We start from the raw sequence: 115,343 nt of genomic DNA, 5'->3' as shown, positions 1-115,343 counted from the left end.
CGTTGCCGTTACAACACCTGCCGGTTTATGCATGATGAAGTACAGTTGTTCTTCATAACTGGCAAACACCTCGCCATCGATTGCAATCACATCTTTATTAGGACTGATGTGTTGCTTGCCGTTCGTCATTACCACATCATTTACAACGATACGATGTTGTTTAATAAACTTACCACTTTCTCTTCGTGAACATAACTTTAAATCATTTAACCATTTATCTAAGCGCATAATATCTCCTACTTAATTTTGAATTTTAATCGAATGTTGGTGCCGCGATCGCCAAAGACGCGATCGATTAAATGCGTTTTCATAGCTAGATAACCATAGACAACAATTCCTGCTACTGCTCCAATACACGTCATAAGTAGTGCTTGAGCGACTGTTGCAGGCGTTAAGAAGAGTCCGAGTAACCAATAAACAACAAGGACGACGATAAACATTACCACTGCAATCAGTGACATTAAAATTGTGCGACGAATAACGATACCTAAACGGTAATCTGCATCTCGCTGAATAACGACCAACGTTACCCAGATACTAACGATAAAGCCGAGTGCTGTTGAAATAATTGCACCGTATATGCCAAACCATTGAATCAATGGATACTGTGTAACGACCTTGATAAAGAGACCAAGTACGAGTGAAAAAACGGTGTAACGTTGTTGATCGATACCTTGTAAAATCGCTGTCGTCACCATGTAAAGCGAGAATAAAATTGCCACTGGTGAATACCAGAATAACACAGTCGCCCCATCCGCAGAGTCACCGAAGAAAATCGTGTAAATCGGACGTGCAAGTACCATCATCCCAATACAGGCGGGGATGGTAACAAACATCAACACTTGAAAGACGTCATCTAAACTTTTATGCATTTCTTTGAACTTGCCTTTAATATAAGCTGTCGTAATAACCGGTACGAGCGCCATTGAAAAAGCGGTCGCCAATGTAACTGGTATTAATACCAATTTATTGGCATTAAAGTTTAAAAAGTTAAACCAGTACAAGGCCTCTTTTGCACTATAGGCAAAATGTTGTAGAATCCGGGTCACCGTGTATTGATCAATCATTTGATACACAGGCATTGCTACACCGATAGCGATAAATGGAATCGCATAGACAATGACTTCCTTATAGATAGAAAGAAGTGACACTTTTGATGTTGATACTGGTTTTGCAGCCAAGGCTGCAGCCCCTTCTTCGTATGGTTTTCGTTTGTAATAAATAACGATTAATATAACGAGGCTGGCTACTGCACCAACAAAAGCCGCAAAGGTCGCATATGAAATTGCTGTAACGACTGAACCTTTTAAGGTATATAAGACGACGAAGGCTGAGATGAGCATGAATAAAATGCGTACAAATTGTTCGATAACTTGCGAAACAGCAGATGGACCCATCGAACTTTTCCCCTGGAAATAGCCGCGAATTAAACTCATTGCTGGAATGATAATGAGAGCCCAACTGACAGCACGAATGACACGTGTTATATCGTCATCTGACCAAACGGTCAGCCCTTTCGCATCGACTGGATTAACCATATGGGCAAATTGTGGTGCGAACCCATACATAACCAAGAAACTAGCAATCCCCGTTAAGGTCATAATGACCAAGCCCGATTTGAACAACCTTTGGCCGATTTCATAATCCCCTAATGCCTCATATTTCGAAATGTACTTCGCCACAGCTAGTGGCAAACCTGCTGTCGCAATACTTAAAAAGATTTGATACGGAATATAACCGAAGTTATATAAGGACATCGCATCATTATTTTTAATAATTGCTGCAAATGGAATAATGTAAACCAACCCTAGAATTTTAGATATCAATGTTGCAATTGATAAAATAAACGTTCCTCTTAATAATTTAGACCCCATGAATTCACCTGACTCTTTCGCACATGTTTTTGAGGCATCATATAGTATGCTACATGAAACCAGAACTCTATACTTGAGTGTACTCTATCTTTAAGAAAATGACAATTCTTTGTAAGTTTTATCACGTGATAACTAAAAAGCGAAAAAACAAGAAACATTGTATAAATAAGCCTCCATAGAGATTGACTTAATTTTAATAAATATTATAATTGAATTAACTACTAAAATGAGGTGACATCCAATGGATAATTTAGATAAAAAAGCTTTGACAGAATTGATGGCAAACGGGCGGATAACGTGGGCTGAACTTGCTTCACGAATGGATCTTTCGAGTCCTGCAGCGGCCGACCGGGTCCGACGCCTTGAAGACAAAGGCATTATTAAGGGCTACCATGCCGAAGTTGACCCCGAAAAAGTTGGCTACGGTTTGACAGCCTTTATCTTCATCACCTTAGAACGTCCGGAACATACGAGTGAATTTTTAAGCTTGATTACTAATATTTCCGAGATCCAAGAATGCCACCATATTACTGGTGAAGATAATTATTTGGTGAAAGTTCGTTGCCATGGCACCCGTGATTTAGATCGTATCATTACCACTGAATTACGTGGCCTTCACGGCGTCGTTAAAACAAAAACAGTAATTGTACTCGATACTCAAAAAGAAACAACAACTGTTCCATTAAAAAGTATCGATGACAAGTAAAAAAGTTCTTTAAAATACGAAAGCGAGGTTTTATTATGGCATTTGCCAACCTACACGACTTACTTACCCGCGCAACTAATGAATCAAAAAAAATATACGAGCTGATGCTTGAAACTGAGACTAACCAAACAGGAGAAACCCGTGCCCAACTACTTGCTAAAATGGCTTTTCAATTTGACGTGATGGAAGAAGCCGTCCGCAAAGGGACATACGACGCTGTTGCCAGTAAAAGTGGCTTAACTGGCGGAGATGGCTATCGTGTACAGCAGTATGCCGAACGAGGGCAAACCTTTGTCGCCGCTGACACATTAAAGGTGGTTGCAAATGCGTTAGCGGTTTCCGAAGTCAATGCCAGCATGGGCCGCATCGTCGCAACCCCGACAGCTGGTTCAGCCGGCATCTTACCAGCAGTCTTAGTTCATTGCCTTGATTCAGGTCGCTTTGAACGCAACGACTTAGTCGAAGCCCTCTTCACCGCCTCTGCCCTCGGATTAGTTATTGCTAACTCGTCGTCTATCTCCGGCGCTGAAGGTGGTTGCCAGGCTGAAATCGGGTCTGCGACTGCAATGGCAGCTGGCACGCTTGTCGAACTCGCAGGTGGCACACCAACACAGGTTGGTCACGCGGTTGGCTTAGCGATGAAAAACAGTCTCGGATTAGTCTGTGATCCGGTCGCAGGATTGGTCGAAATTCCTTGTATTATCCGAAACGGGCTCCATGCCTTAACCGCCGAAGCCGCTGCCGATATGGCTTTAGCTGGTGTTAAAAGCATCATACCACCCGATGAGGTCATTAAGGTAATGCACGAAGTCGGTCAAAAAATGCCTGTATCTTTACGTGAAACAGGTATCGGTGGATTAGCAGGTACACCGACGGGAGAACGTATTAAAAAGGAAATTTTCGGCTATAAAAGATGCAAGGAGGAAGTCTAATGAAATATGAAAGCGCGTTTGAAATTATTGGACCGGTGATGGTTGGACCCTCAAGTTCACATACAGCAGGTGCCGTACGCATCGGTAATATCGCACGACAAATGTGTCCATTCGAACCAGCGGTCGTCCGGTTTGAATTGATGGGCTCCTTCGCCGAAACGTATCAAGGACACGGGACTGATTTAGCTCTTCTCGCTGGCGTAATGGGCTTCACTACCTTTAGCAATGAAGTCGCCGATGCAAAACAAATTGCCGACGAACGCGACCTTCGATATACCTTCGAAACCGTTCCTGTTGGTAACTTTCATCCCAATAGCGTTCGTGTGATTTTAATTGCAGAAGACAACGAAACGTTAACACTTGTCGCGAGTTCGCTTGGTGGCGGTAAAGCCGAAGTGCAAGAAATCGAAAAACTGCCGCTGAAATTCACAGGTGAACAACCTACCCTCCTTTTCTATCATGAGGATTCAATTGGGTTTATTGCTGACATTAGCGTGGCCTTAACAAAACGGGGCTACAACATTGCCCGTTTCGCGAATGAACGATGGCGTAAAGGTGGCAAAGCCATTTCTCTCTGTGTCGTTGATTCAGCCGTGTCGCAAACTTTATTAGCTGAAATCACGACCGAAGTCCCGGCGATTACGCAAAGTTTCTTCGTCCAAACCACCTAACAAAACATTTCTTTACTATCTATATAACTATTTGTTATACTAGGTAGCGACTAACAATTAACTAAATAGAAATAAGGCCCGTTTATGATTAAAGCAATCCAGCTATTTTTCAGTAATTATTTTAATTTTACAACCCGTGCAACACGTCCTGAGTTTTGGTGGTTTGTCTTAGCCTATGCTATTTTTAATTTTATCCTGGAATTACTCTTCCCTACAACCGATGCCCAAAATCGCAGTTTGTTACTCTCCTTTTCACTCGGAGCAATAGGGCTCTTACTCGCATTTGGCGAAATTGGCTTAGCCATCCGTCGTTTACTCGATAGCGGCAAAAGCGGTTGGAACGTTTTATGGGTGCTGCTACCAATTATTGGTACCATTTACTTTATTATTTTAATGTGCCGTCCAAGCGAAGCCACTGCAAATCGCCATGGTGAGCCTGTCCCATTTAGCCAAAAATATCAACAAAAGATACAGTCATTTCAGTTATTATTAGCGAACAACACCGTTTAATTTGATTTCATCTTCGATCTGAGAGATACAGCATCCTGCGGTATCTCTTTTTTATATTTAACAATTTGTTCATACTTTAGTCCACCTTTAGTAATTTTCATCTTATACAATACTCTTATAGGTTAACTACCACTTAGCTTATAGACAACTTTTTTCATTTAAAAATTCCTCCCCCAATAGGAAATTTTAAAAAGTAAAACACCGTCTCCCTACAGGCGGTGTTTTTTGGCTCTATGTCAAATAGTGTTGTTATTCAAAATTTAGTAAAATAAGTCATTTTTGCAGCTATCTTTTTTGGTAGTTGCTTTTTTTGTAGTCATTCCTAATGTGAAGGACGCTTTCTGCGGGTGACGCTAGAGTCGCCTTCACAAACGTCATGACGCTGCACGTTTATTATTGAGGCTCTCGCGTATTAAAAGACAGTAAAAGAGGCAATTAATTACGAGTTGGGAGCGATGCGTTTACAACGGTATATGTATTATTGCAGGAAATATTAACTCTATTTAAGATAACATAAACATTATTCTGTTTACAATCGATTATACCTTTAAAAATAGTTAAGCATCACCCTGGGGAAATCATTGTAACTTACTGTTCCAAAATCAAGTATTTTGCAGCCGAATAATACCTACCCATCATCTGATTTCATTTTTATGCCATCCTACAAGATTATTTTTCTTCTAACTAGTTTAGGCGCTACCCGCTTGCGATTGTCCTGAGCAAAAGAGTTGGTTTTCTGTCCCCCCTTTAATCAGCTAAACAAAAAAACGCCCTGACAATGATGTCAGAGCGTTTCAAATTTTTAAAAAAATCGGCTCTATAATTTATAATGTTGGTGACGAAATATGTCGCTAACACTATTTTTAGGCAAAAAAAGAGAAACATATATAAATTCCCTTTAAAATAAAGTCGCTGAACCAATCCAAAGGAGGAATTATATATGTCTTATACCACTCATTCGATCGCATTTTCTACAGGAATTAAAGCTGTAAATATAAACTCCCCTGAAAATTGGTGTTCTCGTCAAAAAGTGAACGGTACTGAGAGTATTTGTTATTTCGAATCACTCACTTATAAACCAGAGCGCTGCTCTCATTATGGCAGAACTTCTAAAAATTTTAACATCATCACATCTGGTGTTAAGACGTCGCGTATCGCTATACACCTTTGTTCAAATGGATGATGACCTCTCATGGTATTATAGATTACTTGACTCACTTGAATGAGTCATTCAAAGCAACCGACCGACTCGTACAGCAACTGACAGTTGTCTTTGATCAGCGTAATTTTGAAGCTTACAATGCACTTATTCATCAAAAGCATAGCGATGTTTCTCACTATTTGAAAAAAAGCCTACGAACATTACGTAAATATTCAGACGCAATCACTAATAGTTTTATCTATCGTTATTCAAACGGGCATTTAGAAGGCATCAATAACAAGATTAAACTTATCAAACATGTTAGTTTTGGTTATCAGAATTTCACTAATTTTCGAAATTGCATTCTTCTCTGCATCACTAATTAATCATATACAAAAAAAAGGATTGTAGAACTTAATCTACAATCCAAAAAGCTTCTTAATTTAAGCGAAAGTTTACTCACCAACACTATTTGACATAGAGCCAAAAAATCTCAGTTTGGCTTTGTCATTAATTTGCGACAATATTAACCAATTTATTTGGAACAACAATCACTTTACGGATTGTTTTCCCCACAATATTTTCTTGAATCGCTGCATCAGCCATCGCGAGTGCCTCAAGCGCTTCTTTTGCAAGGCCATTATCGACTTTTGCACGGCTCTTTACTTTACCATTGACTTGGAAAATAACTTCAACGGTCGCATCAACCAGCATCGCTTCTTCATATGTTGGCCATGCGACATAACTAATATCTTCTGAATGACCTAGTTTTTGCCATAATTCTTCTGCCATGTGAGGTGCAACAGGTGCTAACAATTGGAGGAATCCTTCAAGATAGCCTTTGTAAACCGTCTCTGCTTTATAAGCTTCGTTAATGAACACCATCAATTGTGAAATCGCTGTGTTAAAGTGAAGCACTTCGAAATCAGCTGTTACTTTTTTAACGGTTTGGTGATAGACACGGTCTAAACTACCATCGTTCGTTGCAACGATTTTTTCTTTGATTTCTTCCGCACGTTCGTCAATCATGAGACGCCAAACGCGGTCAAGGAATTTACGCGCCCCATCGAGGCCATTTTCACTCCAAGCAATGCTTGCATCAAGTGGCCCCATAAACATTTCATAAACACGCAATGTATCTGCGCCATATTTCGCTACAACATCATCTGGATTGACCACATTACCACGAGATTTACTCATTTTTTCGTTGTTTTCACCCAAGATCATCCCTTGGTTATACAATTTTTGGAAGGGTTCTGGTGTTGGTACAACACCAATATCGAACAAGAATTTATGCCAGAAACGTGCGTAAAGCAAATGTAACACTGCATGTTCTGCCCCACCTAAATACATATCAACCGGTAACCATTCTTTTAGTTTTTCAGGATCCGCTAACATTTCTTGGTTATCAGGATCGATAAAACGGAGGAAGTACCAGCTTGACCCGGCCCATTGTGGCATCGTATTCGTTTCCCGACGGCCCTTCATGCCCGTTTTAGCATCTACAACTTCTAACCAGTCCGTTGCATTCGCTAACGGTGATTCACCAGTCCCTGACGGTCTAATGTGATCCATGTGCGGCAAGTTAAGTGGTAACTCTTCTTCAGGAACAGTTGTCATCGTACCATCTTCCCAATGAATGATTGGGATTGGTTCACCCCAATAACGTTGACGAGAGAATACCCAGTCACGGAGGCGATAAGATACTTTTTTCTCACCTTTTCCATTCGTCGTTAACCAGTCAATCGCACGTTCGATTCCAGCAGCTTTATCCAAGCCGTTGAGGAAGTCTGAATTGATGTGGACGCCTTCACCAGTAAAGGCTTCTTCCGCAATATTACCACCTTCTAAGACAGCAATAATCGGCAGGTTAAACGTTTGTGCGAATTCATAGTCACGTTCATCGTGAGCTGGCACCGCCATAATCGCGCCGGTACCGTATGTTGAAAGGACATAATCAGCAATCCAAATCGGGACAGCCATGCCATTAACTGGATTGATTGCGTATGCGCCTGTAAAGGCACCTGTTTTTTCTTTCGCTAAATCTGTTCGTTCAAGATCGCTCTTAAGTGATACTTCTTTTTGATAGCTCTCAACAGCTTCTTTTTGATCAATGGTTGTTATTTGAGCCACGAGATCATGTTCAGGTGACAACACACAGTAAGTTGCACCAAAAAGTGTATCTGGACGTGTCGTAAACACTTTGAAACTTGCTTCATGGTCTTTGACGTCAAAAGTCACTTCTGCCCCATTTGAACGGCCAATCCAGTTACGTTGCATCTCTTTAATACTATCGGGCCAGTCGACTAAATCAAGATCATCGACTAATCGATCTGCGTACGCTGTGATTTTCAACATCCATTGACGCATTGGACGGCGTACAACCGGATGACCACCACGTTCACTTAAGCCATCGACTACCTCTTCATTGGCCAAGACAGCACGCAATTCGGGACACCAGTTAACTGATACTTCATCCACATAAGCCAAGCCTTTTTTATACAGTTGAATAAAAATCCATTGTGTCCATTTATAATAATCAGGATCCGTTGTATTTACTTCGCGGTCCCAATCGTACGAGAAACCAAGCGAATTAATTTGACCACGGAAAGTTTCGATGTTTTTGGCTGTAAATTCTTTGACATCGTTGCCTGTGTCAATCGCGTATTGCTCTGCGGGTAAACCGAAGGCATCCCACCCCATTGGATGCAAGACTTTATGACCTTGTGCCCGTTTCATTCGCGCTAAAATATCGGTTGCCGTATAACCTTCGGGATGCCCTACATGAAGCCCAACACCTGAAGGATATGGAAACATATCGAGCGCGTAAAAATTACCCGCATCGCCACCTTTTTCAGTTTGGAACGTTTTATTTTCTTTCCAGTATGATTGCCATTTTGGTTCAATTAAACGATGATTAAATGTCATTTCAATCTTCCTCTCTTTTACAAATGATCAAAACGATGATAGTTCCCCCTTTTTTGGGTACAAAAAAACGCCCCAAAAAGTCAACATTTGACTTTTCGGGACGAGATTATTTTCCCGCGGTACCACCCGTCATTAATACACATTGTGTATTCACTCGAATTCCATAACGCGGAATCAGCGGCTGCAACTACTCCGTTCACTGCAGCACTCAAGGATGAGTTCATGTTTCGTATTGATTAGCTCACACCATCCGCTAACTCTCTCAACAACACTGCCACATTACTAGTTCCTATCATCGTTTTATTCTATATCCTTATTGTAGTCAATAAAAAGCGTTTTAGCAAGGGTTTTGAGCGATTTAATTCTAAAACATTTATGCTAAAATAGAGGTATAAATTAACGAATGGTGGAGATTTCAAATGATTTTAAAAAATGCCCTTTCTTTTTCACATTATTTATTGCAACAAAAAGTCCAACCCGGAAACGCTGTAATCGACGCCACAATCGGCAATGGCCACGACACGCTTTTTTTAGCGCAACTAATAGGCCAAAAAGGTCATTTGATCGGCTGTGATATTCAAGAAGCCGCTGTAGAGGCGACGAGAAAACGTTTAGCTGACGCTAACATTTCACTTGCCTCATTGACATTAAGTGCTAACGGTCATGAACAGATAACTCAGTTGGTTGATCCACAACTTTATGCTAAACTAACTGCTGCTATCTTTAATCTCGGCTATTTACCTGGTGGCGATAAAACAATCACAACAACCACTGATTCAACCTTGTCTGCCGTTAAGCAGCTACTGAAAATGATGCCATCAGGTGGTTTAGTCGTCTTAACCGTTTATTATGGACACCACCAAGGTAAATTAGAAAAAGAAGCACTGCACACTTTTACAAACGCGTTGCCTCAAGCGGATTATGCTGTGCTTAACTATCAGTTTACAAATCAAAAAAACGACCCTCCAATGATTATTGCGATTGAAATTAAATAGCACCTAACTGTATCAGTTCTGTATTACTTTAACAAAGAAATCGTCGTTTTCAGTCCATTCAATTAGTTATTTGTGACTATTTTGCGAACATTCACCCATCTTTGTAGCAATATAAATCGCTTTCAGTTAAACTGTACTAGTACACATGATTACTTAACTAAAGGGAGAGATAATGATGAAAATGAAAGCAGCAATCGTTACTAAAGACCATAAAGTTGATGTAAGAGAAATGGATATTCGCCCGATTAAAGCTGGCGAAGCACTTGTTGATGTGACACATTGTGGTGTTTGTCATACTGACCTACACGTAAAAGACGGTGACTTCGGTGAAGTACCCGGCCGGGTACTTGGACATGAAGGTATCGGAACGGTTGTCGAAATTGCCGATGATGTAACGAGTCTCAAAGTTGGCGACCGCGTGAGTATCGCTTGGTTCTTCGAAGGTTGTGGCGTCTGTGAATACTGCAACACTGGTAGAGAAACATTTTGTCGTAGCGTTAAAAATGCCGGCTACTCTGTTGATGGCGCGATGGCTGAAAAATGTATCGTAACGGCAGATTACGCTGTAAAAGTTCCCGATGGTTTAGATTCTGCTGCTGCCAGTAGTATAACTTGCGCAGGTGTCACTACATACAAAGCCGTTAAAGTTTCAGGCGTTGCTCCTGGCCAATGGCTTGCAATCTACGGCGTTGGTGGTTTAGGAAACCTTGCCCTCCAATACGCTAAAGATGTTTTCAATGCTAAAGTTGTCGTTATTGATATTAATGATGATAAATTAGCACTTGCAAAAGAACTCGGTGCAGATATGGTGATTAATGCCAAAAACGCAGACCCTGTAAACGTTATCCAAGAAAAAATCGGTGGTGCACACGCAACTGTTATTACAGCCGTTTCGAAAGGCGCCTTCAACCAAGCGGTTGATTGTGTGCGAGCAGCTGGTCGTGTGGTTGCTGTCGGTCTTCCATCAGATTCAATGGACTTAAATATCCCTCGTCTTGTCCTAGATGGTATTGAAGTTGTGGGCTCACTTGTTGGAACACGTGAAGATTTACGTGAAGCTTTCATGTTTGCTGCCGAAGGTAAAGTCGTTCCAATTGTGAAAAATCGTCCAATTGAAGATATTAATGATATTTTCACTGAAATGCTCGAAGGAACAATCAATGGCCGCATGGTTATTGATATGAACATGTAATTAGAGCACAAAAGCGACATCTGCTCATTGGGAATGCAACTGCTTTTTGACACAATTTAAAAAGAGCATCTCATTAGGTCATCTTTTTCCGGTAATCTACTGGTGAAAGATGACCTAATTTCGTTAAGATTCGTTTGTTATTCCAAAATGTAATGTAATTTTGAACACTATCGATTACGATGTTATTAGAACCAATCGGTTCTTTGTTAATGTAGAATGTTTCAGACTTTAACGAGGAATGAAACAATTCTATTGGTGCGTTATCTGAAGGCGTCCCCATACGGGACATACTTCGGATAACGTTTTTTTGCGGGCTACTTCAAAAAATTCTTTTGTAGTGTAGGTTGAACCTTGCTCACTATGCAAAATGGCTCCTTTTGGAAATTTATCCATCTGCTTTAAGGTAGCTAAGTAATAGCATTGTCAATTTACAAAGAGGTATAGCTATTGCCCAATCCTTAGTAATGATATTTCCAAAAAATTCATTTGGATTACCAAGCTTCTTAAATTTTTTCTTCTTCACAATACAATTTTATCCCTATTTACGCATAATCCTAGCTCCTTTATTAATACCTACAAAAAACGCGTTACTGATAAGTGCATGAATTTTCCGATAGCCATAGAGAAAGTGATTTTCTTTCGTTAGTTTTTGAATCCTTTGCTCTAGATAGGAAAATTTAAATGTCTCTTTATTTTGGTGACGATAATAAAAACTTCTAGATATTCCAAATAATTCCGTTAATTTAGTAATGGAAAAGGTATCTGTATTTTGTTTAATAAACTGCACTATATTTTCAGCTATCACCATCTTTCTTGAGAAAAATATTTTTTTAATAAGTTTAGCTCTTTCGTTACTTTATCCAATTGTTCAGATATAGAAATATCCTTTTCTAATCGTCGTCCAGAAGAACTTTCTAGACTTCTTATTTCACCATTTAGGTACCAATCTTTCCATCTGTAAAGAGTTCCACTACTAGGGATTTTAAATTCTTCACGAAGTGAAGCTGCGCTTTCACCATTCAGAAACCGTTTAATAATTTGAATCTTTAATTCAACAGGATAAAAATTATGTTTTGACATCAGAAAACACCTCCAAATTTATTTTACCAAATTTGAGGTGCTCTTTTTTAGTTGTATCTAATTATAGTGGCAGTTCCTCCGTTAGCGGCTCTTTTTTATTACTTAATTAATTGTTTTAACACTTTCAGCGAATACAGTTTCGTATCATTGACCGTATATCCGATGAAATCTTCGAACAGCGGATCCGCAAAATGAAAGGTTAGGCCTTTTTCTTCAAAATCAAAGGTTGTTTCCGGTTTAGCAAAGCCCCAATAATAGCCCGTCTCTGTGAGCGTATAGAGCTGTCCATCTGGCATTTGACGTAATTTACGGTAGTAGAGTTCATACAATTCAATCCCCACAACACGACCATTTTCAGCATAATCAAACACAATTGCCGGTGTTACAGCTGATTCTTTTGTGTCTGTCACAGGAATTTCAACACGACTCGATAGCAAATAAATGTAAGCCATCTCCGCGACATCATCGACCCATAATATTCGTTTATTCATTTGTTCCTCCTCATGCAAGTGAACCTAGCACTCTGTGTTAGGTTCACTGCGACTACTAATTTTATATACTGACATACTCACTCAGGCAAATTATGGTTTGAAGTTAATCTCTGCACCATTTGTTTGGAAATCATACTTTTTCTCAACGTAGATTTGATGCCAAATCATGAAAATTAACACTGTCCAAATCTTACGACTGTTATCGCGTTTATCAGCACAGTGATCCTCCATCAATTTGATGACATAATCCTTGTTAATTAAATGTTCAGTTGGACTTTCTTTAATAATCGCTGTCGCCCAGTCTTTCATCTCATCTTTTAGCCAGAGACGGATTGGCACCGGGAAACCTAATTTTTTACGATTTAAGACATGCTCAGGAATGAATGATTCTGATGCCTTCCGTAAAATCGATTTAGTTGTGCCGTTGGCGATTGTCATAGATGACGGAATCCGTTTAGCCACATCATACACCTTTGTATCTAAGAATGGCACACGCACTTCAAGTGAATTCGCCATAGACATGCGGTCATTATTCAATAAGAGGTCCCCACGTAACCATGTATGCATATCGACATATTGCATCCGTTGAATTGGATCCAAGTGTTTCGATGCTTCATACAACGGCGCTGTTACATTTGTATAACGCGCATCTTCTAAGTAATTTGGCAATAAAATTTTCTTTTCATTCTCGTTAAAGATAAAAGCATTGCCGACAAAACGTTCCTCTAGTGGCGTTGTTCCACGCACTAAGAAACTTTTACCCTTCATCCCTTCAGGCATAACTTTTGAAACCGCACGTAATAATTTATGACCGACTTTAGGAATCTTATCGAACATCGCGAGCGAATTAGGTTCGTTATAAATCGTGTAACCGGCAAACAATTCATCGGCACCTTCACCAGAAAGCGCGACCTTCACTTTACGACGTGCTTCACGAGAAACAAAGTAAAGTGGAATTGCTGCTGGATCCGCTAACGGTTCGTCAAAGTACCAAACAATTTTCGGTAATTCTTCCATAAACTCTTCCGGTGTAATGACATAACTTGTGTTAGGCACACCTAATTTTTCAGCCGTTTCTTGTGCCACATCAATTTCACTGTAGCCTTCACGGGCAAAGCCAACTGAGAAAGTCTCGATGTTTTTGTTGAATTCTTTTGCTAAAGCGACAACAATCGTCGAATCAATCCCACCTGATAAAAATGAGCCGACAGGAACATCACTACGCATGTGAATTTTGACAGAATCCAATAATGCTTCACGTAATTCTTTGACATACTCTGTTTCTGGTTTATCAACCGGTGCAAAGGTTGGTTTCCAATATGCTTTAATTTCGAGTGGTTCGTTCATTCTTTTAATCATATAATGACCAGGCTCTAAGGCATGTACCTCTTTAATCATTGAAGCCGGCTCTGGTACAAATTGATAGGTCATGTAATGTTGCAGACTGACATCATCAATCGCTTGTTTATCCATCGCTAACAACAGACTTTTTTTCTCGGAACCCACGTATAATTTATCGCCTACTTCAACGTAGTTAACTGGCTTAATTCCAATATGGTCACGAGCAATAAAGGCTGTTTTTTCTTCTCGGTCCCAAATCATAAAACCAAACATACCACGTAATTGTTTCACGGCTTCTTCTTTATACTCGGCGTACATCGCAATAATGACTTCTGTGTCACTTTCTGTTTTAAAGGTATGACCTTTAGCGATTAATTGTGCCCGTAATTCGACATGGTTATACACCTCACCATTGAATAATATCCAATAGCGACCATCATCATAAGCTAATGGTTGGTGACCATTTTCAACATCGACAATACTTAGACGACGAAAACCCATCGCCACATGATTTTCATAAAAATACCCTTCATCATCTGGGCCGCGGTGTTCAATAAATTGATTCATTTTTTCAAAGATTGCTTTATCATCAGCTGAGATTGCCACTGGTTTATTATCAATACATCCTATAAATCCACACATATTTTTCTCTCCTATACGTAAACTACCTTGTAATTTAATCTTTTTGTCAATAACTATCCTAATAATAGCACATTTAAGCCCCTAAACACTAGCATCACGACGCAGATAATCGAGCAATTACGCGATTTATCACAACTTTATAGCAGTGTTCCCTGTTGATTAATCGGTTCTTGTTTAAGACATGACCAATCAATCGGTTCCACTCCGATATTCTCCAAAATCGCATTCGTTTGCGAGAATGGCTTGCTTCCAAAAAAGCCACGATACGACGACAATGGGCTTGGATGAGGCCCTTCAATAATAAAATGACGCTCAGTGTCAATTTGTTGGCGCTTTTGTTGGGCCGGCTTGCCCCATAAAATAAAGACAACGGGTTGTTCTCGTTCATTTAAGGCAGCAATTAAACTGTCTGTGAATTGTTCCCACCCTTGTTGTTTATGTGAATTAGGTTGATGCGCCCTGACTGTCAAAACCGTATTAAGTAACAAGACACCCTGTGTCGCCCAATTACTTAAACTGCCATCGGTTGGCACCGGTATTGCAAGATCATCAGCTAATTCTTTATAAATATTCCGTAATGACGGAGGCACAGGCAAACCGCTTTTAACTGAAAAGCTCAAACCTTCTGCCTGATTGGCACCATGGTAAGGATCTTGCCCTAAAATTACAACCTTAACCGTTTCAAACGGTGTCAGTTCCAACGCTTTAAAAACCAACTCCCGAGGCGGATAAACCACCTCATCGGTGTATTGTGTCGCTAAAAATTGTTGCAGTTGCTGAAAATAAGGTTCTTGTTCAGCCATTTGTAATAATTCGAACCATTTACCTTTTAAGTCCCTCTTCATCTGCAAGCCTCCTGAAAGATAAAAATCTCTTCACACAGTATCATTCATAATGAACGGTTGTGAAAAGAGATTAATTATCGAATAAAAGATTGGTTAGCTATTTGCTGTGAGTGCTGTTTTAAGCGCGTTCATACGATTTGTTTTTTCCCACGGCAAGTCTAAGTCAAGACGACCGAAGTGACCGTATGCAGCTGTTTGACGATAGATTGGGCGGCGTAAGTCAAGCATCTTAATAATACCAGCTGGTCGCAGGTCAAACGTTGCATTAACCGCTTCAATCAACTGATCTTCAGAGTAGTTGCTTGTACCGTATGTATTGATTGAAATTGATACCGGTTTAGCGACACCAATTGCATAAGCAACCTGCACTTCAACCTTGTCTGCCAGTCCAGCTGCTACGATGTTTTTAGCAACATAACGCGCAGCATAAGCACCTGAACGATCGACTTTAGTAGCATCCTTACCTGAGAAAGCACCACCACCATGACGGGCATAACCACCGTAAGTATCGACAATGATTTTACGACCCGTTAAACCACAGTCCCCTTGTGGCCCACCGATAACGAAACGACCAGTTGGGTTAATAAAGTATTTCGTATCCTCATCAATTAATTCAGCCGGAATGACTTCGTTAATCACAAGTTCACGCATATCCGCATGAATTTGTTCTTGCGACACGTCTGGATGATGCTGTGTTGAAATAACAATTGTATCGACACGTTGCGGTGTATTATCTTCATTGTACTCAACAGTTACCTGTGTTTTTGAATCCGGACGTAAATAATCAACGATGTTTTCTTTCCGTAGTTGCGCTACACGACGAGCTAAACGGTGTGCTAACGAAATAGGAAGTGGCATTAATTCTTCTGTTTCATTTGTTGCGAAACCGAACATCAAGCCTTGATCTCCTGCTCCGATAGCGTCAATTTCGTCATCGTTCATTTCACCATCGCGACTTTCTTTAGCTTCGTCAACGCCTTGAGCAATGTCTCGTGATTGTTCATCGATTGCTGTTAAGACCGAACAAGTTGAGGCATCGAAGCCGTATTTTGCACGGGTATAGCCGATTTCTTTAATCGTTTGACGTACAACGGCAGGAATGTCAACGTAGGTTGTCGTTGAAATTTCCCCTGCAACGAGCACAATTCCTGTTGTAACTGTTGTTTCACAGGCTACGCGAGCCATTGGGTCTTTTGCCAAGATGGCATCCAAAATCGCATCCGAAATTTGATCGGCCATTTTGTCTGGGTGTCCTTCACTTACTGATTCTGATGTAAAAAGATGACGGTTTTTTGTCATTGTTATTCCTCCATTATTTTTAATTATCACTCGTGAAACGCTTATATCATCCTCTGTATCCCGTGATAAATACGCATAAAAAAAACCTTTTCTCCGCAAAGAGAAAAGGTAACATAGCAGACTTATAGCTATACCTTTGCTCTTATCGTCCAAGATAGTACACTATCTTGCCACAGGTTAGCACCTTACACTTTTGTGTAGGCTGCTGGGTTTCACAGGGCCAGTCCCTCAACCACTCTTGATAAGATTCATAATTGTTTCATCATGATATGTGCTTATTATCTCAAACTACCTTTACCTTGTCAATGCCTTAAATTAACAGCCGACAATTTGCTTTGCTTTTTGCCACAGTGTCGCCATCCCCGCATCTTTCATGTAAAAGCTTAGGCGTGCCGCATCAAATTGTTCGTAATCGACTGTCGTTAACTGATGCACCGCTATCGTTTCGAACTCAGCTGGAATCGGTGCTTCGATATAAGTCGCAAGCTCAATAACGTATGCTCGTTTAATCACGTGTCCCCGCTTCTTATCCTTAAATTGATAATCGGCAATGAAATGCCACTGATCGGCCGGGGTTAGATGGACTCCTGTTTCTTCCCATAACTCACGTTTAACTGCCGTCACAATCGATTCACCTGGATCGATTTTACCACCAGGAAATTCCAGACCGCGCACGATATTCTCGGTTAAAAGCCAATTGTTGTCGCCTAAGTATGGTATAACTAAAATATCTTTTATATCCGTGCCCAGTCCATCTTTTTGAAAAGTCATTTTTACTTGTTCACCTGTTAAATCGGTATATTCTATCATTGTCATTCCCCTTTTTTGCATAATCACCAATCAAAACAGACGTCAGATTGTTTATTTTAAGGTACAATAAACGCATATGAAACGTTTGAAAGGTTGATTCGCTTGAAACACATCTTCTTATTTTTAATTAAAGGTTACCGTAAATTAATTTCACCATTGTTTCCACCTAGTTGCCGTTTTTACCCGACCTGTTCGACTTATGGACTTGAGGCGGTACAAAAATTCGGTGCCATTAAAGGGGGCTACTTAGCCTTGAAACGTATTATTAAATGCCAACCGCTTCACCCTGGTGGCATCGATATGGTACCTGAAACCTTTTCCTTACGCACGAAAAAGACAAAATCGCCTGATTCGTGTAATCACAAACACCATTGATTTCTGCCACTGTTTATTATAACAAACTTTAACTGTTGCGCTACTATTTGGCTCCTCTGTTCGATTGAGGAGCCTTTTTCACTGTAATCATTTATCCTTCCACCACTCTGATTGGGATGCTATCTTCAAATTGAACCTGACCTTATGAGGCAAATTCATTTTAGCAAATATGCCACGGTTGCTCATTTTAGCTGAACCAACGAGTGCGATTAATTTCAGCTCAGGCTATTAATTAAGTGCAATGATAATTGCGTATACCGCTAAACATCGTATTGCTATATATGATCACCTCTAGTTTCTCGATAGGTTGATAGTTTTCGTCGCCAGTTTTGCCATATAGGGATCATGCGTCACTAAAATAATGGTTGTCCCGTTCGCATGCAAACCTTTAAGCAGACGAAACACCCGTTCGCGGTTCGACTCATCCAAATTGCCAGTGGGCTCATCCGCAAAAATACACCGCGCTTGTTTAACAAGCACACGAGCTAGTGCAACGCGTTGTTGTTGCCCACCACTTAATTGAAAAACAGGGCGCTGTTCGTAACCTTGTAAACCGACCGTTTGCAAGGCTTGGTCCATCCGCTTTGTCTGCTCGTATTTGCCGACGCCCCTCATTGCCATCCGCAAATTTAACGAGACCGATTCTTCTTCAATCAGACCATAGTTTTGAAACAAATAGGCGTAGTCATCCCGTTTTAATTGTCGTATCTCCCGGCGCGACAAATGACTTCGCCCTTGATGTCTCAGCACACCGCCACTCGGTTGCTCTAACAGAGATAATATGTTTAACAAGGTTGTTTTACCCGAGCCACTCGGTCCCGTAATAACAACAAACGCTCCCGCGGCAATTGTGAATGAACGCGGCTGGATGACCACGTGATCACCAAATTTTTTCGTCAGTTTTTGCGCTTCAATCATTTTAACTCCCCCTCTTAAAGTTCTCCGCCAATTGACGCTTTTCATAGTAGCGGTGCAGACCATATATCAACAAGGCTTCTAACAACACGTAACAGCAAAAACTCACCAGTACGTTCACGTCTGCTTGCAGCGCTATCACCACTAATAACACCCCATTTAAACTAAGGAGTAACGTGAAAAAGCGGCGATGTATTTGTCCGTATGAATCACCATGGCAGTGGGCAATCATAATCCGTCGTTGATTCCGTTTAAAATAAAGGGCTGTTAAGGTATACGTTAGTAAGAAAGAGCTCCCAATTAGCAGTGCGACAAACAAGCCAATTTTCACTTGATTTTCATTAAGCAGTTGAATAATAAACCCCTTGCGATGATAGACCGAGCTAACACTGCGAATTAACTCCTCCGTGTTCGTTCGTTGAATCGCTGGAAAAAGCGTGGCATATGGATCACCATGGGCTTCAAAATAGACGTTACCTGAAAAATACCAACTGTAGTCGAGCGGGCTTGTATTACCCGTTTCAACAATGGCGAATGCATTCGGTAACCATAAAGGGAGGTCGTTGCCATACGAAAAATAAGGCTGCTTATCGTCAACGTAAATCAGATTGACAGCTAAATCGGCGGTGTTGTGCGCTGTAATAGGCAAACCGCTGAATTCCTCATAATAAGCCATTAAATCAACCCGCCCAAAAGTGAAATCAGCTAAAAAAAGCCGGTTGAGCTCAGCTTCGCGGTACTTATACTGTTGGGGCACGAGTACATTTCGGACATTCTCATCCCAAATAACCTCATCGGCAATTGAGTGGGCCTGACTTGTGACCGGGTGCCTTGTTAAATAGTTCAAATCAAGGATAACCTTGCGTTCGTCAGGATTGATTCGACGTGGATTATGCTCAGCGAGAAAGGTCTTTTCGTCACGCGAGTCGGTCGGAAGATAATCTCGTGACACAATTAAAAAACCACCTTGTAGACGCATTTCTTCATACAACTTCTTCAATTTGCTACTGTTAGTTGCTTCGATTTTACGTTTATCTTGTCCAACATAGCTCTGGACCGGTGTATAAATACCACGCATTTTTTCCCAATCAGCTGTTTCGGCCAAAGCGGTGGTCAACACCGTTTGATTGAGCACATAAACATGTGCCAGACCAGCCATTAACGCTAAAAAACAAAGTTTCAATCCTAAATAAAGCGCAAAAAGACGTTTAACCGGTCGTTTACCGCTTACATCGGCTAATACACCTTGATTGAGTACACTGATTAAACTAAGAAGAAACATAAAAACGCTGCCTGTCAGTGCAATTGCTAACAGACAAAGACCAATCACAGTTAGACTATAGGCAGTGCCCACCTGTGACCACTGCCATAACAGACAGAGACAGATTGTCAACAAGACAGCACTTACAAACGGCCATCGCAAACGAGTGATACTATACAACCAAATTTGCCACTTAGACTGCCCTTGTAAACTCAACAAATAGCGAGTCCGTTGTTGTACAAAACCATCATGTAGGATGATAACAACGAGCGCTAAACACACTAATAGGTTAAGTAACAGCCAATCCCAGTGCTGTAAAAGTTGTTGCATCCACAGCTGCGCTTGTGTATCAATCATGCCTGGATTCACACTAATACCAAGCGGTGTTAATAAAGCTGTAAACTGATTAATTTGCGACTGATCCGTTGTGAACAGATAGTATAAACCAGACGGCTGATAGTTCTGATTCCCTTCAATCGGATATATCTTTAATAACAGTGATTGATCAAACAGGCGGAAACGCCCCTTTTGTAAGGCTTCACCGGTCTGTTGTGAACTAATAAAAGCATTCGTATTTGTAAATTCAGGTATCTTAATTGATAGACGTTGTGCTAGTGTTACATCATTCGTTAAAATGTATTGCGTCTGTTTATCAGGATGAATATACACCGCTAAAGTGATGTTTGTTTGATTAGCCGCCGCTATAATTTGAGAGGACACATCCCCTGCTACTTCAGTTGTATTTAGACTCATTATTGTGACACCATCATACAATAGTTGCTGACGACTTTGCTGCTTTGCTACCGTGATAAACAACACACTCAATAATGTCATTTGTAAACACAACACGACAAAAATGATTTTTTTCATAAAGCCCTCCTCAAAAAAGCGTTCTAGACTGTCATCTAAAACGCTCACCATTTATTTTTTGCTATCATAGTAGGCTTTATTTGTACCCCACGGTATCCAATTCGCTTTCGCTCGGCTAAACTGATTACTACTCTTTGTCCAGCCACCACTATGATAGGTACCATTCCCATTAACAACACTCGCATGTGATCGTTTCGTGTAATGTTTATATTCAGAAATAATCTGTTCTAATGGCCATGCCCATTGATAGCCTCTAATCCAATACCCACCAGCAATAGGGCCCGATTCAACACGAGTGACATCAACTTCCTGTGAATGACTTGCCTTTACTATTGATGGCACAAACACAACAATATAGAATGTTAACGATAAACTAATCAGCACCCGCAAAAGACTGTACCGACGGAACAATTGTTTTATTCGCATCATTCATCACCGCTCCTTTTCACTGTCGTTTGGTCAACTGTGTAACTTGTGGTTGTGTTCTTAGATGCACATTGTCAAATTGGATGTTACAATCGCGCTATTTGTTTAAGCCGTTCTTCTGTGAGTCCCGTTGCTTCTACGATAGCAGACAGTTGGTAATTGATGGGCAACATTCGCTTCACCACTTGAACAAGGTACTCTGTCATACCTTGTGGCCCCCCTCGTGTACACCCTTCTTCCCTCCTAATTGATGAAAGTTACTTCGATCAGTTGCTTATTGTCTTTTATCTAACAAATCGGATGCCATTCACATAAAACTATTGACATTGTAAATGGTCATTGCTTATTAAAATATAACATAGCCTAATACTAAGCATCAACTAATTAGAACTCACTACAACAAAAAAAACCGCAGAACCCTTTTGGCCCTACGGTTTTAAAATTGCTTATTCTAAGAAATCTTTCAATTGTTTACTACGGCTTGGATGACGTAATTTACGTAATGCTTTCGCTTCGATTTGACGAATACGTTCACGGGTCACGCCAAAGACTTTCCCTACTTCTTCTAACGTACGTGTACGACCATCGTCTAGACCAAAACGAAGACGTAGAACGTTTTCTTCACGGTCAGTTAAGGTGTCAAGTACATCTTCCAATTGTTCTTTTAACAATTCATAGGCTGCATGTTCTGCCGGCGATGTTGCGTCTTGATCCTCGATAAAATCACCGAGATGTGAATCATCTTCTTCACCAATCGGTGTTTCTAATGAGACAGGCTCTTGTGCGATTTTAAGGATTTCACGTACTTTTTCAGTTGTTAAGTCCATTTCTTCACCGATTTCTTCTGGTGAAGGTTCACGACCTAAGTCTTGCAACAATTGACGTTGGACACGGATTAATTTATTGATTGTTTCAACCATATGCACTGGTATACGAATTGTACGTGCTTGATCGGCAATGGCACGGGTGATTGCTTGACGAATCCACCAAGTCGCATACGTACTAAATTTAAAGCCTTTAGAGAAATCAAATTTCTCAACAGCTTTCATTAAGCCCATGTTACCTTCTTGGATTAAATCAAGGAATAACATTCCACGACCAACATAACGTTTCGCTATCGATACAACTAAACGTAAGTTAGCTTCTGCTAATTGTGCCTTAGCTTCAAGGTCACCGGCTTCAATACGTTTTGCTAAGGCTACTTCTTCGGGCCCTGTTAAAAGATCGACACGACCAATTTCTTTTAAGTACATTCGTACAGGGTCATTGATTTTAACACCTGCAGGCACACTAAGGTCTGCAATGTTAATTTTTTCATCTTTTTCTACGGGTGCTGGTTCATCAGATAACTCAACACCTTCACTTGTTAAATGTTCAATGAACTCATCTAATACTTCAACATCTAAATCAAAGGGTGCGAGTTGTTTAGCCACTTCGTCATATGTGAGTGTATCATCTTTTTTTCCTCGTACTAGTAATTCCGCTTTTGTTTCTTCCAACGTTAATTTTTTCGCTACTGCTTTTTTTACCACTATGGAATTCCTCCTCTGATTTTAAAGCCTATCTAATGCGCGTTTTTTTGCAATTATCGCAAGTGAAATGGTACGGACTTGCTCGCTATCATTGGCATTAATCGCATCAATTTGCGCTTGTTTTAATCGTTTGAAATCTTGTACTTGTTGCAGTTTAGTCAACTGCGAACAACATTCATCGATATCCAGTTCTTCAGCATCGGGCATTTCTTCCATCTCCATCGCCACAATCAAGTCTTTGACTCGTTCATCTTTTACATTAAGTAAAAATTGCGACACATCGGCGGGATGACCTTCAAGATAATACGGTAATAAATAGGTATACATCGCTTGATAGTCATCATGATAAAACACCAGTGATTGCTGTTCAAACTTTTGCTGTGCTTGGTCGAAGAAATGTGTATCTTTCAACATCATCCGGATGATAAATCGTTCCAACTTATCCAATGCCGTGCGTTTCACCAGGCGTTGCTCTTGTGGTTGAAAGGCAAATTCTTCGTACTGTGGTTGAGGCTGCCGCTGTGCTAATTGTTGCCGTAAGACAGCTTTATCAATCTGTGTTCGTTGATTCAATTCAGCCAAGTACACTTCTTTTTCAATCGGATTTTCAATCCGGTTAATCTCAGTAAGCACTTGTTCTACATAATGTGCCACTTCATCAGCCTGTGATAAATCCGTTGCTAAACTCAAGTAGCGCATTAGAAATAATGGCCACTCTATTTGCTGTTGTTCATAAAAATCTTTAAAAGCTACGACCCCTTTTGTTTGAATATATTCATCCGGGTCTAATTTTTCGGGTAACGAGATAATCTTCACCTGCATGCCACGGGCTTCTTGTAATAGTTGCACCGCTTTATACGTCGCATTTAAACCTGCCGAATCACCATCGTAGCATACAATGACGCGATTTGTCACACGTTTCAGCTTCGAGATATGTTCTGGTGTTAAGGCCGTTCCCATTGAGGCCACTCCATTTGTTATACCCGCTTGACTGGCTGCAATAACATCCATAAACCCTTCAAAGACTGTCACAGCCTTTGTTTGACGGATTTCTTTTCGCACGTTAGCAAAGTTAAACAACGTCTCACGTTTATTAAAGAGGGCTGTTTCAGGACTGTTTAAGTATTTAGGACCTTCGACACCGGGTAATAACCGACCAGAAAACGCAATTGTTTGACCGCGGTCGTTTGTAATTGGAAACATTATCCGTTCACGAAAACGATCAACGGCGTTGCCATCGTCACGTCGTGCGAGTAAGCCGGCATCAATCATCACATGTTGATCAAAATCGCGTTTTTCTAAAAAGGCAGTGACTAATTCCCAACTTTTAGGGGCAAAGCCAATGTTGAATTGACGGATGACCTCGTCATTCAAGCCCCGGTCATGGAGGTAGTTAAGCGCCTCCGTGCCTTCTTCTGTACTCGTTAAGATGTAATGATATAGCTGTGACACAAGCGCATGCGCTTCAATCATTGCATGCGTATCATCTGTTTGATTGTTAGCATCATACGGTTCATTTGTTGGCGATTGTGCTACTTTTAAATCGCCGATAGGCAAATGACTTTGCTCGGCCAAGCGAATGGCAGCCTCCTGGAACGTAATACCTTCAGACTCCATAATAAAAGTGAACATATTACCACCTTTACCACAGCCAAAACAATGGAAAATTTGCTTTTCTGGTGAAACTGAAAAAGACGGTGTTTTTTCATTATGAAACGGACAAAGGCCACTGTAATTACGCCCTTGTTTTTTTAATTGAACATAGTCACTGACGACATCGACAATATCGTTCTCTTGCTGAATACGGGTTAATAATTCTTCTGGTATTCGATTAGACATTTAGGACCACATCATTTCATTCATTAGTTTGTAAATAGTTAGAAAACCGTTGCTTAAACATGTGACGATCAGCTGTAGTAAATGCCTTTGGACCTTTTGAATGAACCCCTTGTCGCCGTTGTTTAGCTGCTAAATAACGCCGTTCGAGGCTAGCATCAATCGTATTCACATCATAGATAAGTCCGTATTGGTTAATGACGAGCGCTGCCTTTGCCAACAAGAGACTGGCCAAGCCAATGTCTTGAGTGATGACTAAGGTTGTTGCAGTCGTTAGATTAACGATTTTTAAATCGGCTGCTTCTTTGGTCGTATCAACAAACACCCAATTACCTGTACGGTTAACTGAAAAATGATTATAAGAGGCCACAAAGGTTACTGGTATATTTAATGGCGCTGTTAAGGCCAGCACTTCCTCCTTTACAGGACACGCATCGGCATCAACAATAATCAATGATATCATTCGCATTGTGGCTCCCTCCTAAAAAGAGGGTTTTTGTTCACTTAGATAGACCATAATAGTATTATTCGCTAGCTATTCCAAAAACCCTTTTAATTTGTGAAAATATTTTTATTTCACGATAATCGCATCAAATTTAGCAAAACGAGCGACGATATTATTCAATTCAGCAAGCATCGCTAAGCGGTTTGTACGAATCGCTTCGTCGTCGACCATTACAAGTGTATTTTCAAAGAAACGAGCAATCGGTTGTTGTAATTGTTTCAAGACGGTTAATTTTTCGGTTGATGATGCGGCTGCAAAGGCTGCTTTAACCGTTTTAATTTCGCGATACAGCGCTTGCTCACTCTCGTTTTCAAACAATGTTTCATCAATAGTTACGGTTTTATCCAATTTACGTGCAAGGTTCATCACCCGTGTCAAGGCCTCAACTGTTGGACGGAACCAGTCTGCTTGGCTAACCTTGTTTAAGGCTGCTGCACGCTCAAATAGCTGTGCTAAATCATTTGTTTCTCCAGCAACGGCTGCTTCAATTAAATCATGACGAACATCATCATTAGCTAATAAATTACGAAGACGACGCGCTAAAAATTGGTTGAATTTCAAGACGGTTTCATCGATTGGCATCACTTTGACACCGGCTGCTTCTTCTAATGTAATAATATCACGTACCGTACCATCGAATGGTAATTCCCAGCGTTGATCAATTAAAATCCGTACCACACCAATCATCGCACGTCGCAAGGCAAACGGATCATTCGAACCGGTTGGAATCATATCAACTGAGAAGAAGGCACCTAATGTTTCTAATTTATCTGCTAAGGCAAGTAACGCCCCTACTTTTGTAGCAGGCAATTCGCCTTCTGAGCTTGTTGGCATGTATGACTCCCGAATCGCAGTTGCAACGACTTCGTTTTCTCCTTGCAACAAAGCATATTTAGCACCCATCTCGCCTTGTAATTCAGGGAATTCACCGACTAAGTTGGTCACTAAGTCAAACTTATAAATAGCAGCTGCACGTTGAACATCCGCGATTTCGCTTGCACTAAAGTTGAATAAGCCCGCAAGCTTCGTTGCAACTAAACCAACACGTTCAATTTTGTCAGACATCGTACCAATTTTTTGATGGAAGGTGATTTTTTTCAATTTTTCAAGTGCTGCCGCAATCGTGATTTTTTGATCTTCTTGATAGAAGAACTCGCCATCCGACAAACGTGCACGGAGTACTTTTTCGTTTCCTTTAGCAACGGTCTCTAAATGTTCCGCATTCCCATTTCGAACGGTAATAAAGAACGGCAATAACTGACCGTCATGTGCCATGACAGGGAAGTACCGTTGGTGCTCACGCATAATCGTAATTAAAACGTCCGCTGGTAAGTCTAAATAATTTTCTTCATAATTACCAAATAAAACGGTCGGATATTCAACTAAATTCGTTACTTCTTCAAGGAGGTCGGCATCGATTGGCACGTTCCAGTTTTTTACAGACGCAAGGTCCGCAATTTGGTCAGCAATCAGTTGGCGTCGCTCTGCTTGTTGAGCAATAACAAATACTTCTTTTAACTGCGTTTCATAAGTTGCTGCTGACGTGATGTCAATCTCATGTCCTAAGAAACGATGTCCGCGCGTTGTTCGACCTGTCGTTACATCTAAAATTGAGAACGGAATGACAGTATCGCCATAAAGGGCAACGATCCAATGAATCGGACGGATGTATTTAGTGTGGTGATTTGCCCAGTGCATATTAACAGGGAAGTTTAGGCCTAAGATAATTTTATCCCATTCTTTTAATAAATCAGCTGTGGCAACACCGACTGTTTTTTTATTAACAAAGGCATATTCTGTTCCTTTTAATTCTTTGAAGAAGATATCGTCGGTTGTTAAACCTTGTCCACGCACGAAACCTTGGGCTGCACGTGACCAGTCACCATTTTCATCTTGTGCTGTTTTACGGGCCGGGCCACGCACTTCATCTTCGCTGTCGGCTTGTGACGGTGCAACAGCTTTAACTGTAACTGCTAAACGACGCGGTGTTGAAAAAGAAGCAACCGCTTCATAGGCTAATCCTTTTTCGGCTAACCATGCTTCAACATGTTCTTTCAACTGTATTTCTGATGCTTGGACATATTTGGCGGGCATTTCTTCTAAACCAATTTCTAATAAAATATCTTGAGTCATCTTATTTGTCCTCCTTTTTCAACATTGGGAAGCCCAATTTTTCACGCTCTGCCACGTATGTTTTAGCAACCGTACGGGCCAATTTACGAATACGGCTAATGTAGTTAGCGCGTTCCGTGACAGAGACCGCACCACGTGCATCTAAGAGGTTAAAGGTATGTGAACATTTAAGAATGTAATCATAGGCTGGGTGAACCAGACCCAATTCTAATTGCGTCAATGCTTCTTGTTCAAAACTCGCAAAATTTGCTAAAAGCATTTCTTGATTTGATGTTTCAAAGGCATATTTTGAGTGCTCATATTCTGCTTGACCGAATAACATACGGTAAGTCACACCATCATGCCATTCTAAGTCAAATACGCTTTCTTTATCTTGAATGTATGATGCCAGACGTTCGATACCATACGTGATTTCACTAGTGACGGGTGAACATTCTAAGCCACCGACTTGTTGAAAATAGGTAAACTGTGTGATTTCCATACCATCGAGCCAAACTTCCCACCCAAGTCCAGCACAACCCATTGACGGGTTTTCCCAGTTATCTTCGACAAAGCGAATATCATGTTTTAATGGGTCAATACCAATCGCAGCTAACGAACCTAAGTATAATTCTTGGATGTTCGCTGGTGAAGGTTTAATCACCACTTGGAATTGATGATGTTGGAACAGACGGTTAGGATTTTCACCATAACGGCCATCATCTGGTCGACGTGAAGGTTCAACATAACAAGCTGCCCATGGTTCTGGTCCAATAGCGCGTAAGAACGTATAAGGACTCATGGTACCCGCCCCTTTTTCGACATCATACGATTGAAGCAAGAGACAGTTTTGTTCTGACCAATAAGCTTGCAATGTTTGGATCATTTTTTGTACATTCATTTGACATTCTCCTTCGGTAATTGTTTTTTTGCATCGTGGATAAGGCGCAAAAAAGCCCCTATGCTAATCACAATGACTAACATAGGGACGATAAACATCGCGGTTCCACCCTACTTGATGATATAACTATCATCCACCTCAATAAACTAAGCTCCAAGCTGCCTTCACAATCGCCATGTTATATGGTTCACACTATCCCATACTCACTGAAACTGGTTTAAATTGCTACTACTGCTCTTCATTGCTTCTATATACGTCTTTAAATATACGATAAAATAGTATTATTGTCAATCATAACAGCTCATTTAGCATCATTCAGGTGGCGCTGCCTCAGACGTGTCCACTTTCATTTGGGAGCCCCAGTCAGACATTTGATTTAAAAAGCGTTTTGTTTTTAAATTCAAACCAGACACTTCATTATAATACGTATCAATCGCCCATTGGACTTGTTTCGTTACCTCATCGTTCACATCAATTTTACCCAGACGGTTAAAGTCAATTAAATAATACAGCCGCAGTAAACGAATCACCTTATCAGACAACTGCAAACGATTCGGGTCCTCATCAAAACAACGACGTGAAATTAAACCATTGTGTTTGATTGAAAAATCAAACGGACCCTCTGTCTCACCTGTTAAGACACAACCACGAAACTCAGGATAATGTCCTAATACATTAAGCATCTTCAATTCGAAGATTTGACTAATGACGTGTGCATTTTCACCAGCAGCCATTTTTTCAATCACTTGATAAATCAACGAAAATAAGGCCGGATTGGGCTCTCGTTCCTCAATCGCCTTATCGAGTAAGTCGACACAGTAGGATGCATACGCTGTCGTAAAAATATCTTGTGAAATGAGCGGGAAGCGTTCAATCACTTCCCCTTGTTGAATTGTGCCTAATCCTTTGTTGCCAAAGTACATGAATTCACCATAGGTAAACAGCTGTGTGACAGCAGCAATCCGACTGTTGCTTTTTTTTGCACCGCGTGCCACCAAACTGATTTTGCCATGCTCTTTTGTGTATAAACGGATAATTTTATCGGATTCACGATAATCCATCACGCGAATAATTAACCCTTCGCACCGTTCCATTGTAACACCCCTTTTTATAGCCCTTTCAATCGTAAGTTCTCATAGTGTCTCGTTGCCAAGTTAGTAACTGTTAAGCCAATCAGCCGCACCGGTTGTTGCGTCCACATCTCTTCAAATATTTGGAGGCCATAAAAATAAAGTTCATGACTTTCACTGAGCCGCAGTGGCAATGTGAGTCGTTTTGTTTCAGTTGAAAAATCACTGTAACGAATTTTCAAGACGATTGTTTGGGTGCTCAGCTGCTTCTCAGTTAAGGTTTGCGCTATCTTTTGTGCAAAATGACGTAAGGTGAGTTGCAGTTGTTGTTCATCAATCACATCGGCCGAAAAGGTCGTTTCTCGTCCTAGCGACTTACGTTCACGCGCTGTTCGCACCGGCGAGTCATCAATCCCCCTCACAAGCCGATACAATTGATACCCCCGTTTTTTAAACTGCATGATTAAATCCCATTCACGCCACTCATATAAGTCTGCCCCCGTATGAATGCCAAGGGTGTGCATTTTTTCGGCGGTCACCTGACCAACACCATAAAAATCATCAATCGGGAGCTGCGCAAGAAAAGCCAAGGCTTGCTCAGGCGTGATGACTGTTCGACCCGCTGGCTTTTGGTAATCTGAGGCTAGTTTAGCAATGAATTTATTATAAGAGACACCCGCCGACGAGGTTAACTGCAGTTCATCATAGATTGTCGCTTGAATTTGTTGTGCTAGGCGGCTCGCTGATCGTTCATTGCGTTTGTTTTCGGTGACATCTAAGTACGCTTCATCCAAAGATAACGGCTCAATTTGATCGGTGTAACGGCTAAAGATTTCACGAATTTTGAGTGACACTTCTTGATAACGTGCCATCCGTGGCGGGATAAAAATTGCTTGTGGACAAAGTTTTAACGCTTCAACACTCGACATCGCCGAATGGACACCAAAGGTACGGGCCTCATATGATGCTGTCGAAACAACCCCACGCTTTGATACACGGGGGTCGCTAGCGATAACAACAGGCTTGCCTTTCAATTCCGGGTGGTCAGTTTGTTCCACCTGCGCAAAAAAGCAATCCATATCGATATGAATAATTTTACGTTGTCGTTTCATCTCACCAACTCCTCAAACTCGAACATATGTTCTAGTAGTTTAACATGTCACGTCAGGTTTGTACATCACGACTATCACTGCTACTTTACTATTTTTTCAAGAAGAAAGGTTTCGCAATTGCCTCCACTGTCCGCGGAAAAAACGCATGAACTCGGGCGGCAAACGCCATCGTTAACGGGAGGGTTACCTCGCGCTTTTTCTTCCCAAGGCAACGCACCATTTTCGACGCTACCTGCTCTGGTGTTAAGCTAAAGCGAGCGATGTTTTTCAAATATTCGCCCGATGGATCAGCAATCTCAAAAAATGGTGTTTCAATTGGGCCAGGGTTAATCGTTGTCACGTAGATACCGTCGCCAGCCACTTCCATCCGCAACGCATCCGTATAACCAACAAGCGCAAACTTACTGGCCGCATAGACGCTTGACTTCGGTGTCCCGATTTTGCCAGCAACCGAAGCAATCATCATAATATGCCCATAGCCTTGTTGCTTAAACTGTGGTAGTAATAGTTGGTTCAAATGAATCCCCCCACTAACATTGGTGAGCAGCATTCCTTCCACTTGTTCGATTGTTGTATCGACTGCATTGGCAAATATCCCAAAACCAGCACAATGAACAATCGCATCAATCACCGGAAAGCGTTCAAGCACCATTTGTATCGTCTCTACCACTTGTTGCGCGACACTGACATCGCATTGATACACATGAGCTTGCCCCCGGTATTGATTGGCTAATACCACCATTGGCTCTGTTCGACGCGCCATTAAAATGACTCGTTTACCTTGTGCGAGTAATTGTTCCGCCACAACATGACCAACACCGCTCGAAGCGCCTGTCACGATAACTGTTTCAATCTGCATCAGTCTTCACCTACAATGTAAGGCACATCAAAGGTCATAAAATCATCCGCTATATCGGTCTGTTCAAAGACTTCACGGGCTTCTTGTGCCAATTTGTTTAGATCATCATAGAGGTAACGGGATGAAATATGTGTTAACAATAAGTGTTTGGCGTTTGCCTTAGCCGCAATTGTCGCTGCCTGCGTGGTTGATGAATGAAAATAAGCCCGTGCCATTTTGCTCTTATCCGCTTCAAAGGTTGCTTCATGAACAAGGACATTGGCCTGTTCCGCCAGTTTGACTGAATTTTCAGTCGGTCGTGTATCCCCTAAGATTGTTACCACACGCCCTTTGACTGATTCGCCAACAAAATCCTTACCCACAATCGTCGTACCATCGGCTAATGTTACAGTCTTCCCGTCTTTAATGTCTTTGAAAATCGGGCCCGGTTTAATGCCTAATGCTTTTAAGGCCGCCACATCTAATTTACCAATTTTATCGGTTTCTTCTATTCTATAGCCGTAACTATCGATTCCATGACTTAACAAGGCCGTCTCAACCTTAAACTGTTCATCTTGGAAGACAATTCCGGGTGTGATTTCTTCTATTACTAACGGATAGGCTAAATGTGTTTGCGAGACACGGAGGCTCGTTTCGATAAAGGCTCGTATTCCTTTTGGTCCATAGACCGTTAAGGTCGTGTCACCACCTTGGAACGAACGACTGCTCAGCAAACCGGGCAAGCCAAAAATATGATCACCATGAAGGTGAGAAATAAAGATTTTTTCAATTTTACCTGGCTTCAATGTGCTTTTCAGCAGTTGATGTTGGGTTGCTTCACCACAGTCAAATAGCCACCATGTGCTGCGTTCATCTAGCAACTGCAAGGCAATCGCACTCACATTGCGTGTTTTGGCAGGTACCCCTGCACCTGTGCCTAAAAAAGTAATTTCCATTTTGTCTTGCCTCTTTTCTCTGATGTAAGGTTTACGTCTTATTTTACCATAATTTTCGCCGTAATAATAAATTTAATGTGTGTTATCAACACGTAGCTATGGTAACGCTTACAGTGTTGCCTGTGCCGTTTTTTTGAATAATTTTATTTTTTTCAAGATTGTTGACTATCCGACTTTTCGCTTTCGTGTTATATTAATAAGTGCAAGCAAAAACGCATTAAAATGAGAATGAAAGAAGGCTTACCGATATGACTAAAATTACTGAAGAAACAGCACTGATTACAATATTTGGTGGCACAGGCGATTTAGCTAACCGCAAATTATATCCTGCTATCTACCGTTTGTATGCAAAAGGATTTTTGAAAGAAAATTTCGCCGTTATTGGTACTGCACGTCGCCAGTTAACCGACGCTTTGTTCCGCGAACGTGTTGCTTCTTCGATTGCATCTATTGCCGATAAATCACACATCCAAGCGTTCGTTTCCCATTTTTATTATCGTTCACACGATGTTACGAACAAAGAATCATATAAGGTATTGTTAGACTTATCAAACGAGCTTGATACAACATATCACCTTAAAGGCAATCGTGTTTTTTTCCTTGCGATGGCACCAACTTTCTTCAATGAAATTGCTATCCGCTTAAAATCTGAAGGCTTAGTTGCAACTAAAGGTTATCAACGTCTAATGATTGAAAAACCGTTTGGTCATGACCTTGCTTCAGCACAGGAATTAAACGATGCACTCGGTCATGCCTTTAATGAAAATCAAATTTACCGCATTGATCATTACTTAGGAAAAGAAATGGTACAAAATGTTTCGGCGATCCGCTTTGCCAATCCAATGATTGAGGCACTCTGGAATAACCGTCACATTAGCAATGTGCAGGTGACATTAGCAGAAGAACTTGGCGTCGAAGAACGCGGTGGTTACTATGACAACAGCGGTGCCTTACGTGATATGTTCCAAAATCATATTTTACAAGTCGTATCGTTATTGTTAATGGACTTCCCTTTAACATTAGATAAAGCTGAAATCCGTGCCGAAAAAGTGCGTTTATTACGTTCGTTAGATGTGCCAGAATTAGATGTCGTTAACAATTTATTCGTTCCTGGTCAGTACGATGCAAACCCAACTGACCCACAAACGTTTAAAGCGTATCGGTCAGAAGAAAACGTTTCGCCGACATCAACGACTGAGACCTATGTTGCTGGTAAATTGACGTCTCACAGCGATCGTTGGAACGGTGTGCCAATCTACATTAGAACAGGAAAACGGCTCTCTAATAAAAAAACGAACATCGTGATTGAATTCAAGAACGATCGTCCTGACTTATTTGATGACAGCAGCGAAAAAGTTGCGAATACGTTAGTGATTGAAATCGCACCTAACGAAAGCATTACCTTAAAACTTAACGTCAAGGTGCCTGGCCTTGGTCTTGCGACACAACCGACACAGCTACAAACAGCGGCTGATGCGGTCGACCAAAATGCGCCCGAAGCGTATGAAAAAGTTATTCACGACTGCTTACGCGGTGACGCCACTTATTTCTCACACTGGGATGAAGTAGCACTCTCATGGCAGTTGGCTGACCGTATTTACGAAGGTTGGAAATTGAGCCCTACCGAATTACCAAATTATGATTCAGGCAGCGCTGGTCCAATCGCGGCTGACGAACTGTTAGCGCGTGATGGCCATACATGGTACCCCCTTTCGTAATCCAAAAGAGTGACGACAGTTTTTAACTGTCGTCACTTCAGACTGAAGATAAACGCTGTTCTAGGTCGTCAATGCCTCGCCTTATCGGAGTCGAGTACCATCTGTACACTCACCTCTAAGGCTCGTGTTTCCTACTATAACAACATTTCTATTCAGTCTTATCATCTCGTATACAAAGTCACTGTAATAGCATTACAAAGAAAATGAAGTCTGTTTAGACTTTGTCTACAATCTGGAGTGACGACAGTTTTTAAGGCTCTATGTCAAATAGTGTTGTTATTCAAAATTTAGTAAAATAAGTCATTTTTGCAGCTACCTTTTTTGGTAGCTGCTTTTTTGTAGTCATTCCTAATGTGAAGGACGCTTTCTGCGGGTGACGCTTCATCCTCCGCGCTCCGCTGTGGGGTATTCAGCTGCCACTTTTCCCGCTAGAGTCGCCTTCACAAACGTCATGACGCTGCACGTTTATTATTGAGGCTCTCGCGTATTAAAAGACAGTAAAAGAGTCAATTAATTACGAGTTGGGAGCGATGCGTTTATGATTGAATCCGAGTAGAATCCTGTTTCTGAAATTTGAAAAGTTACGGTAACCAAACGAAATCCGTTTAATCACTTTTATTTTGTTATTGATCCCTCCTAAATGCCCGTTGGAATCCTCGTATTTAGAACTATTTTCGATTGCAGGTAAATGCTTGTTTAATGTTTTTAAACTGCGTTTCAGTTGTGAAGAAACGAAAGGTTTTTTAGTCTGAATCAGTGATTGGTAAGCAGGGGGATTTTTGTGTTGTAGCGCAATCAGTAATTGCTGTGCTAGTTCGTACGTTTCTTTGAATTCAACATCCAGTGTCATAAAGTAATCGATGATTCCTCTCGAACTTTTTTGTCCGTTAAATAAACGATGATAGCGATAATCAAAATCGCTTAAGTCTGTTTTGTTTTTGAGAAGTAATTTCCAATACGCTTTGAGTTTACGATAAATCTTTTTATCTTCTGAGTTTGAAGTATCATAACGGTTCATGAGTTTAATGCGTGTTTGATTAAGGGAGCGTGTTACTAATTGGGACAAATGAAAACGATCGATGATGCAATCTTCTAGATGGGAGGATATCAATGATTTCATATTTTTTCGCATCAGTGAAAATAAAACGCATCTAACTTTCAGCACTCTTTACCGATTTGAATTCATCCATTGAAAGATGTAGTGGAAGCCTTTGATAGTTCGGTTTGAATTGAGGAGACCATTGGTGTAAAGCACGATTAACAGTAGTTGTTGAAACACTCTGTCTAAAAGCGATATCTTTTTCAGAAGTAATAAACTGCCCTTCGGCAGCTAGTGTTTGAATGATGCATTTGGTGATAAAACAATTTCGTTTTACCATCGAAGTTGAAGCGATAAAGGTTGTTTTACATCCTTTACATAAGAAGCGTTGCTTCTTTAAAAAGAGATAGGTTGGAAGGTTATTTGTTTTAGGGAGTGTGATACGTGATAGTTTAGTTCCGTGTTTAATGAGTTTAACTGTTTTATTATTAAAGCCGCAATTCGCACACCGTGAGGGTGTGTAAGAGCGTGTACCCAAATAACAAGTGCTTAAAACACCTTTAATTAACTGAGTTAAACACCATGTTTTTGGAAAAGAAATAGTTTCATCTGTAATTCCAGAGGAATTCGCGATATTATTAAAAGTGATAGCTGACATTGTCGAATCCCCCTTATAGATTTGTTGTGGTGACTTAATATTATAGGGATTTTGAAAATGTTGCTATTTTTTTACGAAAAAATAGGCATCAGTGAAAATTCACCAACACCATAAATTATAGAACCGTTTTTAACTGTCGTCACTTTTTTTATCTATGAAACGGTTCTGATAACAGAATCGCTTGTTTCATTCTTTGTTGCATCTTCCCAATTCCACCAAGACCATGGAGTGGATATTGAACACGCTGCGCGTCGGTGGCTGTCATAAAGGCCGCCACCACTTTGATAAACTTTTGGCCACCAAATAAATACAACGGCGATTCGTCACTGTAGTGCTGTTGCCACTGCGCCCGTAACCTCGTAGCGGTAATCGTCGTCGAATTAAGACCACTCGCATTAAAGCGTACATCATAGCTTTCATCTAGCATTTGCTCGAGTGCTACTAAACCATAAAAGGGTGACAAAATAAGTACTTGTTCCTTTGGTAAGAATTGCTCGACGTATTGTCGACAGAGACGATGAAACGTCCCTGTATAGACTTCACCAGCAGGGAGTGGGCAAACCGCTATCAATTTATCCCACCGCTTTGGTTTACCACTTGCAATAATAACCGTCATCGTCACTGGCCTCCTATCGGTTTATGCCAATGAATAATATCTTTTTCACAGTAATCCAATTCAAAGCCATTTTTTTGTAGCACATGTTTCGATGCCGTATTATACATAAAACACTTGGCGCGAATGTGTTGCATCCCCTCAGCGATGAACCACTCGCAAATCGCTGCAATCGCCTCTGTCATATACCCTTTATTCTGACAGCGAGGAATGATCGAGTATCCGAGTTCAACACGCTTCGTTTCGCTCGGTGTCCCTTGCCCTCCTATTTCACCAATTACTTCTTGGGTCTCTTTTAAAACAATTAGGCGTGTCCATTTGGAATCAGCTGGATTTTCATTTAACTGTTCTAAGGCAAATGGCAAGTAAAAGAGGAAATCAATTCCCGGCCATTCGGGCGCCACTTGATAGCCACAAAGTTGTTCTAATCGCCGATGACTATCCATCGTGGCCGCGACGTAATCAACATAATATGGAATTAAGAGCAACCGCTCTGTTTCAATCGTTGCAATGTTTCGTTCTACTGCCATTCGGCTCACCTCTTTTGTCTATCATATCAAACAAACTACCCAAATTAAATATCTGGGTAGTCAAAATATCGCGTTTAATTTTCAGCTTCTTCAATGTCCGATACCATGTTAGGATTGTTTAAATCCGCTTCATAGTACTCGGTTGTTTGTGGCACTTGTAATTTGAAAGCTGTTTGTGGAGCCAATTCGACCGTGCCTTCTAACATGTCGTAGGCAAACAAGTGACCCCCGGCGTCTCGTTCTGCAGTAATAAAGTGCAGATGATAGCCCGCAACACCAACTCCTTGAAAATAAGGTGGTGTCCAAAAACCGAGCACTGTTCCTTTGACATTTTCAAAATGAAAGACCGGCTGTTTTTTAACCGCTTCAACAAGTGGCTGATACGGACGCATTTGCTTCGGTACAACACGAGTATCTACCGATTTAAATGTTCCCGTTAGCTTGACAGCGAAAAAGATATTCGGGCTAATTTCAGCATAGGCACGAATCTTCGCCTCGATTTCTAAACGTGTCATTCCGCCGCTAACTTCAAATGAAAGTGACGGTTCAAAATGAGACACACTCGCGAATGGCGTTGTTTCTTCTGGCTCTTTCAAATAGGCTTGCCCGTTGGACTTAATTTGATAAGCCTCACCATCGATCACCACCAATTCGCCATCAAAGTCATGCAAGGTACCAATACCAATATCTCCCTGTTTCAAGAGATCGGCAAATGTAATCGAGCCGGCAAATTGCGCACCTACAAGCGCTCCCATCGTTGAATGTTGAAATAATTGATTGACGTTTGCTTCAGACATTTTTGTTCCTTCTTCCTAGTTCATTGTATCTTCCATTACCATGTCGGCTAGTTTGATGTTGTCGCGATAATCAACTGGAATATCAACAACAACCGGCCCTTCAGTTGCTAATGCTTCGTTTAAAACAGACTCTAATTCGCTAATATCATTTACACGTAAACCTTTTGCCCCCATTGACTCAGCGTACATTGCAAAATCAACTGGTCCTAATTTAACAGCAGCATCTTTACCGTATTTCTTTTGTTGCTGGAAGGCAACCATATCGTATGTACCATCGTTCCAAACAAGGTGTACTAAGTTTGATTTTAAGCGTACGGCTGTTTCAAGTTCTTGACCTGAAAAGAGGAAGCCACCATCACCTGACATTGACACGACTTTTTCAGTTGGACGAACGAGCGAAGCAGCAATCCCCCAAGGCAAAGCGACACCAAGTGTTTGCATCCCGTTTGAGAAGAGAAGACGACGTGGTTCGTAGCTACGGAATAGACGAGCCATATAAATGTAAATTGAGCCAACATCGACTGTCACAGTCATGTCATCTGTTAAGAGACGTTGTAACGTATTCACTAACGTAATCGGATGTACCCGGGTTTGATCAGCGAGGGCTGGTTCTTTAACAAGTGTATGACGCTGTTTTTCACGTATGCCCGCTAAGACTGCTTCGGCAGTTGCGTCCAACGTAATCCCTTTAAACTGTTCAGTGACAAGTTCGAGCGTTTCTGTAATATCACCCACAAGTTCTGTTACTGGTTGGTAGTTGTGATCGATATCCGCTGCTACTGTATCAAGATGAACGATAGTACGGTTGTTATCCGGGTTCCAAATGATTGGATCATATTCGATTGGATCATAACCAATAGTAATAACGAGATCTGCTTGGTTTAACAAGAAATCACCTGGTTGGTTACGGAACAAACCAACACGACCATAAAAGTTACTTTCAAGCTCACGAGAAATAATACCTGAACCTTGGAATGTTTCAACAACTGGCATCGGATGTTTTGCCAAGAAATGACGAATCGCTGCTGTTGCTTCGATTGAGCTCGCACGCATCCCCAATAAGAGCACTGGAAGTTTAGCCTTGCTTAATCGCTCAACTAAAGTTGTAACATCACGTTTCGATGCTGATCCGAGATGTGGCGCTGAAATATGCGGAATCGCTTTAGCAGCTACATCTGTTGCACTAATAACATCTTGTGGAATACTTACAAAGGTTGCCCCCGGACGTCCCATCATCGTTTCACGATAAGCATTTGTCACCGCTTCAGGTATTGCACCGGCATCTTGTACTTCAACACTGGTCTTTGTCACATGTTTCATAAAGCCGGCGTTATCCATTGATTGATGCGTCCGTTTCAAGCTATCTTTACGTGTAACATTCCCACCAACAGCTAAGACAGGATCACTTTCTGCAGTTGCTGTAACTAAGCCCGTTGCTAAGTTAGTCACACCTGGTCCAGATGTAACTAAAACAACACCCGGCTTACCTGTAATACGGCCGATTCCTTGAGCAATTAATGTCGCATTTTGTTCATGACGGCAGACAATGACTTCTGGTCCGCGTTCTGCTAAAATATCGAACGCTTTATCAATTTTAGCCCCTGGAATACCAAACACGTACTCCACATCGTTGTTAATTAATGTGTCGACAAATAAGTCAGCACCTGTAGTTCGTTTTGTTTCGTTTGTCATAACTATCATCACCTTTTCGTTTATTGTACTACTGTAAAAAAGAACCATTATGATACAGGAAATAAATAAATTCAAACTATGTGATAATTATACATTAAAAAAAGCGCTAGTAAACCGTGTGAAATGTAAAACTGTTACAACATTGTTAACTTTCTGTACCATTTTTATGTTTTTTAAAATTAGTACAGTATATAACAGTTTTATTTTTTACGTCGTTGTTCTTTTTTCAAGAAATCCTTAAAGAGTGATTGTATCAACTGCGCATCCAACGACATGTCTTTTTCAAAGACGGCTTTAAAAGCATAGCCGATGGCAGCTGTTACACTTGCTGCCACGCCAGCATTAATTGCGCCACCTACAACCGTTCCAACTCCAGGAATCACCTTTGCTAGCGATCCAGCCAAGGTGCGACCGAGCGTTGTTGTAATTAAGGGGAGCATCATATCTTGAAGATTAGACTTTGTGAGTCGGCGGTCATATAAACTTGCCAACTTTAAAACGAGGCTAATCTGTAGCGCTGATAACGCAATTGAGTCCGAAAAAGGAATGGGAGATGCACCTACCCCTCCTGCCGAAGCGCTCGCTGTCAAAATCCAGCGATTAGCGACGCTCGCTCGATCGCGAAGCTTTTTTGCGAGAAGCAACTCCTTTTCGTTGTCTTTCGCCAAAGCAAGCATCACATGTACCAACTCGTCTATGTTTTCACCTGTACGAGAACTCACTGCCACTACTGGATACGCATGATTCGTTTGTTCTCTAATATATGCCACCTGTGTTGGCACATCATCCGATGCATCAATTTTATTTAACACGATAATCAGTTTTTTATTTTCGGAAGCAACGAACGCCAACGCTTGTTTTTCTGTTTCAGAGTAGACGGTTCCGGCTGCATTTAAGAAAAACAAAATAATATCCGACCGCCGATAATACGCGCGTGTCTCATCCGAATGACTTGCGATAATATCATTCAGACCCGGTGTATCTGCCAAAACCACCCCATCGCCGTAATCGTACTCAGAAATTTGGACCGTCTTGCCTGGATTAGCTCCGACTTCAGCCACATCTTGATTGAGGATTCGATTAATGGTTGATGATTTCCCCGCATTCACGTCGCCCACCATCGTAATCGTAATTGTTTCAGCGAGTTGTTTCGCCACTTTTTTCGCTTCTTGGTCAAATACCTTACCGAATAGTTCTTTCATTGACATTATCAACATCCCCTTTTATTCAATAGTAATGACTTTCATTCCTACGAGCGTCGTCCCTTCGAAACGAGCTTCTAACACATACGGCATCAGCGGTTTCAATTGTAAATAGTCAGCTAAACCAAATGATGCATCATAATAATTAAGAATGGTCGCTAAAGCTGTTCCATGTGTGCCAATTAAAAGCGTTTGTTGTGGATAAGCAAGGGCGAACGCATTGATTTTAGCGATTAAACGCGCTTGAACCTCTGCTAAACTTTCACCGCCTGTTAATTTATAATCGAAATCAGCCCATTGACGTGCAACATAATCAGCTGGTTTAATTACTCCCTCAGCTTTCACTCGTCGTTCTTGTAAATCCTCACATTCAGTTAGCGCTAAGTCATTTGCAACCACCAACGGCGCTATCGTATCCTTTGCCCGTTTGAACGGACTACTAAACGCCCTATCAAACTGATAACCCTCCAGTTGTCTCACTAACGCTAAGCTAGACGCTAAACCTGCTGCTGTTAGCGGTAATTCCTTGTCCTTTACGTATGACTGCCGTTCTTTTTGTGCGTGTCTAACAAATACTATTTTCATCATATCCCCATCCCTCTATCTAACGTCCTTCCATTATAACGAAATAACGCTATAATTTCGAGTGAATACATTTGAACAAAGGTGTTGACAATTGCTTATATATGATGTTTAATAGATATATCGAAACGCTTTAGTCTGATAACGTACGAAAGCGAATGGCTAAACAACTACATAAAGTGAGGTTTTAATATGGCAGCAAATGTAAAAGTTAAACGTAAACTAAAAACAAGACATATATCAATGATGGCGATTGGTGGTGCCATCGGAACAGGATTATTCATGTCGAGCGGCTTAGCTATCTCCCAAGCAGGTCCTGGTGGCGCGATTCTCGCCTACATCTTAATCGGGGCGATGGTCTACTTCTTAATGACTGGAGTTGGTGAAATGGCAACATATTTGCCCGTTTCTGGGTCGTTCGCAACTTATGCGAACCGCTTCGTTGATCCAGCCTTCGGTTTTGCAATCGGCTGGAATTACTGGTTAAACGGCATCATTACTATCGCGGTCGATGTCGCGACGGCATCTCTTGTGATGCGCTATTGGTTCCCTAACATTCCGCTTATTTTATGGGGGATTATCTTTTTTGTCATCATCTTCACCCTCAATGCCCTCTCTGTTAAATTTTATGGTGAGAGCGAGTACTGGTTTGCGCTCATTAAAGTGGTCACTATTATCGTTTTCTTAATCGTTGGTTTTTTAACAATCTTCGGTATTCTTGGTGGCGAATTTATCGGCACTAAAAACTTCACAGTTGGCGATGCTCCTTTTAATGGTGGGTTCCTCGCTTTCTTAGGTATCTTTTTAATCGCCGGGTTCTCCTTTCAAGGGAGTGAATCAGTGGGCGTGATGGCTGGTGAAAGCGAAAATCCACAAAAGAGTATTCCAAAGGCAATCAAACAAGTCTTTTGGCGTATCCTCCTTTTTTACATCTTGACGATTCTTGTTATCAGTTTAATTATTCCGTATACAAGCCCTGAATTAATGGGGGGCTCAGATGTCACAACAAGCCCATTCACGTTAGTATTTGAACGGGCCGGCTTAGCCTTTGTCGCTTCAATCATGAACGCCGTCATTTTAACGTCGATTTTATCATCGGGTAGCTCTGTTTTATTCGCATCATCACGGATGTTGTTCGCCATGGGACACGATGGTGCTGCTGGTAAAATATTCCGTCGCACGAATCGCTTTGGCATCCCGTTCGTTGCCCTACTCCTTTGTTTCGTTGCAACAGTCGGAATTTATTCGTTGTCATTTTTAAGTCCACAGGCTTACTTATGGCTCATCAACGCTAGTGGGCTAACCGGCTTTATTGCTTGGGCAGGGATTGCCATTAGTCATTTCCGTTTTCGTCGCGCGTTTGCGAAACAAAACATTGACTCTTCTTTATTAAAATACAAGGCACCTTGGTTCCCAATTGGTTCGATGTTAGCGCTCGTCTTATGTATTTGCGTTATCATTGGTCAAAATTACGATTCTATTATCAACTTCCAACTCGACCAAATGCTTGTTAGTTACGCGGCATTACCTGTTTTCGCACTGTTATACTTTGCCTATAAACTCAAAAACAAATCTCGTTTAATTCCATTAAAAGATGTCGATTTAACACAAAATACCGATTACCAATCAGAAGATTAGCAAGAAAACGCTGATTTCACTCTCGTTCAATCAACCAGAAACTGGCAACTTTCAAATAAATGGCAACGATTTAGAACCGCGTTTATCTTCAGGCTGAGACAGGATGCAATAAGCATCCTGTCTTTTTTTGCCGATTCCTAAGCTCTTTTTGACTCAGACTTTTCACCGAACTGTTACATCGTTGTAACATACAAGTCCAAAAATAAAGCTATACTTATCTTATAACTAAAAAGATAACTAAAGGATGGTCTAAAACCATGTATAAAAAATCATTCAAACATAAATTAATGAGTGGCTTACTCATAGGAGCCATTACTCTTTCTATCTTCGCCTTCAGCGATACCGTTAGTGCTGCTAGCATTAAGGTGAAACGCGGAGATACAATTTCCTTGATAGCTAAAAAATATAACGTCAGCAGTTCTGAACTGCTGAAAAAAAATAACATAAAAAATGCTAACAAAATCCGCATTGGTCAGGTTCTTGTTTTACCGGCAAAAAAAACGACTCCCAAAAAAGCTGTCGTTAAAAAAACAACTGCAAAAAAAGTAAGTAAGGTAGTGCGTGTTAGTGCCTCAGCCTATAGTCGCCAACAAAAAGGGATGAGTAATTTCACCGCCCGTGGCATTGATTTACGAAAAACATCTAATGTCATCGCTGTTGATCCTAAAGTAATCAAACTTGGAAGCAAGGTCTATGTACCAGGATATGGCGAAGCCATCGCTGGTGACACTGGCGGTTGGATTAAAGGTAATAAAATCGATATCCACTTTAACACTGTTAATAAATGTTATAATTGGGGACGTCGGAGCGTTAATGTGACTGTTTATAAATAAACGACCGTGCCTTCGGAAACATCTAACCAGATGTTTCCTTTTTTATTTATGATTATTTTTAGCGCTATCCGCCAGACACCAGCCAATGACATACCCAGCTATTCCGCAACAAATAACAAAGCACAACACCACTAACGCTATTGCCACACCTGACAACTTGAACAACGCAGGCTCATGACCAAAGAAACCTAAGCTAGCAAGACCGATTAGACAAATCGTTATGATACTAACCGTTACCTTGTAACCAAATCGATAGCCACAGGCCTGATTATAGTTAAGGCGCGCTTCAACATAGGCAAACGTACCACGACTCGGTAAATACCTTTTTTTTCGTTTTCGCAACCACCCTTTCAGTGCTAAGCAGATTATCGTATAAGCGATAAAGAGGCTGGCTGACCACTCGATGACTAATTCTTTTGCGTCTGTTTTTTGCCCGCTAGACAAACTAAACACTTCAAACAACGCAAAGGTTAACAGTACATAAAAGAAGATGTAAGCAATACCGACACTAATAATTTTCCGCATGATAGCTCCCCTCCACTTTGATAACAGACTTTTAAAACGTTTCTCGCTATTCTAGCAAGCCAAACACTTCCTACGTTCTCAACTAATTGTCTGTTTTAACCTCCAAATACAAAACGCCCACAAAAAAGTTGTGAGCGTTCAAATTGTAGACAAAGCCGACTGAAACTGCTTTTTCTATAAAGTAGTTCAAGCGACTTTGGTTACGAGATGATACGGCTGACTAGCACTGCCAATTCAAGATAAACCTCAAATTTTCACCGATAAAAAGCTGGCATTTCCTCAAGGTCAATTTTTTCTTCTTGACCACTCGTCTGCGCAGCGATACATGCATCTGCAGTGACTGCGGCAATATATCCATCCCAGGCTGACGGGCCTGTTGGTTCACCTTTGGTTTTAAGTGCATCGATAAATGCTTGTAATTCAACGTCATAAGCACGTGTGAAACGGTCCTTCCAATCGGCTAAAATTGATTGGCGCAATTGACCGCTTTTACGTGTGATAATATTTGAGAATTCGGGTAATTTAACAATGCCGTCTTCACCAACAATTTCACATTGAATATCATAACCATATTGACAATTCACAAAAATTTCGACTGTTATAATGACGCCGTTTTTCGTTTTCAACGTTGCAATTTGCGGATCACGTAGCCCTTCACGTGCCTGTTTCGTATTACGAGGGAAATCGATTCGCACCGATTGATAATCATCCGCAATTAACCAATGCAACACATCAATTTCATGTATCAGTGTATCTGAAATCGCCATCTCCGTTGAGTAACGTTCATCGACCGTCGGATTTCGATGAGCACAATGGACCATTAGTGGTGCCCCAATCGCATGGTTTGCAATAGCCTCTTTCAAGCCGAGGTATCCTGCATCGTAACGGCGCATAAAACCAACTTGCACAAGCTTGGTGCCAGACGCCATCTCAGCAGTCACAATTCGTTTTGCTCCAGCTGCTGTTGCCGCTAATGGCTTTTCACAAAAAACAGCTTTCCCGGCCGCTATCGCCGCCAAGACGCTCTCCTCATGAGCAGGCCCCCAACTTGTAATAACCACAGCATCCACATTATCCGCCGCTATTAAGCGATGATCATCCGGATATACAACCGCATCTAGCCCATACATTTCAATCGTATCTTGTGCAGCAACTTGATTCACATCAGTGACTGCCACAATTTTCGCACCTGCTATTGTGTTCGTTAAACGATCAATATGTTCGCGTCCAATTGCACCTGTACCGATGACACCAATTTTTAATACCATTTCAAATTCCTCCTCAGTTGTCTTTATTTAAACTTGACGTGGTTCTTGAAGAAATATTCCAATTGTTCTAAGCTATAGCCTTTTGTTTCTGGCAAGCATTTGCGAACAAATATAATTGCACCGATACCCAGAACAGCAAAGACGAAGAAGGTGTTCGAGAGACCAAAGCCATCTAATAAAATCGGGAATGAAAAACCGACAAGAAAGTTAGTGATCCATAAACAAAAGACAGTCACACCCATCCCTAAGCCACGTAATTTCAAAGGGAAAATTTCGGATAACATTAACCAAGTAACCGGTGAAATCGCCCCTTGTTGAAAGGCTAAAAAGGTAACTGTTAACGATAAAACAACGTAAGGTAATGCTGGTGAGCCTTCCAATAAATATGAGAAAACACCGATGAGTGTCAGTGCAATTGTCGTTCCAACTAAACCGATGGTTAACATCGGACGTCGACCAATCTTACCTAACAACCAGATTCCAACAAATGTTGCTAAAACCGAGATGACACCATTAGCAATATTACCAATAATCGCTGCCTGCGTTTCAAAACCGGCATTTTTTAATATTTGTGTGCCATAATACATGATTGAGTTAACACCTGTAATTTGTTGGACGATGGCAATCCCAATCCCGATAAAGACAATTCGTCGAATCCACGGAATTGATAAATCTTTCCAACGTGCTTTTTGAATCGCATCCTCTTTTTGAAGATGCTCTTTGATTTCTGCTAGCTCCTCATGTGCCACATCTTTTTTACGAACTTGCAACAAGACGGCTAAGGCTTCGCCAAACTTCCCTTTTGATGCGAGCCAACGGGGACTTTCTGGCATCACTAACATCCCAAACCATAAAATGACAGCAGGAATCGTTGCGATGACTAACATAAAGCGCCAAATATGACTCACATCACCAAAGGCAGTAGCTAACAAGGCGTTAAAGGTAAAGGCCATCAACTGCCCGGTGACAATCATCAACTCATTAATTGTCACCATTCGACCACGTCTATGCGCGGGTGACATTTCTGATAGATAAGCCGGCACCGTTACCGATGCACCACCGACTGCCAAACCGAGTAAAACACGACTAATGACCATCACTTCAATATTCGGAGCAATCGAACAACCAACTGTTGCGATAAAAAATAGTATCGCTAAATACATAATCAACTTCCGCCGACCCTTATTATCTGAAAAATGCCCACTGATGATGGCTCCAAAGGCCGCACCGAACGTTAAGGAACTTGCGACAAGACCTTCCGTTACAGGCGTCAAGTTTAATTGATCAGATGCCGCCATATATGGCAACGCTCCATTGACTACTCCTGTATCATAACCGAATAATAAACCACCAAAAGTGGAAATCCAAGTGACCAAACGCAATCGTTTGTTAGGTGATTGTTGTTGCTTCATCGTCTTACCGTCTGCACTCATTTCTAAAAACCTCCTAGGTTAGGTTAATTGCCCATTAACTTATCATCAATATAGCGACGTGCAATCAAAGCGTATTCAAGTGGATTGGCAACAGCGGGATCCTGCTCTGCTTCTACAATAATCCAACCGTCATACTGCATCGCCTTAATCCGTTTGTACAGTGGCTTGAAGTCAATCACACCATCACCCGGGACGGTGAACATGCCTGCTAAAAAGGCCTCTGTAAACGAGTGACCTTGAGCTTGGCTAGCCGCCAAGCTATGAGCCCGTACATCTTTGAAATGAATATGAGCAATCCGGTCACTATGGTCATCAAATAACATTAAGTAATCGCCATCAGACACATAAATATGGCCTGTATCAAATAATAAATGTACCTTCGACGGCGTTGTATTTTCTAATAAACGTGCCACTTCTGCACCCGTTTGAATGCCTGTCCCTAGATGATGATGATAGACCAGTTTTAAACCATAGGCATTCGCTATCTCGCCTAAGCGATCAAGACCAGTCGTTACGACCACCCATTCTTCATCCGTGAAAAAGGGCTTTGCTGTAAAAACGTTTTTCGTGGTCGCCTGTATGCTACCGGTTTGTTCTGAAACAACTGCAACTGTTGCGTTTACTTTTTTCAAATACACACAATGCTCGGTGAATGCCTTTTCAACTTTCTCGATGCCATCACGAATCAGATAGCTACTGAACCATTGTCCAGCTATTTCTAACTGACGCAATGCCAACTCTTTATTCAATGTGTCTGCATCAGGGAAAAAACCTCCCACTTCCGTCCCTTCAAAGTTAGCAACAACAATGTCGCTTAACAGTTGTTGTAAAGTATTAGCTTTACCAAGTTCAGGCAAATCATCGTTGCGCCATCCAATTGGTGCAATCCCCCATTTTATTGTCATCAAATTCCTCCTAATAGCGTTTCGCATCGCGTAACTGCAGTTCTTTCGCTTGATACGCGGCTCGTACACTTGCTTTATTTGACACCGCCGCTACACCGACGTGCCACCATGAATCATAGCCATCTGACATTGTTTTAGGCAGTACTTTTATATCAATCACGGTTGAAACTGTTTGCATTTGCGCATCTTTAAGAGCTGCAATTAGCTCTGTTTTCGTCGTGACGCTATAACCTTTGGCACCATATCCCTCTGCCACTTGTGCATAGTTTATTTTCATAATAGTATCGTGCTCATTACGCAACTCACAGCAATAACTGTCACTTCCATGGGCCATTTGCAAGTTATTGATACAGCCATAACCCGCATTATCAAACACGAGCAGATTGATTTTTTTATTGTATTGCAAAGCCGTCACTAACTCAGTATGAAGCATCAGAAAACTACCGTCACCGACCGCCGCGTACACTTCTTGCTCAGGCGCGGCCAACTTTGCTCCCAGAGCGCCAGCAACTTCGTACCCCATACACGAATAACCATATTCTAAGTTATAGGTCAATGGAACCGTCGCTTGCCATAAGCGTTGCAAGTCGCCTGGCAATGAACCTGCTGACCCAACGATAATACTAGTCGGATCAACCGTATCATTGACGGCTATTAAAGCGGCTGTTTGCGTTAAGTTCGTTTGCAGTGCATCCGCATATTCATTCAAAATTGTTTGTGAAAATTGCCCCTTAATTTCAGGTTCAAATCGCTCTCTCTCAAACACAACTGTCGCTAAACGCTCACGTTCTGCTTGCCACTGCGCTTTATACGTCTGTAACTGATTGCCATAAGCTGTTTGATAATCACCTAACTGTGCGGCGATTGCTTCCAGTCCAGCCCGCGCATCCGCTACGACTTGAAACCCCTCCCATTTATAAGCTTGCATACGATTAATATTAATGTTTATAAATGATGTATTTTTCCCAAAGGCTGTCTTTGATGAGGTTGTAAAATCACTGTAACACGTTCCAATACCGATGATGAGATCAGCTTCGGCAACGACTTGATTTGCTGCGGAAGTACCCAATATCCCTGTACCACCCAAGTTGTAAGTGAAGGCGCTACTAATCGTCGCTTTGCCAGCCTGTGTTTCAACCAGTGGAATACTGTGTTTTTCAGCTACTGTTTGCAAGATGGCCGCAGCACCTGAATACCGTGCCCCTCCACCGACAACAATCACTGGTCGGTGACTGTTTTGCAGACGTTCAACAGCACCTGTCACTTCACGCTGTGTCGGTAGTTGCCGATTCACATAATGCACGCGTTTGCGAAAAAAATTAACATCGTAATCATACGCTTCTGCTGCCGTATCTTGTGAAAGACAAAGGGTTGCTGGTCCTGCTGTCGCCGGATTCGTCATCACTTCAAACGCACGCAATAAACTACTCATCAATTGCTCCGGTCGCTGAATACGATCAAAATAACGCGACACAGCTGGAAAAGCATCATTTGTCGTTAGGGCATAACTCGCTTCGTGTTCTAATTGTTGCAACGCCGGATCAGGTTGGCGCGAGGCAAATGTATCTGCCGGCAACAGTAACATCGGAATATTATTAGCGAAGGCGGTTGCTGCCGCGGTTACTAAATTGGCAGACCCCGGACCAGCCGAAGCAGTCACCGCGAAAATACGGCGTCGATTCAACTGTTTACTAAAGGCCATTGCCGCATGAGCCATCCCTTGTTCATTTTTCCCTTGGTATACTTGTAAATGACCCGGATCTTCTTGTAACGCTTGGCCGATTCCAAGAACATTGCCATGTCCGAAAATAGTAAATACACCCGCGACATACGGTATTTCTTCGCCATCAATCGCAATGTATTGTTGGTGTAAGAACTTCACTAATGCCTGCGCCGTTGTTAAACGTATCGTTTCCATTTATGTACCTCCTTATGGTTGGTGACTTGCAATTAACGCTTCGATGGCAGCAACCGTCGGCATCGCATCAGATGAGCTATGTTGACTAACAACGATTGCAGCTGCTGCACTCCCATACTTAAGTGCCGTATCAATCGTTTTTCCCTCTAACAGTGCATAAATAAAGGCGGCCGCATACGAATCACCCGCACCAAATGTTTTTAAGACTTTTGTTCGGTAAACCTTACCGTCAAACACCTCGCCAGCCTTTGTATAGGCATACGATCCTTCGACGCCATGCTTAATCACGATTAATTGCGCACGTTGCTTAAACAAATCCGTGATGGTTGCTTCATTTTCGCCGCCGTCATGGTTTTCCAAGCGATCGAATTCGTCACGTGTTCCAATAATTATATCCGCTTCATTTGCTACAAGCCTGTAATAAACGGCCGTATCGACTGCAGAACGCCACGTATAAGGACGATAGTCCAATTCAAACACGATCGGAACCCCATGTTTTTTCGCATAATTGACGGCTGTCAAAATCGCCTCGCGCGAGGGACTTGCTGCTAATGCTGTTCCAGACACGAGTAACAAACGCGATGCTTTAATAGCGGACTCACTCACTTCAGTTGCTTCAAGATAAAGATCCGCAACTTCATCTCGATACATTAAAATGCTACAGTCGGATGGACTTTTAATTTCAGTAAACGCTAGTCCCGTTTTATGTCCCGCTGAATCAACGACCGATTCATCCATCTGAACACCCGCAGTTGTCATATACGTTTTAATAAAACGACCGTGTTGATCATCTGCCAACTTCCCAATAAACGCTGGTTTCAACCCTAATTTAGCCAAACCAATCGCCACGTTGGCTGGTGAACCACCAACGTACTTTGCAAAGGTCATCGTCTCCTCCATCGGTCGATTATAGTCAACCGCATTAAGATCAATACAGGCGCGGCCCACAGCAACTAAATCATATTTTTTCGTTTCATCATTGTTAATTAGCATTCGCTCCAACACTCCTTCGAATTAATCTTTTGTTAACAACCATTCATGCGCTTCGTCATTATGGAATTGCCATTTCTTGACCGGTCCGGCCATCACATTTAAATAGTATGATCTGTAACCATCCGGCACAGCCACTGGATGATAACCGCTTGGTACGAGTACGACATCACCATTTTCAACAGTCATTGTTTCATCAATTGAACGATCATCAGTATACACACGTTGAAAAACAAACCCTTGCGGTGGATACATTTCGTGGTAGTAGGTTTCTTCGAGTAATGATTCAACCGGCAACTGATTGCGGTCATGTTTATGCGGTGGATAACTTGACCAATTCCCACCCTCTGTATACACCTCTACCACCAATAATCGCTCAGAGATATCGACTGAATCCGGTAAAATATTATGCACAAGACGTTGATTTGCTCGTTTACCACGATGTTCTATCGTATTAGTTACTGCTGCAATAAAGGTTGTTGGCAATTCTTTTGTTGATGGTGCATAAGCGAGGACGACTTTCGCCTCGCTATCTGCACGAATACCAAATTGATGTCCCGCAGACACGTAAACGCTGTCCGTTGGCCGTTTGTCAAACACAGATTGACGGGTGCCTATTTTGTTAAATTGATGATGTCCTTCTGTTACCGTAATTTTTCCTGTCAACGCCACAATGCAACACTCTTGTTCCGTAAGTGTTTCTAGATAGGCTTCACCTTCTTCGAGTGCTAACACTTTTAAACTAACATAGGCTAGAGTTGAATTCGTCTCATTCACATCGTGAACCAACTGGCCTTGTTGAGGATGAACCAATAAGTTATTGTCTGCCATTTTGATCACTCCCTTTAAATAAATGCTTTTGGATATCGCGCTGTCACTACTTTTTTACGGGTATAAAAGTCGATACTGTCTTTACCGTTCGCATGCAACGTACCAAAGAATGAGGACTTCCAGCCAGAAAATGGGAAAAATGCCATCGGAGCTGGTACACCAAGGTTAATTCCCAACATACCGGCATCGATCTTTTCACGGAAGTAACGGATTGCCGCTGCATTGTTCGTAAACAAACACGCACCATTTGCAAATTCTGATGTATTCGCCAAGGCGATACCGGCTTCCAAATCATCGACACGGACGATTGAAAGGACGGGGGCGAAAATTTCATCCTGCCAAATCGTCATCGCCGGCGTCACTCTATCAAAGATGGTCGGTCCCACAAAGTAACCTTCATCCGATCCTTCACCACGGCCATCACGAACAAGTTCAGCACCTTCAGCTATACCGATTTCAATGTATTTCTCGGTCCGCGCTTTACTCTCAGCACTAATAACTGGTCCTAAGAAAATACCGTCCTCAATGCCATTACCCATCGTGATGTCTGCTGTTTGGTTTTGTAGCTCTGTCACAAAGGCATCAGCCACGCTCGCTTCGACAGCAACAACTGCACAGGCCATGCAGCGCTCACCAGCGGATCCAAAGGCAGCTGATACAATGTTTTTTACTGCTTCTGGTAAATCGGCATCGCGCAATACAATCGTATGATTTTTTGCTCCAGTGAGTGCTTGTACTCGTTTCAGGTTATTACTACCAAGTTTGTATACATACTCACCGACTGGTTTTGAACCAACAAACGACAGCGCTTTAACATCAGGATGTTCTCCTAAACGATTAACGACGTCATGTGCACCATAGACGATATTAAGCACACCATCAGGTAAACCCGCCTCCGTAAACAACTCAACTAAACGAGCAGTTAATAACGGCGTCTTTTCTGATGGCTTCAAGACAAACGTATTTCCGAGCACAACTGCCATAGGGAACATCCAACATGGTACCATCATCGGAAAGTTAAACGGTGTGATCCCTGCAACGACACCAATCGGATAACGATAATTAGTCGCTTCGACATCGGTGGCAATTGATGCTAACGAATCACCCATCGATAGTGAGGGAGCGCCCGCAGCAAATTCGATATTTTCAATTCCTCGCTGGACTTCTCCTAAAGCTTCTGTTAAATTTTTACCATTCTCGCTAGTAATTATTTTCGCTAATTCAGCCTTATGTGCCACTACTAGGTTTTGGTACTTAAATAAAATCCGCGCCCGTTTCGGGACAGCCACTTGTCGCCATTGTTCAAAAGCTGTTTGCGCCACCGCCACTGCGTAATCAACGTCGGCTTTCGTTGAGAGTGGTACCCGTGCAATTTTTTCCTTTGTTGCCGGGTTGGTAACATTTTCGAACTCAGTGGTTTTACTGTTTACCCATTTACCACCAATGAAATTTTGGAGTGTTTGCATTTCAGTCATATTATTTCCTCCTCACTTTTTATGTTAACGCTTTCATTTTTTAGAAGCATAACGACTAACACCGGCACCCTCCTTCCATAGTTGGTAATCTTTTGGTAACCTTTCGAATACATCGTACATTCTTTTTATAACAATGTCAATGGATATCCTGTACAACCCTTTTTGCAATCTATCTAAAAGGAGTTCCCATTCCCTATTCACAATCTGTTGATAAACTTTTGGTAATGTGTTATCTTTTAGGTGAAGTGTTGTCACATTATCGTCACGAGCGAAAGGAGGATTGCGAATGAGAGCTAAACGACTCGTTGCTCTGAACTATTACATTCAACAAAGAAAATCGGTTTCACTTGATGAATTATGCTCCCATTTTAAGGTTTCTAAAAATACAATCCGCCGTGATATTAACCTCATTATCGCGAATGGCACGATTGAAAAAGTATATGGCGGTGTGAAATCACTCGTAAATAGCGAACTTGTGACATTTGAACATCGTCATATCACCAATCACGACAGTAAAGAGGCAATTGCAACGACGGCAGCCAGCTTGATTGAAGATGGCGATTTCATCTTTATCGATTCAGGTACAACGACAGTTGGTCTGATTGAGCAACTGCCACCTACAATTCAGCTAACTATTTTAACGAACAGTTTGGACATTATTAATGTGGGGGCAACCTTCCAAAACATCCGTTTATTACTCGTAGGCAACACCTACAAAGCAGAAACACGTTCCTTTGTTGGCCTTAATATGACACGGATGATTAGCAAGTACAATATCACCAAAGCTTTTATGGCTGCTAGTGCCGTTTCGATTGAAAACGGACTAACCAATTCCGACTTGATGGAATATGATATTAAGCGCACTATCGTTTCTCGGGCTACCACGACCTATTTATTAGCGGACTATTCTAAATTCAACAAAGCGACCTTACTCACCTATGCCGATTTTGAGGAGATTAATGTACTGATTACCGATAAACCTTTACCACCAGGCTACCAACATTTTTGCGACGCACATCAAATCACAGTTATCACTTCACCCATTACATATTAACAGGAGGAAAAAAGATGCCCTTATTTAAATTTGATATTCAGAAAGGTCGTACAGAAAGAGAAATAGAGCAGTTATTAGATGTCACGCATGACGCAATGGTCGAAGCGCTCGGTGTGCCATCTACCGATCGGTATCAGATTGTCAATCAACACTCGGCGAACGAACTGAAAATCAAAGATACTGGCCTCGGGTTAAAACGAACTAAAAACATCGTTGTGATAACGATAATTAGCAATAAACGGACACAACAGCAAAAACAACACCTCTATCAGTTAATCACAGCACGACTCGCGCTACACTGCGACATCGCTACAGACGATGTCATGTTTGCTCTCGTTGAAAATACAGATGCTGATTGGAGTTTTGGTCAAGGTGAAGCACAATTCATTACAGGTAAATTATAGTTGAGGTCACTCGTTCTGCTCAAAAAAAAGCGGTAGCCCTAGGACAAAGTTGTCCGGCTACCGCTTTTTTGTATGTATTATTTAGTCAATAAACTTGCCGCTGCTTCATCTAAGAAAACAGTTACATTTGGATGATTTTGTAAAGCTGTTGCTGGTACTTCATTTGTCATCGGTCCCTCAATCATCGCTTTAATTGCCGCTGCTTTTTCTTCACCAAAGGCGAGGAGCACAATTTTTTTACTATTTAGGATTGAACCGATGCCCATTGAGTACGCTTCTGTTGGCACTTCTTCGATTGAGTCAAAGAAGCGTGCGTTCGCTGCCAAGGTCTCTTCTGTTAACTGCACGCGTTGCGTAGTTCCTTCGAATGATGCACCCGGTTCGTTAAAGCCAATATGACCGTTTCCACCAATACCAAGTAACTGCCAATCGATTGGATTTTCTGCCAATACCTCATCATAACGCGCACATTCGGCCGCTGAATCTTTTGCTAAGCCATCGGGTAAAAAATGTTTTGCAAACGCAACATCATTAAATAAATGCTCATGCATAAAGTAACTGTAGCTTTGATCGTGATCGGCCGCTAGACCAACATACTCATCTAAGTTAACAGTTGTAATCGCTTTGCAATCAGGTTGTGCCTCACGCACATATTTGTAAAAATCAAGTGGTGTTGACCCGGTTGCTAAACCAACTGTTTTGATGTTACCGCTGTTAATATCGCTTGCAAATAACTCTGACACTTTTTTTGAAGCCTCGTCTTTTGTTTTGCTAATAATAATGTTCATCTTATTTTTCCTCCCATTGGTAGCGGCGTCCGATTGAATAGGTTTCAGCCACTTGTATATTTTTATCAAATAACACGAAATCCGCATCTTTGCCTACGACAATATCGCCTTTTTGTGTTAAACCAAATTCTTTTGCTTGGTTGTACGAAGTCATTTGGATGGCATCTTCAAATGAACAGCCTGTAAATTCAATCATGTTACGGAAAGCATCATCCATCGTTAAGACACTCCCCGCTAATGTACCATCTTCGAGACGCGCTTGTTTATTTTTAACGTAAACGGTTTGGCCACCAAGTTCTGACACCCCATCTTCTAATCCTTTGGCACGCATCGCATCCGTAATCACACTAATATGATCGACACCCTTCATTTGGAATGCAAGTTTGACCATATCAGGTGTCACATGAACACCATCGACAATTATTTCCGCCATGATATTACGTTCGAGCAAGGCATGTCCAACGGTCCCAGCTTCACGATGATGCAAGCCACGTGAGGCATTAAACAAATGCGTTGCATGACTGGCTTTACTTGGCGCTAATTGTTCACGCGTCGCATCGGTATGGCCCATTGAAGGCACGATGTTATGTGCAATTAAATAATCTTCAAATTCACGGGTATTATCATTCTCGGGCGCATAGGTTACTAAGCGAATCAAATTGTTTGCGGCTTTATTCCAGCGTTTGAATTCATCTAGCACTGGTGCCTTAATGTATTGTTCAGGCTGAGCACCTTTATGTTTAACCGATACATAAGGCCCCTCTAAATGAATCCCTTGAATTTGCGGTACTTTTTTCGCTGTTTCTGCTACTGTCGCTAAAGCGGCCTCAATTGCAGCCGGCGACTGTGTCATCGTTGTTGGAAAAATCGATGTGATTCCTTCTTGTAACATCGAATTAATTTGCACTTCTAATTTACTTGAATCGGCATCCATTGTATCAAATGAGTAGCCACCATGTGTATGCACATCAATAAAACCCGGTATAAGTTTAGCACCTTTGGGAGCATTAATAACTTCCTCATCTGCAACAGCAATATAATCATCCATTGAACCAAGTGCCTTTATTGTTTTATCAAATCGAACATAGCCGTTAGTAATAACCGCTTCGTGCGTATAAATGGTAATATTTTTAATAACTTTCATCATTTCAATCTCCTCCATCCACCAACTAAATGGGTCTATACCAATATCATAAAGTGTTCACTCTCATTTGTAAACCGTTTCCCCTTATTTTTTTATGTTTTGACTCATTAATTTGACATTTCTTCGTAACAGCTCCTTTTTGAGCCTTATTCTTGCATTTTCATTAAAATCCGCTACAATTTACCTTGTAGACTTACTTTTAGGAAGTGACTATTATAAACAAAGGAGATGTTAATGATGAAAGTTGAAATTTGGTCTGATTATGCTTGTCCGTTTTGTTATATTGGTAAACGCAACTTCGAAAATGCTGTAGGTGATGACAACTCAATTGAAGTGGTATATCATAGTTATGAATTAGATCCAACGGCTCCACTTGAATTACGTGGTAACATGAGTGAAATGCTCGCCGAAAAATATAACGTCTCTGTTGCTGAAGCAGATAAGATGAATGCAAATGTGATTAATATGGCAAAAAGTGTTGGTTTGAATTATGATTTTGATAGTATCAAACCAACGAACACCTTAAAAATGCATCGTTTGAGTCATCTTGCTCGCGAGCTGGGCGTCGAACAACAATTAAATGAAATCGCTTTTGACGCTTATTTTACTAAAGGTGCCTATTTAAACGACAACGCCACTTTAATTGGTTTTGCCCAAGCTGTTGGAATTGCTCCCGAACAAGCCGAAGCTGTACTCAACTCAGACGCTTATACAAAGAGCGTACGCGCTGATCAACAAGCTGCAAAAGACCTCGGAATCACGGGTGTCCCTTACTTCTTATTTAACGAGAAGTATGCCGTATCTGGTGCTCAACCCATCGAGCAATTTAAAGCTGCGATTGCCCAAATTAAAGCAAAAGAAGAACAACCAGTTAAACTCGTACCTGATGCAGCCGATTGTGCGGATGATTCTTGTCAAATTTAATCGCCTAACGTGAAAGGAGCAAGCCAATAAATGGCTTGCTCCTTTTTTGTAAAATTAACGGCTCTTCACAAGCAAATCAATCGCTTGTTGAATGCTTTCTTCCGAGCTAATGCCCGTCGACATATCAGTTTTAACACAGTCGACTAAATTTTCAGCAACGATCAGTCCCATCACACGGTCAATACTCGAACGAACCGCCGATAATTGTGTCACGACATCCTTACACTCTTTTTCGTCGGCAATCATTTTCAAAATCCCTTTTAATTGGCCCTCTGTTCGTTTCAAACGGTTACTTATTTTAACATCGTATTTATTCACTGACCGTTTCTCCACGCCAAGCTGACATACCACCGAGTACATTTGTCACTTCAAAACCTTCTTTGTCTAACAACTCACAAGCACGGGCCGAACGACCGCCTGCAAGACAAATAACGTGATAGGCTGTGTCTTTGTTTAGCTCGGCTAAATTTTCACTAAGAACAGATAAGGGTAATGACTGAGCCCCTTCGATATGCCCGTTGGCAAATTCATCGTCTTCACGTACATCTAAGACAACGACCTCGCTTGTTTTTAATGTTTGTTCGAATTCTGCCATTGTTGTTGCTTTCATTTGTATTCCACCTTTTCTGATTGTATTTGGGCGTATAAATGATACGCACCATCCAAGTTATAAACCGTATATCCCTGTTGTGTTAATAGACGTTCTGCGATATAGCTGCGTAATCCCGTTTGACAACTTACGATCAAGGTCGTTTCCTTTGCAATTGTCAACGGCTGTTCGCGGATCGCATCAAGCGGATGATTCAATGCACCTACAATATGACCTTTAGCGAACTCAGCAGCACTTCTTACATCAATTAAGACAGCACCACCTGCTACTTTCCCAGCCAGTTCATGCCATTGAATGGGCTGAGTAAGTCCTTCACTGATATTCATACCCACATAGCCCGCCATGTTAACAACATCTTTTGCTACGCCAAATGGTGGTGCATAACTAAGTTCTAACTCTGGTAATTGATCAATCGTTAGCTTCGCATAAATTGCGGTTGCTAACACATCAATTCGTTTATCAACACCCGCTTGGCCAATTGCTTGTGCACCATACAGTTGGCCATCATCCTTATTAAATAGAACTTTTAGTAAAATACCCGTTGCATGCGGATAATAACCAGCATGATTTTTGCCCATCACATGTAACACCTGATAGTGATAGCCTAAACGTTTTAAGTCACTCTCATTTAAACCTGTCGCTGCAACGGTTTGTGAAAACACCCGTACAATTGACGTGCCAAGCGTCCCTTTAAACGATCGCGATAACCCACTCATCACATCCGCCACAAAGCGTCCTTGACGGTTAGCTGGTGAAGCTAAGGCGAGCAACGACGCTTCTTTAGAAATTAGTTGCGGTACTAAAATCGCATCACCAACCGCAAAAATATCCGTCACCGTGGTTTCAAACTGTTCATTAACAATGATACCGCCATCTTTACCGAGTGCAATCGGTGTTTTTTCCAAAAAGCCCGTCGCTGGTTTAATACCTGCCGCGATAATTAAAGCGTCACAAGCAATGACACGTCCGTCATTTAAAATCACTTTTTGATCGGCGGTAATGGCTGTAATCTGCGTTTTCAAATGCAGTTCCACCGCTTGTTCACGTAATTCTTGTTCAACAAACACCGCCATTTCTTCATCGACTGTGTTCAATACGTGCGCACTGCGGTTAATCAAGTGAACCTTAATGCCACGATTCGTTAAACTTTCACTCATCTCTAAGCCGATGTAGCCACCCCCTATCACAGCAATTGTTTGAGGCTGCTCCCGTTCGATAAAAGCCGTCACTGCATCGACGTCCGCTACCGATCGCATCGTATATGACGGCAGATTACTTAAACCTGATAGTGGTGGTATGGTTGCTTGACCTCCCGGTGACAATAACAACTTATCATAGCTTAACTGATATTCCTCCGTCGCTGTTTTAACGGTCAACGACTTTTGATACGATTGAATCCCAACGACTTCACTGTTAACCCGAACATCTAAGTTGAAACGGGCCTTTAATTTCGCTGGTGTTTGCACGAGTAAATCCGCTCGTTCTGTTATTTCACCAGCGACATAATAAGGTAATCCACAATTGGCAAACGAAACGTAAGCCCCCTTATCGATAATAATAATTTCAGCCGTTTCATCCAAACGACGTAAACGGGTTGCCGCCGACATTCCACCAGCCACACCGCCAACAATTACATAACGCATGTTTTATTCTCCTCTTTCTTTACATGAACTGAATTGACTCAACTTCTTAATTATACCCTTGGGGGTATAAAATGCAAGCAAAAAAAACAGTTACTTAGATCGCAACTGTTTCAAACGGTTATTATTCCTAAAAAAGACACCTTTATTTTTTCCAACGCGCAAGCAATGGTCGTGCGATAATTGGTACCACGATTGCCGCGAAAACAGCTTCGAGCACACCGTTCGTACTGATAATTACCATCAAAGCACCTAATACTTGATCAACATCCAGTTTGATGAAATCGGCATACACTTCTTTGTAGAAGATAAAAATGAGTCCCAACACAAGAATCGTGTTGACAGCTGAACCAATAATGGCTGAAATAGCTAATGAGAGCGATTGATTCAGCTTTAGCTTGGTAAAGGCCATATAAGCATAACCTGCTAATAAGCCAATTAAAATACGCGGCAGTACCGAAATTATCGGATTGACGAATACTAATGGCGCAAGCGGACTCGTCGGTGCGACATAGGCTCTAATAAAGACAATCATGCCCCAAACCCCACCAACAATTGCTCCGTCTTTTGGTCCTAAGACGACCGCCGCAATAATGATGGTCACAGGGATGATCGTCACGTTTAAGACACCCAATGGAATATAACCTAAAAACGGTACAAAGGTTTGTATAATAATAATCGCTGTTAAGACACCTAATAAGGCTAAGCGTAAGGTTTTATTTCGTCTGTTTTGCATCGCTTGCATTCCTCCTTTATAAAACTAAATTATAACGTATTATTTACTTTTGCGCTATCTTAACTAAAGCTTGTTTCCCATTAGAGCATCACGAGAGAGATTAACCACTGTTAATTCTAACTTTCTTCTTTAATGCACTACCGCAAGTTGGTTGACGATAGTTCGCTTTTAGCCTATCATTAACTATCGGTAGTAACACTAACTACTATTTAAACACCGGGAAGGGGATCCCAAATGAATACAAAGGAACTAATTCATTTTACTAAAACGGTACAACATTTACGTCAATTTGGAGATTACTATCAAAAAGAGATTATTTCTGAATATGCACCTGCGATAAAACAACTCGAAAAAAAAATTGGATTTGAGCTGTTTGAATATAATATGGGCAGTATCCGCCTATCGGATAGCGGCTTAACCTTTTATGAGACAGTCGAACCCTTTACACGAATTTTGATTTCAGCTCAATCAGTCAATCAGCCATTAGTCATTGCTGGTTCGGTAACCCAATGCCTCTATCGCCTACCACAAATCATGGCAAATGTTACGAAAGACATGTCAGAGTTACCGATTACCTTTAAAGAAATCGGCTCTCCGTTAGAACTTGAAAAACAACTAGAAAATGGCACTATCGATAACGCTATTTTCACTGATATCACTGTAAAAAGCGAACATTTATCAGCCGATAAAATTCTTAGCGAAAAAATCGTTCTCGTTTGTGCACCAAGCGCCTCATTAGCAGGTGCTCAAAACATTCGCTTCCATCAACTTCAAAAAGAAACCTTTCTTTTTTGTGATAAACATGAGGCTTATTACCGCCTTTTTAAAACGATTGCTAACAACTATCATCTGGAATTCGCACAAAATCACGAGGCCTCATCGATAGAAGAAATCAAACACTTTATTATCGAACGCAAAGGCATTGCTATATTACCCGAAGCAACCATCGCGTCCGAGTTAGAGTCACAATCGTTAGCGGTTGTAGATTTAAATGAAAAGTTACCATTAATGTCGACCTTTATGATTACGAAAAAAGGCGCTCAAACAGCGCAACAAACGAAACAACTCGTCGACGAACTCCATACACATCCTTTTAAAAAGAACGGAAAGTGAGTTGTTAGACTCACTTTCCGTTTCAGATTGTAGACAAAGTCTAAACAGACTTCATTTTCTTTGTAATGCTATTACAGTGACTTTGTGTACGAGATGATAAGACTGAATAGAAATGTTGTTATATCCTCTCGTTTAATCAGCTAACTTCTATGATATTTCATGGAAAAGTAGCGACGGGAAATAGTCGCTCTTCTTTTCCATTCCAATATCTTTAAAGTTGAACGAGCTGATTTTACTTTCGTTCTAGTAGGAAACACGAGCCTTAGAGGTGAGTGTACAGATGGTACTCGACTCCGATAAGGCGAGGCATTGACGACCTAGAACAGCGTTTATCTTCAGTCTGGAACGGACAGTGAGTTGTTAGACTCACTGTCCATTTTTCTTTTAGCGACTCATTGCCTTTCGAAAGACATCACCTAAAATATTAAAAGCTAAAATCGTCAATAAAATAAATAACCCGGGAAACAGCGCTAAATAAGAGGCATTCGCCATAAACCCTTGCGCATTATTAAGCATACTTCCCCATGAAGCGTTGGGTTGTTGCACTCCGAGCCCTAAAAAACTCAAAGCCGATTCCGTCAAAATCGCACCGGCGATATTAAGTGAGGCCGCTACTACAATAGATGGCAGCGCATTGGGAATAATATGCTTAACAATAATACGCATCACATTTGCACCCGATGACTTCGCATACAAGACAAATTCACGCCCTTTTAACGTTAAGGTTTCCGCCCGCACAATCCGAGCCACGTCCATCCACGAAAGCAGACCGATGATAATAATAATATTAGCGATGCCCGGTTTTAAATACGCATTTAAAATCATCAATAAAAAGAACGATGGAATCGACATAAAAATATCCAAAAAGCGCATCATCAAATTATCAATCACGCCGCCAAAGTAGCCACTAATTGTGCCGGCCAGCGTCCCTACAACAATCGCAATAACCATCGATAATAAACCAACAGTCATCGAAATACGACCGCCATATAAGACCCGTGTTAAATAATCGCGGCCATGATCATCGGTCCCAAACCAGTGACTCGCACTGGGAGGCATTAAACGTTCCGTCGCTGACAGTGCATTTTGATCATAAGGTGATACAAAAGCAAGCAATGATGCCACCGTTAAAATAACTAACACCGAGAGTGCAAACACAGCCCGTTTATCATGTAACAAATAGCGCCATGTGCTGCTATGACGTACTACTTGAACATCACCAGCTTCTTTTAAAAAGCCTTCATTATGTTTTTTAATAAATTCAAAGCCTGACATTCACTCACTCCTTTCCGCTAATTCGTGGATCAATAATCGTATAGGCAATATCGGCTAACAGATTACCAATAATTAATAACAACGCCGAAAAAAGGGTGATTGCCATAATAACAGGGTAATCTAATTGGAAGATGGCATTGATGCCTAAACTCCCCATTCCTGGCCACGAAAAAATACTTTCAGTAATAAAAGCGCCACTAATAATTTGCGGCAATGACATACCGAGAAGCGTAATAACGGGTAACAACGCATTTTTCAATACATGGTATGCAAGCACACGCAACTTTGATAGTCCTTTGGCATAGCCGAACAAGACATAATCTTCTTTCAATTGGTTGATGGTGTTACTCCGTACATAACGGTAATACGAGGCGCAGCCTTGAAAAGTCAAGGTAACCACTGGCAGAACAGCATGCCACACCATATCTTTAAAGGAGTTTTCACCAATCGTACGCATACCAAGGCTAGGAAACCATCCTAGCTTAATCGAAAAGAAATTAATCAAGAGCATACCAAACCAAAAAACTGGAATTGAAATCCCAACATATGATAAACCATTCAGTATTTTATCAATCCAAGTATTTTCGTAAGCGGCAGCGATCAAGCCAAGCGGAATCGCTAATATTAAGGTCAGTACTAATGACGTTCCCATCAAACCGAGTGTGGCAGGAATCCGTTCAATGATTTGTTCGAGTACTGGTTGGCTGTTAATAATTGAGTAGCCTAAGTTTCCTTGGCAGAGATTGACTAACCAGCGGAAATATTGAATATAAAGCGGTTGATCAAGACCGAGACTTTGACGAATCCGTTCGACATCCGTCGGATTCATATCTGGTGTCACGAATGAATTGATTGGATCCCCTGGTGCTAATTTAATGAGGGCAAATGAAATAATAGAAATCACCACTAACATCGGAATCATCTGTAAAAGTCGTTTAACAATCGTTGTGCGCATGATTTGACTCCTTTCGATACACAAAATAAAAACTGGTCACCAACGAGTGGGCGACCAGTCCTTGCTGACGGTTAATTATTTAGCACGTTCTAATTTAGAAAAATCTTTAAACATTGATACGGGTTGCGGTGTAGCAGCCTCAACACCTTTGAAACTCTTGTCTAACGCCAATACGGCATTATCGTATGAAATCGGGTAAATAACAGCGTTGTTGGCAATGTTTGACTGCACGTCTTCATAAATAGCTTGACGGACTTTGTCATCACTCGTTACGGCCCCTTTTGTAAACAGTTCATCTAGTGTTTTGTCATGGTTGTTGCTGTAGTTGTATGGTGAGTCACTTAAGAATAAGCTTGTGTAGGCATCCGGATCATTACCCATAATATAACCATTAAGCGCAAGTGAGTAATCCTTATTGTCGCGATCTAAGGTAATCGTACTTAAGGCATTTGGATCCGTTGGTTTCAATTCAAGTGTGACACCAATTTTTTTGTACTGTTCTTGAATGTATAGAGCCATACTCTCTTGTGATTTGCTATTGTTCGAGTAATAAACAGTTAATTTAGTTCCTTCTTCGTAGCCACTTTGAGCAACGAGATCCCGGGCTTTTTTGATGTCATTATCGTATGTTTCGACTTTATCTGTGAAATACTTTGTGTTCTCAGTTAAGAACGAACTTGCCGGTTTCGCATAGTCAGCTGAACCGTAAGCCGAGTTAATTAAACTTTTTCGATCAAGTGCATAGGATAATGCTTGACGTAATTCTTTTGATTTTAGAGCGGTTTGATTTTGATTAAACGCAATGTAGCTTAAACGATTTTCGGGATACGTAATAATTTCAACATCACTCGCGAGTTCAATCGAATCACGATCAGCCGGTTGAATCGCTTTTAAATTAATTTCACCATTTTGTAATGCAAGATTGGCGGCATTTTGATCTTTTGTAATGCGAAACGTCAATTTAGCCAGCTTCGCTTTGCCATCAAAATAGTTATCAAATCGTTTCAATGAAACGTATTCGCCTGTTTTATATTCAACAAAGGCAAATGCACCTGAACCGACTGGTTTTTTATTTTTATCGCTTTTTTCAATATTAGCCACACCCGCAAACAGATGCTCTGGGATAGGATAAAAGGTATTCAATGTTTCGGTGAAAGCTGGCGCTGCTGTTGGTAAAGTGAATTTAACTGTTGTCTGATCAAGCGCCTCGACTTTCAACGGTTTGCCATCAAAGACAAATTTACTACGATTAGGTGAATGTTGTTTTTCATCTAAAGTTGATTCCACTGTAAAGACAACATCCGCAGCTGTTAATGGTTTGCCATCATGCCATGTTAAGTTTTCTTTCAGTTTTACAGTATATTCAAGGCTACTAGCAGAGACAACTAGGCTATCTGCTAACGCTGGTTTGCCATCAATTTCCCAAAAGAGTGGTGCATAAAGTGCTTGTTGCATGGTTAATGTGACACGATCTGAGGCATAATTCGGATTTAGCACACTCGGTTCACCCGCTACACCAATAATGATTGAGCCGTCTTTCTTCGCTGATTCTTTGTTGCTTGTTTCTTTAGTTGCACTACCGCAAGCTGCTAAAACCACCGCAAAGATTGCAATCAGCGTTCCTACAAAAAACTTTTTCATTTTGACTTTCCCCCTTAAGCACATTGGCTTACCGTTTTTTAATCCTTAGTGAACTACTATGAATTAAATCTAACTTACCGCGATTCCACCTATTTGTCAAGTCCAGTTACTTCATTTAGCGATGCTTTAATGGCACGTGCTAAATCGGCGGGATTATCTAAGGTCATTGAATGGCCCAAACAGATAGCTTTTCGGGCCGCTATAACCATACAAGATGTCATGCCAAGATGGGGTCTGCCCCTCAACAGCCGCTCGCGAGATCTGATAGGCGGCGACCGGTATCCACGTGGTAAAACTAGCCGCCCAATCTTGTTCAACTGTATCTGCTGCTAATTGGGCGGTTTGTATCACTGCCTCAAATCCACTCGTTATAAAGGCACCTTCCGTCATAGCCGCAATAACCACGGTTGTTTCACCGCCACCGCTATCTAAATTCGGCTCTGCTAGAATCAGCTGACGACAGCTATCAGGGGCTAAATCGATCATAGTAAATGCAATCGCCCCACCTAAACTATGACCATATAAAATGACTGGTCCCAATTGCATATCCGTGATGAAATCAATTAAATACTGCGCATGCGCCTCGATGGCATAAGCAAAATTTAGTGGTTTATCACTATAACCAGCTCCTAGTAGATCAATCATAATGCGGCGATGTTCACTGAGACAGGGAGTCTGTGCGACTTTTGGGTAATCAAATGAGCCGGTACATCCTAAACCGTGTATGAAAACAATCGGCGTTTCGGTTCCAGGTAAATCGGTGTATCGTAGTTTAAAAGTTATCTCTCTAATCGTATATGTTTGCATCATTCGTCCCCCCTTTAGTTAATGCCCACCAACTAAACGCGAGCGTTTAAGCGCAGTTGCGCCTTCTGCCAAACTGCTGGCATGCATTAAGGCTTGGTAGCCATATTTTGCTTGAATACCATCAATTGTTTTTTCTAGTCTTGTATCTTTTAATAAGTCATTGACTGGCTCAAACAAATCGAGTTGTTCGACCTGTGTGCGACTCACCTTGCCACAAGTCACAGCAATCCGCCGTACTGGACCTTGCTGATAATGTTGTTTAAATAAACTTAATGCCACTTCTTTCAAAACCTTTGTGCGATTTGTTGCCACCATCGTTTGCTGCACATGAAAGCCTACGACGTCACTGTGTTTTGAATAAGAAATACTCAGCTGCATGACGGAACTCGTGACGTGATGACTGCGCAAGCGCGCCGCTACTTTTTCGATCATTTCACGAATAACAATTTGTATCTCCGCTGCTCGATTGTAATCACGCGTTAAAATTTGTGAGGTGCCATAACTTTTGTCGATTGGAGCTACCCGTTCACTCAAAATCGAGTAATCAATCCCGTGGGCATGATAGTACAGCTGTTCACCCATTATACCGAGTTTTTTGCGCAACTGTCGTACATCTGCTTCTACTAAGCTAGCGATGGTGAATATTCCCATCTGTTTAAGGTTTTTTGCGGTGCGAGCACCAATACCCCACATCGCCGTTAACGGCTGTATCCGTCTGATGTTTTCGACATGCTGATAACCCCAATACGCACGGTAAGGCTCGTTTTCTTTGGCTTCATTATCCAACGCTAGTTTTGCCAACAGGGGATTATCACCCATTCCGACACACACCACGAGACCCAGTTCTTCGTACACAGCGGTCTGAATCGCATGAGCGATTGTTTCGGTTGTCCCAAATAAACGATGTGAGGCTGTCACATCGATGAAGCTTTCATCAATACTATAAGGAAACCAGTTGGCATCATCGGTGAAGCGCTTAAAAATCGCATTGACCCGTAGATTCATTTTAATGTAGTCCGCCATCTGCGGTTCAACAATAATAAGCGGCCAGTCTGGCTTCAGTTCAAACTTGCGTGTGCCTGTTTTAATGCCGTATTCAGCCTTTGCCCGAGGTGAAGCCGCTAGCACAAGGCCTCCATTGGTATCACCTCGACTCATTACCACCAGCAGACTTTCGAGCGGATGCAAACCTCTACGCACGCTTTCGACACTCGCAAAAAACGATTTACAGTCAATACACATCACATCGCGCTTCGGGAGCTTGCTGTAGTCAATCGCTACCATTTACCGTATCCTCCGCTTCTAATTGTTCAACGTGCCAAATATCGTCACTGTTGATGACGTACTGATTGGCTCCACTTACCAAATAGATTAGATCGCCATTAAAACCAATCACTTGACCACAAATAGCTGATTGATAGGCACCATTGATTCTTATGTTTGATTGAATCCGCACGGGCTGATAACTGAGCCAACTGCGTTCTAATTGTTGACTGATGACTTCACTTGTTTGTTGTTCTTTGACGTTGATGGGCTGTTGTTTGCGGATGTGCGCTAACGCCTCATTATGTTCGCTTAAAAAGAAACCTTGCCACTTCAACATTTTTCGATCATTATAGATCATCCTTACACCTCCAAAAACAGAACGTTTGTTCGCTTTTTATTCTACACTATTTTTTAAAGATATTCAATTACATAAAAAAACACTCATTATCTAAAATGAGTGATGCGTTTTATTTTGAACATAAAGGAATAGTCGCGACGTGAAATAATCGCCTTCATTTCTCTTCCAAGCTGTTTGCTTTCACTTTTATTTGTCAACGATACATTTTTTCAATCTCAGCTGCAATATAGGCTGAGCTATACTGTAACCCTGCTTTTAGCCACCACATAATAATCCCGACGAGGGAGGCTGTCTTAATATCGATATCGACAAAGCTGTTAGCTGTTGGTGTTTCGAGTTGGTCGCGACGAATGCTAATAATCGTTTTCATCGCATTAAACAGTTGGCTTTCAAACTGTTCGGTTTGAAACAGCACAAACAAATAATGACGTTGTGTATGTAAATAATCAAGCAACTGTTCGAGTCGTTCTTGCCGTGATAACCCTTCTAGTTCAATGATTTTAGCGATTTTTGTATCTATTTCAGCCAGTATCTCCTTCATCAATGAGCTGACTAATGCCTGAATATCTTCATAGTGTAAATAAAAGGTCGTCCGATTAAGTCCTGCTGCGGTCGCTACTTGTTGAATCGTTAACTTTTCAACCGAAGTACCTGTTTGTAATAAGCTAATCACTACCTTTTTTAGCATTGCCTTTGTGCGCAATGCCCGCGGATCTGATTTTCTCGTCATTTAAAGACCACCTGTCTATCTTTGTTTATTTCATCGACAGTTTGCTCGATGATGTTGCTTACTCTACATTTGCCACAAAATCGTTGCTAGCATTAGCCTTTTTTTTCTTTATACTATTTCGTAGACACATTGTCTATAAAATAGTATAACTGAAGGAGTTTGACAATGACAAACGATATCCCCTTACGCACTAAAAAAATGTTACTTTTCATTATGATTATTGGTTGTTTCTTCTCGACCCTTAACCAAACGTTGCTCAATGTGGCCTTAACCGACCTCATGCGTATTTTCGAAGTAAAGGCTGCCACGATTCAATGGTTAGCTACTGGTTTTATGCTTGTGAATGGTATTTTAGTCCCTTTGACGGCCTTTTTAATGAAACGTTTTTCGACCCGCCAATTATTCATCACCTCCATGTTTTTCTTGTTTCTTGGTTCCGTTATTAGTGCCGTTGCTGTTAATTTCGGTATGTTGCTGACAGGACGAATGGTGCAAGCGGCTGGCGCTGGGATTATTTTACCGCTCATGATGACCGTCATCCTGTAATTGTATCCCCAAAATGAACGGGGAGCTGTTATGGGGAAAATCGGCTTTGCAATTATTTTTGCCCCAGCAATTGCACCGACACTCGCTGGCTTTGTGATTGATTACGTTTCATGGCGTTGGTTGTTCATCGGCATGATTCCCATTTCACTCCTTATTATCGCTTTAGCTGTTAAATACCTTTTTAACGTTGGAGAAACAACCGCAGCTAAATTGGACATCACTAGCGTGCTCCTATCGACCATCGGTTTCGGCCTCGTTTTATTTGGTTTTAGTAGTGCTGGTAGCCGTGGTTGGAGTGATAGCCTTGTATTAGGCGCGATTAGCATCGGCTTGATTGTGACTGTGTTCTTTTGCCTTCGTCAACTGCAGTCGTCAGAGCCATTGCTCAACTTGAACGTTTTTAAGTATAAAATGTACAGCATGACAACGATTATTAATGTCGCGATTACTATTCTAATGTATGCTGATTTAATTTTATTACCAATGTATTTGCAAACAGGTCGTGGCGCTACTGCCTTACAAGCCGGCTTACTCTTGCTCCCTGGTGCAATTATTAACGCCTGCCTCTCACCTGTAACAGGGCGTCTCTATGACAAGGTCGGTGCCAAACCACTGTTTATGATTGGTACCTTACTCATCGCCTTGTCGATGTGGATGGTGACTGATTTAAGTGTAACGACAAGCTTCATTTACATTATTATTCGTACTGTTATTTTACGGATTGGCCTTAGCTTCATTAGTATGCCGCTTAATACTGCTGCCCTCAACACCTTACCGATCGAACTCGGTTCACATGGTTCAGCGGTGAACAACACAGTGCGACAAGTGGCAGGTGCCATTGGTACAGCCGTCGTCATTACTATTTATACGATGCAAACAACCGCTCACCTCCCTGCTCAATTCGCTCAAATTAGTGGTGCTAGCGATACGTACATGTGTATGTTTATTTTAGCCTTGATTGCCTTTGTGATTGTTTTATTCGTCCCTCGCAAAGTAAAAACAACTGACTAACGCGTTACTTACCTACCTTGTGCTTAGCAGTTAGCACCAATAAATGCTATACTGTTTTTACTATACAACTTAATCAAGGGAGTCTTTGCATGAATTTTACATTTTGGTTTATCTTCTTTTCACAAATTGCTTTTTGGTTTGTCCTGTTTGCTGGTTTTATTACACGTTACCTCTTTAAAAAGCAACGTGCCAGCAGCATCGTTTTGTATGTTGCTGTCGCCATCGATGCAGTGCTCTTATATGCAACGGCCTTAAACATTAAAAACGGCACCTTTGCTACCATTTATCATGGCCTCTCTGCTGTTTTTATTGGTGTTGCCCTGTGTTGCGGGCCTTCACTACTCGCTTGGATTGATAACAAATTCAAACCAGCCGACCAAAAAGAACTGAGCCCTACTAAAACATTAACCGGTAAACCACTGGCCAAATATAAATTAAAGCAGTCCGTACGTCATTTATATGCCTTCTGTTTAGGGTCAATCTTACTTGTTTTGGCGGTTTTGTTCATTGACAACAGCCATAATAGTAAAGGCTTAACCGATGTGATAAACATCTGGCTTTTTATCATCATGTTGGACTTCTTATATTCATTAACGTTTTATTTTTGGCCTAAAAAAACTTAAAGTGTCATTAAGCAGTTAGAACTGCTACTTGTATCAAGATGTTCATGTGGACATCTTTTTTTATTACACTAACTATAATCAATCACAAAATTAGATATGGTCATCGGTAGCAAACTTATCCTCGCGGTGTTTCTCTATGCGTTAAATAAGCTAATTCGTGCCAAATTAAAAGTGCTGTGCACACGTGTTCCTTTGGCAGCAAGTTTATCACAACAACAACTTGTTATAATGAAAGTTTATCTCAGCCTGTTTGTGCCGCTTATTATTAAAGCTGCTCTGCTTGAAACCTATATCTTTGCTCTGTTAAATTAAAAGGTTCTATAATTTATGGTGTTGGTGAATTTTCACTGATGCCTATTTTTTCGCAAAAAAATAGCAACATTTTCAAAATCCCTATAATATTAAGTCACCACAACAAATTTATAAGGGGGATTCGACAATATCAGGTATCACTTGTAATAATATCGCAAATCCCTCTGGAATTACAGATGAAACTATTTCTTTTCCAAAAACATGGTGTTTAACTCAGTTAATTAAAGGTGTTTTAAGCACTTGTTATTTTGGTACACGCTCTTACACACACTCACGGTGTGCGAATTGCGGCTTTAATAATAAAACAGTTAAACTCATTAAACACGGAACTAAACTATCACGTATCACACTCCCTAAAACAAATAACCTTCCAACCTATCTCTTTTTAAAGAAGCAACGCTTCTTATGTAAAGGATGTAAAACAACCTTTATCGCTTCAACTTCGATGGTAAAACGAAATTGTTTTATCTCCAAACGTGTCATCCAAACACTAGCTGCCGAAGGACAGTTTATTACTTCTGAAAAAGATATCGCTTTTAGACAGAGTGTTACAACAACTACTGTTAATCGTGCTTTACACCAATGGTCTCCTCAATTCAAACCGAACTATCAAAGGCTTCCACTACATCTTTCAATGGATGAATTCAAATCGGTAAAGAGTGCTGATAGTCAGATGTGTTTTATTTTCACTGATGCGAAAAAATATGAAATCATTGATATCCTCCCATCTAGAAGATTGCATCATCGATCGTTTTCATTTGTCCCAATTATTAACACGCTCCCTTAATCAAACACGTATTAAACTCATGAACCGTTATGATACTCCAAACTCAGAAGATAAAAAGATTTATCGTAAACTCAAAGCGTATTGGAAATTACTTCTCAAAAACAAAACAGACTTAAGCGATTTTGATTATCGCTATCATCGTTTATTTAACGGACAAAAAAGTTCGACAGGAATCATCGATTACTTTATGACACTGGATGTTGAATTCAAAGAAACATACGAACTAGCACAGCAATTACTGATTGCGGTACAACACAAAAATTCCCCTGCTTACCAATCACTGATTCAGACTAAAAAACCTTTCATGTCTTTACAACTGAAACGCAGTTTAAAAACATTAAACAAGCATTTACCTTCAATTGGAAATAGCTTTAAATACGAGGATTCCAACGGGCATTTAGAAGGGATCAATAACAAAATAAAAGTGATTAAACGGATTTCGTTTGGTTACCGTAACTTTTCAAATTTCAGAAACAGGATTCTACTCGGATTCAATCATAAACGCATCGCTCCCAACTCGTAATTAATTGACTCTTTTACTGTCTTTTAATACGCGAGAGCCTCAATAATAAACGTGCAGTGTCATGACGTTTGTGAAGGCGACTCTAGCGGGAAAAGTGGCAGCTGAATACCCCACAGCGGAGCGCGGAGGATGAAGCGTCACCCGCAGAAAGCGTCCTTCACATTAGGAATGACTACAAAAAAAGCAACTACCAAAAAAGATAGCTGCAAAAATGACTTATTTTACTAAATTTTGAATAACAACACTATTTGACATAGAGCCAATTAAAAATACCATTGGAGCACGCTAAAATCCGCGTCCTTCAATGGTATTTTTTTAATTAGTCCGTGTTCTTTTAAAGCCTATTAAGCGATAAATCATGTAGCCGATACCGCTTATGCCTAGCCCGATTAAGGTTAAAAAAGAAGTGAATAAAATTGGATCATTTTTCAAATCATTTTGTTGTAAAATCGCCAACGTAATAATCATAAAAACGAGACTAATAAAGAGATTACTACCCGCAACAATCGTGCATGATAAGCGATACTGTGCCCGTTTGTTAGCCTCTGTTAAAAACATGTAATTATGTTTTTCCGGGTGAGCACCAATAACAAATAACAGCAACCACATCAGAAACCCTATAATCGGCAAAAGCCACACACTCGCTCTACCAGCATAACCGTCTATCTCACCCGCAAAATTAAAATGCATCGGCACAATCTTTGGTAACGCTTGGTAGTTAACTGCTAAAAACAACGCTAAAGCCGTCAAAACAAGGAAACTTAACCAAGTGAATACCTGTTGTAAGATCGTTCGTTGATACGTTTGTTCCATTTTCAGCCATCCTCTTTCTCTAAATACAATATCAACAGTATACCATGCTCCAGATGCATCATAAACCCATATAACGCTTATTTTGACAATAAAAGGCTTACATCTCAGAATTACTGTTGTATACTAATAGAGTAAAGGATTTTTACATTCGACATTGGAGGTTTTAACGATTCCATTCAACAAAATCATCTTCTCCTTACTATGTCTGTTTGCACTTAGTGCGTGTACGGCTAAGAGTCAACCAACAGCTCCAGAAGACACAACAGCAACTTCCGACTTTCGTTCTTTTCAAGCGAACTTAAAAAAAGAAGCCGATGATAAAAACAAACATAACTACCAACATAACATCACCTATCAACAGTTAGTCGATGAGCCTAATCGTTATATCAAAGCAAGAATTCGTTTTTCTGGCAAAATCATCGCCATTTTAAAAGGGTCTGAATATTCGCTCTGCCACTTCCAAATCGACGATGACAGCACCAAAATAATCATCCTTACGATTCCAGACGAACAATTGGCTCAACAACCGCTCTCAAAAGGTGATGAAATTACAAGTTACGGTGTCTCCGAAGGGCACTATACGTACGAATCCCCTTCGGGTGCTTTTATCACCTTGCCTATGCTTGAAGTCCGTGTGTTTGAAATGAACAACTAACCTTTTTAGAGTCCGTTCTTATCCTGCACTGACGTTGCGTTTTTTCTTAGCCCTTTCACTGACAATCACCAATAAAAGTGCACTGATTACACCGAGTAAGGCGACTGCGGTACCGATTTTAAAAATCGTTTGATAGGCATCGCCCGCCACAAACTTATCGATAATATGACCGTTTAAGCTATAGGCCCAAAACACCGGGGCGTATGTTGCAAACGACCCGATGCTCATGGCTGACCCTGAATACTTCTCTGATATTCCCGCCTCTGCCACTGGAGCTAAAATGACACTTTTAGCCAAGAAAATCGAGAAGGAGAACAGCATTAACAAGGCGATACTCAAGCCGATTTTATCAGGGGTTTTTGGAATAACCATCGTCAATCCAAGGGTCACGAACGTCATCACCAATGATACAAAAATCATTTTTGCCGATGATTTAAAGACATAATCGGCCAACAAACCAGCAATTGCCCCCGATAGCACACCCATCGCACCGGTATTAATAATCCCAAAGATGGCCGCTTGGCCACGTGAAATACCAAAGACCGCTTGTAAATAAGGAACTGTGTAAATCAAGTTAATGTATGACCAATAAATCGTTAAGCCCGCCACCGATGATAACCACACCGTCGGTATTTTAATGACATGTAATAACCCTTTGAGGGCATCCAGTGACTTTGTTTTGGGTTGTTTTTGTTCAGCAGCAATGCCATTAACAGGCACATATTTAATAATATAAAGCACGAGTGGAATAATCAGTAAGTTATAAGCCAACATCCCACCTTTAAAAATTGCAATTCCTCCAAACAAGGCCATCACAGCGACAATCAATAAGTTCATTACCATTTCAAGCGCCCGCCGTGCCGATTCTAATATCCCGAAGGCAATTCCTTTTTTATCGGGGGCCGACAGCAATACGACACCATTCAAAACCGCTGGCCAGAAAAAAGCTTCAACGACACCCCAAATAAAGGCAATCACCTTTAAAACGGCAAAACTTGGTGTGAAAAAGATAATGATGAAGGTGGTAAACATCCGAATGAGGAGACCAACGACTAATAGTGATTTAATCGAAAAGCGGTTGTTTAACCAGGCAGCTGGTACATAAAAGAAGATTGAAATTCCAATTAAACTAAAAATGATACCAAGTTCGGTATTATTCACTTGTAGCACTTCAAGGAGCACATCATAGAAGGTGCCTTTAAAAGCTTCAAAAGCGGAGTACACAATTTGACCTGCTAACACGACCATCGAGAAGCCGATGAACTGATTTTTGGAACTGAATCCAGCTTTTTTAAGTAAGCCTTTCATGACTCATCCACTCCTTCTTTGTTAATGACAACAGTTCATCTGCCTTATCACTAAAAACACCGGTGACGCCCCAATTAAACAATTCATTAGTGCGCTCACGCGTATTCACCGTCCAAACATTGACTTCATAGCCTAACGAAACAGCTGTTTGCACAACGTGTTGACTCAACCCTTCGTTTTCTAGATGGATTGCCCGCGCCCCTACTGCAGCCATAATGAGCGGCCAATCTGCTTCTAATGTATGTGTTTCAAATAACACCGCATAATCTAAATCAGGATGATAGGCTTTCATTTTTAAGAGCATCAACGGATTAAAACTAGAAATACTAATTTTGATGGCAGGATTCAACTGTGTTATTGCCTCTGCCAATTGCGCCACCACCTCATCTGCAAGTTCATTGCCTCGGTTGCCAACGACTGCCTTCAATTCAAAATTGATATTTAGTTTCGTCCGATTTAAGCAGGCAATTAAATCTGCCAATCGTGGAATCGGTTCATCTTTAAAGGCCGTACCAAACCATTCACCAACGCTTGTCGCTGCAATATCAGCAGCGCTCAATTCTGCTAAATGACCGCTCTGATTGGTTGTACGATCCAACGTATCATCGTGCATGATGATAACTGTGCCATCACCTAAAATACTAATATCAGTTTCTAACCATTCGACCCCATAACGGTGTGTTGCTTCAAACGCGGCCACTGAATTTTCGGGGTATCGCAGTGACAGCCCTCGATGTGCAATAATTTTTTTCATATTCGCTCCTTTCGTTTTACAAATTAGTCAACTGATTGCGTCGTTCAACAAAAAAACCACAGCCTCCTCTCTTTTTAGGATTCTGCGGTTCTCATCGTCTCATTACGCATCGATTAACTTACCACGAGTATAATTCCATCGTGTAAGCGTTGTCAATCTTTTTATGTTGTTTTATAAAAATAGTTTTATTCAAACTAAACCAGTTTATATCTTATTATATATAGATTGATTAGATCTTTTAATTATGAGTTAGCACCTTGACATTCGGTGATAAAATACCACTTTGACCGCTTAAAATAAGACGGCCCGATGCTGAATCACGGGTCAACACCATCTCTTCTTCCATAAAAGTAAGACTAAAGACATTGGTAAACACCGGCGGATACGAACGCTTTAAGGGACGATCATAAGGAGCTAATGGCGCGTTAGAACAACTGAGGATAAAGAGCCCAGCATCGCTACACGAGCAACTATTAAGTGATTCATACGTGTAATAGAGCGTGATGACTTTGGTCGTTGCGCCTACACAGAGGCTGTCTACTACTGCCTGACTCATTGTTATATTCATTTTCATTCCTCCTTCACGTTATAGTAGTAATCCTCTCACCGCAATGAGCAGCACAAGGACAAGCGTTAGAACTCGCAGCCATAATGGCGTTTTTGGTCCACTAAACCAACTAACAAACATGATGAGGAGACAGAGCGTGACGATTACGTAATGCATTGGCAGCATCCTCTCTCGATACATCATTCAGTATAACAAACACCACTTCGACTGGCTACTATGAGTAAATAAAAAAACAAGCCTATAAAATAGACTTGTTTCTGCCCCTTTTCAAACAAAAAAGCGGTTGAGATATGGATGAAACCGCGTCATATCAACGTTGTTACTCGAAACTTACATTATGGTGAATTTTTTGAACATCTTCCAATTCATCTAATGCGTCAATTAATTTTTCAAACATTACAAGATCATCAGCTGACAATGATAATTCATTTTGAGCAATCATCTCTGTTTCTGCTACCGTGAATTCTTCAACGCCATCGGCTTTTAAGACCGTTTGTACTTTGTGGAAATCTTCTGGTTCAGCATAAACGATGACTTGTGAGCCCTCAGTTGCAACATCACGAATCTCGATATCATTTTCTAACAACAATTCAAAAATCGCATCGGCTTCTTTGCCTTCAAAAGCGAACATCGCTGTGTTATCAAACATGTAAGCCACTGCGCCTGATACACCCATGTTCCCACCGTTTTTGTTGAAAGCTGAACGTACTTCAGCAGCTGTACGGTTAACGTTGTTTGTTAACGTATCAACGATAATCATTGCACCACTTGGCCCAAAGCCTTCGTAACGTAATTCAGCGTATGTTTCATCACTAGAGCCTTTCGCTTTTTCGATTGCACGATCGATAATGTGTTTCGGAACGTTATATGTTTTTGCACGTTCAATAACGGCATGTAATTTACGGTTAGTCGATGGATCAGGATCTCCTTGTTTCGCTGCCACATAAAGTTCTAGACCAAACTTCGCATTAACCTTACTCGTTGTTTGTTCTTTTGCTGCTTTTTTATCTTTAATATTAGCCCATTTACGACCCATTTTATCCACTTCTCTTCCATTTATTTTTCGATGTTTTTTCCTATTCAATTATAAGCCACGATGACCTATTTGTTAAGGGTTATTTTTACCGATTTTTTTCTGTAACTATTGACCTAATTGTTGTAAGCGTTCGCCGGATAGACGATAGGTCGTCCAGTCGTTCATTTGTTCTGCACCCATTGCTAAATAGAAGGCAATACTTGGCTCATTCCAGTCCAAACAGCACCATTCTAAGCGACCACAATCTCGTTCGACTGTAATTTGTGCCAGTCGTTGAATGAATTTTTTACCGAATTTTTTGCCCCGATGTTCCGGTAACACATAGAGGTCTTCTAAATAGATACCCGCTTTACCAAGAAATGTCGAAAAACTATAAAAGAACAGCGCAAAACCAACCGCTTCGTGCTCATATTCACCAATCAGCACTTCGGCTGCCTGCTTGTCAAACAACCATTCAGTTAATAAACTTTCGGTCGCGACCACTTCATCGCTCATTTTCTCGTAAGCTGCAAGGCCTTTAATAAAGTCTAATATTAAGGGAACATCTGCTCTTGTCGCCATTCTAAACGTGATTTCATGCTCAGACATCTTCATCTATCCCTTCTGCTCTTAACTGTCTTTATTATACCGTTTTGATAACCATTCGACAAATCACCCTAACGGCACAGCATCAAACATATCTGTTTCAATTCCCTTCGCAGCGGCTACCTCTTTTAATGTTTTACCTGAAGCAACTGCTTCTTTCGTTAAATCGGAGGCGACCGCATAACCGACAGTTTCAGCCAATTTGGTCGATAGATAGAGACTCCGTTCGAGCAATTCATGACAACGGGGTTCATTGGCCTCAATACCACTTAAACAATTGTCGACAAAAGTTTTCACAGCCGCCTCTAGCACATCAAACGATTCAAAGAGTTTATAAAAAATAACGGGTTCAAAGGCATTCAGTTCTAATTGACCGCCTTCAACTGCCATCGCCACGGTCACACTATTACCCGCGACAATAAAGGCACATTGATTGACGATTTCTGGAATGACCGGGTTAATTTTACCAGGCATGATTGACGAGCCGTTTTGTTTCACTGGCATAATCAGTTCGCCGATACCGGAACGAGGGCCTGATGAGAGCAGGCGTATGTCGTTAGCTATTTTAGACAGGCTAATCGCAATCACCTTTAATACATCCGCGATAACTGCATAGCACTCGACATTTTGCGTTGCATCAATTAAATCATCGGCCAGCTCTAATTCTTCACCTGTTAGCTCACGAATAATCGGCATAAAGGTTGCACTAAAACGTGGATGCGCTGAAATACCTGTTCCTATTGCCGTCCCTCCCATATTTAATGTCAGTATTTCACTCTTTGCCTGTGCGAGGCGCTTAATGTGACGTTTAACGAGCGAATAATAGGCATGAAATTCTTGCCCGAGTGTCAACGGGACGGCATCACTTAATTGTGTGCGCCCAATTTTTTTGACTGCCTTAAACTGCTCTGCTTTTTGCAAGAGGACGAGGGCCATTCGTTCGAGTTGAGCATGTAAGAGGGGGATTTTTTTTAACAGTGTTAATTTGCCCGCGGTCGGATATACATCGTTCGTCGATTGGCCTCGGTTAACATCATCATTCGGGCTGACGCGTGTATAATCGCCTTTTTTGCCACCTAACAATTCAATGGCGCGATTGGCCAATACTTCGTTAATATTCATGTTGCTGCTCGTGCCAGCCCCACCTTGCATCGGATCGACAATAAACTGGTCATGTAATAAGCCAAGCAATACCTCATTTGCTCCTGCGACAATCGCGTGAGCCACATCAACACGAATCATTCCTAACTCAGCATTGGCTAAGGCTGCAGCCTTCTTTATTTCGGCTAAACTTCGAATGAAATCCGGCTCTAATCGCTGCCCTGTAATTTGAAAATTCGCTTGTGCCCGCGCGGCATTAACACCGTAATAGGCTGTTGTCGGTATCGACATACTGCCGACACTATCATTCTCTGTTCTGTACATATAACTCGCCCCCTTTATTTTGTAACCGTTTACATTATAACTGAAAAAACAATAAAACACATGCATTAAAGCTCTCGCTCTCTTTGCTGTGTTTTATTGCCGTTTTTATTTTAGTTTACCACGCCATTGATTCATGCCACCAGTCACATTAATCGCCTGATAACCTAAGCGTTGGAGTCGTTTCACAGCCTGTTTACTGCGCATACCCGACTGACAAATAACATAGAGTGGTTCTGTCTTATTGCCGACATATGTTTCAACAACGTGTAATGGTATGTTCTTGGCACCTTTAATATGACCTGACTTAAATTCAACGGGCGTACGAACATCTAACACTGTTGTTGTACGTGTCAATCGTGCCGCTAAGTCGGTTGTTGCTATGTGTGGCACTTGTTTAAAAAACGAAAACATCTTACCCCTCCTAATATACCCCTATAGGTATATTAGACACTATTAAAATAACACTGTCAAGTTTTACTATTTACACTTCGCCAAACCTGCTATAAACCAGTGTTTAAATTGTACCGGGTCAATATCAACACATACTTTCACATTTGCGCTTTGACCGCTTAAGCCATTCAAATCAACGACTGTCGCACCGGCTGTGTATTGCCCTGTCGTTTCGATTGCCACATGCACATCCTGTGTTGTGAACATAGCTGGTGCGAGTAAATAAGCAATCGCGCAGCTGTCATACATTGTTGCTCCCCCTTTGGTTGACGCACCACGATAACGTTGCAAAATGCTAAAAATCATCTCACCTACAGGATGCATTGCCTTAATGATGGCACTGTCCTCAGGGGTGACAATCGCTTTCCAACCGACATCAAGCGGCGCCATTACAAGCGGTATCCCACTCCTAAACACAATGTCAGCTGCTTCTGGATCAACAAAGATATTGAACTCGGCTAACACTCCGGCATTGCCGCGCCCAATTGCCCCACCCATTAACACAATCTCGGCAATTTTATCCTTCGCCAGCGGGAATTCTCTTAACAGCATCGCCACATTCGTTAACGGACCAATCGCTACAATCGTCATCGGCTCATCTGCACTCAGCAACTCGCGGTACATCGCCTGAACGGCAGTCTCTTCTAACAGTAAATGCGTCGCTGGGGCTGGAAAATCATAGCCATCCATCCCTGTTTCGCCATGCACTTCACTTGCATCAATCGCGTCACGCAGCAACGGTCGTACCGCACCTTTTGCAACGGGAATCTCTTTCTTAAACAACGCCAACAGTTTTAATGCGTTGGCGGTCACCTTGCTTAAACTAACATTACCAGCTACCGTCGTAATTAACCTCACATCCAATGCATCTGACGCTGTTGCAATCGCTAAGGCAATCGCATCATCGATTCCCGGATCAGTATCAATTATAATCGCTCGACTCATCTTCAACACCCCTCTTCAATTGATTAGCTATTTCATCCTCACCATAACAAACAATGTAAGCGTTGTCAAAAAGTGCAGCGTGCACTGCTCTTTTCCGCAGTAAAAAGCCCGTTAACCCCAAGGGTTAACGGGCTGAGGCTGAAGATAAACGCTGTTCTAGGTCATCAATGCCTCGCCTTATCGGAGTCGAGTACCATCTGTACACTCACCTCAAAGGCTCGTGTTTCTTACTAGAACGAAAGTAAAATCAGCTCGTTCAACTTTAAAGATATTGGAATGGAAAAGAAGAGCGACTATTTACCGTCGCTAGTTTCCATGAAATATCATAGAAGTTAGCTGATTAAACGAGAGGATATAACAACGTTTCTATTCAGTCTTATCATCTCGTAGACAAAGTCACTGTAATAGCATTTCAAAGAAAATGAAGACTGTTTAGACTTTGTCTACAATCTGAACCCATTAACCCCAAGGGTTAACGGGCTTTTTCATAAGTGAACGATTCAATTACAAAAAATGATTTCAACGATTACCGGCCGCTTCGTCAACCTGTTGTTTAAGCAATTGATATTTACGCCAGTCTTGCTCGACAATTTTTTGAGCATCAATCTCTCGTTTAAGACGGGTCACATTTCGGAGGTAACAATCAATTAAGAAGTCACGGTAAATAAGGACATCCGCCAAATGCGTTATCGTCACCCGAAATGTACCCCAGTCTGATTTAGGTGCTGCTTGAATAATCGCATTTGGATACGCAATCGTAAATGTTTCCTGATTACCACGCAGGCTGATAAATTGTGACTTTGAATTACAGGTAATGCGGGCAAAGGTAAAGTAACCTTCGAGGCTAAATGTTTTACCGACATGTTTTACCGCAAAAAAACTCGCCATCCGTTGCCCTTGTAAAAACACATTCAAACTTTGGTACAAGCGCAGTTCATCCTCACTAAAGCTATCGGTTGATGCTTTTTGCGGTATGACAGCCGCTTTGCCTAATGTGCCGCTTCGCCCACGTTCCGGTGTTTTTTGCCAACACATCATGTAAACCTTCCCTGTGACGATACAATCTTCTAAGGCATCATGCGATTGATTATCTAATCCTAGGTGATTTTTAAGCGTTTCAAGCTTATGATTCGGTGTATCAAAGTATTTACGTGCTAACGGTACTGTATCCAATACGTGATATGTCACTTCTTCAAGTCGTAGATCACAGGAAGTTGCCAGTAAAAACTTCATATCGAACGACGCGTTATGTGCCACTATGGTATAGCCGGCGATATAGGCTAAAAAGTCCGGCCACACGTCTTCAACTGCTGGTGCGGTTGCCAAAATCTCATCGGTGATGCCAGTGATGCGTACAATTGTGTCAGACAGTGCTTCAAAGGGATTAATGTAACTCGAATAAGTCGAGACTTGTTGACCATTCTCATATTTAACGGCCCCAATTTGAATCACTTGATGACGCTCAGGACTTAAACCGGTCGTCTCAAAATCGACCACCACAAAACTTGCGGGTAGTTTGGTCGGTTTTTGATAAGCTTTCGCCGTTTTTTTCGTACTCGTGCGACGGTAATTACGGTAACTCATGGTTAGATCACAGCCTTACTATCTGATTTATGTCTCATCTAGTATTTTACCGCACTGTGACCAAATTCGCATCTCCTTTTATGAAATCAATTTCAAGCCGACCGTTGCGGCAATGATTAAGCCGATGAAAAAGACTCGTTTGACGCTTTTAGAGTCACCAAAGAAAAACATCCCCATCAAGGCCGATCCCGCTGTCCCAATACTCGTCCAGACTGCATAGGCTGTTCCCATTGGAATGGTGTTCATCGCCAATGACAATAATAAAAAACTAAGTGCAAACGCAACAACTAACAAGAGCATGTTCTGCGCATTCCGTTTTGCCACTAAGCGGTTAATACTCGAGACACCGACGACTTCAAAGCACCCGCCGATAATTAATAAAAGCCAAGCCATTTGTCATCATCCTTTCGTTTTTGTTGTTGCTAATTTCAAACCAATCACACCCGTCATTAAGACGACGAGTAAGACTGTTTTTAAGACAGTCATCGCTTCACCAAATAAAACGACACTTGTTACAACTGTCCCTAACGTGCCTAGACCGACAAACAACGCATAGGTTGTACTGACACTATTGGTTGCACTCACCTTAATTAAGAGTCCAAACGATACGACGATACAAACGACTGTTAAGAGCCACTCCCACACATTACTCGAATGTTTCAAGCCAATCACCCAGCCCACTTCCGCGATGGCAGCTAAAATAATTAATAACGTACTTTTACTCATTGTTTCCACCTCCTCAAAAAAAAGCCTAAGAAAAACGAAAATTCGTTTCTCCCAGGCTTTTGTCCTTCCGTGTCACAACGGCAACCGTTGCGCATTTCTCTCGGACCAGACTAACGATGAAGTTACGGAACCCTAGAAATGTTTTCGTATTTAATTAGTCCCTTAACTATAGCACATCTTTTTTCGGAGGGCAACCACCGCTTATCTGTTGACTTTTGTATCTGCCTTTTTTATACTGGGCAAAAAGGAGTGTTGCCTCATGGATTACTTCAAAAAAATGCACACCAGTGCCCGCAGCCCACTGACTTACCGTTACAAGAGTGTCTGTTTCAACGGTTGTGGCGCCTTTCTTACCCTCTTTCTGCTCTCTCTTCTCACTAACTTAATAAACCTACCTTGGTTGATGGCACCCTTCGGAGCCAGTTGTGTCCTTGCGTTCGGGGCTTGGAATGCACCGTTCTCACAGCCACGTAATATTATTGGTGGCCATTTCTTAGCTGCTTTAGTCGGATTAACCGTGTTGCAGCTAATACCTCACACACCCTATCAGCTAGCGCTAGCTGTTGGCCTGTCTTTAATCGTCATGCAACTGACTAAAACAAGCCATCCACCTGCTGGGGCAACACCCATTGTCATCATCTGTGCAAACGCTTCCTGGTCTTATCTCTTTTTCCCCGTTTTAGCAGGCTCTTGTTTGCTCGTAATCTGTGCCCTTCTTTTTAACAATCTAAGTAGTACACGTCACTATCCCACCTTTTGGCTCTAATACTAGTCCGTGTAAACATTCATTTCTTGACGATGATTTAGTAACACAGTATCCTTAAGGAAGATACATTACTTTATTACTCGAAGAGGTGCTTATGGAAATATTTGAAACAATACTTGTGATGCTCGCCTTAATTTTAGCATCTAACATTCTCCAACGTTTTTTACCCTTTATTGCGGTTCCCATTATTCAGATTGTGCTAGGAGGCCTTTTTTCGCTCATTTTACCGCACACTTACTTAGAACTTTCGCCTGAACTATTTATGTTATTGTTCATTGCTCCGTTGCTCTTTAACGATGGTGTCAATGTGGATAAAAAATCGTTCTTCAAAGAAAAAAAAGCGATTTTCATTCTCTCGATTTGCTTAGTCTTTGTGACAGTCGGCGCCTTAGGTTGGTTCATTCATTTTATCATCCCAACCTTACCGTGGGCGGCTTGTTTCGCCCTTGCTGCTGCACTGGCACCAACTGATGCCGTCGCTGTGAGTTCATTGGCTGATAAGGTCAAAATGCCGAAACGGATGTTGCATATTTTAGAAGGTGAATCCTTAATCAATGATGCTTCGGGTCTGGTTTCATTTCAGTTTGCCGCAGCCGCCCTCTTAACTGGAGTCTTTTCAATGACAACAGCCGTAACAAGCTTCTTTTTAATCTCACTAGGCGGGATTGCCGTCGGTTTGATTTTAGGCTTTTTAGCGATTTTATTCTTACGTTGGTTAAAAAACCTCGGGATTCAAAACAATGTCTCCTTTATTCTGTTTGAAATTTTACTGCCGTTTGCGATTTACCTTGTCGCCGAAGAATGCGGTGTGAACGGTATTCTAGCCGTTGTGGCGGGTGGAATTGTCTATTCGTACCATTATAAGAGCATCAAGCTCGATAAAGCACAGCTAAATGTTTTATCAAAAAGCACATGGTCGATTCTATCGTTCAATTTAAATGGACTTGTCTTTATTTTATTAGGAACGCAATTACCGCACATTACCTCGGTTGTCTGGCACAATCAGTTCATCGATAATCGTTTAGTGTTTATTTATGTGTTAGTGATTGCCTTCATTTTGCTCTTCTGTCGCTTCCTTTGTTTCTTAGCAATCCGCAATTTTGAAGAGTCCTTCAGTCTGAAACAAAGCCTGCTCTACACCGTCTCAGGCGTCCGTGGCACAATTACGCTTGTCAGTGCACTCAGTTTACCACTCGTCTTGAATAATGGCGCTGTGTTCGAAGCACGCGAGTTATTGATTAGCATTGCCAGTGGGGTTATTTTAGTTACCTTATTACTCGCTAACTTTACAATGCCCTTGTTTGCAGAGAAAAAAGTTGAACTCATAAAAAACAATGAAACCGAGATCGCTATTTTACAAACAGTGATTGCACAGTTAAAAGCACAACTGACTACCGCGAATAAAACGGTGCTTGGCAAAGTGATTAAGATGTATAACGATCGCCTCTTGTCTTTATCTGATCGTGATGATTTTTCCCAGCAACAAGAAGAAGTGATGACGAAAGTGTTACATTGGAAATACACCAACACCCTCCACTTATTAAACACGAAACAAATCAGTGTGCTGGTGGCCTTTAATTATTTACGCCGCTTAAATCATCGGTTGTATCGTCTCACTAAAAAAACGCAATATCAAAAGCGACATTTCATGGCGAATGTTATGAAAAATGACTTTTCGCAGCATTTGTTGCTGCCAACGAACCGCCGTGCTGAAATTGTGCTTTTACGTGAAAGCAACCGTAACTATGTGTTAGTACAATTACGCGAGGCTGAAAAGACGGACGACCAGAATATGATTATCGATTTTTACCTGCTACGTTATGCACGGATTAAAGCCTCGCATACTACTGATCAACCTGAACAAGACACCAATTTTGATGAATGGTTACAAGATGCGATTCAAATGGAACGTGAAGAGTTGCAAGCCCGCTTTGAAAACGGTGACTTAAAACGGCTGGAACAGCGGGCCTATCTCGATAAGTTGCTAACACTTGAAAATTCGATTCAGTTTATTTCATAGTTGTACAAAAAAGTAGTAAACCATTGCGGTTTACTACTTTTTTCATTTTCTTAAACAACTGAATAGTAATTAAAGCCGAGACCATGTACTTCTGACACATTATATGCAATCACAAAGCTATCTGGATCAATCCCTTTGATTGTTTGCAACAAACTTTGGTACTGTTGATTGCTAACGATGACCATCAGCATATTTTTTTGTTCATCCGTATAACCACCTGTTACACCAAAAACAGTCACGCCTCGATTTAAGTCATGAAGCAACGTTTGCTTGATTGCTTCGGTGTGTGCTTGACTCATAATCATCACTGCTGTTTTACGTTTAATCCCAGTTTCAATATAGCTCATGACGATAGACGTAATAATTAAAGAAAGCACCGCATAAAAGAAGGCTTCCATACTGAATACGAAAATATTAAAAATGACGATAATAATATCAGTCACAAATAGACCAATCGCTGTATTGAGACCAAAATACTTTTTGAAAATAAGTGGCGGAATCGTTGTACCGCCACCCGATGCCCCGATTTTATACAAAGTTGCAACACCCACTGCAAAAATTGCACTACCGAATGTAACGGATAAGAAAATATCAGTCGTCACCATCACTTCTGGGACAATAGCTAATGATACAGGTAATAACATGCTGCCAATAACCGTGTTAATAAAAACTGGTTTGCCTAAAAAGATGTACGTTAACACGAGCATAAGTAAGTTTAAAATAAGTACAGTCAGCGCCCGATCAATCTGAAACACTGATTCAACTAAGATGCCGATACCACTAACACCCCCAGCTGCAATATGATGTGGTCCTAAAAACATGTTAATACTAACCCCAATTAAAAAAATAGCTACGACTACCAGCGGTAAAGTCTTTACAATCGCTTTTGTTTCTTTCATTCATTCAACCTCTTTCATCCTTTTTTATTATTGTGGTCCTAAACCCTCAATGATTATCTCTTTAAAACACCCTTTTTCAAGAATACCTTGAATGACTCCTAAAAAGAAAGTAATAACCTACTAGTACAATACAAAAACTTCCACCTTAAGTTCAGTAGAAGTTAGTTTTAAAGCTTATCTTTTATGTTATTGTTTCCACAACGGTTCTCACTGGATCATTCAATACCACATAGTTTGCCCGCGCGACTACCATCTCGGGTGTGGCACGATAAAATGTTTGAATGCGGTGTTGTTGCTGGTGTACCTTTAAATAATCAGTCACGCTGTGAGGGCAACTGTCTAAAAAGACAAACACGTAATCAAAGGTACGACTCTGCTTAAACAAACGCGAGGGATTCACTTCATACGGATCAATAATCTTTACATCTTTAGTATACACCCTTAGTGCGTCACGATAACGATGCGCGTGTTTGGCTGTGATTAGTGTAAAACTGCAATTGGCAAGTCTGTTTTTCATGGCGTGATTAAGTGGCGGTTTCATCGTCTGTTGGCGCGGTTTCTTCATCAACTGACGTTCACTTTTTGACTGATTGATACTGCTATAGCAATAGACAATCATCGCGTGTTTTTCCTCAATCAATGCCTTACACGCATCTAAATCGCGGGCCATTTCAGGGCGACTTTTCACAAAATAAACATCATTGGTCGTCACATCCACAAACAAAGGTTCCTGTTCGGCCAATACAAAATAACCAAAGCGATAATTCGTTGTGTTTTCGAAATTCATCCGTTTAAACACGCTATCGTATTCGTAGAGTAATTGGTTCAGCTGACCGTACTGCTCAAAGGTACGCTCATCTAAGCGATCGCGTAAGCTTTTAATCATTGCGACAATCGTTGTTCGCTCTGGCTGTTGTTGTTTCAGCTGTTTACGCAACTCGGTATGTCTCATCTTCATTTTAAATTGTGAGGCTTTGAGCCGATTTTTTGTTTGACGTAATCCTTCAACCTTAATGTCTTGTTGACGATTAATTTGCCGTAAATGTTGCTCCATTTGCCGTATATGAGCCACCTGTCGATTAGCTTTGGCAATCACCTTAACGATACGTTGTTGCGCCTGCGCTAACTTTTTTTCCAAAACTTGCTTATCATTGATGAGTTCGGTCGAATAAGTCAGTAACTCAGCCATACTCGCAATGTGTAGCGGTGTCGCGGCTGCTAACTCTGTTAATTGCTGTTCGTCTGCTTGATACCCCTTGATAATCGCTGCTAGACGCTCTTCTTCTTGCTGAAAATGATTGTTTTCTTTTTGAAGCTGTTTCACCAACCGCTCAGAGTTAGCCATGCGCTTATCGCTCTTTGCCAGATTTTGTTGCAACTGTTGGTATTTTCGCTCCTGTTTCTTCAGCTTTCGTTGCAGTCGTTTCGCTGTTTGCTCTGGCACTGCGTTACTCGTTGCAACCGGTTGTGCTTTCGCTTGAAAGAGACTTTGTGCGCGCTGATACAGGTCATCCTTCCGTTGCTGTTCGTCGGTTTCTTTCTCCCATGGTTTCCTTGTTTGATTGTGCAATTACGGTTCCCCCTTTCAAAACCTCTTTATTTTTAGCTATAGTTATAATTGCAATATAGCATATTTCGGCAACTATTTCTTCTGAAAACCCCGACAAAAAACCCTTCAAATGAAGGGTTCCAGATTGTCGACAAAGTCAAATTAAACTGCTTTTTCTTTCGGATTTTATGACAGTGACTTTGTTTACGAGATGATAAGACTAAATAGAAAGGCTGTTATAGCCTACCCTCTAGCTTAGCTGTGCGTTTTTAAGTGCGTCTAATACTGCGCGATAATTTCTTGATATAATGGATTGGTCTCTTTTAATTCACACACCGTTTGAAGCACATGGTCTAATCCTTGTGTTTGTAATAAGGATTGAAGCGTCATCGCTTCTTTATCTGAGGGATCATCAAAGTGCAATGCCGCCACAATCGCTTTCGCTAAATTTTGATGGGGCAAGCCTAATTTATCAGCCTCGACTGCGGGACGCACTAACCGGTCTTGCGCACCTAGTTTACGCAATGGCGAACGTCCAACTCGATCAACCCCATCTGCTAACAACGGATTTTCGAAACGGTGGATAATTTTTTTGATATAAGCTGCATGGTCGGCAGCATTCAAATCATAGCGTTTCACTAAATAAGCGCCTGTTTCACCTAAAGTCGCAGCAACTTGCTGATAGACAGCTTCATCTTTCAATGTTTCATCAATGGTGTGATACCCTTTAGCATAGCCCAAATAAGCAGTAACTGCATGACCTGTATTGACAGTAAATAATTTACGTTCAATGAACGGTGCTAAGTCAGGCACGACTGTCATACCAGGAATAGTTGGTAAGGTCGTTTTACTTTCAACCACCCATTCATAGTAGGCCTCTACCTGTACATCTAACCCGAGTCCGTCAGGTTGTGCTGGCACAATCCGATCAACGGCTGAGTTGCAAAAATGAACCTGTGTCTTGATTTTTTTAGCAGTAGCCTCATCCACATGCGTGAAGATAGCGTCGCGTAAAATATCAGTGGCATTGATTTGGTTCTCGCAGGCAATCACATAGAGTGGCTCTGACGTTAGTGTCACTCGTTTAGCTAACGCCGCTGCGATTGCTGGCGCGATAAACGGTAATATTCCCGCACCAATTGCAGTTGTTAAAAAAGTCGCTTCGGCAATTAAGGCTTCGACTGCTGCTGCTTGCGTGCCACTATTCAAACCATAAACCGGCTTAATCGTACTTATTTTCGGCTGTTCTTCTGCTGTAATCACCTGATATGACTGCTTATCATTTAATTGTTGAATCAAACTGTCGTTCAGATCAGCAAAGGTCACTTCATAACCCGCTTCGTTTAATAACGCACCAATAAATCCTCTACCAATATTTCCTGCTCCATAATGAATTGCTTTTTTCATTCTAAATCAGTCCTTTGTGTTTTATTTACAATCACTTTTTGTAATGCCCGCTCAATCTGCGGGCGAATGAGACGTTCTTGACCTGACGAAAAGATTTGGGTACTCTCGGTGCTTTCAATCAACAGGGCGCTAATCGTACTAACAACCTCTGTTTCGGCAGCACTTAAGTGTTCCGGCGCTAAGAGTAAAATAAAGGTGCTCACCGGCCATTGATTAGCATCCATCCCTTGTAACGCATAAGTCTGTGCTGTTTGCACAATCGTCAATGTCATCTGCTGTACAGCGGCATGGCGCGTATGAAACAGCGCCATCGTTGTATTAGGTATCGCTAATCCACCTTGTTTTTCACGCCACATTACTTTTTCAAAAATGGCTGTTTGCTGCGCTGTTAATAAGTCCGGCGTAATTGCTGTTATCATGTCAGCAACAAGTTGCCGGTAATCCTGTTGTGCTGTTATCGTTGTCACCTTTAAATTATCTAAGAGTGAATGAACCGCCTTTAAGATGGCATCCAACTCACTTATAAACTGCTCAAATGGTTGTGTCACTGCCGCGTACTCGTTATCGCGAGTGGCACTATATTTTTTACGCTCCATCATAACAGGTAACTGTTCTTTGATGTAGCGGCGTACTGCGTGTACGTCTTGCTGTGGTAACAACGGATTAACGAGCAAATAGGCTTTTGGTGGGTGCTGTAAACGCACGGTTGATAACACGATGTCATACTGATCCCAATCGACTGTTTGCATCTCTGCCATTGACGCAACGACATGGTGCGTTAGTTCGGGGATATCTTTTGTGAGACGGGTCGATAACATCTTTGAGGCCCCAAAACCGGTTGGACAAATAATGAGCGTCTCTATATCTATTTGTTCTTTGCGCATTTCTAATGCTGACCCGAAATGCAAGACGATGTATGCCATTTCATCAATCGCCAAGCTATGCCCATTCAATTCTTCTTGCAGCCCTTTTTCAATGGCCATAAACAGCAGCGGGTATTGTCGTCTAATGTCTTCTGATAACGGGTTATGAACCGTTATTTTATTTTGAAAACGAAAGACCGCTGACGGCATATGGGCTAACAGACCTTGAAACAGTGAAAAATCATCTGTTAAGTCGATATTAAGTTGCTCTGATACATGGGAAATCAGTTGCTGAACGAGTCGTGTAATTAGCAAGCTATCATAGCCGCCCATCGTTTCATTTAATTGAATAGCACTTTGCCATAACATTGCAATTTCTGCTTCTTCTCGCTTTGAGATGGTACGTGAAATTTCCGTTGTAAAAGTCGCGGCAAAACGATAGGCATCATCAGACAAGCGCATTGTTATTGGCTCATCATCAATCAAAAAACCGGCCTCACTGCGTTGTAGCGCAATCACTAATTGAATTAAAAAACGCAAATAGGAATTAACGGCCATTTCATAATGTGAGGATTGTAAATAGCTCCGTTCAATCGTATTAATTTCTTTAATTAACGCAATTGGCAGGTAGTCGAACCAATCCGCGGTCGCGGTGTCACGTTCAATTTCAAACAAGGCATCGATCAATTGCTCATCAAAATATTGCAGTAAATAACTGGCCAAGGCTTGGCGTTTATTGCGTTCGGTTGCGCGCAGTTGAATACCACTGCCACGATAACGTTCTATCGTAACGTTTAATGGCTGTAACCAGTCGCTTAATGATTCTAAGTAGGTGCTTGCTGTTTGCGTCGAAACACCAATTTCTGACGCGAGGTTACTCAATTTATACGGTGCTGTTTGATGCGCTAACGTTTTTAAGAGCTGCCAATTTTTTTCTTCTGGTGTTTGGTCAAAGGCTTCTGACTGATGTAATTCTTGCGCAAGTTTAAACAGGTTCGCGTTGGTACCTGCGATGTAAAATTCTTGGTCACGCTTACTCAAGGACAGATGAAAAAGAGCCAATGTATGTGACACTGTTTTAAAATCACGTTGCACCGTACGTCTGCTTACTTTTAAAAGTGAGCTAAAATAGTCCAACGTATTGCCCGCTTTATTTTTAACCAGTGTTTCTAAAATGACCTTTTCACGTGTTGTTAAAAACATCGAACACACCTCCTTTAGTTTACTAAAGTATACCAATTAGACACATTTTCGTAACATTTAACGCTCGACCCACGAAAGCACCTTCAACTGAAGGCGCTTTTCACTCTTATTGTTCGAGTCGTGTAATGATAGCTGCTGCTGAGGTTTCTGCGACCATCGCATGCACCGCTGCCACATCCGCACACGTTTCAGCAATCATTGCTAAAATACCCAAATGATCATTGTCAGCACCGGCAATCGCGAATAATAGTCTCGTCTCATTGCCATCAAAATCGACACCCTCTGGTATTTGTACAATCACCACGCCTGATTGAATGACAGCTGCTTTCGCTGCTTCCGTCCCGTGTGGTATCGCAACAAAGTTACCCATGTAGGTCGATAAATTGGCATCACGTACAAGCATGGACTCAACATATGAAGTAGAAACATAGCCTTTTTCAACGAGTTTCTCACCAGCAAAACGTATCGCTGCTTCTTTCGTGGCAAAACGTTGATTAAGGTAGACGTTTTCCTGATTTAAAATAGCTTGATTGGTTGTTGACTCACTTTGGTTAACGACCGCTTCAGTTGGTTTCACTCCTTGAGCTAATAATGCGACTAATTTGTCGTATTCGGGACTGTCTAAGAAGTTGTCTACTGAAATATGATGGGCATTCGGACGCTTCGTTGTAGCTCTAGGTGTTAATTCTCGTTGTGTAATAATAATTTGTGCATCCTCAGGCAATTGTGAAATAGCTGTATTGGTAACTGTTACAGCAATGTTGGCCTGTTTGATTTTTTTACGAAGTAATGAAGCACCCATCGCACTTGATCCCATACCTGCATCACAGGCAAACACAATCTTTTTGACATCTGCTGCAATGACTGACGTCGCTTCGTTTGTAAAATGCCCTGCCACACTACTTTCTTTACCTTTCATTGCAGCCATTTTTTCACTGGCTTCTTCAATTGATGTGTCACTTTTTTTACTGAATTTCAAGATTAGAGCTGCCACAAGGAAAGAAACAACTGCTGCCACTACCACGCCGGCAATGTTTGCACCATAATTACCTAAGCCTTTAGGTGTTGATGCTAATACAGCTAAAATACTACCTGGTGAAGCGGGTGAAATTAAACCACCGTCGAGCAATGTTAAGGTGAAAACGCCACTCATTCCACCAGCAATTGCAGCGATTAATAAGGCCGGTTTCATTAAGATGTATGGGAAATAAATTTCATGAATCCCACCGAAAAATTGAATGATGGCTGCACCAGGTGCAGTTCGTTTGGCAGCACCGCTACCAAAAATACTCAAGGCCATTAAAATACCTAAACCGGGGCCAGGGTTTGCTTCAAGTAAAAACAGAATTGATTTTCCTGAATCAGCCGCTTGTTGTACGCCTAATGGTGTTAATATCCCCTGGTTAATTGCATTGTTTAAGAACAGTACTTTTCCGGGTTCAATAAAGATTGAAGCCAACGGCAATAGGTTGGCATTAACAATCCAATCAACCGCGCTTGCTAATACATTGTTGAGCCCCGCCATAATTGGTCCAACACCTTTAAGACCGATTATCGTTAAGATTCCGCCTAAAATACCAGCAGAGAAGTTATTAACGAGCATTTCTAAACCTGCTTTAATCTTGCCTTCAAGCAAGGCATCGAATTTTTTCATTAAGTAACCCGCAAGTGGTCCCATAATCATTGCGCCTAAGAACATCGGCACATCTGACCCAACGATGACACCCATTGTGGCAATCGCACCAACAACACCACCACGATGGCCGTGCACCAGTTTACCACCTGAGAAACCAATGAGTAATGGCAGTAGGTAGTTCACCATCGGCGTTACCAATTCAGCTAACGCTTTGTTCGGTAGCCAACCATCTGGAATAAATAAGGCTGTAATTAAGCCCCAAGCAATAAACGCACCTATATTCGGCAACACCATCGAGCTTAAAAAGTTACCGAACTTTTGTACCCCTTGACGTGTATTTCCCTTTTCTGTTGTCATTGTCATCCCTCATCTCTTTTTAGCGATATTTTGTTACCGCTTTCATAACTTTATGATATAACGGATTTTGTCACAGAACAATCTAATGTAGCCATAACTTTGTCACTTCTAACTGTGACATTGTTTATTTTTAGGCAAAAAAAGAACCCTCAAAAGAGGGCTCAGGTGGTAGTATCCGTCGTATGACACTTTATTTTTCTTCCAAGTTGATTGCTTCTAACCGGTTGCTTTCACTTTGGTTCTGGTACTGTCGAACAACTGGTGGTTGATAGTCTTTCAAAAATGCGGCAATCTCCGTCACATTACTACTAAATGAGGTGACGGATCGATCGGTTGCCGTTAAGAAACCATTTGCCACCATTTGATCATAGAACTGAGCTAATGGTGTGTAATAATCCGCCACATTATACAAAATACAGGCGTTTTGATGTTGACCAATCCGCGCCCAAGAAATCACCTCGGCAATTTCTTCTAATGTTCCTGGTCCACCAGGCAATGCAATGTAACAGTCACCTAAGGCAATCATTTTATTTTTACGCTCTGACATTGACTCAACGAGTTGCAGCTCGGTTAGCTGGGGATGACTCAATTCGCGCTCCGCTAAAAAAGTCGGCATAATCCCAATCACTTTGGCACCGCCAGCTAGGACGGTATCGGCTAGTAGTCCCATTAAGCCCACCTTGCCGCCACCGTAGACTAACGTATGTTGCTCGGCGACAATCCACTGACCTAACGCCTGTGTCGCCGTTTTAAAGGCGGGATTCTGGCCCGTGCTTGCGCCACAATAAACGACAATTTTCATCTTCATTCCTCCTTCGTTAACGGTTCATCATTTTGCGTAAAATAAACGACAGACTCAACCAGACAAGCACACTGATAATAATCGTGATTAACCAACCAAAGGCGTTATTTTCAAGCGGTAATGGCATGTTCATTCCAAAAAAGCCCGTAATCACGGTTGGGATTGTTAACAGCACCGATAGCACGGTTAAAATCCGCATGGTATCGTTCAAGTTATTGTTCAAAATGTTATTATAGGTCCCTGACAGTTGTTGCAAAATTTGGACGGACAACTGGGTCATCTCAACCAATTGTTTTGCTTCAATTAAGACATCGCCAAGCTCTTCGATTTCGACATCATCAAGTTCTTTGTAGATCGCATGGGTTTTAATTTGTTCGAGCAAAACAACATTTTGCTTCGATGCTGAGATGAAAAAGATAATACCCGTTTCTAAATCCGACAGCGACAGCAGTGTTTTTTTGGTTGTTTTGACCTTTAATTGTTGGCTGACTTTGTTACGTTCAAGATTAAGTTCTTCAACGTATGGAAAAAACTGATCGGTAATCATTAGCAAACTATTGAACAGCATTCCAAAGACAGACACCGTCTCATTTTGTTTTAGGAGCGCTGCCATCTTACTGATTAAATAATGATTGCGGTCGTTGGAGATGGTAATCAGTGTCTCGCCTTTGATGATAAAAGTCATCGGGATTGTTTCATAATGGTTGTCGATTTTTGTTTGGTTCGGAACGTTATAAATAAAGACGAAGGTATTCGTCGTTTTATCGTAGTCTAAGTGGGCGCGTTCGTTCTTATCGAGCGAATAGCCGATGATTTCTTCATCAATCCCATACGTGGCAAATAATGTTTTAAGATCATGTTCTTGCGTGGTGTTAACATTAATCCAGCAGTTTTGTTGCTGGTTAAACCGTGTTTTTTCAATCATACACAAACCCCTTTTTTTATCACTTAAGTCTATCTTAACGTAATTAAGCGATTGGCGAAAGAGGCGAATGCGTGTTTGATTAAGGGAACGTGTTACTAATTGGGACAAATGAAAACGATCGATGATGGTATCTGCATTTGGGAACACCTCTTTAATTAAAGACCCGTAAGGGGCGTTCATATCGGTGACAATCGTTTTTACAGAAGCTCTCGCTTCATATGAATAATTTAAAAAGTAATCTCTGAGATGATGCAATCTTCTAGATGGGAGGATATCAATGATTTCATATTTTTTCGCATCAGTGAAAATAAAACTCATCTGACTATCAGCACTCTGGATAGGCTACACTAAGTTAGACAGAATAAATGAGGGCTTGTAAACTAAGACTACTAATAAAAAGGAGTGTGCTACTATGCCACGTCAACGTCGAACATTTACGCCTGAATTTAAACTGCAAATGGTGAAGCTTTATGAAAATGGAAAGTCACGTGCTGATATTGCTCGTGAATATGATTTAACCCCTTCGGGATTAGATAAATGGATTAAAAATCATCAAGCTACTGGCTCGTTCGCAGCTAAAGATAATCGAACAGAAGATGAAATAGAACTAGATAAATTACGTAAAGAAAATCAGCGGTTACTAATGGAGAATGATATTTTAAAGCAAGCGGCGCTGATCATGGGACGAAAATAAATGTGATTCGTAATAACGCTCACCTTTATTCGGTATCAGCAATGTGTGCCGTCCTCGAGATTAAAAGGAGCACCTATTATTATCATATAAATTTAGATGCCACTTCGCAGCGAAAAACAGAGGACATCGCATTTTCAAAAGAAATTGAACGGATTTTCAAAGAAAGCCGTAATAATTAGGGTACGCGTAAAATCAAAAGAGAATTATTAAAGTTAGCTGAACCTAAACATGTATCAAGACGCCGAATTAGCCGCATAATGCATTCGTTAGGTTTAGTTTCAAACTACACTGTGGCTCAATTTAAACCGCAAAAATCACGTTCGAATGAGGCACTTATAAGAAACGAGTTAAAACGTGCGTTCATTCAAGAAAAAGAATTAGCTGTCGTTGTAAGTGATTTAACATACGTTCGTGTCGGTGGAAAGTGGCATTATGTATGTTTATTTGTAGACCTTTTCAATCGTGAAATTATTGGACATAGTGTAGGAGAAAACAAGACTGCAAGTCTTGTCTATGAAGCATTAGCAAGCATTTCTGCAAATTTAAATGACATACAGCTGTTTCACACGGATCGAGGGAAAGAATTTGATAATCGGTTGATTGATGAAGCGCTTGAAACATTTAATATTCAACGTTCACTAAGTATGAAGGGTTGTCCTTACGATAACGCTGTAGCGGAAGCAACATTCAAAGTGTTTAAAACAGAATTCGCAAACCAAACTCACTTTTCCAATCTTAATCAGCTGGAACTTGAATTAAATGATTACGTTCATTGGTTTAATAACATCCGTATTCATGGAACATTGGGTTATTTAACGCCTACCGAATTTAAATTACAGCCCTTATAATTTTTGTTCAATTTACTGTTGCCATTCCACCTCTTTCTCGTGTCTATAAAGCATACACAAATATCCTTGACTCAAAGCATTTTTTAGTGAGCTACTACTGTCCACAAGTTGACTAATCAATAAATTAAGTGAATTTAACAAGGTAGTTTTTCCTGAACCTCTACCTCCTATAATACAATTCATACTCTCAGAAAAAACTAACACATCACCTTCACCAGTATTATTTTTTGAACTTATAAATCCTGTACCGTCAAAATATAAAGCCTTTACATAACTATCTGGAAAAGTGGGCTTAGAATAAGATATAGAACAATCAAAATCATTTAATGAGCTCTTAATACCTTCAAAATTCAATGTCTGGGTTTTCAGCCAAAAAGTCTTTGTTCCCAACTCATATAAAGAGTGAGAATCTTCATCCAAGATAAAATTAAATTTTTTATCAGAATAATTTTTTATACTGTTTTCTACAGAAATTTTTTTATCCATATTTGAAAGACCTAAAATTTTCAAGCTGTATGTATTAAACAATCTCTCTTTATATACTCTACTTAAATATTTTTTTCTAAATATATCTGAACTATTAATATGCGCTATATAACCTATTCCTTTTTTACTATTAATCATTTCTAAAACTTCTAAACTGGATAGATATGTACCATCCTTTGGAGAAATAATATAATCGTTTATCCAATCCTGTAGTTCTTTTTTAGAATTTAAATGATTGAATATACCAACAACATGATTTTTATCGGAACATGAAATTTCAATACCCAAAATTATTTGTGGAAAAACCTTTAATGTCTTTCCTCCTTTTTCTTTTAAAATTTTTATTGCATCGGCTAATTTACAGAAACCATCAATACAATTATGATCTGTAACTACTGCTATTTCAATTTCCTCGTCAACAAGTTTATTTGCAAGTAACAAGTAGCTCAAGCATTCATGTTGATTTTTAAATCCTTTATACGTAAAATCCTCTATTTCATTGAAATTCTCCCTTAAAAATCCAATTTTCATTGCGTAATCAATTAACGTTTTCGAACAAGTCCCTCCAGGTATAAGAGTGTAATCATGTGAAGCTGGAGTGTGAATATGAAAAACACATTTATGATACTGACCATACTTTTTTAGCGTTGATTTTTTCATTAATCTTACTAATCATATCATGATGAACATTTTTACTATCTTCCACTTTTTATCACCTTCTTATCAGAATTAATTATTATAAAAATCAAACGAAACTTACAATGACTCTCTATACTCTTCCGCGTCAGGGTCTGAATTAAAATCAATAGTCAGTTCACCATATTCTTCAAGCTTTTCTTCAATTTTCTTAATTGGTACTTTGAAGAATTCTTTTCTGTTATTTACTCTGTTTATTCTATACTTGTCAAAATATTTATGTAATTCGTTCTCCAATGTATAAGCGTCATAACTAAATATTAAAGCATGGACATCAAATTTAAACGGAACTGATGCACTACTAAGCTCATTAATACGTTCTAAAGGATCAATACGTCGAGTTACGCCGATTTTTACTACGTCTTCTCCAAATGAGCCAATATTGCTTATAATATAGACAAATCCTGCTGAAGCATGGGCTGTTCGATAATCTAATTCTGCCTTTTCTTCCTCACGTTCATTGATGTTTAAACGTAATTCTTCAATTTGAAGTTGAATGGATTCTTTGTCTTCATCATTGTTTGCTTGTTTTAATCTATTTTCTAAATCGGAAATCATATTTTGATAATGGGTAATATCTTTATCAATAATCTTCTTCTTATTTTGAATCTCTCTTTGTAATGCTTTTTCTTCTCGTTCACGCTCACGTTGTTCTCGTAATTCTTCTTTTTCATCTTGTTTTTTTCGCTCGTACTCATAAGCTAAAGTCATTTCAGCCAGCTTTAAATCTAAAAATTTAGCCGTCAGAGATACTTTATTGGTTGCGTTCAATTTATTTAATTGTTCAAATGACTTCATAATTCGATTTTCTATTGAGTGCAAATTATTGTATTTCACTTTATTGATAGCGGCCTCACATTCATTGTTAAATGAACGAAGAATTTGTCTAATATTATCATTTGTCATCTTCTTACCTTTAGCTCGACTACCCTCTACAGTCCAGTTATCAAAATAATTGACAGCGCTTTTATTTCTGATCATCTCTTTTTGTTCTTGTCTTACTTTATCTAATTGCACTTTGTAGCCTAATGATGTAGCAAAATCATATTTTGGAATATATAGTCCATATCCTTCCATCTCAATCGCCTCTTTAGTCACGATTAAGTCTTTTTCTAACTCTTTAATTTTTGATTCTCTTTTTTCTACTTCCTGTTCCATCTGTTCGACTTTATTTTCGTAATCAAGTGTAGTCGCTTTAAGCTCTTCCAATGTCTTTTTCTGCTGATCTATTTGTTCATGGATTTCAACTAAACTCATGGCTTCTATCGAACGATCTCGATTCTTTAATACGTCAATTTCTTTCGTTAATTGTTCTATTTCTTTTTTAAATTGCATACTTTTAAATATATCAGTAATTGCCATAACTAACTCCTTTACTATTAAATTATAGGGAGACAGTCTATTTCCTAACTCTCTCCCTAATTATAATTTCACTACTTCTCTCTAAGCGGTAAAATATTTTCTTCAATCTTCTCATTAATTTGTTTAAACAATTCACTTCGATATCTCAATTTAATCACTGGATTTTCAGCGGTTGTTTTGTATTGATTGTAATCAGCACTCTTATATAAATCACTTGCGCCTAATTGATGTTCTTTGCCGTGTTTGTAATTATCTACATAATAGGCCAATTTATCTTCTTCGACATACCATTCCTTTGAAACTTCCTCGACAAATTGTTGTTCTGTTTGCTCAATGACAGCTTCTACTTCCATCGAAATCAATTTATCGCGGTAGTTTTCAGGGTTGTCTTGTAAATCTTGCCATATTCCTTTGACAATATTAGCCATGGTTTGATTGGTGCGTGCAAGGTCTTCTAAATACTTCTCAACTTCTTGCATCGTTTTATCATTCATCGTATGTACCAATTGAATGTCATCATCACCACTTGGGACAAACGATTGGATTAACATTAAAATATACTCGTAGTTTATCTTGTCTGTTTTAATAGATGATAACTCATATTCTACATCCAACTCAATTTCATCCCGTTCTGGACCGTCCTCTATAATTTTCTCCAACGCATTTTGATATTTCCCATGATAATTTTCTAATTCAGGCATCGTGATTGAGAAAAGGGTGCCCAACATCTCATCTTCATATTCTGTATAAACTTGAACCGCACTAAACGTCTTATCCACGCGCTGATAAGCTTTTGCAAACTTCTTCAACCATTCAATTGGAGAGGCATCAATATCAATGTTTTCAGGTTCTTCCGCTATTTGTCTTAGATTATGAATTGCTTCAATAAAAGCCGTTTTCGATTCTTCCCATTCAGGCGCTAATACTTCATTCTCTCCACCGTTTGAATATAGGCGTAGGGCATCTTTAACACTTTCTTCAAACAATGCAGGCAACTGGAACGTTACTACTTGGCCATATTCTTTCTTAGAGTCAAAGATACGATTAGTCCGTGAAAACGCCTGTATCAAGTTGTGAGGTGGCATAGGCGGACGATCAATAAAGATAGTCGATAAACATGGCGCATCAAATCCTGTAAGCAAACGGTCGACTACAATGACTAAGTCTAACTGCTCACTTCTGGCTTGATACTTTTCTTTCTTACGAGCCAGACGATCATTCACATTACTGTTATAACCTCTCATCGTATCAATGCTAAAATTAGTGCCAAATTCAGCATTGTAATCCAACAACGCTTCCTTCATCTTCGTCTGATTCACCTCAGAAGATTCTTCATTCTCACTAATTGAATAAGTAATCGCGACTTTAGGAAAATCAGGCAAGACACGTTTAATTTTTTCTGATATTTTCACTGATGAATGGCCTGCTTTGACTTCTTTAATCAAGTCATAATACTTTTGCGCTTGGGCAATTGACGTCGTAGTCAAAATCGCATTATAGGTGTACCCTACACCGTTATTGAATCCCAGTTTTTTGGAAGACTTATTGATGATAGAATTAATTACCGCCAGCATATGTTCCTCTTCTTCATAAACCTTCTTAGGTACTTTGGCTTCACGGACTAACATGTCCATTGTTTCCACTTCGGATAACTCTTTACCGGTCACAGTTGCAACAATCTCATCCAATTGTTCTTCCTCAAAGGTGGCCTTATATTCTACTTGAAAACCTAATACTGCTTTATCATGAATAGCTTCTTTCACTGTATAGTTATGTAAACATTCACCATATTGCTCATAAGTAGTTCGGGCCATATTCCCTTTTTCATCTTTAGCGTTTTCTTTAAAAATAGGGGTTCCAGTAAAACCATACCATAATGAATTAATGAAAAATTCCGAGATCTCGTTTTTCTTCTCTGCACTCACGGCACGATGACATTCATCCACGACAAAAGCGACGCGTAATTGCGATAGTTTTTTGTAATCTCGTCCGTCTGGCTTATTATTTAAGCGTCTGATTAAATGGTTTAACTTCTGAATAGTCGTCACAACGATGCCTGAACGGTCACCATTTCCTAATTTTTTGATTAAGTCGGAGACATTCTCTGTTTCATTTATCTCAATCGCGTCATTTTGTGCATAAGAGTTAAATGAAGCTGACGTTTGTTGGTCCAAGTCAATTCGATCGACAATAAAAATCGTCTTATCAATTGATGGAATTTGTAATAAGTTACGAGCACACTTATAACTGGTCAGAGTTTTTCCTGAACCCGTCGTATGCCAAACAAAACCACCTTGACGATGCTTAGAAGCTTCTTTGACCGCTTCAATCGCGTGAATTTGATACGGACGTAGAAGAATCAAGGATTTACGTTCATTATCGAGAACAGAATAGTGCGCGACCATTCTGTGTGCCATCGGAATAGATAAGACCTCTCGAGCAAAATCTAAATAATCCGTCACAGGTTGGTTCTCTTTATCAACCCATTTTGTTAAGAAAGCCGGTTTTAGTTTACTACTAATTGAAGCCGCAATGTAGCGAGTATCAACGCCGTTTGTCACGACAAACATCTGTAGGCTTGAGAAAATACCGGTAAACTTACCTTCTTTTAAGTATTTATCAATCTGACGAAACGCATCCATATAAGGTTCTCGTTTATTTTTTAATTCAATATGAATCATCGGCAACCCATTGATTAATAATGTCACATCAAAACGACGATTGCGGTCTTGTACACTATCTTTACTTGAACGATATTGATTAATGACTTCATAAGAAGAAATACCCGCTGCAATATCACGGTTCTTCATGACAGTTAGACGAATAGTACCAAGCGAGGCATCTTCGCGTTGCACTTCGACTTTCGCAATACCATTCTCACCACTTAACCATTCAGCCGCTCGATAAAAATTCGCAAAAGTTAATTGATTTTTGATTTGTTGAAATTCTTGGTTCGTTAACATGACATCATTCAAAACTTGTTTATTATTCGCTTCCAATTTTTGTTTGAAATTAGCCCATAAATCATCTTCTGTACGTAGGTCTTCACGATACGTCCACTGCGATTCTCCTGTAATTAATTGTTGAATTAAGTTATTTTCCATAATTTCTTCTGAAGTAAATGAGTACATAGCTACCCTACTTTCCGCTTATTTCCTTATACTAAAAATTATATCATAGCAGACGTACAAAATTGTTGGGATATTAGTAAGTTATTAAAAATATTATGTATGGTGAATATCTCTAAAATATAACAAACTATCACATTTTTTCACCTAACGATTGGGAACAGCGTAAGGTTGGAGAATTTTTAGAGGAAAGTAAGATTCCAGGTTCTGATGGAAGTATTGCAAAAAAATTAACTGTTAAATTATGGGGAAAGGGTGTTATTCCAAAAGAAGAAATATATAAAGGAAGTACTTCAACTAATTACTATATTAGAAAACAAGGTCAGTTTATTTATGGTAAATTGGACTTTTTAAATCAAGCATTTGGTATTATACCTAAAGAGTTAGATGGTTATGAATCAACATTGGACTCACCTGCATTTGATATATTACAAGGTTTAAATGCAAAATATTTTTTAGAGTATGTTTCAAGAAAAGAATTTTACCTTTTTCAAGGTACAATAGCTAATGGTTCAAGAAGGGCTAAAAGAATTCATTCAGATACGTTTTTTAATATGCCAATAGTGCTTCCATCAATTGCAGAACAAGAGAAGATTGGAAAGTTTTTTGATACTCTCGACCATACTATCGCTCTTCAGAAATTAGAGTCAATTATAAAAAATAGGATAACACTTTTCAGCATTATCCTGTCTTTTGGCTATATACTTGATAAATATCTCATCACTTTATCGTTATCTTGATTCTCTAATTCTTGAATGATATGCAAATAAACTTGTTGTGTAGTAGTCATATTAGCATGACCTAACCTTCTCGCTACTGTCGCAATTGAAACACCCGCAAACAATAATAACGAGGCATGAGTGTGTCTTAATCCATGCGCTGATATCACAGGAATATTAGCCTTTTGGCAATATTTTTTCAAACGATGATTCACAGTTGAATTATAAATTCTACCTGCAACAAAAATTGGCTGATTTTCTTGTTTTTCTTGAATCAAATGAGAAAATTGCATACAAGTTTTCCAATCAATTGGTACCTTTCTAATAGATGACTTATTTTTTGTTCCTTGAAAACCACCATGTTCACTTCGATAATCCCAAGACTTATTAATCGTAATAGAGTGATTATGAAAATCAAAGTCCTCTGGTGTTAACCCCAGAGCCTCAGAAAATCTAATCCCTGTCTTTGCCATCAACAAAATCATCCAATCAAGATTAATTTCATTACCTAAATCTAAAATATCTAACAATTTTTGCAATTCGAACTGACTTAGATATTTTTGCTTTTTATCCCTGGGTTTCTTGCCTTTTATCACAACTTTTCTTGTCGGATCATGAGCGATGATTTTCTCATCAACCGCATCTCTTATAGAACTCTTTAACTGATGATGAAAGTCCTTTGTTGTTTGTTTTTCATGTGTTGAAGCATATTCATTTAATATTGCTTGATAAGATTGACGACTCAATTCGGATAGCAATAAATTGGGGGCAATTTGAGTAATAAACAAATGTGAAGTGTAATATTTTTTTAGCGTAATCTCTCTGACTGCCCCTTCTTTGTATAGTTTAATCCATTCTAAAAAATACTCATGAAATTTTGTGCTTTCTGATATCATAAAAAATCCTCCTTCAAAATGATGATTAAACATTCATTATGAAAGAGGATTTAGCACAAATTACTATAAATTATAAAATATTAATAAAGCTGTAAAAAATGGCCACTAATTATCACACAAACATCTTTTGAAGCAATGCTTTTTTCATCTCTTTTAACTTATTTAGCTTATTATTCTGAAGAGCGATAGCATCATCGAGAGATTTGAAAAAGGCACCAATCTTTTGTTGTTCGTTATTATTTGTGGGAATAGTTAAATCAGTATCAAAAAAATCATTTGCTGTAATATTTAGTAGTCCATGATTTCTTGCACCCTCAGCTGCTCGCATAGAAACCTCTCTATGCCAGTTATCTGTATCGTAATAGGATACTAAAAAATTCGAGTCAACATCAGTTGGCTTAAAAACTATGTATAATGTTGATAATACGCCTTTATCATAATTATCCAATCGTTTAACTGCTCCCCAAGGATAGTCTTTCGAATAACTTTTATTATAGGCGAACTCACCCTTTTCCAATAAATAATAATTGCTTACGTCTTTACTTGCTATTTGCTTATTAAAATATGTAATTTGGTCAACTAAGCCATATTGAGCAGAAATAGTTAGAGGTAATGTAGATTCTAAATCTTTGTTTTTTCTTGTTACCCTTTCTGATATCGCTCCTAACTTACGCTGTTCCCAATCGTCAGTAAATCCGTCAAATCGTATTTCAGGAACTTTTTCACCATTTTTTGGAAACATTTTTTGAAGCATGGCTTTTTTATATAATTGCATTTCTTCTAACTTACAATTCTGAAGAGCGATAGTATCATCTAAGGATTTAAAAAATCCTGATATTTTCCTTTGTTCTAAAACATTAGGAAAAAATATTTTCCCTTCTAAAGCACCTTCATCGGTAACATTAATAGTATTTTTAGCTCCTTTTGAGACTAATGGGCTTAAATAATGTGTTGCTATATTATCATTTTTTAAATAAATAGATACATATGGAGCATATGCTATTTCAGTTGAATGATAAACAGCATATAAAGGAGAAATAATTCCGTTTATTGTGGCATTCTGAAAAATACCATATGGTGCACCTTTTAAAGGGCTCTTAGTATATATTAAATCATTTTCCTTTACTACTTTGTAATTTGAAACATCAGCACCTGCAAATGATCTTCCTTGGTATTCAATTTGGTTAACTGTGCCATATTCTCTTGAAACAGACAGAACATCATTTTTATCAAAACCATTATCTTTATTTTTTTCTTTAGAAACTTTTAGGACCTCACTCAACTTACGCTGTTCCCAATCGTTATTAAATCCTTTAAATCTAATCTCCGGTTGCTTGGTTATTTTATTCGCCATCTTACTCACCTACCTGTAGCAAACTCATCAAATCAGCTAATTGTTGAGCTGTATCATCGTTATTAGCTGTTAATTCTTTCATCAAGCCGTATAATTCAGTTTCAGCTTGTTCAATAGCTTTATTTGTAGCTCTCATGCTATTAGATAGCTCCGTTAGATTAATTGGTTCTTCTTCCTCAAAAGTATCGACATAACGCGGAATATTTAAGTTAAAGTCATTCTCAACGATTTCTTCAAATGAAGCCAAATGGGCATATTTCTCAATATTTTCACGCTTGATATAAGTATCTAATATTTTCTCAATATGCTCTGGTGTTAAATTATTTTGCGTTTTCGCTTTTTCAAAGTCATTTGATGCATCAATAAAGAAAACATCACGAGATGAACGATTTTTTTTCAAAATAATAATCGTCGTTGGAATACTTGTATTGAAGAAGATATTAGCAGGTAAACCAATCACGGTATCAATCGCACCTTGCTCTAATAGCGCTTGACGAATTTTCCCTTCTGCTGCACCACGGAATAGCACACCATGAGGCAAGACAATCGCCATTGTTCCTGTATCTTTTAAATGATAGAAGCCATGCAACAGGAATGCAAAATCAGCTTTGGATTTCGGCGCTAATACCCCATAAGATGAAAAACGTGGATCATCTAAGAACCCTTTTTCGGCAGACCACTTAGCAGAATAAGGTGGGTTCATTAGAACTGCTTCGAAGTTGGTTGGCTCATCTGTTGGCCAATCTCCATCCAAGGTATCCGCATTATTCAAATGTTGGTTCTCGATATCCACTCCATGTAGAATCATGTTCATACGCGCTAAGTTGAACGTAGACGTGTTTAATTCTTGTCCGAAATAACCAATCGTACCAGGTTCATTCGAATACTTCTTGGCATTCAACATTAGGGAACCTGAACCCATCGTCGGGTCATAGACAGAAAAGCCTTTTTGATTTTCTTTGCCTTGCATCACAATTTTCGTCATTAATTGAGACACAGGCTGTGGCGTATAGAATTCACCGGCTTTTTTACCAGAATCGGCCGCAAACTCTCCGATTAAATACTCGTAAGCATCGCCTAACATATCGCCATTATGTGCGATATCTAATGTCGCTAATTCCTTCATTAAGGCTGAAATCGTTTGGTTTTGTTTACTGCTGTTTGGCCCTAATTTTTTTGAATATAAGTCCACATCTTCAAATAAATTCTCAAATATCTCGCTTGACTGCTCTATCTCTCTAAAGCCTTGCGCTAAATCTTCTAATTGGAATTTTCCTTTATTTACCATATCCACTAAATGAGTAAACGTTAGCTTAGGTTCAATCACATACGAGACATCTTCTTTTACCGCATTAATTAGCTCATCACGCAACCTCTCATCTGCAAAGGCTTCCTCAAAATTACGTTGTGCTTGTGCTAAATCATCTGTATCGGCTTCTAATAACTCAGAAGCTTTTAACAGCATTTTATCTGATAAGTACTTATAAAATACCAAACTTAATAAATAGGTTTTATACTCATTAGCATCCATTTTAGAACGCAAAATATCCGCTGAATTCCATAGTGCTTGTGATAATGTTTTTGATGTTGTAGTTGCCACTTGCGATACACTCCTTATTTTGTCAATTAAATGCTTATCTACTTATATTTTAACTGTTTATGGTATATTTTGATAGCAAAGAATGACGTACTGTTTAGTTGATCAATAGATTCTTTCCTCTAAACACAAGTAAGGGTCAGACAGTGGTTCTCCACTTACTCCTTACTTTTTAATGTTACTATCCATGCATCTAACTCTTCTTTCAAGAAATATACTTTTCCTCCATCTTCATATCTTTTTGGAAACCCTTCCGTACCAATTCTGCTACTTAACGTATTATATGATTTATAGCCTAAATAAGCAGTCGATTCCTTCATATTTAATTTCTCCTTATCTACTTTTTTATTTGTATTACTTAAATTATCTATCAGCACTTTTAAATATTTTATTTCTTTCTCAAGTTCTTCTATCCTAAGATCACGAGCAGATACTTCCTCTTTAATTCTATTATCACAAATTTTTTCGATTGCTTGTTGTAAATCATTCATGTTAAATCCCTCCATATTTGTTTTTAGAATTATAAGCAACTACATAAGAGAAAATAACCTAATAATCAAATAAAGTTCCACGTAAACTAACAGTAAAATAATACATATTTAAGTAACAATCGTAAATTTTTATTAATGTTCACGCGTTGTAAAAAATTTGTTTTTGCATAAACTAAGCTACCAATAAAAAAAGGAGCTTACCTTCGATGCCAAAAATTAAAACAAATGCAGAACGAATGAAAGAAAAAATTGAGAAAGAAAATCTAAAATTAATGCAAGAGTATTCTGAAGAATTAAAATCCGTAACAGAATACACCTTTTGGGGAAAGACACACTACAAATATAGTATATACGCTTACTATAATTCATTTACTAAAAAAAGAGTTTACTTGAAAAAAGCTAAGTTTAAAACATCACTCGAAGCTGCTATGCATTTGAGAAATGAGCTAAAAAAAGCCAATAAAGAGAAGGAGAAAATTGAAAAATCTTTGTTAAAAAAGAGCGGTAAATACTCTTATTCATATGAATTTAATCGTATATTCAATGAAGTAATCGAAGAGAAAAAAGAAAAAGGATTAAAGATTTCTACTATCCAAAAATATAAGGCGCTTGTTAAGAATCATTTATCTGATGATTTCAAAAATAAATACATTAATTTAATAGAACCTTCAGAATTAGATGATATTTTAGTATCTTATGAAATTCACAAAAATGGAATTGCAAAACAGCTTTTCTCTTTTTTAAGTGAAACTTATAAATTTGCTTTTAGAAAAGGATTAATTGAAAATAATCATTTATTAAATTATAGAGGTCCTAAACGTGATCAAAAAAGAGCACCCGTCATCTTAAGTGACAAAGAGTTGAGAGCTATCGAAACTATTATTAACAACCATCAAGATATATTTAAGAAAGTTTACTTCAACATTCTACTTAATACAGGAATGAGAAAATCTGAAGCATTAGCTCTATCAAGAAAAAGTATTGATTTAGATAATAAGATAATTCATATCACAAATAGCGTAACCTATGATGAAGAAACAAATAAAGCTATTCTATCATCATGTAAAACAAAAGCTTCAGAGCGACAAATCCCTATTTCTACAACGCTTACCGATTTAATTCGAGAATATATTGAGGAATTGCCTGCTGAGCAGGACATGCTTTTTAAAAATAAAAATAACGAGTTATATAGACCGACGTATGTAAATGGATGGTTCAAAACTATTTTAAAACAAGCAAATTGTCAAAAGGCTACAGTTCATGATATTAGACACACTTTTATTACAAGACTTCATCAATCAAAACAATTCGATATCAAACAAATTCAAAGATACGTTGGCCATTCAAATACTGCAGTAACATTGAATACATATATACATCTTAATGCTACTTCACTTGTTGAAGTCAGTGACTTTATGAATGAGCTCACAGCATAAACAAATAGAAAGGGGGGCAATAGCCTACCCTTTCTTTGTTGATTTTTACACGAACCTTATTATAATTGGGTTATAGACGTTAGTCATGAAAAGAGAGGAAATTTTATGACTAAAAAGAAAAAAGATATAGTTTCATATACTAAGCGAGGGATTAAAAAGTGGAAGTATGATGTCTATATGGGTATCAATCCATACACTTTAAAACCTGAACGATTAAAAAAAGCAAATTTTGATACAAAAAAAGAAGCAGAAGCACATCTTATTAAAGCAATGGCTGAACGAAAAAGTAAGATGGATACTTCTGCAACGAAAGATTTCAAGCATGTTTGGCAGGAGTTTCTTGATTATAAAGAAAAACGTGTCAAAAAATCAACGTGGCTCACTTACATGCGTTATTCCCAAATTCATATTCTGCCTCATTTTGGAAAGTTAAAATTAAAAGACATCACAACCACTTATTGTAGGCGAGTTGTCGATAAATGGGAAATTCAAGTCAATGGTATTGCGATTAAGTTAAGAAGATTAACCGCTCAAATACTGGATTTTGCTGTTCGAATGGAATATATAACAACTAACGTCATGAGAAACACCTACAATCCAGTTAGAGACACCTCTAAATCTAATGCCGCTGTATTTCTAACGAAACAAGAATTACTCAACTTTTTGTCTGATATTAAGACCTTAGACAATCCTGTCTATTATACCTATTTTCATTTATTAGCATTTACCGGTATGAGAAAAGGTGAAGCCTTAGGGTTGGAATGGGATGATATTGATTGGGAAGAAAAAACTATTTTTGTTAGAAAGACTCTTGGGCTTGATGAACATTATATTCCCTATCTGGATACTCCAAAAACTAAATCTTCTTACGAAAAAGTAGGATTAGATGACGAAACCATTAATGTATTAAAAAAATGGTACGAGATAAGAAAACAACAACTGAATCCCTCGTTTTTATTCGTCATGAAGGATGGAAGATTATATCGACCACAGGCGGTCAATGATTGGCTGAAATGGATTCATAAACAGTTTCCAAATCATCCAAAACTTAAACCTCATGATTTTAGACACACGCATTGTTGTCTATGCTTTGAAGCGGGTATGTCAGTAGCTGAAGTTCAACATAGATTACGACATAGTGATTTCAAAACAACTATGAACATCTATAATCATCTCTATCCAGAAAATATTGCTGTAGCTGCTGACAAATTCTCATCATTTATGATGGAATAAGTTTATACCAAATTTATACCAAAACAAAAAAAGAAACCCCAGAAACATTGTTATATCAACGTTTCTAAGGTTAAAAAGCAGTCTATCCGACAGAGCCTTCTAGATTGTAGCCTAAATCGAATTAAATTCCTTGTTTCTTCGAAAATAAGTCACTCGATTTTGGATACGAGATAATAAGACTGCATCGAACTGTTGTTATCTTCTCTAGTTTCATCAGCTAACAGCGCCTAAAATTCAAGATATTTCTTATCGATGGTAACTAATCGTTCGCCCCTAGTCGTCTTTACTTTCGTTCCGATTAGTTCGATAAGACACCTTTAAAGTGATATTGCCATTTCTTTTAAGCGTTCACCTTGTTTAGAAACAGGATAAACAACTAATTTTTGTGCCGTTGATGGGATTTTTTCAAGATAGCTATCCGCCGTGTTGATGCGGCCGATAAAGTTATTGCTATCATCGTACACATCATAATAAGCAAGGGCTTCATTCATGTTAGCCTTAACAAACGCTTCGCCTGTTGGTTGATACCATTTAGCGACACTAAATGCTGGTTCCGTCGCCATAGAGGTCGGTGCTATGAGCGCCAGTTTGCCTAAGTTAATTGTCCCGGTTGTCTTTGTGTTTGCTGTCACACTGATTTTACCTAATTCACGTCCTTGATAAGGACTGAGGTCAATCGTTTGTTCCTGCCATTTAGACGTCGACTTAAGCGGTAGGTTCACAGGTTGTTTAAGAGCATCTTTAAAGTACAAGGTGATGTTTGTCGCGAGTTCGCCTGTGGTTTGAGCTGCCACTTGCAAGACGTCAGTTGCTTTGATGATTTTATCGGTTTTATAGACATTCACTTCGGTTTTACCGCCCTTATTTTGCAGACGTAATGAACTACCGCCATCCCAAGCGGTGCTATAATCATAGGCAACTGACACCTTCCCAGTCGACCACCATTGCCAAGATGGCAAAATATCTTGAATACCGATATTACTCCATTCGTTTTCTGACACCTTCTCACCGTTCGCAAAAAAGGCTGTTCCGTGCCCTGTGTTAAAATGACTCACAAACGATTGCTGTTGAATAACTGTTTTCTCAGCGACAACGTCTGCTACCCCATCCCAATGAGCCGCATTATTAGCATCATTAGGCACACCTTGATCGGGGTACGGCGAACTGTTCTCGTCGGTTAGTCGACCTGTTTTAGTCGGATCTTGTCGTGGTCCCGACCAATACTCACGCTCGCGTTGGTTAATTAACGTTTGGTTACCCCGTTTTAAATTGTTAGCTGGCAAACGCGAATAAACAAAGTCACTCCCAAACAAGGCCCACGATGCCAATGGTTCCGTTTTATTAGCGAATACCTCTCGTGGATCATACGGTGGATTAAAACCGTACTTCTGATTTTCGGTCCCGGCATACATGACTTGCAACGGGTCCAAACCATTTGTTTTGGCATGTTGGTTGCCGTTTGCTAGTCGCTGTTTGTTCCAAGCATAGTTCATAAAAAGACTATCTGCTGCTTCGCCATTTTCAGCCTGCACCCAATAACTATTGCTCTCATCAAATCCGTTCACATAATGAAGTCGCCCCTCTTTTGTGAGTGAATCATAAAATTGAACGTATAGCTGCGGGGCCCTGTGCTTGAGATAGACGAGCATTTTTTGTAATTGTTGGGCATCTTGTGCTGAAATCGTCGCTTCTTGATTAATAAAATAGCCGTCAAAGTTCATATATTGTGCCAACTCAATCATTTTATCAGCGACAGGAAAACGACCATCGGCTGTTTGTTCAACCCACTCAGAAAACGTTTCATCCCTGGGCCAAAACCAACTGCCTAAACTTTTAACCCCATTTCGATGAGCGGCATCTGTATAGGCTGGATTCGGATAGTTAACGACCCCATACGTGACGTTTTTATTGGCACGAATCGCTTCATAATCTGATCCAGCAATCGGTGTGCCATTCCATGAGGCATAATAGTCAACATACTGCCAAAACTGAAAGACATTGCGGGAAAATGCAGCCACTGTACGGGTGAAATCAGGAATTCCCGCTTCAAAACCATAACCCGGGTCGCCATAATCACCCGATAAGGTCAACAACTGGGCATTATTTTGTAAAGTTGGCTGGGCTTGTGTCGCAACATCAGGCTGATTACGCGGCTGTAAGCGGACAGTCGATCGAAAATATTTGGCTGTGTCATCTGTTGTTGGTGACCAGTCTTTTAGTTGTTGGGCACTAAAACCATGAAAGTATGGCTGATGTTCCCCTTTAACATTATATTTTTCGGCCGCACTAACTGTTTGAGCAGGAATCAAACTGAGACATAAAACCAGTCCAAGCATGATACTGATATATTTTGTACTGTTCCTCATTGCAATCGCCTCCATCACTCATCTTATTGATGCAATATTTCTTCGGATGCCAGCCACTGAGCTGACGTTTCGGGATATAGATGTAAATAGCGTTCATAGACCATATCAAGTTGCAATAGCATCGGAATCTGTGGCGAGATGCTTCCTAACGCTTCAATCCGAGATAACCCCGCTGTTATTAAGGTATGTTGGGCAACAGCTTGTAACTGCGAGGTTGGATTCGCCGTAATAAGAACGGTCGCGATGCGCTTTTTATCTGCAAGACATAGCGCTTTCAAGAGATCGTTGTCATCACCACGTAAACTTGCGACCACAAGCAGTTCATCGCTTTGAGCCGCCCTAACAGATAACGTCATCGAGTTTGCATCTGACATAATACGCACATATTTACCAAGTCGCGAAAACTTAAATTGAAAATCCATGCCCGCATAGGCATTAAAGCCCTTTCCGAGAAAATGAATGATCTTATGTTGGTGAATTAACTGACAAAAAGCATCAATTGTCACTTCATCATACATTTGGTCGCTCCGGGTCGCTAATGAATGATAGGCAGCAGTGACGACCGAGGCAACAGATAGTGTGTCTTGCTTATTCGTTAAGGCCAGCTTGTATAAAAACAACAGTTCTTTGTAATTATTCAACTGTAATTTTTTACTAAAACGGGTAATTGAGGCATTTGACACCGCCAATTCCTTGCCGAGTTCGGCCATTGTCACCGCTGGTTGCTTCGCTAAAAAATAATCGGCAATCACCTGTTCCACAACGGTAAATTCCAACCGATAAGATTCAATTAACATAAAGAAATCATCATGCATCGTCTCACTCCTTTACACGTCTATACGAAAGGTTTTTATCTCGCCGGCTTTAAAACGTCCAAGCTCAAGCGTGCGCCCACGTGAACGTTCACCAAGAATTGTCCCTTTAAGATTAACAGCAACATATGCAATCGGTGTTTCAAACCGGATTGTTCCGCCAGCAACTGCTTCACTTAACGACGGATTATAACAGCGCACTTCAAAGCCCTCACCTATATCTGTCTGACGTAAACTGCTCCATACCACTGTTTCACTCTCAAAGACAAACGGTGTTGTTGGCTCCATGCTTGCTAGTGGATGGGCTACAAAGTACTGCAAGGCCGTTGTAAAACGATTAAACGTTTGTTTCTGATAGTATGGCAGGTTAATCGCATAGTTTAAATAATCTTTTTGAAGCTGGGCCGGTTTAAACTGTTCATCGAGTTGAATCGCAAAATGAAAGCGCAGCTGTTGTTGCAATTGACTATCGGGTGTAGCGATTTCCTTAAAGGCATTGCCTGAAGCTGCCCCTGGACGGCGTTGGAGGTTGGGCTTTCCTAAATAACCGACACTTCGGAACAAGGTTAACGCAAGCGTTTGATACTGTTCACCCACCAACTGATACTCCTTGATGCCTTTAGCGAAGATTGTGAAGCTCCGCTTATCACTGTGAACATTAACATAATGCAACATTGGATAAAGAGCCGTTGGTTCTTCACACCAGCCTTGCTCACGCCAGTTGTGTAAGGCGGAATCAACAACAGGACGTGTAATCATTCCAAACGGTGTATCGGCATACGAGACCTCATTTGTGAGATTACTCGCTATTAGTACACGCATGCGATGATCATCTGCGTTGTTATCGATGATAAGCTCAACATTCAGCGTCTGAGCTGTTGCATTCAAGGTGAGTGTCAGCCTGTATGGCAGACGTGTATTCCGTTGCTGTTGCGCCCGCTCTGCTAAATTATTAGCCACTAGCCATTCCCCTGTTAACGTGAGAGTCTCTTGTACAGCCCCATGCCTCGCGTTGACATCTGCCGCTTCAAACCGCAAGTGGTAACAGTCATCGGTTAGTGGTGGTGAATAATCATAGGTGTCACCCGCGTCGCCACTGTCTTCAATTGTTAAAAAATCAAAGAAGTTCTGTTTGGTTATTTTATCGAACAGATTAAGTTGTCCATCCTGATAACTTAGTTCGTAACGACCGTTGGCAATCATCACAGGTGACGGTGGTGTGGTTCGTACTTGTTTTTTCGTCTGTCCATCTTCAATCGTATACGTCTGACTCCCAAGCGGTGGGATGCTTACGGCGAGTGCTAGTTGGTGCATATAATAAGACGAGTTATTTAATTCATCATGTGGTAGTGGACCACTTGCTTCACGCGTTGTTTGTAAGCAGTCAAATGGCAGATGTTCACCGTCACGACGTATTGTGAGTTGTTTAAATGGGGATGAAACCGCTACATGGACAACCTTAGCGACCGTCCATGGCAAGGTGTTATAAAACGTTAAATCACCATCTTTAATGAGCGGTGACGTTTCGCTCAATTTGCGCGTCACATAGTCAATCATCCCCTGTGACAATTGGTCAGCCTCACGGTAGCGTTCGTTAATAATGCGATTGGTTTTATCAGAGTTACAGCCACCTGCGCTATCGTGGGCTTGATTTTTACAAAGTAGTTTCCAAATACGTTCAACGACCCCTTTTTTTGTCGCTAAACCGGCCTGCTGTGCTCTTACAAGCAGCGGCTCGAGTTGATAGATGAGCCGACGTTCTAACTTGTCGTTCCATTGTTTATGATCATAGCGTGATGAATAAATCGAGCGATGAATTTTGGAAACAGCACCATCCGCTAATTCACCCTTAATCCGTGGTATTTTTTCGGTATCGAGCGCTTTAAAGA

At 40.4% G+C, this 115,343-nt stretch carries 104 protein-coding genes, 4 pseudogenes, 2 riboswitches and 2 other annotated features (2 of these 112 only partly in view); of the genes and pseudogenes, 27 read left to right on the top strand and 81 right to left on the bottom strand.

The window, feature by feature from the left end:
* Together ACJYYY_RS05450 and ACJYYY_RS05445 are read right to left on the bottom strand one after the other, a co-directional pair.
* Nucleotides 1-228, bottom strand: partial view of a pseudouridine synthase gene (locus ACJYYY_RS05450; RefSeq protein ID WP_035315155.1) — the beginning only. It extends 489 nt beyond the left edge of the window; the window shows 228 of its 717 coding nt (coding positions 1-228); the start codon lies at nucleotides 226-228; its stop codon lies beyond the left edge, outside the window.
* 8 nt (nucleotides 229-236) lie between these two features.
* A complete protein-coding gene (locus ACJYYY_RS05445) occupies nucleotides 237-1,874 on the bottom strand; it encodes a polysaccharide biosynthesis protein (protein ID WP_035315153.1) in 1,638 nt (545 codons plus the stop codon).
* Nucleotides 1,875-2,115: 241 nt separating this feature from the next.
* Between ACJYYY_RS05445 and ACJYYY_RS05440 the strand changes: the two genes are divergently transcribed.
* The 5 genes from ACJYYY_RS05440 to ACJYYY_RS05420 all read left to right on the top strand — a co-directional run bounded on the left by ACJYYY_RS05440 (nucleotide 2,116) and on the right by ACJYYY_RS05420 (nucleotide 6,220).
* The gene (locus ACJYYY_RS05440; protein ID WP_408869206.1) at nucleotides 2,116-2,580 is read left to right on the top strand and encodes an Lrp/AsnC family transcriptional regulator; all 465 of its coding nucleotides are present in this window, start codon (nucleotides 2,116-2,118) and stop codon (nucleotides 2,578-2,580) included.
* A gap of 35 nt (nucleotides 2,581-2,615) precedes the next feature.
* Nucleotides 2,616-3,512: an L-serine ammonia-lyase, iron-sulfur-dependent, subunit alpha gene (sdaAA, locus tag ACJYYY_RS05435; protein WP_035315151.1), complete on the top strand. Its 897-nt coding sequence runs from the start codon at nucleotides 2,616-2,618 to the stop codon at nucleotides 3,510-3,512.
* Nucleotides 3,512-4,183 carry an L-serine ammonia-lyase, iron-sulfur-dependent subunit beta gene (gene sdaAB / locus ACJYYY_RS05430; protein WP_035315149.1) on the top strand — a complete coding sequence of 224 codons (672 nt, stop codon included), beginning with the start codon at nucleotides 3,512-3,514 and terminating at the stop codon, nucleotides 4,181-4,183. The genes sdaAA and sdaAB overlap by 1 nt, the downstream gene beginning before the upstream one ends.
* 84 nt (nucleotides 4,184-4,267) lie before the next feature.
* Nucleotides 4,268-4,693 (top strand): DUF805 domain-containing protein, encoded by a 426-nt coding sequence (locus tag ACJYYY_RS05425; RefSeq protein ID WP_051457012.1) that lies wholly within the window; start codon nucleotides 4,268-4,270, stop codon nucleotides 4,691-4,693.
* 1,179 nt (nucleotides 4,694-5,872) lie between these two features.
* A complete protein-coding gene (locus tag ACJYYY_RS05420; RefSeq protein ID WP_408869205.1) occupies nucleotides 5,873-6,220 on the top strand; it encodes a transposase in 348 nt (115 codons plus the stop codon).
* A gap of 124 nt (nucleotides 6,221-6,344) precedes the next feature.
* Here ACJYYY_RS05420 and leuS read toward each other — a convergent pair whose 3' ends face one another.
* Nucleotides 6,345-8,762: a leucine--tRNA ligase gene (gene leuS / locus ACJYYY_RS05415; protein WP_035315148.1), complete on the bottom strand. Its 2,418-nt coding sequence runs from the start codon at nucleotides 8,760-8,762 to the stop codon at nucleotides 6,345-6,347.
* Nucleotides 8,763-8,855: 93 nt separating this feature from the next.
* Nucleotides 8,856-9,067 (bottom strand) — a binding site (T-box leader).
* A 114-nt stretch (nucleotides 9,068-9,181) separates the two neighbouring features.
* Here leuS and ACJYYY_RS05410 point away from each other — a divergent pair.
* Nucleotides 9,182-9,757, top strand: coding sequence for a class I SAM-dependent methyltransferase (locus ACJYYY_RS05410; protein WP_035315147.1), 576 nt, complete (start codon nucleotides 9,182-9,184; stop codon nucleotides 9,755-9,757).
* Between the two features lie 181 nt (nucleotides 9,758-9,938).
* The gene (gene adhP, locus ACJYYY_RS05405) at nucleotides 9,939-10,949 is read left to right on the top strand and encodes an alcohol dehydrogenase AdhP (RefSeq protein ID WP_035315184.1); all 1,011 of its coding nucleotides are present in this window, start codon (nucleotides 9,939-9,941) and stop codon (nucleotides 10,947-10,949) included.
* A gap of 73 nt (nucleotides 10,950-11,022) precedes the next feature.
* Here adhP and ACJYYY_RS05400 read toward each other — a convergent pair.
* The 8 genes and pseudogenes from ACJYYY_RS05400 to ACJYYY_RS05365 all read right to left on the bottom strand — a co-directional run.
* Nucleotides 11,023-11,354 (bottom strand): annotated as a pseudogene (locus tag ACJYYY_RS05400) (IS3 family transposase); the annotation flags it as partial.
* A gap of 133 nt (nucleotides 11,355-11,487) precedes the next feature.
* Nucleotides 11,488-11,757 (bottom strand): IS3 family transposase, encoded by a 270-nt coding sequence (locus tag ACJYYY_RS05395; protein ID WP_035313515.1) that lies wholly within the window; start codon nucleotides 11,755-11,757, stop codon nucleotides 11,488-11,490.
* Nucleotides 11,751-12,029 (bottom strand): helix-turn-helix domain-containing protein, encoded by a 279-nt coding sequence (locus ACJYYY_RS05390; RefSeq protein WP_035312926.1) that lies wholly within the window; start codon nucleotides 12,027-12,029, stop codon nucleotides 11,751-11,753. Before ACJYYY_RS05390 ends, ACJYYY_RS05395 begins: the two co-directional genes overlap by 7 nt.
* A 98-nt stretch (nucleotides 12,030-12,127) precedes the next feature.
* Nucleotides 12,128-12,520: a DUF2283 domain-containing protein gene (locus ACJYYY_RS05385; RefSeq protein ID WP_035312924.1), complete on the bottom strand. Its 393-nt coding sequence runs from the start codon at nucleotides 12,518-12,520 to the stop codon at nucleotides 12,128-12,130.
* 90 nt (nucleotides 12,521-12,610) lie between these two features.
* Nucleotides 12,611-14,503 carry an asparagine synthase (glutamine-hydrolyzing) gene (asnB, locus tag ACJYYY_RS05380; protein WP_408869204.1) on the bottom strand — a complete coding sequence of 631 codons (1,893 nt, stop codon included), beginning with the start codon at nucleotides 14,501-14,503 and terminating at the stop codon, nucleotides 12,611-12,613.
* Between the two features lie 137 nt (nucleotides 14,504-14,640).
* A complete protein-coding gene (locus ACJYYY_RS05375) occupies nucleotides 14,641-15,348 on the bottom strand; it encodes a uracil-DNA glycosylase (RefSeq protein WP_035312922.1) in 708 nt (235 codons plus the stop codon).
* A gap of 93 nt (nucleotides 15,349-15,441) precedes the next feature.
* Nucleotides 15,442-16,647 (bottom strand): methionine adenosyltransferase, encoded by a 1,206-nt coding sequence (gene metK / locus ACJYYY_RS05370; protein ID WP_035312920.1) that lies wholly within the window; start codon nucleotides 16,645-16,647, stop codon nucleotides 15,442-15,444.
* Nucleotides 16,648-16,786: 139 nt separating this feature from the next.
* Nucleotides 16,787-16,895, bottom strand: a riboswitch (SAM riboswitch).
* Between the two features lie 67 nt (nucleotides 16,896-16,962).
* Nucleotides 16,963-17,457: an NUDIX domain-containing protein gene (locus ACJYYY_RS05365; RefSeq protein WP_051456771.1), complete on the bottom strand. Its 495-nt coding sequence runs from the start codon at nucleotides 17,455-17,457 to the stop codon at nucleotides 16,963-16,965.
* A 102-nt stretch (nucleotides 17,458-17,559) separates the two neighbouring features.
* Between ACJYYY_RS05365 and yidD the strand changes: the two genes are divergently transcribed.
* On the top strand, nucleotides 17,560-17,832 hold the full coding sequence (gene yidD / locus ACJYYY_RS05360) for a membrane protein insertion efficiency factor YidD (protein WP_035312918.1): 273 nt from the start codon (nucleotides 17,560-17,562) through the stop codon (nucleotides 17,830-17,832).
* A gap of 291 nt (nucleotides 17,833-18,123) precedes the next feature.
* Here the strand turns inward: yidD and ACJYYY_RS05355 are convergent, their stop codons facing one another.
* The 12 genes from ACJYYY_RS05355 to rnz all read right to left on the bottom strand — a co-directional run bounded on the left by ACJYYY_RS05355 (nucleotide 18,124) and on the right by rnz (nucleotide 32,166).
* Nucleotides 18,124-18,750 carry an ATP-binding cassette domain-containing protein gene (locus tag ACJYYY_RS05355; RefSeq protein ID WP_035312916.1) on the bottom strand — a complete coding sequence of 209 codons (627 nt, stop codon included), beginning with the start codon at nucleotides 18,748-18,750 and terminating at the stop codon, nucleotides 18,124-18,126.
* Nucleotide 18,751: 1 nt separating this feature from the next.
* Complete coding sequence (locus ACJYYY_RS05350; RefSeq protein WP_035312914.1) at nucleotides 18,752-20,878, bottom strand: DUF1430 domain-containing protein; 2,127 nt, start codon at nucleotides 20,876-20,878, stop codon at nucleotides 18,752-18,754.
* Between the two features lie 51 nt (nucleotides 20,879-20,929).
* Entirely contained in the window at nucleotides 20,930-21,307 is a 378-nt protein-coding gene (locus tag ACJYYY_RS05345; protein ID WP_051456770.1) for a hypothetical protein, read from the bottom strand.
* A 443-nt stretch (nucleotides 21,308-21,750) separates the two neighbouring features.
* Nucleotides 21,751-22,836, bottom strand: coding sequence for an RNA polymerase sigma factor RpoD (gene rpoD / locus ACJYYY_RS05340; RefSeq protein ID WP_035312912.1), 1,086 nt, complete (start codon nucleotides 22,834-22,836; stop codon nucleotides 21,751-21,753).
* Between the two features lie 21 nt (nucleotides 22,837-22,857).
* Nucleotides 22,858-24,675 carry a DNA primase gene (dnaG, locus tag ACJYYY_RS05335; RefSeq protein ID WP_035312910.1) on the bottom strand — a complete coding sequence of 606 codons (1,818 nt, stop codon included), beginning with the start codon at nucleotides 24,673-24,675 and terminating at the stop codon, nucleotides 22,858-22,860.
* A 16-nt stretch (nucleotides 24,676-24,691) separates the two neighbouring features.
* The gene (locus tag ACJYYY_RS05330) at nucleotides 24,692-25,141 is read right to left on the bottom strand and encodes a DUF188 domain-containing protein (RefSeq protein ID WP_035312908.1); all 450 of its coding nucleotides are present in this window, start codon (nucleotides 25,139-25,141) and stop codon (nucleotides 24,692-24,694) included.
* 102 nt (nucleotides 25,142-25,243) lie between these two features.
* Nucleotides 25,244-27,310, bottom strand: a complete 2,067-nt coding sequence (glyS, locus tag ACJYYY_RS05325) for a glycine--tRNA ligase subunit beta (protein WP_035312906.1) — start codon at nucleotides 27,308-27,310, stop codon at nucleotides 25,244-25,246.
* A gap of 1 nt (nucleotide 27,311) precedes the next feature.
* A complete protein-coding gene (gene glyQ / locus ACJYYY_RS05320) occupies nucleotides 27,312-28,190 on the bottom strand; it encodes a glycine--tRNA ligase subunit alpha (RefSeq protein WP_035312904.1) in 879 nt (292 codons plus the stop codon).
* Between the two features lie 80 nt (nucleotides 28,191-28,270).
* Nucleotides 28,271-28,441: a binding site (T-box leader), on the bottom strand.
* A gap of 60 nt (nucleotides 28,442-28,501) precedes the next feature.
* The gene (gene recO / locus ACJYYY_RS05315) at nucleotides 28,502-29,284 is read right to left on the bottom strand and encodes a DNA repair protein RecO (RefSeq protein ID WP_035312902.1); all 783 of its coding nucleotides are present in this window, start codon (nucleotides 29,282-29,284) and stop codon (nucleotides 28,502-28,504) included.
* A gap of 14 nt (nucleotides 29,285-29,298) precedes the next feature.
* A complete protein-coding gene (gene dinB / locus ACJYYY_RS05310) occupies nucleotides 29,299-30,372 on the bottom strand; it encodes a DNA polymerase IV (RefSeq protein WP_035312900.1) in 1,074 nt (357 codons plus the stop codon).
* Between the two features lie 88 nt (nucleotides 30,373-30,460).
* Nucleotides 30,461-31,231: an SDR family oxidoreductase gene (locus ACJYYY_RS05305; protein WP_035312899.1), complete on the bottom strand. Its 771-nt coding sequence runs from the start codon at nucleotides 31,229-31,231 to the stop codon at nucleotides 30,461-30,463.
* Complete coding sequence (rnz, locus tag ACJYYY_RS05300) at nucleotides 31,231-32,166, bottom strand: ribonuclease Z (RefSeq protein ID WP_035312898.1); 936 nt, start codon at nucleotides 32,164-32,166, stop codon at nucleotides 31,231-31,233. The genes ACJYYY_RS05305 and rnz overlap by 1 nt, the downstream gene beginning before the upstream one ends.
* Nucleotides 32,167-32,414: 248 nt before the next feature.
* On the opposite strand from rnz, the gene zwf reads away from it, so the two are divergent.
* Nucleotides 32,415-33,884 carry a glucose-6-phosphate dehydrogenase gene (gene zwf / locus ACJYYY_RS05295; RefSeq protein ID WP_035312897.1) on the top strand — a complete coding sequence of 490 codons (1,470 nt, stop codon included), beginning with the start codon at nucleotides 32,415-32,417 and terminating at the stop codon, nucleotides 33,882-33,884.
* A gap of 514 nt (nucleotides 33,885-34,398) precedes the next feature.
* Here zwf and ACJYYY_RS05290 read toward each other — a convergent pair.
* The 8 genes from ACJYYY_RS05290 to ACJYYY_RS05255 all read right to left on the bottom strand — a co-directional run bounded on the left by ACJYYY_RS05290 (nucleotide 34,399) and on the right by ACJYYY_RS05255 (nucleotide 41,003).
* On the bottom strand, nucleotides 34,399-34,950 hold the full coding sequence (locus tag ACJYYY_RS05290; RefSeq protein WP_408869236.1) for a transposase: 552 nt from the start codon (nucleotides 34,948-34,950) through the stop codon (nucleotides 34,399-34,401).
* A gap of 85 nt (nucleotides 34,951-35,035) precedes the next feature.
* Nucleotides 35,036-35,581 (bottom strand): transposase family protein, encoded by a 546-nt coding sequence (locus ACJYYY_RS05285; RefSeq protein WP_408869203.1) that lies wholly within the window; start codon nucleotides 35,579-35,581, stop codon nucleotides 35,036-35,038.
* A 148-nt stretch (nucleotides 35,582-35,729) separates the two neighbouring features.
* Complete coding sequence (locus ACJYYY_RS05280) at nucleotides 35,730-36,197, bottom strand: DUF6884 domain-containing protein (RefSeq protein WP_035313123.1); 468 nt, start codon at nucleotides 36,195-36,197, stop codon at nucleotides 35,730-35,732.
* A 2-nt stretch (nucleotides 36,198-36,199) separates the two neighbouring features.
* Nucleotides 36,200-36,724, bottom strand: coding sequence for a GNAT family N-acetyltransferase (locus tag ACJYYY_RS05275; protein ID WP_408869202.1), 525 nt, complete (start codon nucleotides 36,722-36,724; stop codon nucleotides 36,200-36,202).
* A 74-nt stretch (nucleotides 36,725-36,798) separates the two neighbouring features.
* The gene (gene budA / locus ACJYYY_RS05270; protein WP_408869201.1) at nucleotides 36,799-37,521 is read right to left on the bottom strand and encodes an acetolactate decarboxylase; all 723 of its coding nucleotides are present in this window, start codon (nucleotides 37,519-37,521) and stop codon (nucleotides 36,799-36,801) included.
* A gap of 15 nt (nucleotides 37,522-37,536) precedes the next feature.
* Entirely contained in the window at nucleotides 37,537-39,222 is a 1,686-nt protein-coding gene (gene alsS, locus ACJYYY_RS05265; RefSeq protein WP_035313121.1) for an acetolactate synthase AlsS, read from the bottom strand.
* Between the two features lie 191 nt (nucleotides 39,223-39,413).
* Complete coding sequence (locus tag ACJYYY_RS05260) at nucleotides 39,414-40,421, bottom strand: YcjF family protein (protein ID WP_051456793.1); 1,008 nt, start codon at nucleotides 40,419-40,421, stop codon at nucleotides 39,414-39,416.
* Nucleotides 40,422-40,436: 15 nt separating this feature from the next.
* A complete protein-coding gene (locus tag ACJYYY_RS05255; protein ID WP_035313120.1) occupies nucleotides 40,437-41,003 on the bottom strand; it encodes a histidine phosphatase family protein in 567 nt (188 codons plus the stop codon).
* 186 nt (nucleotides 41,004-41,189) lie between these two features.
* Here ACJYYY_RS05255 and ACJYYY_RS05250 point away from each other — a divergent pair, with 186 nt between their 5' ends.
* Nucleotides 41,190-42,635, top strand: coding sequence for an amino acid permease (locus tag ACJYYY_RS05250; protein ID WP_035313118.1), 1,446 nt, complete (start codon nucleotides 41,190-41,192; stop codon nucleotides 42,633-42,635).
* A 257-nt stretch (nucleotides 42,636-42,892) separates the two neighbouring features.
* The gene (locus ACJYYY_RS05245) at nucleotides 42,893-43,468 is read left to right on the top strand and encodes a 3D domain-containing protein (protein WP_408869200.1); all 576 of its coding nucleotides are present in this window, start codon (nucleotides 42,893-42,895) and stop codon (nucleotides 43,466-43,468) included.
* Nucleotides 43,469-43,510: 42 nt separating this feature from the next.
* Here the strand turns inward: ACJYYY_RS05245 and ACJYYY_RS05240 are convergent, their stop codons facing one another.
* From ACJYYY_RS05240 to ACJYYY_RS05205, 8 genes are all read right to left on the bottom strand, one after another.
* Nucleotides 43,511-43,993, bottom strand: coding sequence for a hypothetical protein (locus ACJYYY_RS05240; protein WP_408869199.1), 483 nt, complete (start codon nucleotides 43,991-43,993; stop codon nucleotides 43,511-43,513).
* 254 nt (nucleotides 43,994-44,247) lie between these two features.
* A complete protein-coding gene (locus ACJYYY_RS05235) occupies nucleotides 44,248-45,261 on the bottom strand; it encodes a Gfo/Idh/MocA family protein (RefSeq protein WP_035313114.1) in 1,014 nt (337 codons plus the stop codon).
* A 23-nt stretch (nucleotides 45,262-45,284) separates the two neighbouring features.
* The gene (locus tag ACJYYY_RS05230) at nucleotides 45,285-46,673 is read right to left on the bottom strand and encodes a sugar porter family MFS transporter (protein WP_035313127.1); all 1,389 of its coding nucleotides are present in this window, start codon (nucleotides 46,671-46,673) and stop codon (nucleotides 45,285-45,287) included.
* A 44-nt stretch (nucleotides 46,674-46,717) separates the two neighbouring features.
* Nucleotides 46,718-47,599: a myo-inosose-2 dehydratase gene (iolE, locus tag ACJYYY_RS05225; RefSeq protein ID WP_035313112.1), complete on the bottom strand. Its 882-nt coding sequence runs from the start codon at nucleotides 47,597-47,599 to the stop codon at nucleotides 46,718-46,720.
* A gap of 10 nt (nucleotides 47,600-47,609) precedes the next feature.
* Nucleotides 47,610-49,517, bottom strand: coding sequence for a 3D-(3,5/4)-trihydroxycyclohexane-1,2-dione acylhydrolase (decyclizing) (gene iolD / locus ACJYYY_RS05220; protein WP_035313111.1), 1,908 nt, complete (start codon nucleotides 49,515-49,517; stop codon nucleotides 47,610-47,612).
* 12 nt (nucleotides 49,518-49,529) lie between these two features.
* Complete coding sequence (gene iolC, locus ACJYYY_RS05215; RefSeq protein ID WP_035313109.1) at nucleotides 49,530-50,510, bottom strand: 5-dehydro-2-deoxygluconokinase; 981 nt, start codon at nucleotides 50,508-50,510, stop codon at nucleotides 49,530-49,532.
* A 21-nt stretch (nucleotides 50,511-50,531) separates the two neighbouring features.
* Nucleotides 50,532-51,338: a 5-deoxy-glucuronate isomerase gene (gene iolB, locus ACJYYY_RS05210; protein WP_035313107.1), complete on the bottom strand. Its 807-nt coding sequence runs from the start codon at nucleotides 51,336-51,338 to the stop codon at nucleotides 50,532-50,534.
* Between the two features lie 14 nt (nucleotides 51,339-51,352).
* Nucleotides 51,353-52,813 carry a CoA-acylating methylmalonate-semialdehyde dehydrogenase gene (locus ACJYYY_RS05205; RefSeq protein ID WP_035313105.1) on the bottom strand — a complete coding sequence of 487 codons (1,461 nt, stop codon included), beginning with the start codon at nucleotides 52,811-52,813 and terminating at the stop codon, nucleotides 51,353-51,355.
* A 286-nt stretch (nucleotides 52,814-53,099) separates the two neighbouring features.
* Here ACJYYY_RS05205 and ACJYYY_RS05200 point away from each other — a divergent pair, with 286 nt between their 5' ends.
* Both ACJYYY_RS05200 and ACJYYY_RS05195 read left to right on the top strand, forming a co-directional pair.
* Nucleotides 53,100-53,867 carry a DeoR/GlpR family DNA-binding transcription regulator gene (locus tag ACJYYY_RS05200; RefSeq protein ID WP_035313102.1) on the top strand — a complete coding sequence of 256 codons (768 nt, stop codon included), beginning with the start codon at nucleotides 53,100-53,102 and terminating at the stop codon, nucleotides 53,865-53,867.
* Nucleotides 53,868-53,881: 14 nt separating this feature from the next.
* Nucleotides 53,882-54,271 carry a tautomerase family protein gene (locus ACJYYY_RS05195; RefSeq protein WP_035313100.1) on the top strand — a complete coding sequence of 130 codons (390 nt, stop codon included), beginning with the start codon at nucleotides 53,882-53,884 and terminating at the stop codon, nucleotides 54,269-54,271.
* A 77-nt stretch (nucleotides 54,272-54,348) separates the two neighbouring features.
* Here ACJYYY_RS05195 and ACJYYY_RS05190 read toward each other — a convergent pair whose 3' ends face one another.
* Nucleotides 54,349-55,059, bottom strand: a complete 711-nt coding sequence (locus tag ACJYYY_RS05190) for a glucosamine-6-phosphate deaminase (protein ID WP_408869198.1) — start codon at nucleotides 55,057-55,059, stop codon at nucleotides 54,349-54,351.
* A 1-nt stretch (nucleotide 55,060) separates the two neighbouring features.
* Nucleotides 55,061-56,203 (bottom strand): N-acetylglucosamine-6-phosphate deacetylase, encoded by a 1,143-nt coding sequence (gene nagA / locus ACJYYY_RS05185; protein WP_408869197.1) that lies wholly within the window; start codon nucleotides 56,201-56,203, stop codon nucleotides 55,061-55,063.
* A 237-nt stretch (nucleotides 56,204-56,440) separates the two neighbouring features.
* Here nagA and ACJYYY_RS05180 point away from each other — a divergent pair, with 237 nt between their 5' ends.
* Complete coding sequence (locus ACJYYY_RS05180) at nucleotides 56,441-57,127, top strand: DsbA family oxidoreductase (RefSeq protein ID WP_035313098.1); 687 nt, start codon at nucleotides 56,441-56,443, stop codon at nucleotides 57,125-57,127.
* 54 nt (nucleotides 57,128-57,181) lie between these two features.
* Here ACJYYY_RS05180 and ACJYYY_RS05175 read toward each other — a convergent pair whose 3' ends face one another.
* The 4 genes from ACJYYY_RS05175 to ACJYYY_RS05160 form a co-directional block, all read right to left on the bottom strand.
* The gene (locus ACJYYY_RS05175) at nucleotides 57,182-57,487 is read right to left on the bottom strand and encodes a metal-sensitive transcriptional regulator (RefSeq protein ID WP_051456790.1); all 306 of its coding nucleotides are present in this window, start codon (nucleotides 57,485-57,487) and stop codon (nucleotides 57,182-57,184) included.
* Nucleotides 57,438-57,737 (bottom strand): rhodanese-like domain-containing protein, encoded by a 300-nt coding sequence (locus tag ACJYYY_RS05170; RefSeq protein WP_035313095.1) that lies wholly within the window; start codon nucleotides 57,735-57,737, stop codon nucleotides 57,438-57,440. The genes ACJYYY_RS05175 and ACJYYY_RS05170 overlap by 50 nt, the downstream gene beginning before the upstream one ends.
* Nucleotides 57,734-59,380 carry an FAD-dependent oxidoreductase gene (locus ACJYYY_RS05165; protein ID WP_035313093.1) on the bottom strand — a complete coding sequence of 549 codons (1,647 nt, stop codon included), beginning with the start codon at nucleotides 59,378-59,380 and terminating at the stop codon, nucleotides 57,734-57,736. Before ACJYYY_RS05165 ends, ACJYYY_RS05170 begins: the two co-directional genes overlap by 4 nt.
* A 142-nt stretch (nucleotides 59,381-59,522) precedes the next feature.
* The gene (locus tag ACJYYY_RS05160; protein ID WP_035313124.1) at nucleotides 59,523-60,113 is read right to left on the bottom strand and encodes an ECF transporter S component; all 591 of its coding nucleotides are present in this window, start codon (nucleotides 60,111-60,113) and stop codon (nucleotides 59,523-59,525) included.
* Between the two features lie 234 nt (nucleotides 60,114-60,347).
* Here ACJYYY_RS05160 and ACJYYY_RS05155 point away from each other — a divergent pair, with 234 nt between their 5' ends.
* Nucleotides 60,348-61,226, top strand: a complete 879-nt coding sequence (locus ACJYYY_RS05155) for a LysR family transcriptional regulator substrate-binding protein (RefSeq protein WP_408869196.1) — start codon at nucleotides 60,348-60,350, stop codon at nucleotides 61,224-61,226.
* A gap of 384 nt (nucleotides 61,227-61,610) precedes the next feature.
* On the opposite strand, the gene ACJYYY_RS05150 is transcribed toward ACJYYY_RS05155, so the two are convergent.
* The 7 genes from ACJYYY_RS05150 to ACJYYY_RS05120 form a co-directional block, all read right to left on the bottom strand.
* Nucleotides 61,611-62,501: an ABC transporter permease gene (locus ACJYYY_RS05150; RefSeq protein WP_408869195.1), complete on the bottom strand. Its 891-nt coding sequence runs from the start codon at nucleotides 62,499-62,501 to the stop codon at nucleotides 61,611-61,613.
* A 4-nt stretch (nucleotides 62,502-62,505) separates the two neighbouring features.
* Entirely contained in the window at nucleotides 62,506-63,456 is a 951-nt protein-coding gene (locus tag ACJYYY_RS05145) for an ABC transporter permease (protein WP_035315189.1), read from the bottom strand.
* 75 nt (nucleotides 63,457-63,531) lie between these two features.
* Nucleotides 63,532-65,097, bottom strand: a complete 1,566-nt coding sequence (locus ACJYYY_RS05140) for an ABC transporter substrate-binding protein (RefSeq protein ID WP_035315191.1) — start codon at nucleotides 65,095-65,097, stop codon at nucleotides 63,532-63,534.
* Nucleotides 65,098-65,250: 153 nt separating this feature from the next.
* Nucleotides 65,251-65,907, bottom strand: coding sequence for an alpha/beta fold hydrolase (locus tag ACJYYY_RS05135; RefSeq protein ID WP_084038770.1), 657 nt, complete (start codon nucleotides 65,905-65,907; stop codon nucleotides 65,251-65,253).
* A gap of 15 nt (nucleotides 65,908-65,922) precedes the next feature.
* Nucleotides 65,923-67,146: a Y-family DNA polymerase gene (locus ACJYYY_RS05130; RefSeq protein WP_408869235.1), complete on the bottom strand. Its 1,224-nt coding sequence runs from the start codon at nucleotides 67,144-67,146 to the stop codon at nucleotides 65,923-65,925.
* Nucleotides 67,147-67,174: 28 nt separating this feature from the next.
* Entirely contained in the window at nucleotides 67,175-67,528 is a 354-nt protein-coding gene (locus tag ACJYYY_RS05125) for a hypothetical protein (RefSeq protein WP_051457016.1), read from the bottom strand.
* A 193-nt stretch (nucleotides 67,529-67,721) separates the two neighbouring features.
* Nucleotides 67,722-68,258, bottom strand: a complete 537-nt coding sequence (locus ACJYYY_RS05120) for a TetR/AcrR family transcriptional regulator (protein ID WP_035315192.1) — start codon at nucleotides 68,256-68,258, stop codon at nucleotides 67,722-67,724.
* A gap of 165 nt (nucleotides 68,259-68,423) precedes the next feature.
* Here ACJYYY_RS05120 and ACJYYY_RS05115 point away from each other — a divergent pair.
* The 5 genes and pseudogenes from ACJYYY_RS05115 (at nucleotide 68,424) to ACJYYY_RS05095 (ending at nucleotide 72,060) form a co-directional block, all read left to right on the top strand.
* Nucleotides 68,424-69,815: pseudogene (locus tag ACJYYY_RS05115) on the top strand (DHA2 family efflux MFS transporter permease subunit).
* 89 nt (nucleotides 69,816-69,904) lie between these two features.
* A complete protein-coding gene (locus ACJYYY_RS05110) occupies nucleotides 69,905-70,438 on the top strand; it encodes a hypothetical protein (RefSeq protein WP_408869194.1) in 534 nt (177 codons plus the stop codon).
* A gap of 400 nt (nucleotides 70,439-70,838) precedes the next feature.
* Nucleotides 70,839-71,156 (top strand): annotated as a pseudogene (locus ACJYYY_RS05105) (hypothetical protein); the annotation flags it as partial.
* 39 nt (nucleotides 71,157-71,195) lie between these two features.
* Nucleotides 71,196-71,537: a transposase gene (locus ACJYYY_RS05100; RefSeq protein WP_035315888.1), complete on the top strand. Its 342-nt coding sequence runs from the start codon at nucleotides 71,196-71,198 to the stop codon at nucleotides 71,535-71,537.
* On the top strand, nucleotides 71,443-72,060 hold the full coding sequence (locus tag ACJYYY_RS05095) for a transposase (RefSeq protein ID WP_408869193.1): 618 nt from the start codon (nucleotides 71,443-71,445) through the stop codon (nucleotides 72,058-72,060). Before ACJYYY_RS05100 ends, ACJYYY_RS05095 begins: the two co-directional genes overlap by 95 nt.
* A 315-nt stretch (nucleotides 72,061-72,375) precedes the next feature.
* Here the strand turns inward: ACJYYY_RS05095 and ACJYYY_RS05090 are convergent, their stop codons facing one another.
* Nucleotides 72,376-72,873, bottom strand: a complete 498-nt coding sequence (locus ACJYYY_RS05090) for a DUF1648 domain-containing protein (protein ID WP_035315218.1) — start codon at nucleotides 72,871-72,873, stop codon at nucleotides 72,376-72,378.
* 154 nt (nucleotides 72,874-73,027) lie between these two features.
* Here ACJYYY_RS05090 and ACJYYY_RS05085 point away from each other — a divergent pair, with 154 nt between their 5' ends.
* On the top strand, nucleotides 73,028-73,528 hold the full coding sequence (locus tag ACJYYY_RS05085) for a hypothetical protein (RefSeq protein ID WP_408869192.1): 501 nt from the start codon (nucleotides 73,028-73,030) through the stop codon (nucleotides 73,526-73,528).
* 18 nt (nucleotides 73,529-73,546) lie between these two features.
* Here the strand turns inward: ACJYYY_RS05085 and ACJYYY_RS05080 are convergent, their stop codons facing one another.
* The 11 genes from ACJYYY_RS05080 to ACJYYY_RS05030 all read right to left on the bottom strand — a co-directional run bounded on the left by ACJYYY_RS05080 (nucleotide 73,547) and on the right by ACJYYY_RS05030 (nucleotide 82,909).
* A complete protein-coding gene (locus ACJYYY_RS05080; RefSeq protein ID WP_035315217.1) occupies nucleotides 73,547-74,836 on the bottom strand; it encodes an MFS transporter in 1,290 nt (429 codons plus the stop codon).
* On the bottom strand, nucleotides 74,820-75,590 hold the full coding sequence (locus ACJYYY_RS05075) for a glycerophosphodiester phosphodiesterase family protein (protein WP_035315215.1): 771 nt from the start codon (nucleotides 75,588-75,590) through the stop codon (nucleotides 74,820-74,822). The genes ACJYYY_RS05080 and ACJYYY_RS05075 overlap by 17 nt, the downstream gene beginning before the upstream one ends.
* Nucleotides 75,591-75,828: 238 nt before the next feature.
* Nucleotides 75,829-76,158 (bottom strand): iron-sulfur cluster biosynthesis family protein, encoded by a 330-nt coding sequence (locus tag ACJYYY_RS05070; protein ID WP_035315214.1) that lies wholly within the window; start codon nucleotides 76,156-76,158, stop codon nucleotides 75,829-75,831.
* Between the two features lie 319 nt (nucleotides 76,159-76,477).
* Nucleotides 76,478-77,194 carry a YebC/PmpR family DNA-binding transcriptional regulator gene (locus ACJYYY_RS05065; protein WP_035315213.1) on the bottom strand — a complete coding sequence of 239 codons (717 nt, stop codon included), beginning with the start codon at nucleotides 77,192-77,194 and terminating at the stop codon, nucleotides 76,478-76,480.
* A 105-nt stretch (nucleotides 77,195-77,299) separates the two neighbouring features.
* Nucleotides 77,300-77,782: a GNAT family N-acetyltransferase gene (locus ACJYYY_RS05060; RefSeq protein WP_035315225.1), complete on the bottom strand. Its 483-nt coding sequence runs from the start codon at nucleotides 77,780-77,782 to the stop codon at nucleotides 77,300-77,302.
* Between the two features lie 63 nt (nucleotides 77,783-77,845).
* Entirely contained in the window at nucleotides 77,846-79,204 is a 1,359-nt protein-coding gene (locus ACJYYY_RS05055) for an aspartate ammonia-lyase (RefSeq protein ID WP_408869191.1), read from the bottom strand.
* A 105-nt stretch (nucleotides 79,205-79,309) separates the two neighbouring features.
* Nucleotides 79,310-79,615, bottom strand: coding sequence for a rhodanese-like domain-containing protein (locus ACJYYY_RS05050; protein ID WP_035315211.1), 306 nt, complete (start codon nucleotides 79,613-79,615; stop codon nucleotides 79,310-79,312).
* Nucleotides 79,616-79,681: 66 nt separating this feature from the next.
* Nucleotides 79,682-80,599 (bottom strand): ribonucleoside hydrolase RihC, encoded by a 918-nt coding sequence (gene rihC, locus ACJYYY_RS05045; protein WP_035315210.1) that lies wholly within the window; start codon nucleotides 80,597-80,599, stop codon nucleotides 79,682-79,684.
* Between the two features lie 519 nt (nucleotides 80,600-81,118).
* The gene (locus ACJYYY_RS05040) at nucleotides 81,119-82,183 is read right to left on the bottom strand and encodes an exonuclease domain-containing protein (protein ID WP_051457021.1); all 1,065 of its coding nucleotides are present in this window, start codon (nucleotides 82,181-82,183) and stop codon (nucleotides 81,119-81,121) included.
* Between the two features lie 78 nt (nucleotides 82,184-82,261).
* Nucleotides 82,262-82,576, bottom strand: coding sequence for a multidrug efflux SMR transporter (locus tag ACJYYY_RS05035; RefSeq protein ID WP_035315208.1), 315 nt, complete (start codon nucleotides 82,574-82,576; stop codon nucleotides 82,262-82,264).
* A gap of 6 nt (nucleotides 82,577-82,582) precedes the next feature.
* On the bottom strand, nucleotides 82,583-82,909 hold the full coding sequence (locus ACJYYY_RS05030) for a multidrug efflux SMR transporter (RefSeq protein WP_035315207.1): 327 nt from the start codon (nucleotides 82,907-82,909) through the stop codon (nucleotides 82,583-82,585).
* Nucleotides 82,910-82,955: 46 nt separating this feature from the next.
* A riboswitch (guanidine-I (ykkC/yxkD leader) is annotated at nucleotides 82,956-83,056 on the bottom strand.
* A gap of 112 nt (nucleotides 83,057-83,168) precedes the next feature.
* Between ACJYYY_RS05030 and ACJYYY_RS05025 the strand changes: the two genes are divergently transcribed.
* Nucleotides 83,169-83,675: an HPP family protein gene (locus ACJYYY_RS05025; protein ID WP_051457020.1), complete on the top strand. Its 507-nt coding sequence runs from the start codon at nucleotides 83,169-83,171 to the stop codon at nucleotides 83,673-83,675.
* 94 nt (nucleotides 83,676-83,769) lie between these two features.
* The gene (locus ACJYYY_RS05020) at nucleotides 83,770-85,695 is read left to right on the top strand and encodes a Na+/H+ antiporter (protein WP_408869190.1); all 1,926 of its coding nucleotides are present in this window, start codon (nucleotides 83,770-83,772) and stop codon (nucleotides 85,693-85,695) included.
* 50 nt (nucleotides 85,696-85,745) lie between these two features.
* Here the strand turns inward: ACJYYY_RS05020 and ACJYYY_RS05015 are convergent, their stop codons facing one another.
* The 7 genes from ACJYYY_RS05015 to ACJYYY_RS04985 form a co-directional block, all read right to left on the bottom strand.
* The gene (locus ACJYYY_RS05015) at nucleotides 85,746-86,594 is read right to left on the bottom strand and encodes a YitT family protein (RefSeq protein ID WP_408869189.1); all 849 of its coding nucleotides are present in this window, start codon (nucleotides 86,592-86,594) and stop codon (nucleotides 85,746-85,748) included.
* 181 nt (nucleotides 86,595-86,775) lie between these two features.
* On the bottom strand, nucleotides 86,776-88,164 hold the full coding sequence (locus tag ACJYYY_RS05010; protein ID WP_408869188.1) for a hypothetical protein: 1,389 nt from the start codon (nucleotides 88,162-88,164) through the stop codon (nucleotides 86,776-86,778).
* A gap of 258 nt (nucleotides 88,165-88,422) precedes the next feature.
* A complete protein-coding gene (locus ACJYYY_RS05005; RefSeq protein WP_035315203.1) occupies nucleotides 88,423-89,550 on the bottom strand; it encodes a mannitol-1-phosphate 5-dehydrogenase in 1,128 nt (375 codons plus the stop codon).
* The gene (locus tag ACJYYY_RS05000; protein ID WP_408869187.1) at nucleotides 89,547-91,616 is read right to left on the bottom strand and encodes a BglG family transcription antiterminator; all 2,070 of its coding nucleotides are present in this window, start codon (nucleotides 91,614-91,616) and stop codon (nucleotides 89,547-89,549) included. Before ACJYYY_RS05000 ends, ACJYYY_RS05005 begins: the two co-directional genes overlap by 4 nt.
* Nucleotides 91,617-91,722: 106 nt before the next feature.
* Complete coding sequence (locus ACJYYY_RS04995) at nucleotides 91,723-93,609, bottom strand: PTS mannitol transporter subunit IICBA (RefSeq protein WP_035315221.1); 1,887 nt, start codon at nucleotides 93,607-93,609, stop codon at nucleotides 91,723-91,725.
* A gap of 190 nt (nucleotides 93,610-93,799) precedes the next feature.
* Entirely contained in the window at nucleotides 93,800-94,411 is a 612-nt protein-coding gene (locus ACJYYY_RS04990) for a TIGR00730 family Rossman fold protein (RefSeq protein WP_051457018.1), read from the bottom strand.
* Nucleotides 94,412-94,427: 16 nt separating this feature from the next.
* Nucleotides 94,428-95,654, bottom strand: coding sequence for a CorA family divalent cation transporter (locus tag ACJYYY_RS04985; protein ID WP_408869186.1), 1,227 nt, complete (start codon nucleotides 95,652-95,654; stop codon nucleotides 94,428-94,430).
* 94 nt (nucleotides 95,655-95,748) lie between these two features.
* Between ACJYYY_RS04985 and ACJYYY_RS04980 the strand changes: the two are divergent.
* Nucleotides 95,749-96,878: pseudogene (locus ACJYYY_RS04980) on the top strand (IS3 family transposase).
* Between the two features lie 12 nt (nucleotides 96,879-96,890).
* Here the strand turns inward: ACJYYY_RS04980 and ACJYYY_RS04975 are convergent.
* The 3 genes from ACJYYY_RS04975 to ACJYYY_RS04965 all read right to left on the bottom strand — a co-directional run bounded on the left by ACJYYY_RS04975 (nucleotide 96,891) and on the right by ACJYYY_RS04965 (nucleotide 102,553).
* Nucleotides 96,891-98,024 (bottom strand): PHP domain-containing protein, encoded by a 1,134-nt coding sequence (locus ACJYYY_RS04975; RefSeq protein ID WP_408869185.1) that lies wholly within the window; start codon nucleotides 98,022-98,024, stop codon nucleotides 96,891-96,893.
* Between the two features lie 96 nt (nucleotides 98,025-98,120).
* A complete protein-coding gene (locus ACJYYY_RS04970) occupies nucleotides 98,121-99,422 on the bottom strand; it encodes a DUF4041 domain-containing protein (protein WP_035313141.1) in 1,302 nt (433 codons plus the stop codon).
* A gap of 71 nt (nucleotides 99,423-99,493) precedes the next feature.
* A complete protein-coding gene (locus ACJYYY_RS04965; protein WP_035313142.1) occupies nucleotides 99,494-102,553 on the bottom strand; it encodes a type I restriction endonuclease subunit R in 3,060 nt (1,019 codons plus the stop codon).
* A gap of 338 nt (nucleotides 102,554-102,891) precedes the next feature.
* Between ACJYYY_RS04965 and ACJYYY_RS04960 the strand changes: the two genes are divergently transcribed.
* Nucleotides 102,892-103,290: a restriction endonuclease subunit S gene (locus ACJYYY_RS04960; protein ID WP_035313143.1), complete on the top strand. Its 399-nt coding sequence runs from the start codon at nucleotides 102,892-102,894 to the stop codon at nucleotides 103,288-103,290.
* Here ACJYYY_RS04960 and ACJYYY_RS04955 read toward each other — a convergent pair.
* The 4 genes from ACJYYY_RS04955 to ACJYYY_RS04940 all read right to left on the bottom strand — a co-directional run bounded on the left by ACJYYY_RS04955 (nucleotide 103,248) and on the right by ACJYYY_RS04940 (nucleotide 107,607).
* Entirely contained in the window at nucleotides 103,248-104,165 is a 918-nt protein-coding gene (locus ACJYYY_RS04955; RefSeq protein ID WP_035313144.1) for a site-specific integrase, read from the bottom strand. The genes ACJYYY_RS04960 and ACJYYY_RS04955 overlap by 43 nt on opposite strands.
* 112 nt (nucleotides 104,166-104,277) lie before the next feature.
* A complete protein-coding gene (locus tag ACJYYY_RS04950) occupies nucleotides 104,278-105,519 on the bottom strand; it encodes a restriction endonuclease subunit S (RefSeq protein ID WP_035313145.1) in 1,242 nt (413 codons plus the stop codon).
* 1 nt (nucleotide 105,520) lies between these two features.
* A complete protein-coding gene (locus ACJYYY_RS04945; protein ID WP_408869184.1) occupies nucleotides 105,521-107,119 on the bottom strand; it encodes a type I restriction-modification system subunit M in 1,599 nt (532 codons plus the stop codon).
* Nucleotides 107,120-107,274: 155 nt separating this feature from the next.
* On the bottom strand, nucleotides 107,275-107,607 hold the full coding sequence (locus ACJYYY_RS04940; RefSeq protein WP_035313146.1) for a hypothetical protein: 333 nt from the start codon (nucleotides 107,605-107,607) through the stop codon (nucleotides 107,275-107,277).
* A gap of 206 nt (nucleotides 107,608-107,813) precedes the next feature.
* Between ACJYYY_RS04940 and ACJYYY_RS04935 the strand changes: the two genes are divergently transcribed.
* On the top strand, nucleotides 107,814-109,043 hold the full coding sequence (locus ACJYYY_RS04935; protein WP_408869183.1) for a tyrosine-type recombinase/integrase: 1,230 nt from the start codon (nucleotides 107,814-107,816) through the stop codon (nucleotides 109,041-109,043).
* 105 nt (nucleotides 109,044-109,148) lie between these two features.
* Nucleotides 109,149-110,276, top strand: a complete 1,128-nt coding sequence (locus ACJYYY_RS04930; RefSeq protein ID WP_408869182.1) for a tyrosine-type recombinase/integrase — start codon at nucleotides 109,149-109,151, stop codon at nucleotides 110,274-110,276.
* A gap of 317 nt (nucleotides 110,277-110,593) precedes the next feature.
* On the opposite strand, the gene ACJYYY_RS04925 is transcribed toward ACJYYY_RS04930, so the two are convergent.
* The 3 genes in view from ACJYYY_RS04925 to ACJYYY_RS04915 are tightly spaced (at most 23 nt apart) and all read right to left on the bottom strand, a layout consistent with a single transcriptional unit that may run on beyond the window.
* Nucleotides 110,594-112,642: an endo-beta-N-acetylglucosaminidase gene (locus ACJYYY_RS04925; RefSeq protein ID WP_051456795.1), complete on the bottom strand. Its 2,049-nt coding sequence runs from the start codon at nucleotides 112,640-112,642 to the stop codon at nucleotides 110,594-110,596.
* A gap of 23 nt (nucleotides 112,643-112,665) precedes the next feature.
* Complete coding sequence (locus ACJYYY_RS04920; protein ID WP_035313151.1) at nucleotides 112,666-113,457, bottom strand: MurR/RpiR family transcriptional regulator; 792 nt, start codon at nucleotides 113,455-113,457, stop codon at nucleotides 112,666-112,668.
* Nucleotides 113,458-113,469: 12 nt separating this feature from the next.
* Nucleotides 113,470-115,343, bottom strand: the 3' portion of a protein-coding gene (locus tag ACJYYY_RS04915; protein ID WP_408869181.1) for a glycoside hydrolase family 38 C-terminal domain-containing protein. Its footprint extends 736 nt past the window's final position; the window shows 1,874 of its 2,610 coding nt (coding positions 737-2,610); its start codon lies off the right edge, out of view; the stop codon is at nucleotides 113,470-113,472.

The organism is Brochothrix campestris (assembly GCF_046058945.1).
GTDB lineage: Bacteria > Bacillota > Bacilli > Lactobacillales > Listeriaceae > Brochothrix > Brochothrix campestris.
The sequence above is the reverse complement of the archived record's forward strand: the minus strand, read 5'-3'. Positions and strand labels throughout refer to the sequence as shown.

What these genes read in the sequence shown, in the direction of transcription:
- ACJYYY_RS05445 (WP_035315153.1), bottom strand. Translation starts at nt 1,874, where the DNA reads ATGGGGTCTAAATTATTAAGAGGAACGTTTATTTTATCAATTGCAACA.
- ACJYYY_RS05440 (WP_408869206.1), top strand. Translation starts at nt 2,116, where the DNA reads ATGGATAATTTAGATAAAAAAGCTTTGACAGAATTGATGGCAAACGGG.
- sdaAA (WP_035315151.1), top strand. Translation starts at nt 2,616, where the DNA reads ATGGCATTTGCCAACCTACACGACTTACTTACCCGCGCAACTAATGAA.
- sdaAB (WP_035315149.1), top strand. Translation starts at nt 3,512, where the DNA reads ATGAAATATGAAAGCGCGTTTGAAATTATTGGACCGGTGATGGTTGGA.
- ACJYYY_RS05425 (WP_051457012.1), top strand. Translation starts at nt 4,268, where the DNA reads ATGATTAAAGCAATCCAGCTATTTTTCAGTAATTATTTTAATTTTACA.
- ACJYYY_RS05420 (WP_408869205.1), top strand. Translation starts at nt 5,873, where the DNA reads ATGATGACCTCTCATGGTATTATAGATTACTTGACTCACTTGAATGAG.
- leuS (WP_035315148.1), bottom strand. Translation starts at nt 8,762, where the DNA reads ATGACATTTAATCATCGTTTAATTGAACCAAAATGGCAATCATACTGG.
- ACJYYY_RS05410 (WP_035315147.1), top strand. Translation starts at nt 9,182, where the DNA reads ATGATTTTAAAAAATGCCCTTTCTTTTTCACATTATTTATTGCAACAA.
- adhP (WP_035315184.1), top strand. Translation starts at nt 9,939, where the DNA reads ATGAAAGCAGCAATCGTTACTAAAGACCATAAAGTTGATGTAAGAGAA.
- ACJYYY_RS05395 (WP_035313515.1), bottom strand. Translation starts at nt 11,757, where the DNA reads ATGGTGATAGCTGAAAATATAGTGCAGTTTATTAAACAAAATACAGAT.
- ACJYYY_RS05390 (WP_035312926.1), bottom strand. Translation starts at nt 12,029, where the DNA reads ATGTCAAAACATAATTTTTATCCTGTTGAATTAAAGATTCAAATTATT.
- ACJYYY_RS05385 (WP_035312924.1), bottom strand. Translation starts at nt 12,520, where the DNA reads ATGAATAAACGAATATTATGGGTCGATGATGTCGCGGAGATGGCTTAC.
- asnB (WP_408869204.1), bottom strand. Translation starts at nt 14,503, where the DNA reads ATGTGTGGATTTATAGGATGTATTGATAATAAACCAGTGGCAATCTCA.
- ACJYYY_RS05375 (WP_035312922.1), bottom strand. Translation starts at nt 15,348, where the DNA reads ATGAAGAGGGACTTAAAAGGTAAATGGTTCGAATTATTACAAATGGCT.
- metK (WP_035312920.1), bottom strand. Translation starts at nt 16,647, where the DNA reads ATGACAAAAAACCGTCATCTTTTTACATCAGAATCAGTAAGTGAAGGA.
- ACJYYY_RS05365 (WP_051456771.1), bottom strand. Translation starts at nt 17,457, where the DNA reads ATGATAGAATATACCGATTTAACAGGTGAACAAGTAAAAATGACTTTT.
- ACJYYY_RS05355 (WP_035312916.1), bottom strand. Translation starts at nt 18,750, where the DNA reads ATGATTGAAGCGCAAAAACTGACGAAAAAATTTGGTGATCACGTGGTC.
- ACJYYY_RS05350 (WP_035312914.1), bottom strand. Translation starts at nt 20,878, where the DNA reads ATGAAAAAAATCATTTTTGTCGTGTTGTGTTTACAAATGACATTATTG.
- ACJYYY_RS05345 (WP_051456770.1), bottom strand. Translation starts at nt 21,307, where the DNA reads ATGATGCGAATAAAACAATTGTTCCGTCGGTACAGTCTTTTGCGGGTG.
- dnaG (WP_035312910.1), bottom strand. Translation starts at nt 24,675, where the DNA reads ATGTCTAATCGAATACCAGAAGAATTATTAACCCGTATTCAGCAAGAG.
- ACJYYY_RS05330 (WP_035312908.1), bottom strand. Translation starts at nt 25,141, where the DNA reads ATGCGAATGATATCATTGATTATTGTTGATGCCGATGCGTGTCCTGTA.
- glyS (WP_035312906.1), bottom strand. Translation starts at nt 27,310, where the DNA reads ATGACTCAAGATATTTTATTAGAAATTGGTTTAGAAGAAATGCCCGCC.
- glyQ (WP_035312904.1), bottom strand. Translation starts at nt 28,190, where the DNA reads ATGAATGTACAAAAAATGATCCAAACATTGCAAGCTTATTGGTCAGAA.
- recO (WP_035312902.1), bottom strand. Translation starts at nt 29,284, where the DNA reads ATGGAACGGTGCGAAGGGTTAATTATTCGCGTGATGGATTATCGTGAA.
- dinB (WP_035312900.1), bottom strand. Translation starts at nt 30,372, where the DNA reads ATGAAACGACAACGTAAAATTATTCATATCGATATGGATTGCTTTTTT.
- ACJYYY_RS05305 (WP_035312899.1), bottom strand. Translation starts at nt 31,231, where the DNA reads ATGCAGATTGAAACAGTTATCGTGACAGGCGCTTCGAGCGGTGTTGGT.
- rnz (WP_035312898.1), bottom strand. Translation starts at nt 32,166, where the DNA reads ATGGAAATTACTTTTTTAGGCACAGGTGCAGGGGTACCTGCCAAAACA.
- zwf (WP_035312897.1), top strand. Translation starts at nt 32,415, where the DNA reads ATGACTAAAATTACTGAAGAAACAGCACTGATTACAATATTTGGTGGC.
- ACJYYY_RS05285 (WP_408869203.1), bottom strand. Translation starts at nt 35,581, where the DNA reads ATGTCAGCTATCACTTTTAATAATATCGCGAATTCCTCTGGAATTACA.
- ACJYYY_RS05280 (WP_035313123.1), bottom strand. Translation starts at nt 36,197, where the DNA reads ATGACGGTTATTATTGCAAGTGGTAAACCAAAGCGGTGGGATAAATTG.
- ACJYYY_RS05275 (WP_408869202.1), bottom strand. Translation starts at nt 36,724, where the DNA reads ATGGCAGTAGAACGAAACATTGCAACGATTGAAACAGAGCGGTTGCTC.
- budA (WP_408869201.1), bottom strand. Translation starts at nt 37,521, where the DNA reads ATGTCTGAAGCAAACGTCAATCAATTATTTCAACATTCAACGATGGGA.
- alsS (WP_035313121.1), bottom strand. Translation starts at nt 39,222, where the DNA reads ATGATAGTTATGACAAACGAAACAAAACGAACTACAGGTGCTGACTTA.
- ACJYYY_RS05260 (WP_051456793.1), bottom strand. Translation starts at nt 40,421, where the DNA reads ATGTCAATGAAAGAACTATTCGGTAAGGTATTTGACCAAGAAGCGAAA.
- ACJYYY_RS05255 (WP_035313120.1), bottom strand. Translation starts at nt 41,003, where the DNA reads ATGATGAAAATAGTATTTGTTAGACACGCACAAAAAGAACGGCAGTCA.
- ACJYYY_RS05250 (WP_035313118.1), top strand. Translation starts at nt 41,190, where the DNA reads ATGGCAGCAAATGTAAAAGTTAAACGTAAACTAAAAACAAGACATATA.
- ACJYYY_RS05245 (WP_408869200.1), top strand. Translation starts at nt 42,893, where the DNA reads ATGTATAAAAAATCATTCAAACATAAATTAATGAGTGGCTTACTCATA.
- ACJYYY_RS05240 (WP_408869199.1), bottom strand. Translation starts at nt 43,993, where the DNA reads ATGCGGAAAATTATTAGTGTCGGTATTGCTTACATCTTCTTTTATGTA.
- ACJYYY_RS05235 (WP_035313114.1), bottom strand. Translation starts at nt 45,261, where the DNA reads ATGGTATTAAAAATTGGTGTCATCGGTACAGGTGCAATTGGACGCGAA.
- ACJYYY_RS05230 (WP_035313127.1), bottom strand. Translation starts at nt 46,673, where the DNA reads ATGAAGCAACAACAATCACCTAACAAACGATTGCGTTTGGTCACTTGG.
- iolE (WP_035313112.1), bottom strand. Translation starts at nt 47,599, where the DNA reads ATGACAATAAAATGGGGGATTGCACCAATTGGATGGCGCAACGATGAT.
- iolD (WP_035313111.1), bottom strand. Translation starts at nt 49,517, where the DNA reads ATGGAAACGATACGTTTAACAACGGCGCAGGCATTAGTGAAGTTCTTA.
- iolC (WP_035313109.1), bottom strand. Translation starts at nt 50,510, where the DNA reads ATGCTAATTAACAATGATGAAACGAAAAAATATGATTTAGTTGCTGTG.
- iolB (WP_035313107.1), bottom strand. Translation starts at nt 51,338, where the DNA reads ATGGCAGACAATAACTTATTGGTTCATCCTCAACAAGGCCAGTTGGTT.
- ACJYYY_RS05205 (WP_035313105.1), bottom strand. Translation starts at nt 52,813, where the DNA reads ATGACTGAAATGCAAACACTCCAAAATTTCATTGGTGGTAAATGGGTA.
- ACJYYY_RS05200 (WP_035313102.1), top strand. Translation starts at nt 53,100, where the DNA reads ATGAGAGCTAAACGACTCGTTGCTCTGAACTATTACATTCAACAAAGA.
- ACJYYY_RS05195 (WP_035313100.1), top strand. Translation starts at nt 53,882, where the DNA reads ATGCCCTTATTTAAATTTGATATTCAGAAAGGTCGTACAGAAAGAGAA.
- ACJYYY_RS05190 (WP_408869198.1), bottom strand. Translation starts at nt 55,059, where the DNA reads ATGAACATTATTATTAGCAAAACAAAAGACGAGGCTTCAAAAAAAGTG.
- nagA (WP_408869197.1), bottom strand. Translation starts at nt 56,203, where the DNA reads ATGAAAGTTATTAAAAATATTACCATTTATACGCACGAAGCGGTTATT.
- ACJYYY_RS05180 (WP_035313098.1), top strand. Translation starts at nt 56,441, where the DNA reads ATGAAAGTTGAAATTTGGTCTGATTATGCTTGTCCGTTTTGTTATATT.
- ACJYYY_RS05175 (WP_051456790.1), bottom strand. Translation starts at nt 57,487, where the DNA reads ATGTACTCGGTGGTATGTCAGCTTGGCGTGGAGAAACGGTCAGTGAAT.
- ACJYYY_RS05170 (WP_035313095.1), bottom strand. Translation starts at nt 57,737, where the DNA reads ATGAAAGCAACAACAATGGCAGAATTCGAACAAACATTAAAAACAAGC.
- ACJYYY_RS05165 (WP_035313093.1), bottom strand. Translation starts at nt 59,380, where the DNA reads ATGCGTTATGTAATTGTTGGCGGTGTGGCTGGTGGAATGTCGGCGGCA.
- ACJYYY_RS05160 (WP_035313124.1), bottom strand. Translation starts at nt 60,113, where the DNA reads ATGCAAAACAGACGAAATAAAACCTTACGCTTAGCCTTATTAGGTGTC.
- ACJYYY_RS05155 (WP_408869196.1), top strand. Translation starts at nt 60,348, where the DNA reads ATGAATACAAAGGAACTAATTCATTTTACTAAAACGGTACAACATTTA.
- ACJYYY_RS05150 (WP_408869195.1), bottom strand. Translation starts at nt 62,501, where the DNA reads ATGTCAGGCTTTGAATTTATTAAAAAACATAATGAAGGCTTTTTAAAA.
- ACJYYY_RS05145 (WP_035315189.1), bottom strand. Translation starts at nt 63,456, where the DNA reads ATGCGCACAACGATTGTTAAACGACTTTTACAGATGATTCCGATGTTA.
- ACJYYY_RS05140 (WP_035315191.1), bottom strand. Translation starts at nt 65,097, where the DNA reads ATGAAAAAGTTTTTTGTAGGAACGCTGATTGCAATCTTTGCGGTGGTT.
- ACJYYY_RS05135 (WP_084038770.1), bottom strand. Translation starts at nt 65,907, where the DNA reads ATGATGCAAACATATACGATTAGAGAGATAACTTTTAAACTACGATAC.
- ACJYYY_RS05130 (WP_408869235.1), bottom strand. Translation starts at nt 67,146, where the DNA reads ATGTGTATTGACTGTAAATCGTTTTTTGCGAGTGTCGAAAGCGTGCGT.
- ACJYYY_RS05125 (WP_051457016.1), bottom strand. Translation starts at nt 67,528, where the DNA reads ATGATCTATAATGATCGAAAAATGTTGAAGTGGCAAGGTTTCTTTTTA.
- ACJYYY_RS05120 (WP_035315192.1), bottom strand. Translation starts at nt 68,258, where the DNA reads ATGACGAGAAAATCAGATCCGCGGGCATTGCGCACAAAGGCAATGCTA.
- ACJYYY_RS05110 (WP_408869194.1), top strand. Translation starts at nt 69,905, where the DNA reads ATGAATTTTACATTTTGGTTTATCTTCTTTTCACAAATTGCTTTTTGG.
- ACJYYY_RS05100 (WP_035315888.1), top strand. Translation starts at nt 71,196, where the DNA reads ATGGTAAAACGAAATTGTTTTATCTCCAAACGTGTCATCCAAACACTA.
- ACJYYY_RS05095 (WP_408869193.1), top strand. Translation starts at nt 71,443, where the DNA reads ATGCGAAAAAATATGAAATCATTGATATCCTCCCATCTAGAAGATTGC.
- ACJYYY_RS05090 (WP_035315218.1), bottom strand. Translation starts at nt 72,873, where the DNA reads ATGGAACAAACGTATCAACGAACGATCTTACAACAGGTATTCACTTGG.
- ACJYYY_RS05080 (WP_035315217.1), bottom strand. Translation starts at nt 74,836, where the DNA reads ATGAAAGGCTTACTTAAAAAAGCTGGATTCAGTTCCAAAAATCAGTTC.
- ACJYYY_RS05075 (WP_035315215.1), bottom strand. Translation starts at nt 75,590, where the DNA reads ATGAAAAAAATTATTGCACATCGAGGGCTGTCACTGCGATACCCCGAA.
- ACJYYY_RS05070 (WP_035315214.1), bottom strand. Translation starts at nt 76,158, where the DNA reads ATGAATATAACAATGAGTCAGGCAGTAGTAGACAGCCTCTGTGTAGGC.
- ACJYYY_RS05065 (WP_035315213.1), bottom strand. Translation starts at nt 77,194, where the DNA reads ATGGGTCGTAAATGGGCTAATATTAAAGATAAAAAAGCAGCAAAAGAA.
- ACJYYY_RS05060 (WP_035315225.1), bottom strand. Translation starts at nt 77,782, where the DNA reads ATGTCTGAGCATGAAATCACGTTTAGAATGGCGACAAGAGCAGATGTT.
- ACJYYY_RS05055 (WP_408869191.1), bottom strand. Translation starts at nt 79,204, where the DNA reads ATGTACAGAACAGAGAATGATAGTGTCGGCAGTATGTCGATACCGACA.
- ACJYYY_RS05050 (WP_035315211.1), bottom strand. Translation starts at nt 79,615, where the DNA reads ATGTTTTCGTTTTTTAAACAAGTGCCACACATAGCAACAACCGACTTA.
- rihC (WP_035315210.1), bottom strand. Translation starts at nt 80,599, where the DNA reads ATGAGTCGAGCGATTATAATTGATACTGATCCGGGAATCGATGATGCG.
- ACJYYY_RS05040 (WP_051457021.1), bottom strand. Translation starts at nt 82,183, where the DNA reads ATGAGTTACCGTAATTACCGTCGCACGAGTACGAAAAAAACGGCGAAA.
- ACJYYY_RS05035 (WP_035315208.1), bottom strand. Translation starts at nt 82,576, where the DNA reads ATGGCTTGGCTTTTATTAATTATCGGCGGGTGCTTTGAAGTCGTCGGT.
- ACJYYY_RS05030 (WP_035315207.1), bottom strand. Translation starts at nt 82,909, where the DNA reads ATGAGTAAAAGTACGTTATTAATTATTTTAGCTGCCATCGCGGAAGTG.
- ACJYYY_RS05025 (WP_051457020.1), top strand. Translation starts at nt 83,169, where the DNA reads ATGGATTACTTCAAAAAAATGCACACCAGTGCCCGCAGCCCACTGACT.
- ACJYYY_RS05020 (WP_408869190.1), top strand. Translation starts at nt 83,770, where the DNA reads ATGGAAATATTTGAAACAATACTTGTGATGCTCGCCTTAATTTTAGCA.
- ACJYYY_RS05015 (WP_408869189.1), bottom strand. Translation starts at nt 86,594, where the DNA reads ATGAAAGAAACAAAAGCGATTGTAAAGACTTTACCGCTGGTAGTCGTA.
- ACJYYY_RS05005 (WP_035315203.1), bottom strand. Translation starts at nt 89,550, where the DNA reads ATGAAAAAAGCAATTCATTATGGAGCAGGAAATATTGGTAGAGGATTT.
- ACJYYY_RS05000 (WP_408869187.1), bottom strand. Translation starts at nt 91,616, where the DNA reads ATGTTTTTAACAACACGTGAAAAGGTCATTTTAGAAACACTGGTTAAA.
- ACJYYY_RS04995 (WP_035315221.1), bottom strand. Translation starts at nt 93,609, where the DNA reads ATGACAACAGAAAAGGGAAATACACGTCAAGGGGTACAAAAGTTCGGT.
- ACJYYY_RS04990 (WP_051457018.1), bottom strand. Translation starts at nt 94,411, where the DNA reads ATGAAAATTGTCGTTTATTGTGGCGCAAGCACGGGCCAGAATCCCGCC.
- ACJYYY_RS04985 (WP_408869186.1), bottom strand. Translation starts at nt 95,654, where the DNA reads ATGAGTTTTATTTTCACTGATGCGAAAAAATATGAAATCATTGATATC.
- ACJYYY_RS04975 (WP_408869185.1), bottom strand. Translation starts at nt 98,024, where the DNA reads ATGAAAAAATCAACGCTAAAAAAGTATGGTCAGTATCATAAATGTGTT.
- ACJYYY_RS04970 (WP_035313141.1), bottom strand. Translation starts at nt 99,422, where the DNA reads ATGGCAATTACTGATATATTTAAAAGTATGCAATTTAAAAAAGAAATA.
- ACJYYY_RS04965 (WP_035313142.1), bottom strand. Translation starts at nt 102,553, where the DNA reads ATGTACTCATTTACTTCAGAAGAAATTATGGAAAATAACTTAATTCAA.
- ACJYYY_RS04955 (WP_035313144.1), bottom strand. Translation starts at nt 104,165, where the DNA reads ATGATATCAGAAAGCACAAAATTTCATGAGTATTTTTTAGAATGGATT.
- ACJYYY_RS04950 (WP_035313145.1), bottom strand. Translation starts at nt 105,519, where the DNA reads ATGGCGAATAAAATAACCAAGCAACCGGAGATTAGATTTAAAGGATTT.
- ACJYYY_RS04940 (WP_035313146.1), bottom strand. Translation starts at nt 107,607, where the DNA reads ATGAATGATTTACAACAAGCAATCGAAAAAATTTGTGATAATAGAATT.
- ACJYYY_RS04935 (WP_408869183.1), top strand. Translation starts at nt 107,814, where the DNA reads ATGCCAAAAATTAAAACAAATGCAGAACGAATGAAAGAAAAAATTGAG.
- ACJYYY_RS04930 (WP_408869182.1), top strand. Translation starts at nt 109,149, where the DNA reads ATGACTAAAAAGAAAAAAGATATAGTTTCATATACTAAGCGAGGGATT.
- ACJYYY_RS04925 (WP_051456795.1), bottom strand. Translation starts at nt 112,642, where the DNA reads ATGAGGAACAGTACAAAATATATCAGTATCATGCTTGGACTGGTTTTA.
- ACJYYY_RS04920 (WP_035313151.1), bottom strand. Translation starts at nt 113,457, where the DNA reads ATGCATGATGATTTCTTTATGTTAATTGAATCTTATCGGTTGGAATTT.